The organism is Geodermatophilus sp. SYSU D00697, assembly GCF_054050175.1.
Map to the genome: position 1 here is coordinate 112,537 of NZ_JBJGYV010000006.1, position 91,804 is coordinate 204,340.

Below are 91,804 nucleotides of genomic sequence, written 5' to 3' on the forward strand. Positions count from 1 at the left end.
CGCCGCCGCGGTCCGTGACGCCGGGCTCGCGCCCGCCGACATCGGCCACGTCAACGCGCACGCAACCTCCACGCCGGTGGGTGACACCGCCGAGGCCGCCGCCATCCGCAACACGATCGGCGAGCACGTGCTGGTGACCGCCACCAAGAGCCAGACCGGGCACCTGCTCGGCGCGGCCGGGGCGCTGGAGTCGGTGTTCACGATCCTCGCGCTCCGGGAGCAGGTCGTGCCGGCGACGGCCAACCTCGACGACCCGGACGACGACGCCGCCGTCCAGGCCCTCGACATCGTGCGCCGGGAGCCCCGGCGCGCCCGGCTCACCGCCGCGGTGAACGACTCCTTCGGCTTCGGCGGGCACAACATCGCACTGGTGTTCACCACCGCCTGAGCAAGGACCCCGCTGCCCCGCCCGACGGGGCCGGCACCACCTCGGTGCCGGTCCCGCGATGGCGGCTGTCCAGGCACGCCCGACCCCGGAGAGGCCGGAGATCCCGTGACCACCCTGTCCCCCGCCCCCGTCCCGACCGCGGTCGACCCGCGCGACCCGGAGGACCGCCTGCTGCGGTTCTTCGACGCGGGCTCGATGACCCTCCTCCGCCCGCGCGACGTCTCGGGGGTCGTGGCGGCGCGAGGCAGGGTGTCGGGGACCCCGGCGATCGCCTACTGCACCGACGCGACCGTCATGGGCGGCGCCATGGGCCTCGACGGCTGCCGGCACATCGTCGACGCCATCGACACCGCGCTGCGCGAGCGGGTCCCGGTCGTCGGGATCTGGCACTCCGGCGGCGCGCGCCTCGCCGAGGGCGTGACGGCGCTGCACGCGGTCGGTGAGGTCTTCGCGGCGATGGTCCGGGCCTCCGGGCGGGTCCCGCAGATCTCGGTGGTGCTCGGCCCGGCCGCCGGCGGCGCCGCCTACGGTCCGGCGCTGACCGACCTGGTCGTCATGGGCCCCGCCGGACGGGTGTTCGTCACCGGCCCCGAGGTCGTCCGCTCGGTCACCGGCGAGGACGTGGACATGGAGCGGTTGGGCGGCCCGGACACCCACGGCCGGCGCAGCGGCGTCGTCCACGTCGTCACCGAGACCGAGCGGGCCGCCCTGGAGACCGCCCGCACCGCGGTGGACCTGCTCTCCGCGCAGGGCTCGCTGGCACCCTCCACCGGAGAGCCGGACGTCGACCTGCGCGCCCTGCTGCCCGAGCAGCCGCAGCGGGCCTACGACGTCAAGCCGCTGGTCGGCGCGGTCCTCGACGGCCCCGGGCTGGAACTGCACCCGCGCTGGGCGCCCAACATCGTCACCACCCTCGGCCGGCTGGCCGGGCGGACGGTCGGGGTCGTGGCGAACAACCCGCTGCGACTGGGCGGGTGCCTGGACTCCGCGTCGGCCGAGAAGGCCGCCCGCTTCGTGCGGATGTGCGACGCCTTCGGCGTCCCCCTGGTCGTCCTCGTCGACGTCCCGGGCTACCTGCCCGGTGTCGGCCAGGAGTGGGACGGCGTCGTCCGGCGCGGCGCGAAGCTGCTGCACGCGTTCGCCGAGGCGGTGGTCCCGCGGGTGACGCTGGTGACCCGCAAGTCCTACGGCGGGGCCTACATCGCGATGAACGCCCGCTCGCTCGGCGCGACGGCGGTGTTCGCCTGGCCGGGCGCCGAGGTCGCCGTCATGGGCGCCAAGGCGGCCGTGGGCATCCTGCACCGCAAGAAGCTGGCCGCCGTCCCGCCGGCCGAGCGGGAGGCGCTGCACGCCCAGCTGGCCGCCGAGCACGAGCGGATCGCCGGCGGGGTGAACCGGGCGCTGCAGATCGGCGTCGTCGACGAGGTGGTCGAGCCCTCCCGGACGCGGGCCCGGCTGATCGAGGCGCTGGCGGCGGCGCCGGCCGGGCGCGGAGCCCACGGCAACATCCCGCTCTAGGGGGCGGAGCCGGGATCAGGGACCCTGATCCCGGCGCGTCCTCCCCCAGCGCAGACGGAGCGAGAGGACGCGCGGCGGGACGGGAGGACCTCCCGGCGCGACGAACGACGACGGGGCCCGGCACCGAGTGGTGCCGGGCCCCGTCGCGTCGGAGCCGGTGGCCGTCCGGACGCCGCTTCCCCGACGACGTCCGGACGACCTGCCTGAGCCTACGACCGGAGGTGGGAACCCTCGACTCGTCGTAGTCGGATCGTGATGAGACCGGTCCAGTCCTCCCTCAGACCACCTGGTGCAGCCAGGTGATGGGGCTGCCGTCGCCGGCGTGACGGTAGACCTCGAGGTCGGCGTCCCAGGCCGCGCCGAGGAGCTGGTCGACACCGTGCCGGAACGCCTCGATGGACGTCGCGGTGGCGGCCAGGTGGCGCAGCTGCTGCTCGGTGACGATGAGGTCACCGTTGGCGCTCGTGGGTGCCCGGAAGACGCCGTGCCCGGGCACGTACGACATGCGCTCGCCGTCGTTGCCGTGACTGGCTTCCTCGGTCACCTCGAAGCGCAGCATGGGCCACGCGCGCAGCGCAGCCACCAGCTTCGCACCCGTGCCGGGGGCGCCGGTCCAGGCGACCTCGGCACGGTAGGAACCGTGTGCCGCGGGCTGGTCGGCCCACGACAGGGAGACCGGCGCGCCGACGACGCGTTCGAGCGCCCACTCGACGTGCTGGCAGAGCGCCTTCGGGCACGCGTGCACGAAGACGACACCCTGGGTAGACCGTCGCTGCACGGGGCACCTCCATCGACTCGATCGGTCTCGTCTTCCCCAACGGACGATCGATTCGGTGACAGGCTGTGTTCGGCGGTTCCGGACCAGGGGTCCCGGGAACAGTTTGCACGATGGTCACCCGATCGCGCCAGTGCGGGAGGGGCGGATGAGACACATGTGACGGATGGTCACCGCCAGGACCTCTATGCGCTGGTCAGCGGGCCATACCATGCACAGGGGACCGGCGTCCAGCCATCCGGTGCCACCCACACACCATCCACAGGATCTCCCCCGTGGGCCCACAAGCCGATCCCCAGGCGGGCTCGGCGCAGGCGGTCCTGCTCACCCAGCGTAGCGAGCAGGACCGCGGGACACGGGTGCCGACACGGCGTCAGGCACCCAGTGTGGCCTGCAGGTCCTCCCGCGGCACCACCCGTGTCGCCCGGAACGGGACGCCCTCGGCCCCGGGCTCGGTCCAGTCGACGTCGACCACCTGGCCGGCGCGGAGCGTCCCCCCGTGCGGGCCGTCGACGACCGAGGCGTCCACCCAGCAGCCGCCGGGCAGGTCCGGTGCCTCGACCAGCCCGGCCCGACGGTCCTCGTCCCAGCGGATCACCGTTCCGCGCGTCGTGCCGCTGCGTGTCACCCCTCCAGGCTGCGCGGACCGCCGTCGGGGTTCAAGTGGACGGCGCGCCTGGCCCGCGGGCTCCGGGGTAGGAGCCGCGGCATGGTGCGACAGCAGGGCATGGCCGGTGCCGGGCGGGACGAGGTCGGCGGGATGGTCCTCGACGCGTGGGACGCCTTCCTGGAGCAGGCCGCGACCGTCGACCTGGACCGCCCCACCCGGCTGCCCGGCTGGCGGGCGCACGAGGTGTGCGTGCACCTGGGCTGCTGGGCGGACCACGCCGCGCTGGCCGACCTCATCGCCTCCGCGCGCACCGGCGGGACCGGGACCCCACCCGACGCTGACGCCACCAACGCCCGGGTGACCGCCGCGCACCGCGCCGCGTCGCGCGCGGAGGTGCTCGCGGCACTGCACCGCAACCGGGAGGCCACCGCCCGCTACCTGGCCGAGGAACCGGTCGAGCTGGACACCGCCCCGGCGGTCGCCGTCGTCGGCCGGCTCCCCCTGCTCAGCGTGGTGCTCGGCCAGGCCTACGAGCTGGCGGTGCACGGGCTGGACCTGGCCGAGGCCGGAGCACCACCGGTCCCGGCGCCGGTGCTGCAGTCCGGGCTGGCCGCGCTCGCCGACGTGACCGGTGCGCTGGCGGCGGCGAACGGGATCACCGGGGGCGCCGGGCTCGCCACGCCGGACGGCGGGTGGCGGTTCGCCGCCGACGGCGACGGCTGGACCGTCGGGCGGCTGCCCCCGGGCCGGCCGACGGGGACGGCGGTCGAGGCGCCGGCCGACCTGCTCCTGGAGGCGGCGTCCGGGCGGGTGAACCCGGTGGTCGCGCTGGCCCGCCGCCGGCTCAAGGTGCACGAGATCGGCGGACTGCTGGCGCTGGCGCCGATCGTGCAGTCAGCACCCGGCATCCCCGGGGGCCCGATCCTGCAACTGGCCGCGCAGACGCTCGGCGGCGTGGGCGGGCTCCTCGGCCGGCTGCGCGGGAGGCGCTGAGGACGGCTGCGGCCGCCGGGTCCACCCCGGCGGCCGCACCCGTGTCAGGCCGACGTCAGCAGCCGCCCACCGCGATGCCGTGCGCGGTCAGCCACGGCACCGGGTTCACCCGGTTCGCGTACAGCCCGCCCTGGTGCACCTCGAAGTGCAGGTGCGGCCCCGTGGACTGGCCCTTGTTGCCGACCTCCGCGATCTGCTGGCCGGCGGTGACCACCTGCCCGGCGCCGACGAAGAACCGGTTCACGTGGCCGTAGAGGGTGATCTGGCCGTCGCCGTGCTGGACGTACACGGCCTGCCCGAACCCGCTGGCCGGGCCGGCCTGCAGCACGACGCCGTCCTCGGGGACGTAGATCGGCGTGCCGATGGGCGCGGCGATGTCGACGCCCTGGTGCAGGGTCCCCCAGCGGGCCCCGTAGCAGGAGGTGACCCGTCCGGCGGTCGGCATGGCGGTCGAGCTCTGCGCGCTGGACAGCGCCTGCGCCTGGGACTGCCGCTGGCTCCACGCCGCGCCGGGGTCGGCCGCGCCCTGGGAGGCCAGCAGCCGCTCCCCCGCCTGGCGGAGCTGCTCCTCCAGGGAGGCCTTCTCCGCCGAGCGGGCGTCGAACTCGGCCTGGGCCTCGGCGAGGTGGGCGTTGGCGGCGGCCTCGGCCTCGTCGGCGGCACGGGCGGCCGCGTCCCGCCGGGCGACGGCGTCCTCGGCGGCGCGGGCGGCGTCCTCCACCCGCTGCTCGACGGTCAGGAAGTCCTGGAGCTGGGCGGCCCGGTGGTCCCCGATGACCTCCATCGTGGCGGCCTGCTGCAGCAGCTCCGTGGGGCTCTGCGCGTCGAGGAGCATCTGGACGTCGCCGTAGCGGGTGTCGCCGCCCATGTAGGCCTGGCGGCCCAGGTCGGCGATGGCCTGCTCCGCTCCGGCGACGTCGGCCTGGGCGTCGGCCAGCTCGGCGGCGGTCCGCTCGGCCTCCGCGCGGGCGTCGGCCAGCTGGGCGCGGGCGACCAGCGCGGCGTCGGCAGCCGCCTCGGCCTCCACGGTCATCCGCTGCAACTGCTCCTCGGCGGCCGCGACCTGCTCCTCGATGCGGGCCACCTGGGCGGCCAGCTGGTCCTGCTCGGAGGAGGCGGGCGTGCCCGGAGCGGCGACCGCGGCCGGCGCGCCGGCCAGCAGGCCGGCCACCGCGGCGGCGACGACCAGGGTCCGGCGCGGGGAGCGCAGGCGGCGGCTCGGCGACGGAGCACGGCGGGGCTCGGTGTTCAGGTGGTGCAGGGTCGCCAAGGCGACGGTTCTCCCATCCTCGCGACCGCCTACCGAGTTAGCTGACGGGTTCGGGCCGGACGGCGCCCTACCTGCCTGCGTCCCCACGCGCAGGCAGGACTCACCCCAGGAGTTCGGTGGGTCCCCGGTCCGCCTGGACCCGGAGGGGTCGTCGGCGGTTCGGCGGGGCCTCGCCGAGGCCCTCGGTTCCCGAGGAGCTGAGCCCGGCAAGGCCGTCGGGAAAGCTACTACGGCGCGCAGGACCGGTCACGATCGGGTAACGCCCGCGGCGTGCCTGCTTGCCCGAACGGGTGACCTCCCGCTACATGCCGCAGTCGGGTGACCGCAGGGCGGTGATCACCGACCGTACCTGCCGTCAGGGCCCGGCACCCCGTCGCCCACCTGCGCGGACTCCGGTAGACGTGGACCGTGTCCCGGACCGGCCGGCAGCTCCCCACGCCGGTCCAGGCACGCGTGCGCAGCCGCGCCGGGCGGCCGGGGTGAGATCTCGCACACCCCGACCCGACGCGCCGACGACACGCCGCGGCCGGCAGCGGGGCCTCGTCGCGCTCTGCGCGACCGAGATCACCAGCTGGGGCGTCCTCTACTACGCCTTCCCGGTCGCCCTGGCCGACATCACCGCCGACACGGGCTGGTCGGCCCCGACGGCGTCGGCGGCGTTCTCGGCGGGCCTGGTCGTCTCGGCGCTGGCCGGGATCCCGGTGGGGCACTGGCTCGACCGGCGCGGTCCCCGCCGGGTGATGACCGCGGGCTCGCTGCTCGCCGTCCCCGCGACGGTGGGCATCGCCCTGGCGCCGGGCTACGGCTGGTTCCTGCTGGCGTGGCTGGTCGCCGGGGTGGCGATGGCGGGGGTGCTCTACCAGGCGGCGTTCACCGCGCTGGCCCGGTGGTACGGGGAGGACCGTGTCCGGGCCCTGACGGCGCTGACCCTGGCGGCGGGCCTGTCCAGCACGGTCTTCGCGCCGCTGACCGACGCGCTGCTGACGGCCTTCTCCTGGCGGGGGACGTACCTGGTGCTGGCCGCGGTGCTCGCCGTGGTGACCGTGCCGCTGCACGCGTTCGCCCTCCCCGCGGCGTGGGCGCGCCCGCCGTCCGGGGCGGCGGAGGGCCGGCGGCGGGTCCCGCCGGAGGTCCGGACGCCGGGGTTCCTGCTGCTCGCCGGGGCGCTGACGCTCACCGCCTTCGGCCTGTACGCGGCCAGCCTCACGCTCATCCCGCTGCTGACCGGCCGGGGGTTCTCCAGCTCGCTGGCGGCCACCACGCTCGGCCTGCTCGGCGCGGGGCAGCTGCTCGGCCGCCTCGCGTACGCGCCGCTGAGCGCGCGGACCTCGCCGGCCGGGCGCGCACTGGTGATCGTGCTGGCCTCCGCCGCGACCATCGGGCTGCTCGCGGGGCTGCCCGGCCCACCGGCGCTGCTCATCGCCGCGGCCGTGCTCGCCGGGGCGGCGCGTGGCGCCGGGACGCTGCTGCAGGCCACCGTCGTCGCCGAGCGCTGGGCAGCCACCCGGTACGGCACGATCGGCGGGTACCTGGCCGCGCCGGTCACGCTGGCCACCGCCGTCGCGCCGTGGGCTGGAACGGCGCTGGCCGAGGCGGTGGGCGGCTACCCGACGGCGTTCTGGGTGCTCGCCGCGCTCGTCGTCGCGGCCGCCGGTGCCGCCGTCCTGAGCTACCGCAGCTGATCGGCGGCTGCGCACCGCGCGGGGAACGGCGTCTGGCAGGCTGGGCGCACCGGGGCGGTAGCTCAGCCGGTCAGAGCATGGGACTCATAATCCCTGGGTCGTGGGTTCGAGCCCCACCCGCCCCACCACTCCACCCGCAGGTTGGCTCGTCCGCCCCTGCGGACCTCGTCACGCAGCCGGCTCGGCGTTCCACCCGGGCCGACCTGGTGCGCCGCCCCAGCCCTCTACGTCACGTTCGTCCAGACGGTGCCGATGTTCTCCTCACCGCCACCTTGAGACGTTGCGAGCAGGCAAGCCGTCAACGAGGTCCCCGTGGCGGTGAACGAGAAGGTCTGGCTGACGTCGGTCTGGGCGCCCAGGTGCACTGCGAGGGTGAACGGCCTGGACGTGCCTTCCTCGAGGAGGAAGAGCCCCTCTCCGCCGTTCACCCGATCGGCCGGATCCCGTGTGGTCACGGTCGCGTTGCCGGACACCTCGTTGCCTGGCTCGAACGTGGCGACGGTGAGCCTGTGAGGACAGGTCGTGGTGACGACAGGCACCGTTCCCGCCGCGGCCGCGGGGGCCAGCAGGACCGCGGTCGTCGCCGCGGTCGTGGCGCTCGCCACCACCATCGGAAGTGCGACAAGACGTTTCCTCAAGGCCATCGCCCCCTGGCGCTGTAGCGGGTTGTCGCCCGATGACCAGCCTTGACCCCCTGCTTCGCCAGAAGTGGCACAGCTCACAGGCGACGGGACGTCGACCGTGGTAGCACCGGCGCGGCGCGGCTGTCCAGGCAGTGGCGCATGTCGGTGCGCCCCGCGTGCTCGGGTACGACCACTCGGACAGGTGGCGGGCCTGGCGCTCATCCACCGCAAGGGTGGCTGACCCGGCGCCGCGGCCGAGCCGCACGGTCGTCCGTCGAAGCCAGGCGGCTAGCGCTCGCCCAGGCTCCGGACCAGCTCCGACACGTCGGGCCTCGCCGCCCGGGCGCCCGCCGCCAGGAAGGACTGCTGGATCACCTCGTTCAGCCGGAGCCGGGACATCATGTCGTTGCCCATCACCTGCTGCTCGGCTGCTCCGGGGGTGAAGACCAGCGTGCGGACCCCCGTGGCCTGCAGGGCCCGGACCTCGCGCCGGAGCAGGCGGGCCGAGTGGCGGCGCGACGCCGCGTAGACGTCGAGCTGCCTCCCGGCGGGCCCGCTCATCGGTGAGACGACGAGGACGACGTCCAGGCCGCGGTTCCTGAGGATCGCGGCGTTGGTCGGCGAGTGCACGCCGCCGTCGACGTAGGCGTGCCCGCCGATGTCCACGGGGGCGAAGTACCCGGGCACCGCGCAGGACGCCGCGACGGCCCGGTGGATCGGCGCCGCCGGCGCCCCGGGGCGCCCGAACACCACGCGGCGCCCGTCGCGCCGGCGCACCGCGCAGACCCACAGCGGGGGGTGCGGCCACTCCGGCCGCTCCAGCTCCCGGAGCGCGCCGAGCTGCTCGACGATGTCGTGCCGCCCCGGCGCGACCAGGGCCATGCCCGCCGCCAGCGGCCGGAACCGCCACGGCCGGGTCAGCGCCCGCTGGACCATGTGCCGGCCCGGGAAGCCCAGCGGGCGGCGCAGCATGTCCAGCGGGCGGAACGGGGCCAGGTCGGGCACGGGGGTGTCGGCCATCTGGCGGAGCACCTCCTCGTCGCCGGACAGCGGGGCCTTCACCGTCCAGGCCGCGAGGTCCTCCGCCGAGACACCCAGCCGCAGCAGCGTGCCGGTGATCGACCCCGCCGAGGTCCCGACGATCACGTCCGCGGTGCGGGCGTCGAAGCCGAAGTCGTGCTGCAGGACCGCCAGCACACCCGAGTGGTACGCCTGACCGACGACGCCCCCGGCACCCAGCACCAAGCCGACCCTGGTCACGGGCAGAAGTCTGCGCCGCCGACTCGTACCCGGACAGGGCAGGTCCGGGCACGCCGACCGCCGGCGGAGCCGGCGCTCGCCCCATCGGGCGAACAGGGGACCTCGCGGCCCGCGGATCCTGGACGATGCGCGGGGTGGACGACGACTGGGACGAGTCGGTGTCGATGCGGCTGGCCTGCCTCGCGCTGGACCGGGGACGGCTGACCGACGACCTGGTGACGGCACTGGCGGTGCGCGGCACGCTGCTGGTGGACCTCGCGCTGCGCGGGCGGGTCCGGGAGACCGACGATGCCGTGGAGTTCGACGCCGGGCCCACCGGGTTCCCTCCCGCCGACCGGCTGCTCGCCGACGGCGCACCGTCGCTCACCGAGCTGCTGCGGCGGGGCCCCGTCGACCAGGAGGACCTGGCCGCCGAGCACCTGCGCCGGGGGTCGTGGACTGCGCGCCGGCGGTGGCTCGGGACCCGGTACGTCGACAGCCGGGCCGACCGGACGCGGGCCGACGAGCAGGCCGTGGACTCGCCGCCGGACGACGGGTGGACGCCGGAGGACGCCGCGCTCACCGCCGTCGCCGGCACCCTCGGCCTGCTGGCCACCCCGCGCGACCTCCCGACCGAGGAGGTGCTCGAGCGCACCGGGCCGGTCCGGTGGCTGGTGGGACTGGTCGTCGAGGAGGTGGACCGGGCGATCACCCGCGGCCGGTTCCTGCGCGGAGCCGTCACCTGGGTGGACGGCACGCCGGGATGAGCCTCACCGCGCGCCCGGGTACGCCAGCACGCCGTCGCTGACCCCCTGCGCGGCACGCTGCCGCCCTCCCGGGCCGGTCACGGCGGCGGCGTCCTCGGGGTTGCGCAGGGTGGCGCACTCGATGAACACCGCGGGGACCCTGGCCAGGTCCAGGCCGGCGAGGTCGCTGCGGCGGGTGAGCCCGGGGTCGACCCAGGCCCCCCGGGGCAGGTGGCCGGCAGCTGGCCGGTCTCGTCGCCGAACGCGTCCAGCAGGTCCAGCGCCGGGTCGTGGGAGGCCGGCAGGATCGCCGCGGTGCCGCCATCGGGTGCGACGTCGGGCTCGATGACGTGGAAGCCGCGGACGCCGGCGGCCGCGCCGCCGGCGTGGATGGGAACCGCCAGGTCGGCGGCGCCGGCGTCGTTGGCGGCGGCGGCCGTGCGTCGACGCAGGGGCCGCCCCCGGTGTCGTCGGTCCTCGTCAGGGGCACGGTGACCCCTCGGCGCGGAGCAGGCCGGCCGCGCGCTGGGCCACGTCGAAGGTGAACGCGTGCTCCGGGCAGCCCGCGTCCGTCGCTGCTCCCGTGGTGTCGCGCGGCTTGTCGAAGCCGCCCGCCGGCACCAGCCGGCCGACCTCCGCGGGGCCCGAGGCGTTCCCGCCGTTGTGGCCGGGGTCGACGACGACCACCGCGGGCGCGACCGGAGGAGCGGACGGCGGCGGTGCAGGGACCGCACCCCCGGACGGCGCCCCGCTCGCGGGGGCACGGCGCTCCGAGGTCGCCGCGCCCCCGGGTCCGGACCCCGTGCAGCGCGGCGACCGTGCCGACCAGACCGATGCCGACGACGGGGTTCCGCCACCCGCACACGACCACCTCCACGCCGCCCGTCGACGGAGGACCCGGTGTCCCCCCGGCTCCGACGACCGGCCCGGCCGCCCGTCCCGCCCGGGGACGGGACCGCGGAGTGGGTGGCTCGACGCGCGCCGTCGCCCGGGACGGCCGAGGATTCGGCGTGCCCATCGACCACGTCGCCACCTATCCCGCCGACCCGGACGACGTCCTCGCCGTCCTCACCGACGAGTCGTTCCTCCGGGACTACGCCCGGGCGCTGAACGCCCGGCTGGAGGGCGTCGACACCGCGACCGACGACGGCGGACCGCGCACCACGGTGCGGCTGCTGGCCCCCACCGCGGGCATCCCGGCGGTGTTCACCCGGTTCGTGGGGCGTGAGGTGCCTGTCGTTGACCGCCGGGTCTGGACGACCGACGGGGACAGGGGGCACCACGGCGTCCTGCACGTGAGCGCGGAGGTCTTCGGCCGGACGGCGGTGGTGCGCGGCGAGCGCCGGCTGTCCCCGGTCGCGGGGGGCACCCGGTCGACGGTGACCGGGGAGGCCGAGGTCGACGCACCCCTGGTCGGGCGGCAGGTGGAGGCCGCCGTCCGGGAGCTTGCCCTGGTGGTGCTGCGGCGCGAGGACGAGGTGCTGCGCCGCTGGCTGGCCGACCCCGGTCAGTAGAGGTCCCGGGCGTACCAGACCTCCCGGAGCGGGCGGCCCCGCCACTCGCGCTCGAGCACCTCACCGGTGACCTGCCAGCCGCCGGTCTCGTAGAAGCGGCGCGCCCCGGCGTTGCGCTCCTCGGTCCGCAGCCGCGCCCGCCGGTGACCGGCCGACCGCAGCCGGTCCAGCACGGCGGCGAGCAGGAGCCGCCCGGTCCCCCGCCCCTGCTCGTCGGGGTCGACGTAGAGGTAGGCCACCTCCCCGGTGCCCGCATCGGCGCGCGCGAAGCCGACCACCCGTCCGGCCCGTTCCGCCACGAGGAACCCCGGTTCGGCCAGCCGCGCCCGCCAGGTGTCGACCTCCGGCTCGGCCAGCACGTCCCCGAGGAAGGCCGACCACGCGGCTCGCCCGGCGCGGGCGTGGACGGCGGCGACCGCCGGCACGTCGTCCGCGGTGGCCGCCCGGACCCCCGCCGGCGCGGTCAGCCGACCGTCGTCCGGGACTCGCGGGCGCCGTGCTCGCGCCGCAGGCGGAGCCGGTGGTGGTGCGCCTGCGGCGAGTGGACCACCGTGACCGGGCAGGTGGCGTGCAGGGCGCAGTGCATGGTCACCGAGCCGAGCAGCATGCTCGAGAACCCGCCGTGGCCCCGGCTGCCGACCACCAGGAGGTCCGCGCCGGTCGACTCCCGGATGAGCACGTCGGCCGCCGCCCCCACGGTCGCCCGCACGCGCACCTCCGGCACCGGCCCCGGCACCTCGCCGCGCACCTCGGCCAGCATCGCCTGCGCCTGCTCGACCGCGGCGTTCTCGGCGCGGTCGTCGTGGTGCTCGCCGCTGGCGTAGAAGTCCATCCAGCTGTCGGGCGGCCGGTAGGCGGTGACGACGTCCACCGGGACGCCGCGGCGGCCGGCGTCCTCCAGCGCGAACCGCAACGCCGCGCGCGCACCGTCCGAGCCGTCGATGCCGACGACGACCCGCGGCTCCCGGGCCGGGCCCTCGTCGGGCCGGCCTGTCTGCTCCGTCATGACGTCCCCCTCGGCCTGCCCGGCCGCGGGCACCGAGCGCCCGCGGTCCGCCGGCCCGGCTCGATCGTGATCGCCGCGGTGCCCGCCGGACAGGGACCTTCGTCGTCGGGGAGCAGATCCCGCGCTCCGGTGCACCGGCGGGACCGCCCTCCCCGGCGTACCGTCCGCCCATGGCTGTGGAGCCATCGACAGCAGACCGCCTGGTCGCCGGGCGCTACGCGCTGCGCGACGTCCTGGGCCGTGGCGGCATGGGCGTCGTCTGGCTGGCCACCGACCTGAAGCTGGAGCGGCCGGTCGCGATCAAGGAGATCACCTTCGCGCTGCACCTGTCCGAGGAGGAGCGGCGCGTCCTGCGCGAACGCACGATGCGCGAGGCCCGGACGGCGGCCCGCCTGGACCACCCCTGCGTCACCGCGGTGTACGACGTCGTGGAGGAGGACGGCCGGCCCTGGCTGGTGATGGAGCACGTCGAGTCGTGCAGCCTCCAGCAGATCGTCGACCAGGAGGGGCCCCTGCCCTGGGCCGCCGTGGCCCGGATCGGCCTGGACGTGCTCTCCGCGCTGGAGGCCGCGCACCGGGCCGGGATCGTGCACCGCGACGTCAAGCCCGCGAACGTCCTCGTCGCGTCCGACGGCCACGCCTGCCTGACCGACTTCGGCATCGCGACGTCGACCGACGACGACACGATCACCACGACCGGCGCCATCATCGGCTCGCCGTCCTACATGGCACCGGAACGCGCCAACGGTGAGGAGCCGCGGCCGCCGGTGGACCTGTGGTCCCTGGGCGCGACCCTCTACACCGCCGTCGAGGGCCGGCTGGCCTTCGCCAGGGGCGAGCCGATGGCCACCCTGATGGCGGTGGTCACCGAGGAGCCCGCGCCGATGGAGCGGGCCGGCCCGCTCGAGCCCCTGCTGCGCGGCCTGCTCACCAAGGACCCGGCCCGGCGGGCGACCGCCGAGCAGGCGCGCCGCGACCTCCAGGCCGCGCTGGCGCAGGCCGAGGCGCCGTCGGCCTGGTCGCCGCCGCAGTCCTCACCGCCCCGTCCCGACGCGGCGGCCCCGCCGCCCGAGGGCGGCCGGGTGGAGCGCTTCGACGCCGCGGACCTCCGGGCCCTCGCCTCGGCCTCGGCGACCGCGCTGGGCTCGGTGGCCCGGGACGCCGGCCACTACCTCGCCGAGCGGCGGCGCGAGCGGCGCGACGCCCCGCACGGACGGCGTCCGGTCGCGACCGAGCGGCCGCCGGCTCCCCCACCCCGCACCCGTCGCCGGTTCAAGCGCCGGTGGGTCGTCGTCCCCGTGGTGGTCGTGCTGCTCCTCGTGCTCGCCGTGCTGGGCGGCCTGACCGCGCTCGCGGGGTACCTGCTCGGCTGGTTCTGAGGGCGCGGCCGGACCTCGGGGCGCAGCTGCGGCCGATGTGCGGCACGCTCGGCAGCCATGACGACCCCATCCTCCGAGAAGCCGCAGCCGCGCGACATCGCCCTGGAGCTGGAGACGCCCGAACAGGCCGCCGAGCTCGAGGCGCAGAGCGACCCCGAGGACGGGGACGACGACTGATGCGCAGCCGCGACCTCCTCCTCTACGCCTACGGCCAGATCGCGGAGACCTTCTCCGCCACGATCGAGGGCCTCTCCGCCGAGGACCTCGCCCGCCGCGTCGCGCCGGGCGCGAACCCGATCGGCTGGCTGGCCTGGCACCTGCTGCGGGTGCAGGACGACCACGTCGCCGACGTCGCCGGCACCGAGCAGGTGTGGACCGAGCAGGGCTGGGCCGACCGGTTCGGCCTGCCCGTCGACGTCGGTGCGACCGGCTACGGCATGAGCGCCGAGGAGGTCGACGCCGTCCGCGTGCCGTCGGCGGAGCTGCTGCTGGGCTACTGCGAGGCGGTGTCGGCGCGGTCGGCGGAGTTCCTCCGGGGCCTGTTCGACGACGACCTCGACCGCGTGGTCGACACCCGCTGGGACCCGCCGGTGACCCTCGGGGTCCGCCTGGTCAGCGTGCTCGGCGACGACCTGCAGCACCTGGGCCAGGCCGCCTACGCGCGGGGGTTGCTGGGCTCCTGACCTCAGCGGCCGGCGGTCAGGCGGGCGGGGTCGATCCGCCCGCCCGCGACGTAGTACAGCGTCGCGCCCTCCGGCACCGGCGCGTCCCAGGCGGGGCTGACCACCAGCCGGCCGTCGGTGCGCAGGGCGAGCAGGGTGGCGCCGAACGTGCGGCCGAACCACGTCTGGCAGTCGCCGAAGGTGGCGTGCGGGAAGCTGGCCGGCACGCGGGCGGAGTAGGTGTTCCCGTGCCCGCCGCTGGTCATCAGGTCGTTGTAGACCTGCGCGATCCCCGGGTCGTTGGCCTCCTCCGTGAGCAGGTAGGGCATGTGCCACTGCACCGCCTGCACGTCGGGGTGCGCGTAGCGCAGGGTCCCCAGCCGGCCGAGGTCGCGCAGCGCGGCGACCAGGTGGATCCGCGGGTTGGCGTGCGCGACGGCCAGCGACACGGCGAGCGCCTCGTTGTCGTCGCGGGCGTCGACGACCGCCGTCCGCGCGCGGGCGACGGCGGCGCGGGCCATGACGTCCTCCGAGGTCAGGTCGCCGCGCACGAAGTGGACCTCGGGCAGCTCGGGCAGGGGGTCCTCGGGGACCTCGTCCCAGGCGCAGAGCACCACCTGCACGCCTCGTTCGGCGGTGAGCTCGGCGACGATCCGGGCGGTGCGGCCGGGCGTGTACCCCAGCAGGACGACGTGGTCGGCGAGGTCCAGGGCGACCAGCCCCCTCATTCTCTTGCTCTTCACCGACTGCAGGGCGGCGGCGAGCGAGGTGAACAGCAGCGTGAGCGTGACGATGCCGCCGACGATGACGTACGCGCCGACCAGCCGGCCGGCCAGCGTGGCCGGGAAGACGTCGCCGTAGCCGACGGTGGCGGAGGTGACGACGAAGTACCACCAGTAGGTGCCGGGCGCGGCGATGTCGCTGTCGGCCGGCTCCAGCAGCGCCATCGCCAGCCAGCTGCTGAGGAACACGAAGACGGCGACGGCCAGGGGCAGCCGCCACCCCCGCAACCGCAGGCGCAGCAGCCGCGCGACCCGCACGATGAAGAACGGCACCCGACCTCCCGACGGCGACGCGGGGGAAGGTAGCGGACCCGGCCCGCGACGACGGGCAGCACGCCCGGCCGGGCCCTAGCGTCGGGTCCGTGACGAGTCCGGACTTCTACGCCCTCGACGAGCTCCTCGCCCCCGAGGAGCTCGAGCTGCGCGACCGGGTGCGCGCCTTCTGCGACACGGAGGTGACCCCGCGGATCAACGACTACTGGGAGCGCGCGGAGTTCCCCTTCGAGCTGGTCCCGAAGATCGCCGAGCTCGGCATCGCGGGTGGCACGATCGAGGGCTACGGCTGTCCGGGGATGAGCGCGGTCTCGGCCGGCATCGTCGCGGCGGAGCTCGCCCGCGCCGACGGCAGCGTCGGCACCTTCAACGGGGTGCACAGCTTCCTGGCCATGCAGTCGATCGCGCTGCTCGGCGACGAGGAGCAGCGCGAGCGCTGGCTGCCGGCCATGGCGCGGATGGAGCGCATCGGCGCCTTCGGCCTCACCGAGCCCCGGCACGGCTCGGACGCCGTCGGCCTGGAGACCTCGGCCCGCCGGGACGGCGACGCGTACGTGCTCGACGGCCAGAAGAAGTGGATCGGCAACGGGACGATCGCCGACCACGTCATCATCTGGGCCCGCGGCGAGGACGGCGCCGTCGGCGGCTACGTCGTCGACAAGGGGACGCCGGGCTACGAGGCGACCGTGATGACCGGCAAGACGGCGCTGCGGGCGGTCTGGCAGGCGGAGATCACGCTGACCGGGGTCCGGGTCCCCGCGGAGAACAAGCTGGCGAACTGCTCCTCGTTCAAGGACGTCTCGAAGGTCCTCGACCGCACCCGCTACACCGTCGCCTGGCGGGCCCTGGGCCTGGCCACCGCCTCCTACGAGCTGGCCCTGGCCCACGCGCTGCGCCGCGAGCAGTTCGGCTCCCCCATCGCCGGCTACCAGCTGGTGCAGGACAAGCTGGCCCGGATGCTGGCCGAGATCACCGCGATGCAGCTGATGTGCTGGCGGCTGTCGACGCTGGCCGATGCCGGCCGGATGACCGCCGCGATGGCGTCACTGGCCAAGATGAACCACGCCGCCAAGGCCCGCGCCATCGTCGCCGACGCCCGCGACATCCTCGGCGGCGACGGGATCCTGCTCGACCACCACGTGGCCCGCCACCACGCCGACATGGAGGCGGTCTTCACCTTCGAGGGCACCGACTCGGTGCAGGCACTGATCGTGGGCCGCGAGATCACCGGGCTGTCGGCGATCAGCGGCCGCCGTCCCGAGCGGCGCTGACCCGCGCCGCCTCAGCGGGCGCCGGCGAGCTCCCGGCCGACCGCCGTCAGCTCACGGCACTCCGGGCAGGCGGTGCGGCCGGCCCCGACGCGCTCCCACTGCTGCGACCCCCACACCTGGACGATCGCGCCACAGACGGCCAGCTCGACCTCGCCGTCCAGCTCGGCCGGAGGACGGTGGGCCTCCACGGCGTGCCACGGGTGACTCTGCTCGGCCGGCCGCCCCAGCGACCAGCGATCGGGACGGGCGAACCCCACGGCGTACGACTCCACGACGTCCCTGTGCCCTGGTTCACATGATCGAAACAACCCGGCGGAGTGGATCGGACGGCGCGGTCCGGATCGGTGTGGAGCGGGTCGCCCCGGGGAACTCCCGGAGCCCGGAGGACGACGAGGAGCCGACCATGACCCAGACCGAGAACCAGCGTGACGTCGTGGACCTGCTGAGCGCGGACCACCGGGAGTTCGACCGGATCTTCACCGAGCTGGAGACGCTGGTCGGACGGACCGGACCGGACGTCCTGCGGCGCAAGCGCGAGCTGGTCGACGAGGTGACCATCGGCCTCGTCAAGCACTCGGTGGCCGAGGAGACCCAGGTCTACCCGCGCGTGGAGAAGCAGGTCGACAAGGAGGAGGCCGAGCACTCCAAGCACGAGCACGCCCAGGCCGAGGAGACCATGAAGCGGCTGGAGCGCATGGACCCCGAGGACGCGCAGTTCGACGTCGAGGTGCAGACGCTGATCCGCGAGATCCGGCACCACGTCGAGCACGAGGAGAGCCGGATGTTCACCGAGCTGCGTGCGACCTTCAGCCGCGACGAGCTGGTGGAGATGGCGGGGAAGGTGGAGCGGGTCAAGGCCATGGCGCCCACCCGTGCGCACCCGATGACGCCGAACGAGGCCGGTGTGCGGACCGTCCTCGGGCCCGTCGCCAGCCTGCTGGACCACCTGCGCGACGCGGTCAGCGGACGGGGCAAGAAGTCCGACTGAGGGACACCGCGGCCCGCTCCCGCGTTACCGTCGACAGGCACGACCCGGAGGAGCGAGAGCGGTGGAACCTGTCAGCCTGCTCGTCGGCGCTGCCCTGCTCGCCATGGGGTTCCTCGGCGGGCGGCTGAGCCGGCGCACCAAGCCCGCACCCCCGGCGCTGCCGGCGCCGCTGTGCGGGTGCGGGCACACGCTCAGCCAGCACGACACCGAGACCAACACCTGCTACGCCGAGCTGCGGCGGGACACCTTCGACAAGCGCGGCCGCTGGTCGGGACACCAGTGGGTGCCCTGCACCTGCCGGCAGTACGTGGGGCCGCGGCCGATCGACGAGGTGTTCATGCCCCGGCTGCTCCCGCCGGCGACCGACTAGCTCACTCCTCCAGGTCGGCTGGCGGTCGCTGCGATGCTCCCAGCGGCGTCAGGCGTCCAGGTCCCTGAGCGCGCGCACCAGCGACTCCACCCGCGCCGCTCCCAGCGTCTCGGCGAGCGCGGCCTCGTGCGCGCCGACCAGGCCCTCCAGCCGGGCCAGTCGGCTGCGTCCCCGGGCGGAGAGGTGCACCCGGACCCGGCGGCCGTCGTCCGGGTCGGGCAGCCGGTAGGCCTCGGCGGCGTCGACCAGCCCGTCGACCAGCCGGGTCAGCGTCGGCGCCGGCAGGGACAGCGCGGTGACCAGCTCGCCCATCGAGCGCCCGGGCCCGGCGGCCAGGCAGCGCATCACCCGGTAGGTGTCCAGCGTGGCGCCGTCCTCGGCCAGGACCCCGGCGACCCCCCGGGCGACCCGGCGCTGGGCGACCGTCAGCAGCTCCACGAGCGACGGCGAGACCGCCCTCGGCTTCGCCTGCTGCTCGACGGCCATGGCCGCACCATACTCATCGGGTGCCCGAGCCGACCGGTCTCCTGGACGCGTGGGAGGCCACCCTCCTCCCCCGCCGTCCGGACGTCGTCCGCGTCGGGCTGGCCGTGCCCCTGTCGGGGCCACTGGCGCTCACCGCCCCGTCCGCGCTGGACCTCGCCGGCCTGGCCGCCGACGAGACCAACGCCGACGGCGGCGTGCGCGGGCGCCCGGTCGAGCTGGTGACCGTCGACTCCGGCCGCCCGCCCCGGGTGGTCGCCGCGGAGGCGGCCGCCCTGCACGAGGCCGGCGCGTTCGACGTCCTCGTCGGCTACCACACCAGCGACGTGCACCGCGCGCTCGAGGCCGCGCTGACCGGCCGGGTGCGCTACGTCTTCACCCCGCCGCACGAGGGCGGGCGCCGCCGTCCGGGGGTGCTGCGGATCGGCTCCTCCCCGCGGGACCAGCACGCCACCGCGCTGGCCTGGCTGGTCGCCTCCCACCGCGCGCGTCGCTGGGTGCTGGTCGGCAACGACTACGTCTGGCCGCAGGCGGTGCACCGGGCGGCCGCCTCGGTGCTGCGGGAGCTCGGGGCGGAGGTCGTCGGCGAGCGGCTGGTGCCCTTCGGCGTCGACGACCCCGGCCCGGTGCTCGACCTGGTCCGGCGGACCCGGGCCGACGCGGTGCTGCTCAGCCTGGTGGGCCGGGACCTGGTGGCCTTCAACCGGGAGTTCGCCCGCAGCGGGCTCGACCGCGGGGTGGTCCGGCTCTCCGGCGCGCTGGAGGAGAACGGGCTCTACGCGATCGGCGGTGACCGCACCGGGGAGCTGTTCGCCTGCATGCCCTCCTTCGCCGCCACGGACGGCGCCGCGGACGAGGGGCAGCTGGCGCTGCAGGAGCGGCACGCGCGACGGGCCGGCCCATCGGCGCCGGTGGTCTGCGCCTACGCCCGGGGCGTGTACGACGGCGTCCGCCTGGCGGCGTCCCTCGCGGGCCCGGGGACGGCGCGCCGCCCGGCGCCCGCCCGCGCCCGGCTGGCCCGGGCCGTCGGGCTGGGCTTCTCCGAGGTCCGCTCCGGCTGACTTGCTTCCATCTGGAAACAAACGCGGCCTACTCTCTCCCCGCCCGGCCCCGAGCCGGAGGAGAGGAGGAACCGTGAGCGACCCCCGCATCACGACCAACACCGGCGACCCCGCCGGCCCGCTCCCGGGCGCCGCCCGGGGGCCCGTCCCCGCGACCGGTGACCCGGGCGTGGAGGCCTTCGGCTACCGGCAGGAGCTCAAGCGCTCGTTGAGCTTCACCGACCTGCTGGTCTACGGCCTGATCTTCATGGTGCCGATCGCACCGTTCGGCATCTTCGGCAGCGTCTTCCAGGGCTCCGGCGGGATGATCGCGCTCGCCTACGCGATCGGCGGCCTGGCCATGGCGTTCACCGCGGCGTCCTACTCGCAGATGTCGCGGGCCTTCCCGATGGCCGGCTCGGTCTACACCTACGCCGGTCGCGGCATCGCCCAGCCGGTCGGCTTCGTCGCCGGCTGGATGATCCTGCTCGACTACGTGCTCGTCCCCGGCCTGCTCTACCTGATCGCCGCCGTGGCGATGAACTCGATCTGGGCGTCGGTGCCGGTCTGGGTCTGGCTGGTCGCCTTCGTGGTGCTCAACACCGTCGTCAACTGGTTCGGCATCGAGTTCACCGCGCGCGTGAACAAGATCATGCTGGTCGGCGAGCTCATCGTGCTGGCGGTCTTCCTGGTGATCGGCATCGTGGCCCTGGCCTCCGGGCAGGGGCGCGGCTTCGACTTCTCGCCGATCTACAACAGCGACACCTTCTCGCTGGAGCTGGTCTTCGGCGCGGTCTCCATCGCCGTGCTGAGCTTCCTCGGCTTCGACGGCATCTCCACGCTCGCCGAGGAGAACCGCGACTCGGCCCGGTCCCTCGGCAAGGCGATGATCGCCGCGCTGGCCCTGGCCGGGACGCTGTTCATCGTCCAGACGTGGGTCGCCGCGCTCCTGGTCCCCGACCCCGACACGCTCATCGCCGAGGGCGACGCCGCGGGGACGGCGTTCTACGACGCCGCCGAGGTCGCCGGCGGCGCGTGGTTGTCGACGCTGACCGCGATCGCCACCGCCATCGCCTGGGGCTTCGCGAACTCGCTGGTCGCCCAGGCCGCCACCTCGCGTCTGCTGTTCGCCATGGCCCGCGACCGGCAGCTGCCGGGGTTCCTCCGGCGGGTGCACCCGACCCGCCGGGTGCCGGTCAACGCCACCCTGCTGGTCGCCGTGGTCTCCCTGGTCCTCGGCCTGTACATGAGCAGCCGGGAGGACGGCATCTCGCTGCTGTCGACGCTGGTGAACTTCGGTGCGCTCTCGGCGTTCCTGCTGCTGCACCTGTCGGTCATCGTCCACTACGTGATCCGGCGGAAGAGCCGCAACTGGTGGCTGCACCTCGCCGTCCCGGTGATCGGCTTGGTGATCCTCGTCTACGTCGTCATCAACGCGCAGGTGGCCGCGCAGACCCTCGGGTTCGTCTGGCTCGGGATCGGCCTGCTGCTGATGGCGGTCCTGATCGCCACCGGCCGCAAGCCCGAGCTGCGGGCGGAGGAGGGCCTGTGACCGCGGCGCTGGAGGTCGTGACCGTCGAGCCGACGGCCGACCAGCTCCGGTACACCTTCGGCGGCGGCGAGCCGCTCATCACCGTCGCGCCGGGCACCGTCGTCGAGCTGACCACGGAGGACTGCTTCGGTGGGCGGGTGCGCGGGGTCGACGACCTGCCCACCCGGGTCTGCGAGTTCCCCTACCTCAACCCGGTCACCGGGCCGATCGCGGTGGAGGGCGCCGAGCCCGGCGACACGCTCGCCGTCCACCTGGTGGAGATCACGCCGGTGCGCGACTGGGCGGTGTCCTCGACGTTCCCGCACTTCGGGGCGCTGACGACCACGCACTCCACGGCGATGCTGCACGAGGCGCTCGACGAGCTGGTCTGGGTCTACGAGGTCGACCGGGAGCGCGGCACCTGCCTGTTCCGGCCCCGGCGCGGCGGCCCGGAGGTCGAGCTCCCGCTCGACCCGATGCACGGCACCATCGGCGTCGCACCGGCCGGCGGGGAGGTGTTCGCCAGCATCACCCCCGGCGCCCACGGCGGGAACATGGACACCCCCGAGGTCCGGGCCGGGACGACGCTGTACTTCGGCGTCAACGTCCCGGGCGGGCTGCTCTCCCTCGGGGACGGCCACTGCCGCCAGGGCGAGGGCGAGGTGTGCGGCACGGCCGTCGAGGCGGCCATGCGCACCGTGGCCGTCGTCGACCTGGTGAAGGGCGGCGCCACCGCGACGACCCCACCGGCATGGCCGCGGCTGGAGACCGAGGAGTTCCTCATGTCGACCGGGTCGGTCCGGCCGCTCGAGGACGCCTTCCGGATCAGCCAGCACGACCTGGTGACCTGGGCCGCGCAGCTGACCGGGTGGGACGAGCTGGACGCCTACCAGCTGGTCAGCCAGGCGGGGCTGGCGCCGGCGGGCAACGTCGTCGACACCAACTACACGATGGTCGCCAAGCTGCCCAAGCGGTACCTCGGCGGCGCCGTCGCCGTGGACGGCGTGCACGACCGGCTGCGGGAGACGGCCGCGGCCTACCTCGCGGAGCGCTGAGGTCCGCGGCGGGGAGCTGCCCGCTCCCCGCCGCGGTGCGGCGCCCGGCCGCGGCGGCCAGGCGGGGACGTGTCGCCCGACCTCGACCCGGCGCTGAGCGCGCTGGCCGACCGGCTGCCGGGGGCGCCACCGGACTTCGCGGACCGCGCGCACGCCGTCCTGGCCTCGCTCGGCACCGGCCCGGACGTCCTGGCGGCCGCCGTCCGAGCGGCGGTGGGGCTGGTGGCCGAGGGGACCGCCGCCGTCAGCCCCCGGCCTCCACGGCCGCGGTGACCTCGGCGTCGGTCGGGTTGCGCAGCACCCGGCCCTCCCGCCAGACCACGACCGGCAGGTCCTCCTCGGAGACCCCGAGCTCGGCGAGCAGCGCGGCGCCGTCGCCGGTGCTCTCCAGGTCCACGAAGGTCGCCGACAGCCGGCGGTCCCGGGCGTAGTCCTGCAGGCGGCGGCTGTCGGGGGACCCGGCCCGCCCGACGATGCGCAGGTCGGCGGCGAGCTCGAGCAGCATGGACCGGCGCAGCAGGAAGGCCCGCAGCACCATCTCCTTGAGCGCCGGGTCGGCGGTGAAGGCCGCCTTCATCCCGGCGTGGTCCAGGCGGACGGTCTCCGCGGGGCGCAGCACGAGCGCGGTGAGCGACACCGGCTGGCCGCTGAAGAGGTCCAGCTCGCCGAGGAACCGCCGCGCTCCGTGCACCGAGATCACCCGCTGGTCGGGACGGCCGGAGTCCTCCACGATCGCCACCGCCCCGGAGAGGACGACGTGGAAGTCGTAGCCGCGGTCGCCCTCGCGGAACAACGTGTCCCCGGCCGGGCACCAGCGCCGGGTGCCGTGGCGTTCCAGCAGCGCCAGCTGGGCGTCGGTCAGCCGCGGGAAGGCACCGTTGCGGTCGGGGGTCTCGGGCAGGTCGGCCGGGACGGGCGCCACCGCGTCGGGCAGCACGTCGGGCCGCTCGCTCCCCCGCCGGGGCCCCAGCGCCGGCAGGGCCAGCCCGGCGGGCGCGCCGTCCGGCCGGGCGGGCACGTCGGCCGGGTCCTCCCCCGCCGCGGCCAGCAGCGCGGCGGCCAGGGTGTCGGCGTCGTACGGGCCGGTGTGCCGCCGGCCGCCGACGAAGAACGTGGGCGTGCCCCCGACGCCGCTGGCCTCGGCGGACTCGACGTCCTCCTCCACCCGGCGGGCGAACCGGCCGGCGCCCAGGTCCCGGGCGAACCGCTGCACGTCCAACCCCACCGCCGCGGCGTGCTCGAGCAGGTCGGAGGCGGTCAGCCGGTCCTGGGCGGCGAAGAGCCGGTCGTGCATCTCCCAGAAGCGGCCCTGCGCCCCGGCGGCCTCGGCCGCCTCCGCGGCCAGCTCCGCGTGCGGGTGGACGTCGACCAGCGGGACGTGCCGGAACACGTAGCGGAGCCGGTCCCCGAACCGGGCGCGCAGCTCCTCGACCGTGCCGGTGGCCCGCCCGCAGAACGGGCACTCGAAGTCGCCGTACTCGACCAGGGTCAGCGGGGCGTCGACCGGGCCCCGGACGTGGTCGCGCTCGAGGTCGACCGGGGGGTCCAGCAGGTCCGGACTGCCGGCGGCCCCGGGAGGACGGCGCCGGTCGGCGAGCCGGAACAGCGCCCACCCGAGCAGCGCGGCCAGCACGGACGCGGCGAGGACGCCGACCCGCGCCTCGTCGGCCAGCCGCTCGTCGTCGAAGGCGAGGTCGACGATGAACAGGGAGATCGTGAAGCCGATGCCCGACAGCGCCGCGCCGCCGGCGAGCTGCAGGCCGGTGAGACCGGGTGCGAGCTCCCCCATGCCGAAGCGCACCGCCAGCCCGGTGCCCAGCAGGATGCCGACGAGCTTGCCCAGGACCAGGCCGGCCACGACGCCGAGCGTCACCGGCGAGGTGGCCGCGGCCCGGAGGGTGTCGCCGGTCAGCGGGACGCCGGCGTTGGCCAGGGCGAACACCGGGACGATGACGAAGCTGGTCCACGGCTGCCACAGCTGCTGCAGCCGCTCGCTGGCCGACACCGACCGGTCGATGGACAGCCGCGCCAGCCGGGCGAACTCGGGGTTGGGCGACTGCTGGTAGGCGCGGGTGCGCCGGGCGGCGTCCTCCACCTCCGCCCGCCGGGCGGGGTAGGCCGGCGTGAACAGGGCGATGACCACGCCGGCGAGGGTCGGGTGCACGCCCGAGGCGTACATCGCCACCCACACCGCGACGCCGAGCACGAGGTAGGCCGGGCCGCGCCACACCCGGAGGTACCGAAGTCCCACCATGAGCGCCAGGCCGAGGAAGGCCAGGACGAGGGGGCCGAGCGCGAGGTCCTCGGTGTAGAACAGCGCGATCGCGGTGAGCGCACCCACGTCGTCGGCGATGGCCAGGGTGAGCAGGAACAGCCGCAGCTGCGCGGGGCAGGCCGGCCCGACGAGGGCCAGCACGCCGAGCAGGAACGCGGTGTCGGTGGAGATGACCACGCCCCACGCCGACACCGCCGCGCTGTCCAGGGTGAAGGCGACGTAGACCAGCGCCGGGACCGCGAGCCCGGTGACCGCGGCCATCGCCGGCACCGCGGCCCGCCGCCGGTCGGTGAGCTCCCCCATCACCAGCTCGCGCTTGATCTCCAGCCCGACGACGAAGAAGAAGAACACCATCAGGCCGTCGTTGACCCAGTGCTGCAGGTCCAGCGAGAGCTCGGCGCCGCCCACCCGGACGGCGAACTCGGTGTGCCAGAAGGCGTCGTAGCTCTCGCCCACCGGGGAGTTGGCCCACAGCAGCGCCACCACGGTCGCCAGCAGCAGCAACCCGGCGCTGCCGGCCTCGGTGCGCAGCCGCCGGCGCAGCGGCGCCACGCGCGCGAGCAGGCCGCCGCCCCCGGGGCTGGACTGGCGTTCGGCGGTGACGGTCACCGGGCTCCCTCCTCCGCGGCCGGGCACAGCTGGGGCGCGGCCACGCCGCAGTGCGGACACTCCGCCAACCGCAGGTGGGCGTGCTCCTGTTCCGCGCCGAGTGGACGGCGGATCCACGCGGCGGACACGACGGCGCCGGCGAGCAGCAGTCCGGCGCAGACCAGCAGCGCCGTCCGGAAGCCGGCGGTGAACGCCGCCGCGTCGGTGTAGTCCGCGCCGCTGATCCCGGCCACGACCGGCACGACCGCGACCGCGAGCAGGCCGGCGGCGCGGGCGACGGCGTTGTTCACCCCCGAGGCGACGCCGGCGAACCGGTCGGCGGCCGCGTCGAGCACCGTCGCGGTCAGCGGCGCCACCAGCAAGGTGAGGCCGGCCCCGAACAGCACCGTCGCCGGCAGCACGTCGGTGACGTACGAGGCACCGGGGCCGATCCGCAGCATCAGCAGCACCCCGGCGGCGGAGACCAGCGGGCCGGCCGTCATGAGCGCGCGCGGTCCGATCCGCTGGGCCAGGGCGCCGACCCGCGCGGAGAACAGCAGCATCAGCACGGTCACCGGCAGCAGGGCGCTCCCCGCCAGCAACGGGGAGAACCCCGAGGCGACCTGCAGCTGGAGCACCAGCAGGACCCACAGCGCGCCGAGTGCGGCGTAGACCAGCAGCGTGACGGCGTTGGCGGCGGTGAACTGCGCGTTCCCGAACAGCACCGGTGGCACCAGCGGAGCCGGCGTGCGCCGCTGCACCAGCGCGAAGGCGGCCAGCGCGAGGACGCCGGCAGCGCCCCAGGCGAGGTCCGCGGCCGCGCCGCCCGGCTCCCCGGCCGCGGTCAGCCCGTAGGTCAGGCAGCCCAGGCCCAGCGCGACCAGCGCCGTCCCGACCCAGTCCAGCCGCGGCGCGGCCTCGGGGTCACGCGTCTCGGGCACGTGCCGGGCGGCCACCACCACGATGACCACGGCCAGCGGCAGGTTGACGAGGAAGACCGCGCGCCAGCTCCACTCGACCAGCCAGCCGCCGACGAAGGGCCCCAGCGCCCCGGCGACCCCGCCCAGCCCCGACCACGCGCCGACCGCGGCGGCGCGGTCGGTCCCGTGGAAGGACGCCGAGATGATCGCCAGGCTGCCCGGCGTCAGGAGCGCTCCGCCGACCCCCTGCAGGGCGCGGGCGGCGACCAGCGTGGGCACGTCCGGCGCCAGTCCGCACAGCAGCGAGGCGGCGGCGAACCAGACGACCCCGACGACGAACACCCGCCGCCGGCCGAACCGGTCGCCCAGCGACCCACCGAGGAGGATGAGCGAGGCGAGGGTGAGGGTGTAGGCGTTGACGGTCCACTGCAGCCCGGAGAAGCCGGCGTCGAGGTCGTCGCCGATCCGCTCCAGGGCCACGTTGACGACGGTCGCGTCCAGCAGCGCCAGGCCCGAGCCGAGCACCGTCGTCAGCAGGACCCAGCGGGCCTGCGGCGTCCCCATCCGCAGGCCGCCCTCCGGAGCGACCGGCGCTCGGGCCATCGCGCCTCCCGTCCCGTGCGCCGGTGCTCGCGGGGACCGCCCCCTGCGTGCCCGCAGTCTGCTCCGGGACGGTGCCGGGGTCGACCGTCAGAGGGAGGCGGCGTCCAGGTCGGGGTCGAGGTCGGGCTGGGCGACGCCGGCGTGCGGCAGCCGGACCGTGAACGCCGTCCGGCCGGGCTCGCTGTGCACGGAGACCGATCCGCCGTGACCGGTGACGACCGCGCGGACGATGGCCAGGCCGAGGCCGGTGCTGCCCGCGGTGCGTGATCGCGACGAGTCGCCACGGGCGAACCGCTCGAAGACCGAGCCGAGCAGGTCCGCAGGGATCCCCGGCCCGTCGTCCACGACCTGGAGCACCGCCTCGCCGTCCTCCACCCGCAGCCGCGTGACGGCGGTCGTCCCGGGCGGGGTGTGGGTGCGGACGTTGGCCAGCAGGTTGGCCAGCACCTGGTGGAGACGGCTGTCGTCCCCGGGCACGAGGACGGCGGTGGCGGGCAGGTCGACCCGCCAGCGGTGCGCGGGGCCGGCGGCGTGCGCGTCGCTGACGGTGTCCATGACCAGCGCGGTCAGGTCTACCTGCTCGCTGGCGAGCTCGCGGCCGGCGTCCAGCCGGGCGAGCAGGAGCAGGTCGTTGACCAGCACCGACATCCGCTCCGCCTCGGACTCGACCCGGCGCAGCGCCTGGGCGACGTCGTCGGGGACCGCGCTGCCGCTGCGGCGCACCAGCTCGGCGTACCCCCGGATCGAGGTCACCGGCGTCCGCAGCTCGTGGCTGGCGTCGGCGACGAACTGCCGGACCTGTGTCTCGGAGGCCTGCCGGGCCGCCAGCGACTCCTCGACGTGGTCGAGCAGCCGGTTGAGGGCCGCCCCCACCCGGCCCACCTCCGTGTGCGGGTCGGTGTCGGCGGGGGGCACCCGCTCGGCCAGCCGCACCTCGCCGCTGGACAGCGGCAGCTCGGCCACCCGGCCGGCGGTCGCGGCCACCCGGTGCAGCGGCCGGAGGGTGCGGCCGATGACGAGGAAGCCCGCGCCCGCGGCGGCCAGCATGCCGAGCAGGCCCGCGGCCACCTCGACACCGACCAGCCGGAGCAGCGCGTCGCGGGTCGCCGCGAGGGGCAGGCCGGTGACCAGCACGTCCCCGCCGGCACCCGCGGTCGCGACCACCCGGTACTGCCCCAGCCCGCCGCCGAGGTCGACGGTGCGCGGCACGCCGTCGGGCGTCACGTCCGCGAGGACCACCGCCTGCGCGGCGGTGACGGGCCGGCCCTCGCCGCTGGCGGTGATGACCGCGGCCTCGGTCACGACGCCGTCCTCGACCCGTGCGCCCAGCGTGCCGTCCCCCTGCCCCGGCGTGGCGAGGAAGTCCGGGCCGACGTCGTCCCCGCCGGGGCGGCCACCGGCATCGGCGTGGGCGGAGCGCTCGACGGCCGCCGCCAACCCGGTGTCGACCCGGTCGAGCATCTGGTCGTGCAGCGCGGTGGTGGCCGCGACGCCGACCACGGCCAGGACCAGCGCGAGTGGCACGAGGAAGACGGCCAGCAGCCGGGCACGCAGCGACAGCCGCCGGGCGGTCGCGGTCGTCATGACCCCACGGTGAGCCGGGCGGCTGGACGTCTGCTGGACGCCGGGATGGAGGTCGCTGGAGGCCCGTGTGGCCCGGCTCACAGGACCGCCCCGACCCCGCCGGATGGGTGCCGTCCTCGCGGTGTACGGCGAGGTCGGCGACGACACCGCGCGGCGCGTCCCGCGGGGGCTGCCCGGGGTGTTCTCAGGCGTACCGGGCGACGAAGTTGGCCAGCACCAGCCCCGGCGCGCTCACCACGGCCAGCTCGAGGCGGGCGATGAGCTGCTGCATCTCGTCGGGCGGGAAGTAGCCGGCGTGCTGGTAGACCCGCACCCGCGTGACGATGCCGGGGACGTCGAGCTCGGGGTGGAACTGCGTGGCGTACACGTTGCGCCCGACCCGGAACATCTGGACCGGGCAGCCCGGCGAGGTGGCCAGCAGCACCGCGGACGGCGGCAGCACCCGGCAGGCCTCCTTGTGCCCCACGAGCGCGTCGAAGACGTCGGGCACGCCGGCCAGCAGCGGGTCCGTCCGGCCTGCGGGGGTGAGCTCGATCGGCACGCAGGAGATCGGCTCGCCGAAGGTCCGGTCGACCACGCCGCCCTGGTGCACGCCGAGCGTCCCGACGCCGTAGCAGGCACCCAGGAAGGGGAAGTCCCGGGCGACGACCCGGTCGAGCAGGGCGGAGAGCTCGGCCTCGACCCGGCGCTGGACGGCGGACTTCTCCTCGGCCGGGTCGCTGGAGTTGAACGGCCCCCCGCCGAGGAGGATCCCCGAGTAGTCGTCGAGGTCGAGCTCCGGCAGCGGACCGGCCTCCAGGCGGATCCGGCGCAGCTGCCCCTCGGCCAGCCCCGTCAGGCGCAGGAACGCCGCGTACTCCTCGTCCGCGGCGACGTCCTCGGCCCGTGAGGCCAGCAGCAGGAACGGCCTTCCGGGCGGGGTTGCCATGCCGACCAGGTTCCCGCATCGCGGCACCGGCAACCCGCCGTCCTTCCGCACCGCCTGCAGCGGGAGTAGAAACGGCCCATCCCGGCGCGACGGGCACCGTCCCCGCCGGCCCTGCGGGGAGGGGTGCCCGACCCATGACGACCGAACCCGACCGGCGCTCGCCGCCCTGCGCACTGGTCATCTTCGGCGCCTCGGGGGATCTGACCGCGCGGAAGCTGCTGCCGGCCGTCGAGGCGCTGGCAGGGTACGGCGCACTCCCCCGCGAGGTCGCCCTCGTCGGTGTCGCCCGGACGCCGATGGGCGACGACGAGTTCCGCGGCTACTGCCGGGAGCGGGCCCGCGGCGAGGGCAACGGTCGCTGGCAGGAGCTCACCGCGGCGGCCCGGTACGTCGCCGGCGGGTACGACGACCCCGCGACGTACGCCCGGCTGTCGGAGGTCCTGGCCGAGTGCGACCGCGACCTGGGGACCGCCGGTAACCGGATGTACTACTTCGCCACGCCGCCGCGGCTGTTCGGCCTGATCGCGGTGAGCCTGGGGGAGGCGGGGTTGAGCCGGCCCACGGACGGCTGCTTCGTCCGGGCGGTGATCGAGAAGCCCTTCGGCTGGGACGAGGACAGCGCCCGGGCGCTCTACACGGACCTGACATCGGCGTTCGACGAGGAGCAGGTCTTCCGGATCGACCACTACCTGGCCAAGGAGACGGTGCAGAACCTGCTCGCCCTGAGGTTCGCCAACTCCGTGTTCGAGCCGATCTGGAACCGGAACTGGGTCGACGACGTGCAGATCACCGTCGCCGAGACGATCGGCGTCGGCTCCCGCGGCGGCTTCTACGAGACGGCGGGGGCGATGCGCGACATCGTGCAGAACCACGTCCTCCAGGTGCTCTCGCTGTTCCTCATGGAACCCCCCACGTCGTTCCACGCGGAGGCGATCCGGGACGAGAAGGTGAAGCTGCTGCGCGCGATCCGCCCGCTGGACGACCCGGCGGACGTCGCCGCCAACGCGGTGCGCGGCCAGTACACGCGCGGCGGCACCCGCGAGGAGCTCATGCCGGGCTACCGGGACGAGCCCGGGGTCGACCCGCTCAGCTCGACCGAGACGTTCGTGGCCCTGCGGCTGGACATCGACAACTGGCGGTGGACGGGCGTGCCGGTCTTCGTGCGGACCGGCAAGCGGCTGCCCGCACGGGTGACCGAGGTGGCCATGGAGTTCCGCCGTCCCCCGCAGCTGCCGCTCTTCCCGGGGACCGCCACCCACCTCGAACCCGACGCCCTGGTCGTCCGCGTCCAGCCGGACGAGGGGCTCAGCCTCCGGTTCGGCGCGAAGGTCCCCGGGCACGCGTTCCGGGTGCAGAAGGCCTCCATGGACTTCTCCTACGAGAGCTTCGAGGAGCAGTCCCCGGACGCCTACGAGCGGGTCATCCTCGACGCCCTGATCGGTGACCCCACGCTGTTCACGCGGGCCGACGAGGTGGGCCGGTCGTGGCGGATCGTCGACCCGGTGCTGCGCTGCTGGGAGGCCGACCAGCAGCCGATCCCGCTGTACCAGGCGGCCACCTGGGGTCCGCCGGAGGCCGCCGCGCTGATGACCCGGCACGGCCGGACCTGGCGGAACCTGGGCTGAGCGCCGGCACGGACGCGGCGGACGCCGACAAAGCCCTTCCCCCGGACTCCGCGTCCGTGGTCGACTGCGCTCCACCGCCGGGCCGGCGGGCCAGCAGCACCTGGAGGCAGCGATGTCCCTGGAGCAGTTCGAGGTCGCGGCGCGCAGGCGCGCCACCGCACGAGTGGGCACCGGACCGGACCGCACGGCGTCGTGACCGCCACCGCGCCCCGCGGCTCCGGGGCGGTCAGCCCGGGACACGGCAACGGCGGGCCGGCCCCGCGCCGGGCGGCGATCGCGGCCCGGACGCTGCGCACCGACCGCTGGTGGCTGCAGCCGGCGATCACCGTCGTCGCGCTGGTGCTGTTCGTCGTCTACTCGACGTTCCGCGCCTTCCAGAACGCCTACTACTTCAGCGAGCCCTACATCTCGCCCTTCTACTCCCCGTGCATCACCACCGGGTGCGAGGGCAGCACGTTCCCGGAGCTGTTCACCGGGCCGTCGTGGATCTCACCGGCGATCTACATCCTGGTCGTGCCGCTGGGCTTCCGGCTGACCTGCTACTACTACCGGAAGGCCTACTACCGCTCCTTCTGGCTCTCCCCACCGGCCTGCGCGGTCGCCGAGCCGCACAAGCGCTACACCGGCGAGACCCGGCTGCCCCTGCTCGGCCAGAACCTGCACCGGTACTTCTTCTACCTGGGGCTGCTGTTCAACGTGGTCCTCACCTACGACGCCGTCCTGGCCTTCCGGGACGAGACCGGCGCCTGGGGGCACATGGGGCTGGGCACCCTGGTGCTGCTGGCCAACGCGGCCCTGCTGTGGCTGTACTCGCTGTCCTGCCACTCCTGCCGGCACATCGTCGGCGGGCGGCTGAACTCCTTCTCCCGGCACCCGCTGCGCTACCGCGCCTGGACGCTGGTCTCGCGGCTCAACGCCAACCACATGAAGTACGCGTGGATCTCGCTGTTCGGCGTCGCCTTCGCCGACTTCTACGTCTTCCTCCTGGCCACCGGCACGATCTCGGATCTGAGGTTCTTCTGATGGTGGAGCTCGAACGGCACGACTACGACGTCGTCGTCGTGGGCGCCGGCGGAGCGGGCCTGCGGGCCGCCATCGCCGCCCACGAGGAGGGCGCGCGGACCGCCGTGGTCTGCAAGTCCCTGCTGGGCAAGGCGCACACGGTCATGGCGGAGGGCGGCATCGCCGCGGCGATGGGCAACGCCTGGCCCGACGACAACTGGCGGGTGCACTTCCGGGACACCATGCGCGGCGGGAAGATGCTCAACCACTGGCGCATGGCCCAGCTGCACGCGCAGGAGGCGCCCGACCGCGTCCACGAGCTGGAGGACTGGGGCGCCCTGTTCGACCGGACCCCCGACGGGCTGATCAGCCAGCGCGACTTCGGCGGGCACCGGTTCGCCCGCCTGGCCCACGTCGGCGACCGCACCGGCCTCGAGCTCATCCGCACCCTCCAGCAGCGCACCGTCGCCCTCGGCATCGACGTCTACATGGAGTGCACCGTCACCCGCCTGCTGACCGACAGCGAGGGGGTCACCGGCGCCTTCGGCTACTGGCGCGAGTCGGGCCGCTTCGTCGCCTGGCAGGCACCCTCGGTCGTCCTGGCCACGGGCGGGATCGGCAAGGCCTACAAGGTCACCTCCAACTCCTGGGAGTACACCGGCGACGGCCACTCCCTGGCACTGCAGGCGGGTGCCTCGCTGGTGAACATGGAGTTCGTCCAGTTCCACCCCACCGGGATGGTCTGGCCGCCGTCGGTGCGCGGGATCCTGGTCACCGAGAGCGTCCGCGGCGACGGCGGCGTGCTGAAGAACTCGTCGGGCAACCGCTTCATGTTCGACTACATCCCGGACTTCTTCCGCAAGGAGACCGCGGAGACCGAGGACGAGGCCGACCGCTGGTACGACGACAAGAAGAACAACCGCCGTCCACCCGAGCTGCTGCCCCGCGACGAGGTGGCCCGCGCGATCAACAGCGAGGTGAAGGCCGGCCGCGGGTCCCCGCACGGCGGCGTCTTCCTCGACATCGCCTCGCGCCGCCCCGCCGAGTACGTCCGCAGGCGGCTGCCGTCGATGTACCACCAGTTCAAGGAGCTGGCCGACGTCGACATCACCGCCGAGGCGATGGAGGTGGGACCCACCTGCCACTACGTCATGGGCGGGGTGGAGGTCGACCCGGACACCGCCGCAGCCCGGGTGCCCGGGCTGTTCGCGGCCGGTGAGGTCGCCGGCGGGATGCACGGCTCGAACCGGCTGGGCGGCAACTCGTTGTCGGACCTGCTGGTGTTCGGCCGGCGCGCCGGCGTGGCCGCCGCCGAGCACGCCCACAAGCGGGCCGGCCTGGTCGAGCTGGCCGACGAGGCGCTCGCCGACGCGGCCCGCGCGGCGCTCGCACCGTTCGAGCGGGAGGGCGGGGAGAACCCGTACACGGTGCAGTTGGACCTGCAGCAGACGATGCACGACCTGGTCGGCATCATCCGCACCGCGCCGGAGATGGAGCGGGCGCTGGACCGGATCGCCGACCTCGCGCGGCGGGTGGACGCGCTCTCCGTCGAGGGGCACCGCCAGTACAACCCCGGGTGGCACCTGGCCCTGGACCTCCCGCACATGCTGGTGGTCAGCGAGTGCATCGCCCGCGCCGCCCTGGCCCGCGAGGAGAGCCGCGGCGGGCACACCCGCGACGACTTCCCCGCCGCGGACGCCGAGTGGGCACGGATCAACCTGGTCTGCACCCGGGCGCCGGACGGCGGGGTGAGCGTGGCCCGCCAGCCCCTGCCGGAGATGCCGCCCGAACTCGCCGAGATCTTCGAGGAGCAGCCGTGACCGACCTCGTGGACGGGCCGGCCAGCGCGACCGACGCGGCCGAGGAGCCCGCGGCCGCGAGCGGTCGCAGCTACGACGCCACCTTCCGGGTCTGGCGCGGCGACGCCTCCGGCGGCGACCTGGAGACGTTCACCGTCCCGGTCAACGAGGGCGAGGTGGTGCTCGACGTCATCCACCGGCTGCAGCAGACCCAGGCCGGGGACCTCGCCGTCCGGTGGAACTGCAAGGCCGGCAAGTGCGGGTCCTGCAGCGCGGAGGTCAACGGCCGGCCGCGGCTGATGTGCCTGACCCGCATGAGCACCTTCGCCGAGGACGAGACGGTCACCGTCACCCCGCTGCGGACCTTCCCGGTGATCCGCGACCTGGTCACCGACGTCTCGTACAACTACGAGAAGGCCGCGCAGATCCCGGCGTTCACCCCCCGGCCGCGGGACCCCGACGGCAACCACCGCATGCAGCAGGTGGACGTCGAACGGCCCCAGGAGTTCCGCAAGTGCATCGAGTGCTGGCTCTGCCAGGACACCTGCCACGTCATCCGCGACCACGAGGAGAACAAGCGGGCCTTCGCCGGGCCGCGGTTCCTCATCCGGCTGGCCGAGCTGGACATGCACCCGCTGGATGTGCGGGACCGCCGCGACGCCGCGCAGGAGGAGTTCGGGCTCGGCTACTGCAACATCACCAAGTGCTGCAGCGAGGTCTGCCCGGAGGGCATCCACCTCACCGACAACGGCATCATCCCGCTCAAGGAGCGGGTGGTGGACCGGAAGTACGACCCGCTCACCTGGCTGGGGTCGAAGATCCGCCGACGCCCGCATGAGTGACCGACGCCCTCAGGAGTGATCAGCCCTCCCCCGCGGCCGCCCGCCGCTCCGCGCCGCTCTCGCCGGCGTCCCCGGGGTCGTCGCCGCCCGCGACGCGCCCGACGAAGCCGCCGGCCTCACCGGTCCCCGTCGTGCCGACGGCGTCCGGGGCGTGGCTGTCCCCGCCGCCCTCCGCCCGCGTCAGTGCCTCGGCGTCGTCGCGGTCGACGTCGTCCTCACCGGGCCGGGGATCCCGCTGCATCGCTCGTCCTCCGTCGGTCGGGTGTCCGGGCTCCGGTCCGTCCGGTACCCAGCCGGCGGGCCCGCACGCCGCCGAGCCGCCCTGTCGGGTGAGGTCTCCCGAACCCGTCGGTCACGCCTGCCACACGGGTGACAGCCGACCTGGGCGGTTGGCGAGTTCTGCCCAACCCCTCCGGGTCATTCGTGGGACCTGTCACACAGTTGTGAGCGAGCGTCCGCCGATAGTGACGGCATGGCACGCCGCCTCTCTCTCGCGAGGACCGCGACCCAGCGCCGGGTCGCTCCCGCCACGGCCTCGGCCCCCTGGTGGCGGGACGCGGTCGTCTACCAGGTGTACCTGCGCTCCTTCGCCGACAGTGACGGCGACGGGATCGGCGACCTGCGTGGCCTGCGGCAGCGGCTGCCCTACCTGGCGTGGCTCGGCGTCGACGCCGTCTGGATCAACCCGCACTACCCCTCCGGCGGCGCGGACGGCGGCTACGACGTCGTCGACTACCGCGCGGTGGACCCCGACTACGGCGACGTGTCCGACCTCGAGGCCGTGGTCGCCGACGCCCGCCGGCTGGGGCTGCGCGTGGTGCTCGACGTCGTCCCCAACCACACCTCCGACCAGCACCCGTGGTTCCAGGCCGCGCTCGCCGACCCGACGTGCCCCGAGGCCGGGCGCTACCACTTCGCGCCGCCGTCGGAGGAGCCGCCGAACAACTGGCAGTCGCTCTTCGGCGGGCCGGCGTGGTCGCGCACCCCGGACGGGCGGTGGTACCTGCACCTGTTCGCCCCCGAGCAGCCCGACCTCAACTGGCGCGACCCCGCCGTCGCCGCCGACTTCGAGGAGACCCTGCGGTTCTGGCTGGACCGGGGGGTCAGCGGCTTCCGGGTGGACGTCGCCTACGGCCTGTTCAAGGACGCGCAGCTGCGGGACAACCCGGGCGCCTACTCCCCCACCCTCTTCGGCCACGGGCCCGAGCAGGCCATGACGTGGAACCAGCCCGAGGTGCACGACGTCTGGCGGCGCTGGCGGGCCATCTGCGACGGGTACCCGGACACCATGCTCGTCGGCGAGGTGTGCCTCGCCGACCTCGAGCAGGTGGCGCTCTACTCGCGGCCCGACGAGATGCACCAGTCGCTGTCCTTCCGGCTGCTCAAGTCGTCGTGGGACACCGCGTCGTTCGCCGAGGCCATCTCCTCCGCGCTGGACGCCTTCGGCGGGGTGGGCGCCCCGGTCTCCTGGGTCCTCGGCAACCACGACAAGGACCGCCAGGTCACCCGCTTCGGCGGCGGGACGGTCGGCCGCGCCCGCGCCCGCGCGGCGGCCCTGCTGCTGCTGGCCCTGCCGGGCTCGGCCTACCTCTACGCGGGGGACGAGCTCGGCCTGCCGCAGGCGGTCGTCCCCGACGAGGCCAAGCGCGACCCGATCTTCCTGCGCAGCGGCGGCGCCCGGGCCGGCCGCGACGGCTGCCGCGTGCCGATGCCCTGGAACCCGACGCCCGGGGTCGGCTTCTCCGCCGACTCGACCGCAGCCGAGCCGTGGCTGCCGATCCCCCGCGACTGGCGCCGGTACGCGGTGTCCCTGCAGGCCGGCCAGGGCGGCTCGGCACTCACGCTGTACCGGCGGGCGCTGGCGCTCCGGAAGGCGCACCCGGCGTTCGGCTCCGGCGCCGCGACGGTGGACACGCAGGGCGAGGTGCTCACCGTGCGCAGCACCGGGTCCGGCGAGACCGTCCGGTGCGTGGTCAACATGGGCGCCGAGACGACGATCGCCGCCTGCCCGGGCACCGTGCTGCTGGCCTCGACCACCCGCGTCCGGCAGTCGGGGGGCGGCGTCGTCCTCCCGCCGAACAGCGCGGTGTGGATTCTGGAGGACTGAGCGCCGGGCCTGTGCCGTCGGGCACAGGTCCGGGCCATTTCCTGCACGGGGTGCAAAACTGCACGACGTGCATGTCGATGGGGGTCTGCGGGAGCGGAAGAAGGCCGACACCCGGCGGCGGCTGACCGAGGCGGCCCAGGAACTGGTGCTCGCGCACGGCCTGGACGGCGTGACGGTCGAGCAGGTCTGCGGCCGCGCGGGGGTCTCGCTGCGCACCTTCTTCAACTACTTCGAGTCCAAGGAGCAGGCCGTCCTCGGCCCGCGGCCGCAGGTAGGGACGCCGGAGAGCCGGGCCGCCTTCGTCGCCGGCGGTCCCACCGGCGACCTGCTGACCGACCTCCTGGACCTGCTCGACCCGTCGGCGCAGTTCGACGAGGTCGGCCGGGCCGGCCTGCAGACGGTCATCGCCCTCGCGGAACGGGAGCCGCGACTGCTGGCCGCCCACCTGGCCCGCGAGGTCTCCCTCGAGCAGGAGATCGCCGGCCTGCTCGCCGACCGGCGCGGTCTGCCTGCGCCCGACACCGGCTGCTCGGCGACGGCGGCCGCCGCCCAGGCCCTCGTGCGGACGGCGGCCCGCTCCTGGTTCGACGCCGACGACGGCACCCCGCTGCACGACGTCCTCCAGGCGACGAGGACCGCCTTCCTCGCCGCCCTCTCCACCGCGCCGACGGACTCGGCACCAGCACCGGACCAGGGAGCACGTTGACCACCCCGACCACCGACCCGGCACCGATCGTCCTGACCCGCCGCCGGGTCAACCTCATCTTCTCGGCGCTGGTCGCCGGCATGCTCGTCTCGAGCCTCGACCAGACGATCGTCTCCACCGCGATGCCCACGATCGTCGGTGACCTCGGCGGCGTCTCGCACATGGCGTGGGTGACCACGGCCTACCTGCTGGCCAGCACCCTGGTCATGCCCGTCTACGGCAAGTTCGGCGACCTCTGGGGTCGGCGCACCCTGTTCCTCCTGGCCATCGGCCTGTTCACCGTCGCGAGCGTGGGTGCGGCCCTGTCGCCGGACTTCACCTGGTTCGTCGTCTGGCGCGGGGTCCAGGGCCTCGGCGGCGGCGGGATGATGATCCTGAGCCAGGCGATCATCGCCGACGTCGTCCCCGCCCGGGAGCGCGGCAAGTACATGGGCCCGCTGGGCGCCATCTTCGGCCTGTCCGCCGTGGGCGGGCCGCTGGTCGGCGGCTGGCTGACCGACTCGGCCAGCCTCGGCTGGCAGTGGTGCTTCTGGATCAACGTGCCGGTCGGCGTGGCGGCACTGGTCATCGGCTGGTTCGCGCTGACCCTGCCGCGGAAGAGGAACTCCGAGCCGGTCGACTACGCCGGCATCGTCACCCTGTCGGCCGCGACCACCTCGCTGGTCTTCTTCACCGACTTCGGCGGCGACTGGGGCTGGACCGACCCGTGGACGCTGGCACTCATGGCGGCGTTCGTCGCGTCGGCCGCCGCCTTCGTGCTGGTCGAGCACCGGGCCGTGCAGCCGATCATCCCGATGTCCCTGTTCCGCAACGGCACCTTCGTCGTCACCACGGCGCTGGGCGCCGCCGTCGGCCTGGGCATGTTCTCGGCGATCGCCTTCATGCCGACCTTCCTGCAGATGGCCTCGGGGACCTCGGCGGCCAGCTCCGGCCTGCTGATGCTGCCGATGATGGGTGGCCTGTTCATCACCGTCATCGGCTCGGGCATCGCGACCACGAAGACCGGCCGGTACAAGGCCTTCCCGGTCGCCGGCGTGCTGATCGTGGCGGCGGCGATGGTGTGGATGACCAGCCTGTCGGGTGAGACCTCGCTGGTCACCGTCTGCGCGATGCTGTTCGTCGTCGGCCTGGGCCTGGGCCTGATCATGCAGATCGTGGTGCTGGTGGCGCAGAACGCCGTCCCGCCGGCGGACCTGGGCTCGGCGACCGCGACCAACAACTACTTCCGCGAGGTCGGCGCCACCCTCGGCGTGGCGATCTTCGGCACGATCTTCACCAGCCGGCTCGCCGACAACCTCGGCGGCGCGCTGCAGGCCAACGCCGACCAGGCGGTCGCGGCGGGCATCACCTCGCCCGACAGCCTGGTCCCGCAGGCGGTGCAGGCGGCCGGTGAACCGCTGCGCACCGCGATCGTGGACTCCTACGCCGACGCCCTCGCCCCGGTGTTCGGCTACCTGCTGCCGGCCTTCGCCATCGCGCTGGTGCTCGCACTGCTGCTCAAGGAGATCCCGCTGTCGGACGTGGCCGGGATGGTGGCCCGCGGCGAGGCCGTCGAGGACCCGTCGCTGCACGGGTCCGCCCGCCCCGACGACGGCCGCCCCGACGACACCCACTCCGACGACGGGGAGAGCGCCGGCCTGCGTGCCCGGGACGCGGCCGATGAGGAGCGGTCCCCCGCCGTCCGCGGCTGACCGCCGGCTCCGGCGCCGGGCACGTCCCCGGCGCCGGAGCGTCAGGACGGCGGTACGAGCCGGACGGCCTCCAGGGCGGTCAGCGCCCCGAGCTCGTCGGCCACCATGACGATGTCGGTGATCCGGCCGTCGGAGAGCGTCAGCACGTCGATCACACGGAGCACCAGCTCGCGGCCGGTCGGGTCCAGCGAGCCCGCGGCGGTCGTCCACGGCCCGACCTGGCGGCCGCGCATCCGGAAGGCGACGGCGACCCGCTCGCCGGCGTCCACGACCGCGACCACCTCGCGCTCCAGCCGCTCGAAGACCGCCTGCACGGCCCGGGCCCGGGCGACGAGGTCGGACACGGCGATCGGCGTCCCGTTGACCCGCACCGGGTCGGCGTAGAGCTCCCGGAAGGCCGCGACGGCGGCACCGCCGTCCGGCAGCGGGTCGGTCCACAGCCGCAGCAACCGCTCGACGTCGAAGGGCACGCGGCCATGCTCGCCGCGGCGCGGCCGGTCCGGCCAGGGCCCTCGGTCAACGAGGGTCCGGGCCGGGCGGCAGGGTCGCGGTGCGGCCGAGGACGACGGAGAGGACGAGTGCGGCGACGGTCAGGCCCCCGGCGAGCAGCACCACGGCCGGCCAGCGGCCGCCGTCCCAGGCGAGCCCGGCCAGCGTGCCCCCCACCGACGAGCCGACGTAGTACCAGAACGAGTACAGCGAGGCGGCCTGCCCGACCGCGCGGCCGCCCGACGCCGCCCGCAGCGCCACCCAGCCACTGGCCACGCCGTGCGCGGCGAAGAAGCCGACGGTGAGCACGCACATCCCGGCGACGAACCACGCCAGCGGCGCGGCCAGGGTCAGCGCCACCCCGCCGGCCATGACCGCCACCGCGACCGGGACCACCGGCCGCCGTCCGAAGCGGCCGGCCAGCTCACCGCCGACCGCGGAGCTGGCCGACCCGAGCAGGTAGGCGAGGAAGACCAGGCCGGCGACCGCGGGCGTCAGCGCGTACGGCGGGGACTCCAGCCGGAAGGTCGCCGCGTTGTAGACGGCCACGAACGCGCCCATGAGCAGCGCCGCGAGGCCGTAGAGGCCCAGCAGCACCGGGTCGGTGAACCCCGCGGCCAGCTGGCGCAGCACCGGCACCTGCCGCGGCACCCGCACGAACCGGCGGGACGGCGGCAGCATCAGCCGGACGGCCACCGCGCAGGCGACCCCGAGCAGGGCGATGCCGCCGGCCGCCGCCCGCCACCCCCCGACGTCGACGAGCAGACCGCCGAGCAGCCGGCCGGTCAGCCCGCCGATGGCGTTGCCGCTGACGAACAGCCCGATCGCCCGCGCGCTCACCGAGGCGTGCAGCTCCTCGCGCAGGTAGGCCGCCGCCACGGCGGGCAGGCCGGCCAGCGCGAAGCCCTGCAGCGCACGCAGCACGAGCAGCACCGGCCAGGACGGCGCCACGGCGACCAGCGCCCCCAGCACCGCGGCGGCGGCCAGGCTGCCGTGCAGGATCGCCGTCCTCCCGCGGCGGTCGGACACCGGGCCGAGCACGAGGAGCCCGGCGGCGAGGCCGGCGGTCGCGACCGAGACGGCCAGCGTCGAGGCCGCCGACGAGCGGCCGAAGACGCGCGCGAGCTCGGGGAGCAGGACCTGCGGCAGGTAGAGCATGGCGAACACCGCGATGCCGGCCAGGAAGATGGCCAGCGACGCACGGCGGAACCCCTGTTCGCCGGCCCGGTGTCCCTCGGCGGCCGGTCGCGGGTCCATGCCCCGACTCTGCGCCTGTGACCAGGAGCACCGTGCGGTGGTCCCCGGCCGGGAGCCGGGACCGCGGACGCGCCGGGTCAGCGGGCGAGCGGCCCGGGCGCGCGCCGGGCGAGCCCCGCGTAGACCGCGGCCACCCGGTCGACCAGCCGTGCGTGGGACCAGCAGGCCGCGAGCTCGCGGCCGCGCTGCCCCATGCGCCGGGCGGTGCCGGGGTCGAGCAGCAGGGAGACGACGGCCCGGGCTATCCCCTCGTCGTCCCCGGGCGCGACCAGGAACCCGCTCCCCCGGTCCTCGACCAGGTCGGGCAGCCCACCCACGCGGGTGGCGACGACGGGGACCCCGGCGGCCATCGCCTCGCAGACGACCAGCGGTGACCCCTCCGAGCGCGACGGCACGACGAGGACGTCGAGGCCCGCGATGACCGTCGGGGCGTCGTCCCGGTAGCCGGTGAACTCGACCGCGCCGTCGAGACCGGGGGCGGTGGCCCGGGCCTGCAGGTCCGCCCGCAGGGGGCCGTCCCCGACCACGACGAACCGGGCCCACGGGACGACGGCCCGCACCCGGGACGCCGCCCGCAGGAAGACGTCCACCCCCTTCTCCGGGACCAGCCGGCCCACCACCCCGACGACCGGGGCCGCCGGCCGGGCGGGCGGCCGGCCGGGGAGCCGGGTGGTGGTGGCCGGCAGTGCCACCTCGACCCGGTCGGCAGGGACACCGAACCCGTCGACCAGCAGGTCGCGGATGGCCGAGGACACGGCCAGGACGTGGTCGGCGCGCCGGTAGACCCACCGGCTGACCGCCCGGTCCGACACCCCGCGCCAGGGCGCCTCGGTGTGCTCGGTGAGCGCGACGGGGATCCCCAGCCCCCGGGTGGCCCGCACGGCGGCGGCGGCGCTGGCGAACAGGTGGGCGTGGACGACGGCGGGCCGGCGCTCCAGGACCAGGCGGCGCAGCGCCCGGCAGTAGGGCCCGCTCACCCGCCGCTTCACCAGCTCGCCGACCAGCACCGACACCGGCACGCCGGTCTGCTGGAGAGCGGCGGAACGCACCCCACCGATCGAGCAGGCCACCTCCACCGGCCACCCGCGGCGCCGCAGGGCGATCGCCAGGTCGACCACGTACCGCTCGGCGCCGCCCCCGTCGAGGGAGTCGATCACCAGCAGCACGGGGACGGGGGTGGGCTCCTCACCCGGCAGGCCGTCCGGTCGGCGGACCTCGACGTCGGTCACGCCGGCTCCTCCGGGGGGCGGGCGCCCACGGCTCAGGCCGGGACGGCGAGCGGGGGTACCGGGTCCTCGGGCGCGAGCACGTGCCGGTCGAGCCGCAGCCGGGTCAGGGCACCGTGCAGCGCGGGCGAGGTCCCCAGGATCGTCAGCCGGCGGCCGTGCCGGGTGGCCCGGCGGTAGGCGGCCCCGATCGCCCGGAGGGCCGCGTGGTCGGCCACGGTGAGGTCGCTGACCTCGACGGTCCAGTGCGTGCAGCCACCCTCCAGCAGGGCCGACACCGCGGCGTGCAGCAGGTGGGTCGTCCGGCGGTCCAGCTGCCCGGCCAGCAGCAGCCGGCCGCCGACCGGGTCCAGCTCGACCAGGACGGTCGCCGCCCCGGGCAGACGCCGCACGATCGGGGAAGGAGAGGAGGGGGACATCATCACCTCGGCGGAGGAGCGAGGCGAAGCCGTCGACCGGTCGTCGCCTGCGCTCGGGAGGCCTCGGGCTGCATGCTCAACCCGACCGGAACCGTAACGGAACGGTGCCGTACCGGCCAGGGACGGAGGGCCCTGCCCGCGGCCGGGGATCCGGCGCAGAGTCGGCCGGGCCCACCCGACCCCGAGGAGCCCCCGATGACCCGACGCCGCGTCTCCCTCGCCCTGCTGGGCACCGCCCTGGCCGCCTCCGTCCTGGCCACGTCCGCCCTGCTGCTGCCCGGCGCCACCGCCGGCGCCGAGGAGAGCGGGGGCGACGACGAGGTGACCCTGCGCTTCGACGCCGTCCTGAGCCCGTTCAGCTACACCGACCTGGGGCAGCCCGGCCCCTCCCCCGCGGACGTCGTCGTCTTCTCCGACCGGCTGCTGCAGGAGGGCCGCGAGGTCGGCCACGAGGTCGGCAGCTGCGTGGTGGTCGATCCCTCGGGCCTGGCGAACTGCACCGCGGTCGTCACCCTCGACGGCCGGGGCACCCTCACCTACGCCTTCGAGAACGCGCCGCCGCCGGAGAAGACCCTGGCGGTCACCGGCGGGTCCGGCGACCACCGCGGAGCCCGCGGCGACGGCACGTTCGTCGAGCACGGCGACGGCACCGGCACGCTCACCCTGACCCTGGTCGGGCGCTGACCGCCGGCGGCCGGCCGCTCAGGTCCGCGGCGCCTCCTCGCGGGCCGCCGGCTCCCGACGCTCCTGCGGCGGGACGACGTCGGCGATGTCGATCCCGCTCGGTCCTCCGCCGGGGACCTCGCCGGCCGGGGTCCGCCCCACGTGCCGCAGGGTGAAGGCCAGCATGATCGACGAGATGCCCCGGAACAGCGCCATGACCCCGACCCAGAACAGGATCAGGAAGGTGCGGCGCGCGAGCGTGTCCGCCGGGTCGTCGGTGGACACCCAGAGCGCGAGCAGCAGCAGGGCCACCCCGCTGACCAGTCCGGTCCACCAGTACGGGGTCTCCCCCCGGGAGGCGATGCCGCGGACGATGTCGAACGTCCCGGCGAACAGCAGCACCAGGCCGAGCACCGAGGCCAGCGCGAAGAACGTGTTGATCGGCCGGATGAACGCCCACAGCCCCGCCAGCACGAACAGGGCGCCCAGCGCGTAGTGCAGGACCTTCCAGCCGCCGGACACCAGGCCGGCCAGCGCGGCCTCGTTGACCCCGGCCGCCACGAAGACGATGCCGAGCAGTACCCCGACCGCCGCGATCGACCCGACGTCGGCACGCAGCACGACCCAGGCGAGGAGCAGCCAGGCGACCCCGACGACCAGCATCACCCACCAGTAGCGGGCCGCCCCGCGGACCAGTACCCGCGTCGGCTCCTCCAGGCCCGTGCGTCCTCCGTCGTCCATGGCGTCCTCCAACGGTCGCCCGGCGTGCAGCCGCACGCCGGTGGGATCGGACGGGAGCGAGCCTGGCCCTCCCGGAGCGGGCCGACCACGGCCGTAGGTCATCGAGCGGCAGTGAGCCTGGCCCTCCCCGAGCGGGGTCGACCCGGGCCGTGGGTCACCCGCGGGGGAACTGCTCCCGGACCGCCACCATGTCGAGGTCGCGGACCGTGGCGATGAGCAGCTCCACCGAGTCGGCGGGCAGCGAGCCGGGCTCGGCGTACACCAGGACGCCGTCGCGGAACACCATGAGCGTCGGCACCGAGCGCACGCCCACCGCGGCGGCCAGCTCCCGCTCGGTCTCGGTGTCGACGGTGGCGAAGACCAGGTCGGGATGGCGCTCGGCGGCGGCCGCGAAGACCGGCGCGAACGAGCGGCTGGGGCGGTACCAGGCGGCACGGAAGTCGACCAGGACGATGCCCTCGGCGGTGACCGCGTCGGCGAAGTCGTGCGCGGAGAGGTGAACGGTGGTCATCGTCCCTCCCGGGTGCGGCGGAGCCCGCCGATCCGGGTACCCGGGTCGGCGGGCTCCGAGTCCTGCCGGTCGCCGGGTCAGCTCGGCGGGGAGCCGCCCGGCCCGCCGGACGGCGGCGCTCCACCGGGTCCTCCGGCGGGCGGTGCGCCACCGGGGGCGCCGGACGGGGCACCGTCGCCCCCGAGCTGCCCGCCGGTCGGCGGCGTGGTGGTGTCCACCCCCACGGCGAGGGTGACGGTGTACCCGCGGGTCACGTCCCCGGTGACGGTGCCGAGCTGGCTGGCGCCGCCGTCGTCGCCGAACACGTTGTCGCTGTCGAGGCTCACCTCGGCCAGGTTGGTCACCGAGGCCTCGTAGCCGGGCTGGGCGTACACCCTGTCGCAGACGTCCTGCGGGAGGGCGACCTGGGAGGTGGCCAGAGCCTTGGTGGAGTCGGTGATCGAGGCCTGGTCGGGGTGGACCTCGACGTGGACGTGCGGCCACCGCCCGCTGTAGCAGGCCGGGAAGATGCTGGTGAAGCGCACCGTCCCGGCGGCGTCGGCGACCTGCACGCCGCGCAGGAAGTTCTGGTCCTCGACGCCGGCCGAGTACATCGAGTAGCCGCCCTCGCGGGTGCAGTGCCAGACGTAGACGGCCACCCCCTCGAACGGGACGCCGCCGTTCGCGAGGTCGGAGACGGTGAGCTCCAGGGTCATCGGCACGCCCTCGGCGGTCCCGGTGGCCCCGCCGAAGCTGGACCGGATGTCGCTGCGGACGATGCCGCTCTGCTCGAGCACGTCCGGCCCGTTGGAGCCGTCGCCCGGGTAGGGGCCGGCGGTCTCCTCGGGGATCTCCCCCGCCGCCGTCGTCCCACCCGCCGACGCCGAGGACGACCCCCCGGACGAGCCGTCCGCACCGCACGCGGCCAGCCCCGTGCTCGCCGCGCCCAGACCGAGCAGTGCCAGCACCCGGCGCCGGCTCAGCAGCGTGCCGACGTCGAAGCCGAGCCCCTGGTCGACCAGCTCCTCTCGCGGTCGCGGCAGGGGGCGCCCCTCGTACGTCGCTCCCCGGTCGGGTGCCATGCGCTCTCCGTCCTCTCGTCGTGACGCCGACGATGCTCGGCACCGGACCGGGACGGGACCTGGGACGGCCCTGGGGTCCCCTGGGAGTCCCCGCGCCGGCTCAGCCGAGGACGACGAGCAGGTCCCCGCCCTCGACCTGCTGGACCTCGCCGATCGCGACGCGGGTGACGGTGCCGGCGACGGGGGCGGTGATGGCGGCCTCCATCTTCATGGCCTCGATGGTGGCGATGCCCTGGCCGGCCTCGACGGTGTCGCCCTCCTCCACCGACAGGGTGACGACGCCGGCGAACGGTGCGGCGACCTGGCGGGGGTCGCTGCGGTCGGCCTTCTCGGCGGCCTTGACCGCGGCCTCGATGGAGCGGTCGCGCACGCTCACCGGGCGCAGCTGCCCGTTGAGGGTGCACATGACCGTGCGCATGCCGCGCTCGTCGGGGTCGGAGACCGCCTCCACCCCCATGAGCAGCTGCACCCCGGGTTCGAGGTCGACGGCGTGCTCGGTGCCGGTCCGCAGGCCGTAGAGGAACTCCTTGGTGGGCAGCACCGAGACGTCGCCGTACTGCTCGGAGTGCGCCAGGTACTCCTTCGTCGGGCCGGGGAACAGCAGCCGGTTGAGGGTGGCGCGGGGCTCCTTGGCCAGCCCGTCGAGGTCCTCGTCGGTCAGCGCGGCGGGCGGCTGGGCCTCCCGGCGGCCCTCCAGCGCGCGGGTGCGGAACGGCTCGGGCCAGCCGCCGGGCGGGTCGCCCAGCTCGCCGCGCAGGAACCCGATCACCGAGTCGGGCAGGTCGTACTTGCCCGGGTCGGCGGCGAAGTCCTCGACACTGACGCCGGAGCCGACCAGCTGCAGGGCGAGGTCACCGACCACCTTGGAGCTGGGGGTGACCTTGACCAGCCGGCCCAGCAGCCGGTCGGCGGCGGCGTAGGCGTCCTCCACCTCCTCGAACCGCTGCCCCAGCCCCAGCGCGATGGCCTGCTGGCGCAGGTTGGACAGCTGCCCGCCGGGGATCTCGTGGGTGTAGACCCGCCCGGTCGGCGACGCGAGCCCCGACTCGAAGGGCGCGTAGACCCGGCGGACCGCCTCCCAGTACGGCTCGAGGTCGTTGACGGCGGCCAGGTCCAGGCCGGTGGCCCGCTCGGTGGCGTCGGTGGCCGCGACGATCGCCGACAGCGGCGGCTGGCTGGTGGTGCCGGCCATGGACGCGACCGCGCCGTCGACGGCGTCGACCCCGGCGGACCACGCGGCCAGCAGGGTGGCGGTCTGCCCGCCGGCGGTGTCGTGGGTGTGCAGGTGCACCGGCAGGTCGAACCGCTCGCGCAGCGCGCGCACCAGTGTCGCGGCGGCCGGCGGGCGGAGCAGGCCGGCCATGTCCTTGATCGCCAGCACGTGCGCGCCGGCCTCGACGATCTGCTCGGCCAGCCGCAAGTGGTAGTCCAGCGTGTAGAGCGTCTCGCCGGGGTCGGACAGGTCGCCGGTGTAGCACAGCGCCACCTCCGCCACCGCCGTCCCGGTCGCCCGGACCGCGTCGATCGCCGGGCGCATCTGGGCCACGTCGTTGAGCGCGTCGAAGATGCGGAAGACGTCGATGCCGGTGGCCGCGGCCTCCCGCACGAAGGCGTCGGTCACCTGCTCCGGGTAGGGCGTGTAGCCGACGGTGTTGCGGCCGCGCAGCAGCATCTGCAGGCACACGTTGGGCACCGCCTCGCGCAGCGCGGCCAGCCGGTCCCACGGGTCCTCGTGCAGGAACCGCAGCGCCACGTCGTAGGTCGCCCCGCCCCAGCACTCCAGGCTGAACAGCTGGGGGATCGTCCTGGCCAGGGCAGGCGCGACGGCCAGCAGGTCCTTGGTGCGCACCCGGGTGGCCAGCAGCGACTGGTGGGCGTCGCGGAAGGTGGTGTCGGTGACCGCCAGCGCCGTCCGCGCGCGCAGGTCCGCGGCGAAGCCCTCGGGGCCCAGCTCGGCCAGTCGCTGCCGGGAGCCGGCCGGCGGGGTGGCGCGCAGGTCGACGGCGGGCAGCTTCTCCAGCGGGTCGAGCAGGTGCGGCCGCTCGCCGTGCGGCCGGTTCACCGTCACGTCGGCCAGGTAGGTCAGCAGCCTGGTGCCCCGGTCGGCGGAGCTGCGCGCGGTGAGCAGCTCGGGCCGCTGCTCGATGAACGACGTCGTCACCCGGCCGGCGCGGAAGTCCGGGTCGTCGAGCACCGCCTGCAGGAACGGGATGTTGGTGGCCACCCCGCGGATGCGGAACTCCGCCACCGCCCGCCGCGCCCGGGCCACCGCGATGCCGAAGTCCCGCCCGCGGCAGGTCAGCTTCACCAGCATCGAGTCGAAGTGCGCGCCGACCTCCGCGCCCAGCGAGGACCCGCCGTCCAGCCGGATCCCGGCCCCGCCCGGCGAGCGGTAGGCGGTGATCCGGCCGGTGTCGGGGCGGAACCCGTTGGCCGGGTCCTCGGTGGTGATCCGGCACTGCAGCGCCGCACCGCGCAGCACGATCGTCTCCTGCGCCAGCCCCAGGTCGGCCAGCGTCTCCCCCGCCGCGATCCGCAGCTGGGACTGCACCAGGTCGACGTCGGTGACCTCCTCGGTGACCGTGTGCTCCACCTGGATGCGCGGGTTCATCTCGATGAACACGTGCCGGCCCTCGCGGTCGAGCAGGAACTCCACCGTGCCGGCGTTGACGTAGCCGATGGAGCGGGCGAAGGCGACCGCGTCGGCGCAGATCCGCTCCCGCAGCTCCGGGTCCAGGTTCGGGGCCGGCGCGAGCTCGACCACCTTCTGGTGCCGCCGCTGCACCGAGCAGTCCCGCTCGAACAGGTGCACCACGTTCCCCGCGCCGTCAGCGAGGACCTGCACCTCGATGTGGCGGGGGTCGACCACCGCCTGCTCGCAGAAGACCGTCGGGTCGCCGAACGCCGACTCCGCCTCCCGCATCGCCGCCTGCACCGCCGACGACAGCTCGGCGGGGTCCTCCACCCGGCGCATGCCGCGCCCGCCGCCACCGGCCACCGCCTTGACGAACACCGGGAAGGGCAGCGCCTCGGCCGCGGCCAGCAGGGTGTCCAGGTCGGCGCTGGGCTCGGTGGAGGCCAGCACCGGCAGGCCCGCCTCCCGCGCGGCCGCGATCGCCCGCGCCTTGTTCCCGGTCAGCTCCAGCACCGACGCCGGCGGGCCGACGAAGGTGATCCCCGCCCGCGCACAGGCCTCGGCCAGCTCCGGGTTCTCCGACAGGAACCCGTAGCCGGGATACACCGCATCCGCCCCGGCCCGCCGCGCCGCCCCGACGACCTCCTCGACCGACAGGTAGGCCCGCACCGGGTGCCCGACCTCGCCGATCTGGTAGCTCTCGTCGGCCTTGAGCCGGTGCACGGAGTTGCGGTCCTCCCAGGGGAACACCGCGACCGTGCCGATCCCGAGCTCGTACGCGGCACGGAACGCCCGGACGGCGATCTCACCACGGTTGGCCACCAGCACCTTGGAGAACATGGACTCACTCCGTCTTCTGGGTCCGGCCGGGGGGCAGGGTGGGTGGGGCGTCGGCGGACCGGTTCTCCACCGGGGCGGTCCGCCGTGGGCGGGCAGACCGATCGACGCCGGAGCGACAGTCGAGCACTCCGGTCGGGGTCCCGTCCAGCGGCGGCACCCCGGCGCGCACGTGCCCCCGCGCCCGGCGTCCCCGACCGGACGACGGTCCGGGTCGAGCGCCTCGAGGTGACCGGGCGACGGCCCGTGTAGCACGCTGGGGCCGCTCCATCGAGGCGGTCCCGTGCCGAGGGACGGCGTCCGGACGGGGAGAGGGGACGCGCGTATGGCGCGGATGGACCTGCGGGTGCGGCTGCTGGGCCGGCTGGCCGGGCAGATGTCGGTCGCCACGATGGACGAGGCCCGGCTGCGGCGGGTGCAGCAGCGGAGGATCGGCCACAACCCGGTGACCGACCTCCTGTTCGGCCGGGTCGCCGCCGGCGTGCGGCTCACCGACACGACGGCGAAGGGCGAGGTCGGGCCCGTGCCCGTCCGGGTCTACCGGCCCGACCGCGCGGCGGCCGGCCCGCTGCCGTTGGTGGTCAACTTCCACGGCGGCGGCTGGACGATCGGCTCGCTCGACACCGCCGACTGGTCGTGCAGCTCCGTCGCGGTCACCACCGGGGCCGTCGTCGTCTCGGTGGACTACCGCCTGGCGCCCGGCCACCGCTGGCCCGCCGCGGCCGAGGACTGCTACGCAGCGCTCGTCGACGTGGTGGGCCGGGCGGGCGATCTCGGCGCCGACCCCGACCGGGTGGCCGTCATGGGCGACAGTGCCGGTGGCAACCTGGCCGCGGTGGTCAGCCTCATGGCCCGCGACCGCTCCGGCCCGCGGATCGGCCACCAGGGGCTGGTCTACCCGGCGGTCGACCTCACCATGAGCAGTCCCTCCATCGAGGAGAACGCCTCCGCGCCCATCCTGACCAAGGCCGACTGCCTCGCCTTCCGCGACCACTACCTGGGCGGTCAGGACCCGCGGCAGCCCTGCGCCTCCCCCCTGTTCGCCGACGACCTCTCCGGGCTGCCACCGGCGCTGGTGCAGGTCGCCGAGCACGACCCGATCCGCGACGACGGCCTGCGCTACGCCGAGGCGCTGCGGGCGGCGGGCGTGCCGGTGCGCCTGACGCAGTACGTCGGGATGCCACACGGGTACCTCAGCTTCCCGCGGATCTGCCGGGCGGCTCCCCAGGCGCTGGCCGAGCTGTGCGCGGAGCAGGTGACCGCCTTCGCCCGGCGCCCCTGAGGGCGGTGTGCCCTGGACGTCGGCCGGGGAGGCCTCGATCCCGGGTGAGCCGTCCGACACGACGCCTCCTCGGGTGGGTCGACCAGGGCGTCCGGGGAACGCCGTCCGGCCGTCGGTCTCCCTGCAGGGAGGTCCTCGGTCAGTGGATGTGCGAGCCGCCGTTGACGTCGTAGGTGGCCCCGGTGACGTAGCCGGTCTCCTCCCGGCACAGGTAGGTGATCAGGTCCGCGACGTCGGCGACCCGGCCGTTGCGGCCCACCGGGATCCCGGCCACCAGCTGCGTCTTGCGCTCGCCCTCGAGCGCCCCGCCGGTGATGTCGGTGTCGATCAGCCCGGGCGCGACGGCGTTGACCGTGATCCCGTGCGGCCCCAGCTCGCGGGCCAGCGCCCGGGTGAAGCCGAGCTCGGCGGCCTTGGCGGCGGAGTAGGCCACCCCGCCGAAGACCCCGCCGCCGCGCTCGGCCGACACCGAGGAGAGGAACACGATGCGGCCGAAGCCGCGCTCGGCCATGCCCGGCGCCAGGCGGCGGGTGACGTTGAAGGCCCCCCGGACGTTGACGGCGAAGATGCGGTCCCACTCCTCCCCGCTGACCTCGAGGAACGGGGTGGGTGAGGTGATGCCGGCGTTGTTGACCAGGGCGCCGACCGGGGGCAGCGCGCCGTCGAGGACGGCGAGGGCGTTCTCCACCGAGGCCTCGTCGGTGATGTCGCAGCCGATCCCGACGGCCTGGACGCCGTGGCGGTCGGCGACCTCGTGGGCGGCGTCCTTGGCGCTGGCCTCGTCGAGGTCGAGGACGGCGACGTTCCAGCCGGCGGCGGCGAGGGTGTGGGCGGTGGCGCGGCCGATGCCGCGCTTGGAGCCGGCACCGGTGATGACGGCGGTCTTGTCGGACACGGACACGGTCTCCTCCAGAGGAGTGGGTGGGGGTGAGCGGGACAGCAGGCGTCAGGCCTGCAGGAGCGAGCTGATGAAGCGGCCGGCCCGGCCGGCCTCGGCCGGTCGGTCGGCGTCGTCGATGTCGTGGGTCTCGAGTTCGAGGCTGTAGTGGCCCCGGTAGCCGGCGGCGGTCAGCGCACCGAGCGCCGCCGGGAAGTCGACCTCGCCGCGGCCGATGCTGCGGTTGATGTCGCCGCGGACCGCGTCGCGCAGGTGCACGTGGCCGACGCGGTCGCCGAACCGGCGCACGGCGTCCACCTCGTCCCCGCCGCTGGCCACGACGTGGCTGAGGTCGAGCACCAGGCCGACGGGTGCGTCACCGAGCGCCTCGGACAGCAGCTCGGCCCGGTCGAGGTCGGCGCACAGCCGCCGGGAGTGCGGGGCCTCGACGAGGAGGTCCAGACCCGCCTCCCCGAGGAGGTCGGCGGCAGTGGTGAGCGCCCGGGCCACCGCGGCGACGTCGTCGGCGAGCTCCGTGCGTGGCGTCGTCCCCGCCCGGCCGCACGGCAGCACGATCGTCGAGGTGCCGACCGCCCGGGCCAGCTCGGCCAGCGGACGCAGCCGTTCGCGCAGCTCCCGTCCGTCGAGGTCGGGGTCGTCCATGTCGCCGACGTCGGCGTTGACCACCCGCACCGCCACCCCGCTGGCCAACACCTGCCCGGCCAGCTCGTCGACCAGGGAGGCGGGGAGCGGGAGGGGGACGTGGTGGCAGACCCCCGGGAGGGCGCCGAGGTCGGTCTCCCCGAAGCCCTGGGCGGCGACCTCTGCCAGCGCCGCCGGCAGCGGCAGCCTCCGGAAGGAGATCGTGGAGCACCCGAGCCGGGGGTCGATGCTGCCGGCCGGCACGGGCGGGCCCGGGGTCGTTCCGGTCATCGTCCGGCTCCCGTCAGATGGTGGCCGGAGCCGGGTCGGCCGACCACGGGCGGTGCGAGGCGCCCACCAGCTCGGCCTTGACCCGGGCCACGACGGCGTCGGTCGACAGGCCGTAGCGGTCGTGCAGGGTGGGCAGGGCGCCGGCGGCGAGGAACTCGTCGGGCAGGGCGATCGGCACCACGCGCGTCCCGACCCCGGCGAAGGCCAGCGTCGCGGCGACCGACTCGGCGAGCCCGCCGACGACGGTGTGGTTCTCCAGGGTGACCACGAGCCGGTCGGTGCGGGCCGCCCGGAGGACCGCCTCGGTGTCCAGCGGCTTGATGGTCGGGACGTGCAGCACGGCGACGTCGACGTGGTCGGCCTCGAGGCGGGCCGCCGCCTGCAGGGCCCGCATCGTCATCAGCCCGGTGGAGATGAGGACGACGTCCCGACCGGTCCGCAGCTCGGCGGCCTTGCCGAGCTCGAAGCGGTAGTCGTACTCGTCGAGCACCGTGGGCACCGCGCCGCGGAGCAACCGCAGGTAGGTGGGACCCGGCGCCGCCGCCAGCGCGGGCACCGCCTGCTCGATGTCGACCGAGTCGCAGGGGTCGACGATCGTCAGGTTCGGGCAGCCGCGGAGGATCGCGAGGTCCTCGGTGGCCTGGTGGCTCGGCCCGTAGCCGGTGGTGAGGCCGGGCAGGGCGCCGACGACGTTGACGTTCAGGTTCGGCTCGGCGATGTCGAGGCAGAGGAAGTCGTAGGCCCGCCGGGTGGCGAACACCGAGTAGGTGGAGGCGAAGGGCACCAGCCCGACCTCCGCCAGCCCGGCCGCCGCCCCGAGCATCGCCTGCTCGGCCATGCCCATCTGGAAGAAGCGGTCCGGGTGGGCGTCACGGAACACGTGCATGTCGGTGTACTTGGCCAGGTCGGCCGACAGCCCGACGATCTCGGGCCGCTCCTCGGCCAGGCGGTTGAGCGCGTGCCCGAAGGGTGCGCTGGTGGTGCGCTGACCGGGGTCGGCGAACGACGCGATCATCGCCGAGGTGGTCAGCTTCTTCCGGGGTGCGGTGCTGGTCATCGGGCCAGTCCTTCCTGCAGCTGGTCGCGGGCGATCTGCCACTCGTGCTGCTCGACCCGCATGAAGTGGGCCTTCTCCCGGCCCTCGAGCAGCGGCACCCCGCAACCGACGCGGGTGTCGCAGATGAGCACCGAGGGCGAGCCGCGGTGCTCCCGGATCTCGTCGAAGGCGTCGACGAGGGCGCCGACGTCGTTGCCGTCCACCCGCAGGGCGTGCCAGCCGAACGCGCGCCACTTGTCGGTGACCGGCTCGGTGCGCAGGACGCCGGCCGTGGGGCCGTCGGCCTGCAGCGCGTTGACGTCGACGATCGCGGTGACGTTGTCCAGCCCGTGGTGGGCGCAGGACATCGCGGCCTCCCAGGTGGAGCCCTCGTCCAGCTCGCCGTCCGAGAGCAGGTTGAACACGCGGGCGGGGTTGCCGAGGTGGCGCAGTCCCAGGGCCATCCCGGTGGCCACCGTCAGGCCGTGGCCGAGGGAGCCGCCGGAGATCTCCATGCCCGGGGTGTAGGAGGCCATCCCGGACATGGGCAGCCGGGAGTCGTCCGAGCCGTAGGTCTCCAGTTCCTCGAGCGGGATGGTCCCGGCCTCGGCCAGCGCCGCGTACAGCGCGATGGCGTAGTGGCCGATGGAGAGCAGGAGACGGTCCCGGTCGGGCCAGTGCGGGTCCTCGGGGCGGTGGCGGAGCTGGTCGGTGTAGACGACCGCCAGGACGTCGGCGACGCCCAGCGCCTGCCCGATGTAGCCCTGCCCCTGCACCTCCCCCATGTCGAGGGCGTTGCGCCGGATCCGGTACGCGGCCTGCCGGATCCGCTCGATCCGTTCCGCCCGGTCGACGGTCGGTGTCGCGTCCCGGGACGTGCTCAGTGCGGTCATGACGTGCTCCTCGTGGGGGTCAGTCGGTCGCCGAGTCGGCCGTCGTCCGGCGCTCGGACGTCCCGGGGCGGGGGGCGGGGACGGTGGACGGCGTCCGGAGGCTGCGCTCCAGGGCGGCCACCTCCGCGCGCTCGACCGGACCCCAGGTCTCACGGGTCGCCAGCGCGGCGAGCAGGCCCAGCAGGCCGTAGCCGCTGAACAGCAGCGCCGGGCCGATCCAGCCGTAGCCGGCGTACAGCGCGGTGGTGATCAGCGGGGTGAAGCCGGAGACGACGGCCGACATCTGGTAGGCCAGCGACGCACCGGTGGTGCGGGTCTTGGTCGCGAACAGCTCGGAGAACCAGGCGCCCTGCACCCCGGCCAGGGAGTTCTGCAGGACCGCGTAGCTGATGACGAACGCGATGACGATCGCCACCGCGACGCCGGTGTTGACCACGAGGAACAGCGGGATGCCCCACAGCAGGTGCAGCGCGGTGCCCAGCAGGTACACCGGGCGCCGCCCGACGCGGTCGGTGAGCGCGCCCCAGTAGGTGGTGGCGAAGATGCCGACCCCGGCAGCGATCATCGTCGCGGTGAGCGTGACCGACCGGTCGGCCAGCCCCTCGGCGGCGACGTAGGACAGCATGAACGTGACCGACACCGCGTAGCCGGCGGTCTCGGTGATCCGCAGGCAGAAGGCGCGCAGGATGTTGCGCCAGCCGTCGCGGAGCACCTCGAGCAGCGGGTTCTTCGAGAGCTCGCCCTCTTCCTTGAGCTCCTCGAACTCGGGCGACTCCTCGACCTTGAGCCGGATCACGATGCCCACGACGATCAGGACGGCGCTGAGCAGGAACGGCACCCGCCACGCCCACGAGCCGCCCAGCGGGACGCTGGCGAGGAACGCCAGGTTGGCCAGCAGCAGCCCGACCGGGAAGCCGGCCTGGGTGATGCCGGTGTACAGGCCCTTCTTCCGCCAGGGCGCGTGCTCGAAGCACATCAGGATCGCGCCGCCCCACTCGGCGCCGAACGCGAGCCCCTGCACGACGCGGACGACCACCAGCAGGATCCCGGCCCAGATGCCGACCTGGTCATAGGTGGGCAGGCAGCCGATGAGCACCGTCGCGATGCCCATGAGCAGCAGGGAGCCGACGAGGACCGGCTTGCGGCCGATCCGGTCACCGAGGTAGCCGCCGATGATGCCGCCGAGCGGGCGCACCGCGAAGCCGATGCCCAGCGTGGCGAAGGACAGCAGCGTGCCCGACAACGGGTCGTCCGCGGGGAAGAAGGCGGTGTTGAAGTACAGCGCCGCGGCGATGCCGAAACCGATGAAGTCGTAGGTCTCGATCGTCGCCCCGACGGAGCAGCCGATGGCGACCTTCTTCTTCGTGGGGGTGCCCTCGATCGGGTGCCACTGGGCGACCTCTTCGAGGTGTGGATCGCGGACGGGAGGGTGCCGCTCGGTCATGGTGGTCTCCGGGTGGGCGATGGGCGTGATCCGCGCTGTTGGTTGACTGTTAACAGTCAACTCCCGACCGAGTGTGGGTGGCATGCGTCACCGTGTCAAGGGTCACGTCGCAACGCAGAGGTCAGCGCCGAACGCTGCGATGAGCGAGCGTCAGCGTCGGGCGCTGCGCGCAGTGGAGTGCCGCGGGCGGTCCCCGCGCCGTGGCACTCCACTGCGCGCCGGGCGGGGGTGCCCCGCGGGCGTCAGGCCGGGTCGGCCGAACGGGCGAAGTGGTCCGCGGCCGAGGTCATGTGCTCCTCGACGACGTGCACCGCCGTGGCGACGTCCCCCCGCTCGATGGCGTCGACGATGGGGGCGTGCCGGTCGCGCGCGGTCATCGGCGCCTGCCACGCGGCGCCGTTGAGGATGGCCACACGCATGCGGCCCTCGAGCCGCTGCCACGCCTCGACGAGCATCGAGTTCCCCGACAGCCGGCACAGCAGCAGGTGGAAGGCCAGGTCGGCCTCGATCCGCGCCGGGGAGTCCGCGTCCTCGGCGGCGATCCGCTCGAGCGCCTCGCGCAGGGCACTCACGGCGGCCTCGCGCCGCGGCGAGGCGATGACCTGCCGCACCGCCAGGCCCTCGAGGGCCGCGCGGACCTGGAAGAGCTCCTGGACCTCGGCGGAGGTGAGGCTGTTGACCCGCAGCATCCCCCGGTTGCCCGCGGTGACCAGACCCTCCTGCTGGAGGTGCCGCAGAGCCTCCCGCACCGTGCCCCGGCTGACGCCCAGCGAGGACGCGAGCTCGACCTCGCCGAGGTGGTCGCCGGGCCGGTACCGGCCGGAGAGGACGGCCGACCGGAGCACCTCCAGGGCCCGTTCCCGCAGCGTGCTGCGGTCCAGGCTGGTCAGGGGCTCACTGCTCATGGGCACCTCCTCGTCGCCGCCGATCGTAGCCGGGCTGTCGACACGGACCTGCCGACTGTCGACACCATGCGTGGCGAGGGCGCGGGACACGCGCCGACCGGCCGGCGCGCGGGCGCGCACCGGCCGGTCGGGTGGGGAGCTCAGGGGACGAGGATGGCGCGCCCCCGGACCTTCCCGGCGTCGAGGTCGCGGAGCGCGTCCACGGCCCGGTCGAGCGGGTACTGCTGGGTGTGCAGGGTGACCTTCCCGGCCTGCGCGAGCACCATCAGCTCGGCCAGGTCGCTGTAGGTGCCGACGATGTTGCCGACGATGTTCTTCTCGCCGGCGACGAAGTCCAGCGTCGGGATGCGCAGCTCGCCGCCGTACCCGATGACGTAGTACGAGCCGGCCGGGCCGGTCATGTGCCAGCCGTCCATCTCCGCGCCCTGTTCGGCGACGAAGTCGAAGACGACGTCGGCACCCCCACCGGTCAGGTCCTGGACCGCCTGGACCTGGTTCCCGTCGGCGACCACGGTCTCGTCCGCGCCGATCTGCCGGGCGAGCTCCAGGGCGTCGGGGTTGCGGTCGACGACGACGATCCGGGTGCCCGACAGCGCCGCCAGGCACTGGATGCCGATGTGGCCGAGACCGCCGGCGCCCTGCACGACCGCCGTCGTGCCCGGGTGCAGCAGCGGCAGGGCCTTGCGCACGGCGTGGTAGGCGGTGATCCCGGCATCCGCGAGCGCGGCGACGTCGGCGGGGTTGGTCGACGGGTCGAGCTTGACGCAGGCGCGGGCCGTGGTGCGCAGGTACTCGGCCATGCCTCCATCGTCGTTCGACAGCCCGGGGAAGAAGGCGTTCTCGCACTGCATGTCCCGGCCGGCGCGACAGGCCGGGCACAGGCCGCAGCTGGGCTGGGGGTGCAGGATCACGGTGTCACCGACGGCGACGTTGGTCACACCCTCCCCGACCTGGTGGACCCACCCGGCGTTCTCGTGCCCGATCACGTAGGGCAGCTCCGGGTCCTGCAGGTCGGCCCACTGGCCCTCGAGGATGTGCAGGTCGGTCCGGCAGACCCCGGCGCCGCCGATCTTGACGATGACGTCGAGGGGACCCTGGAGCCGGGGTTCGGGGATGTCGTCGATCGAGGGGTCGGCGTGGTACTCGTGCACGCGGACGGCCTTCACGGGTGGGTTCCCTTCGTGACGGTGAGCGGGAGCAGGGGGCGGTCCTCGGGGCGGGGCACCTGGTCGGCCTCCGCACCGGGATAACGGGTGGCCAGCAGGCCGCGGCAGAAGTGCGCGTTGCCGTCGACGGAGATCCGCACCGAGCGGGCGCGGCGCAGGAAGTGCGCCGCGGCGTCGGGGGCGGGCCGGGTGCCGTCGGCGTCGACCAGCACCGCCGAGCCCGGGTGCAGGGGCAGTCCGACCGCGGCCCGGCGACGCAGCAACGCATCGGTGGTGGGCTCCCCCGCCGGCAGGTCGCCGAGGGTGAGCGCCGCGACGTCCACGGCCGGGTCGGCCCGGAGCAGGGCGGTGACCGCCCGCTCCATCGCCGCGGTGTGCGCCTTGCGGAGGAAGGTGGCGCGCAACTCGTCGAGGGACTCCTCCGCCTCGTGGGCGAAGGTGGTCCGGTAGTCGGCGCCCGTGGCCAGGCCGCGGTTGATCAGGTCGGAGTCGGAGTGGTCGTCGAGGGCCACCACCACCCGCGCCACCCCGGGGACGGCGGCGACCGCCTCCCGGGCGTCGGCGGCCATCAGCCAGGCGAAGTTGGGCGCGCAGAACGACGTCGGCAGGCGGAGGTGGACCTCGACGACGGCGCCGGCGACGTCGATCGAGCGGACGAAGCCGAGGTCGGTGATCGGCTCGTCGAGCTCGGGGTCGACGACGGCGCCGAGCGCGGCGCGCACCTCCGCCTCGAGGTCGGGCAGGACGGCGGTCATCGCGCCGCCCTCAGGCCATCGCCAGGTCGGCGGCGCCGGGCTCGCGCGGGCCGGTCTGCGTCTCGTCGGCCTCGGGCAGCCGGCACTCCTCCGGCACCGGGAGGTCGTAGAGCCGCGCCGCGTTGAGGCCGAGCACCTTCTTCTTGGTCGTGGTGGTCAGCGGCGCGTACTCGGTCATGTCCTCCGGGATCTGGAAGTCCACGAACCGCTCGACCAGCCACTTCGGCGTCCACAGGGCGTAGTCGCTGGAGAAGAGGATGCGGTCCTCGCCGATCCAGTAGACGAGCTCACCCATGATCTGCGCGAAGTACCGCGGCCGGGTGTGGATGAACGGCATCGCCACGGCCAGGCCCGCGTACACGTTGGGCTCCTGCGTGGCGATCCAGCAGAAGTCCTCCAGCCGCGGCAGGCCGCAGTGCTCCACCACGAAGGTCAGGTCGGTGAAGTCGCTGGCCACGTGGTCGACGTCGGCCACGTCGAACGCGTCGCGGTCCAGCGGCCGGATGGTCGGGCCCTTGTGGATGTGGATGTTGGTGATCCCGAGCTCGCGGCAGGCCTCGAAGTACCGGTAGGCCATCGGGTCGGTCAGCTTCCAGCCGCGGGACTCACCGTGCCAGTCGGCGGTGTAGAGCTTCACGCCCGTGAGGCCGAACCGCTCGGCGTCGGCCCGCAGCTGGTCCAGGCCGTTCTCCCCGTCGCGGGGGTCCCAGTAGTGGTTGTAGGTGAGCTTGTCGGGGTGCTGCGCGGCGAGGGCGGAGGCCTCGTCGGTCTGGCCGAAGCCGCGGTGGTAGAACTCCGCCAGCCGGGCCGGCTGGAAGATCGCGTGGTCGACGATGCCGTCGACGAACACGTCGCGCATCAGCCGCTCGCCGCCCTGGTAGAGGTACTCCTCGTACCCCCAGACCTCCGACTCGGGGCTGAGGTTGCGGTGGTAGTCGTAGAAGCAGTCGATGAACTGCTTGCCGTGGACGTTGCGCTGGTTCTCCGGGCGCGCGTCCCACAGGGCGATGTGGGAGTCCACCACGTAGTAGGTCTCGCCGTCCTTGCGGTACATCTCCGGCCTCCGTCGGCTCTCCTGTGACACCGGTCACGTCGGTGGAGCCGACGCTAGGGACGGCCGGACGGCAGCAGAAGCCGGTCGTTGTCTCACTTTGGAACGCCCCCTGGACAGCGCCTCGCGGGGCTACATTCGTGGCGCGGGCCACAGTCCACCGGCCCGTCCCGCCCAGGAGGTGTCCCGTGGACGTGCACCGGGCCGCCCCCCACCCCCTCGCCGACCCGGTGCTGGCCGCCCGGCCCGCGCCGTCCCGGGTGCGGGCCTCGTGGCGCCGCAGCCAGGACTACGGCGTCACCCCGGACGAGGTCGTCCCCGTCTTCACCGGCTCGCTGGACACCGGCTCGCTGCTGTACGAGTGCGCGCACCGGGTGCTCACCGACCTGCAGGCGACGATCCCGAACGAGCCGGTCAGCCTCATGGTCGCCGACGCCGAGGGGCTGGTGCTCGCCCGGCTGTGCAGCGACGCGGGCATCCTCCGGTCGCTGGACCGGGTCCACCTCGCGCCGGGTTTCTCCTACGCCGAGCGCAACGCCGGCACCAACGGGCTGGGCCTGTCCCTCGCCGACCGCGCCCCCTCGCTGGTCCGGGCCCACGACCACTGGTGCGCCGAGCTGCGCGGGTTCACCTGTGCCGCGGTGCCGGTCGTGGACCCGGTGAGCGGGGACCTCGCGGGCAGCATCAACCTGACCACCTGGTCGTACTCCTCCTCCGAACTGCTGCTCGGCCTGGCCCAGGCGGCCGCGAGCGCCACGAGCGCGCTGATGCTGGTCCGCGCCGGCGGGCGGACGGTGCGCCCGGCCCCGCGCGGCGAGGTCTTCCACGTGGTCGGCGGGCACCTGACCCCCGACGCCGGCGACCCGTGCGTCTCGGCGGCGTGGCGCGCCGCGGTGGCCGACGCCGTCGCGGCGGCCGACCGCGTCACCGCGGTCGTGGGCGAGCCCGGCGCGGGCAAGGCCGCGCTGGCCGCCCTGGCCCGCCGCCGGGTCGCCCCTCGCCACCGGGTGCTGCACGCCCGCGCGCCCGAGGCCGGGGACGTCGCGGCCTGGCTGGAGCTGTGGACGCCGGAGCTGCGCGACCCCGACACCCTGGTCATCGTCTCCGGCCTGCCGCACCTGCCGGCGTGGGCCACCGAGGAGCTGGCGCAGACGCTGGGCGCGGGCCGCCGCACCGGCCGGCCGCAGCCGTTCGTGTTCACCGCTCCGGACTTCACCGCGGTGCCCGGCCGGCTGGCCACCCTGGTCGACACCGTCGTCGAGGTGCCCGCGCTGCGGCACCGCACCGACGACGTGGTGCCGCTGGCGCACTGGTTCGCCGAGCAGGAACGGCACCGGGCGGTCGGCTTCACCGCCCGTGCGGCCCGCGCGCTGACCGCGTGCGCCTGGCCGGGCAACGTGCGCCAGCTGCGGCGCGTGGTCCGGGACGCGGCGGCCCGCGCCGACGTCGTCGACGTCCACCACCTGCCGCCGGAGGTGCTCGACGGCGGCGGCCGCCCGCTCACCCGGCTGGAGCGGCTCGAGCGCGACGAGATCGTCCGGTGCCTGACCGAACCGGGGACGACGATCACCCGGGCCGCCGAGGAGCTGGGCATCGGTCGCGCCACGCTCTACCGGAAGATGGCGCAGTACAAGATCACCCTGCCGCGCTGACCGCGCCGTCCCCCGCCCACGCCGGCGCGGGGCCCCGCCCCAGCCGCCAGAGCGCCGCCTCCTCCGAGGGGCTGCGCGACCCGAGCAGCACCTGGAGGCCGCGCAGCTGGGCGCGGCTCACCGGCAGCCGGACGACGCCCCTCCCCCGTCCGGGCACCCCCGCCAACGGCGCGAGGACCGGCGACACCACCGACCCGGCGGCCCCGGCGAGGCCGCGGTAGAACACCTGCTCGGCGGGCCCCAGCCCGGGCGGGGCGGTGAGGAACGCCCGCAGGTCGGGCGGCACCGGCTCCAGCACCGGCCGGTGGGCGGCCAGCGCCTCGGCCAGCTCGGCCGCCGTCCCCGGCAGGTCCCCGGCGCCCAGGGCCCGGGCGCTGCGCGCCCACTCGCGCACGTAGGTGTCGGGCCAGTTGCGGCCGAAGCGGGCCGGCGCCGGCCGCCCCACGGCCTGCTGCGCGGCGAGGAAGGCGTCGGTGAACGCCAGGTGGACCCACCGCAGGAGCTCCGGGTCACCGGCGGAGTAGGGCCGCCCGTCGTCGGCGGTGCCACGCACCCGCTGGTGCATCCGGCGGACCCGGGCGGCCTCCCGCTCGGCCAGCTCCGCCGACCCGAACGTCGTGACCACCAGCCAGCGGGCGGTGCCGGCCAGCCGCGCCCACGGGTCGGCCAGGTAGGCCGAGTGGCGGCGCACGCCGGTCAGGGCCAGCGGGTGCGCGGCCTGGCCGAGCAGCGCGGCGATCCCGCCGACCAGGGTCGAGAGGTCGCCGTGGACCCACCAGACGACACCGCCGGGCTCGAACCAGCCGGGGCCCTCGCCGACGCGGCCGATGTCGCGCACCCAGCCGGGCACGCCGGTCGGGTCGCCGGACACCCGCGCGCGGAAGCGGGCCCGCACGGCCTCGGGCAGGGCGGTCAGCGGGTCCACACCCCCACGGTCCCAGGCTCGCGCAACGGCGGCACGCCGCAGCCGAGGGACCGGTTCACCCCCGCACGGCCCGGACGACCCGCCGCAGCCCGGTCCAGGCCCCGACCCCGGCGAGCACCCACGGGCCCGCGACGACGACCGGGTCCAGGACGTGGTGCCGGGCGTCGCTGCGTCCGCGTCGCGAGCGCAGCCCGCCGTGGGTGAGCTCGGTCCGCACCCCGGTCTCGGTCACCGGGTTGTCCGGGCGCAGCGTGGCGAACGAGCGCAGGTGGCTCCCCCAGGCGTCGACCCGGTCGCCGACGATCAGCAGCAGCCAGTGCGCCAGGCGACCCTCGCTGAAGCGGCGGTAGGCGAGCCCCCGGATGGCCCCGGACACCCCGCGGAGCGGCTGCGCGGTGCCGAAGACCGGGGTGACGAAGGCGTGCTCGATCGAGCGCTCCCGCGGCTCCGTCTCCGGCTGCCGCTCGGGGAAGTCCCAGTGCGCGCCGGTGTCGGCCGGGTACTGCAGCTTCGGGTACGAGGGCCGGTCGGCCGGGTCGAGGTCGGCGCCCCAGCCGGGGATCCGGGCGCGCAACTGCTCGGGGGTCTCGCGGGGGGCTCGCTTGTCCCGGACGTAGGCGCTCGGGATGTCGGGGTGGGTCATCGTCGCTCCTCGCTCAGGCCGCGTCGGGCAGGACCAGCGGCTTGATGCAGCCGTCGAGCTTGGCGGAGAACACGTGGTAGGCCTCGGCGATGTGCTCCAGCGGGAACCGGTGGGTGACCATCTCCCGCGGCGTGAGGTGGCCGTTGCGCACGTGCTCGAACATCCGCGGCCACTGGCGCTTCACCGGCGTCTGGTTCATCCGCAAGGTGAGCCCCTTGTTGAGCGCGTCGCCGAACTTCACCGCGTTGGGGATCGGCCCGTACGCGCCGACGACGGAGACGGTGCCGCCCTTGCGCACCCCGTCGATCGCCCAGTTGAGCGCGATCGGCGAGCCGCCCTGCAGCTTCAGCTTGGTCCCGGCCACGTGCTGCAGCAGGTTGCCGTCGGCCTCCGCGCCCACCGCCTCGATCACCACGTCGGCACCGAGGAAGTCGGTCTGCTTCTTCATCTCGACCACGACGTCGTCGTACTCGTCGTAGTTGAGCACCTCGGCGTAGGCCATGGTCCGCGCCTTCTCCAGGCGCTCCTCGAGGTGGTCGATCACGATCACCCGTCCCGCACCCATCAGCCACGACGACTGGGCGGCGATCAGGCCCACCGGTCCGGCGCCCAGGACGACGACCGTGTCGCCCTCGGCGATCTCGCCCAGCTGCGCGCCGAAGTACCCGGTCGCGGCGGCGTCGGTCAGCAGGACGGCGTCCTCGTCGTGCATCCAGTCGGGGATCCGCACCGGGCCGACGTCGGCGAACGGGACGCGGACGTACTGCGACTGGCCGCCGTCGTAGCCGCCGGTGGTGTGCGAGTAGCCGTAGATGCCGCCGACCGCGGTGGCGTTCGGGTTGACGTTGTGGCAGTTGGAGTACAGGCCGCGCGCGCAGAACCAGCAGCTGCCGCAGAAGATGTTGAACGGGACCATCACCCGGTCGCCGACCTGCAGGTTCTGCACCGAGGACCCGACCTGCTCGACGACGCCGATGAACTCGTGGCCGAAGGTGTGCCCGACCCGGGTGTCCGGCATGAGGCCGTGGTACAGGTGCAGGTCCGAGCCGCAGATCGCGGCGAGGGTCACCCGGACGATCGCGTCGTTGGGGTGCTCGAGCGCCGGGACGTCCTTGTCCTCGACCCGCACCTTGTACGGCCCCCGGTACACCATCGCCCGCATCGGGCCTCCTCCGCGCCGAGCCACTGGAACGGCGGGGGTCTGCCCACCGCGGGGGGATCTCGAAACGGGGTCGCGCCGGAGGGGGTCAGGAGGCCTCGGCGCCGGCGGCCGGCGTCGGCACGGTGTCCCGGCCGGCCGGCTCCGCGGGAGCCCGCTGGAACAGCGTGTACAGGTAGACCAGCGCCGGCACCAGGACCGCGGCTCCCACGACCAGGGCGACGAGCATGGCGACTAGCGTCGCCCGGCCGGTGGCGGCCTCCTCGATGGTCAGGTCCGGGACGAGGACGTAGGGGTACTGCGCCACCGCCCAGCCGACCAGGATCGCGGTCACCGCGACCGCCGATGCCGCCCGCGCCGGCACGAACCGCCGCGTCCAGAGCAGCCCGAGTGCGGCGAGGCCGGCGACGACCGACAGCGCGACCACGGGGAGGGCCCGGCCGGTGAGCCCCTCGAACAGCTGCGGCGCGTCGGCGCGGAGCACGAACAGGCCGGCGATGCCGACGGCGCCGGTCACCGCCGCCGTCCCGAGCGCGCGGGCCCGGAACTGCCGGGCGAGGTCGTCGGCGCCCTCGCGGCGGGCGTCGGCGCACAGGAAGACGGCGGCGAGGTAGGCGCACACCAGGACGGCGAGGACCCCGCCGAGCAGGGACGTGGGGTTCAGCCAGCTGGTGACGACGTCCCCGGCCGCGATGCCCGCGGGGACCCGGCCGGAGGCGACCCCACCGACGACGGTGCCGAGGAAGAACGGGGTGAGCAGCGAGGAGAGGGCGAACCCCGCCCCGAGGAACCGGCGCATGCCCAGGGTGCTGATGCTCTTGCGGAACGCGAACGCCGCCCCGCGTGCGATCATCCCGAACGCGGCCAGCGTCAGCGGGACGTAGAGGGTGGACACGACCGCGGCGAACGCGCCCGAGAACGCCGTCCACAGGACGACGAGGACGAAGATCAGCCAGACGTGGTTGGCCTCCCAGACGGGGGCGATCGAGCGCTCGATGAGCGCCCGCTGGCGGGCACCGCGCCGGGTGCCACCGGCCAGCAGGTCCCAGATGCCGGCGCCGAAGTCGGCTCCGCCGAACAAGCCGTAGGCGACCAGACCGACGAACATGACGCTCAGGACCACGTCCGCCAGCGTCATCGCACCGCCACCTCGTCGCTGTGCGGGTCGGGCGGGCGGGCGTCGGCCTCCTGGGGCGCCGGGGTGTCGCTGCTGCGGGCCAGCCGGCGCAGGACGAAGACGGTGAGCGCGGTCAGGGCCACGTAGACCGCGACCACGGCGTAGAAGCCCAGGTACAGGCCCGGGGCCGGGCTCACGGCCTCGGCCGTGCGCATGACGCCGTAGACGATCCACGGCTGGCGGCCGACCTCGGTGACTACCCAGCCCGCCTCCATGGCCAGGACCGCCGCGACCCCCGAGACCGCGACCGCGCGGAGGAACCAGGGCGTGCCCGGGATCCGGCGGCGCCGCCACCAGCTCCAGCCGAGCCAGGCCGCCAGCAGCAGCAGCGCGAAGCCGATCGACACCATCAGGTCGAACGCCAGGTGGACGACGTTGACCGGCGGCCGCTGGTCGGCCGGGAACTCCTCCAGGCCCAGCACCACGCCGTCGGGGTCGTGGTGGACCAGCAGGGAGAGCCCGTTCGGGATCTCCACCGCATACCGCATCTCCTCGCCGGTGAACCAGCCCCCCACGGACAGCGGGGCGCCGGCGGTGGTCTCGAACTGCCCCTCCATCGCGGCGAGCTTGGCCGGCTGGTTGTCGGCGACGGTGTTGGCCGCCCAGTCACCCACGCCGATCTGCACCGGCGTCACCACCGCGGCGAACGCGAGGGGGATGAGCAACCCCATCTGGTGGTGGCGGTCGCGCCGTCCGCGCAGCGTGCCGACCGCGTAGACCGATGCGACGGTGAAGCCGGTGACCATGTAGGCCGCCAGCAGCATGTGGGTCACCTGCGGCCAGGTGGACGGGCCGAACATCGCCGCCCACGGCTCGGCCTCCACCACCCGCCCCTGGGCGTCGAGCCGGAACCCGGTCGGGTTGTTCATCCAGGCGTTCGCCGCGACGACGAAGAAGGCCCCGGCCATCCCGGAGACGACCATCGGCAGCGCGCTGGCCATGTGCGCCCGCGGGGAGAGCCGGTTCCAGCCGAACAGGTAGACGCCGACGAAGATCGCCTCGATGAAGAAGGCGAACCCCTCCAGGACGAACGGGAAGCCGTAGACCTCGCCGAAGCGGTCCATGAGGCCCGGCCACAGGATGCCCATCTCGAACGACAGCAGCGTCCCGGAGACCGCACCCGCGGCGAAGAGCACACCCATCGCCTTGGCCCAGGTGTGCGCCAGCCCCAGCAGGGCCGCGTCGCCGCGCCGGTGCCCGAGCCACTCGACGACCACCGTGATGAGCGGGAAGGCGATGCCGAAGCAGGCGAAGACGATGTGCCAGCCCAGGGACAGCGCCATCTGCATCCGCGCGGGGTAGAGGTTCTCCGCCGCGTCGGCGAACACGTCCAGGACGTCCACGCAGGCCTCCGCTCACCGGCCGTCGTCAGCAGGATGTGCCCGCGGTCCCCGTGGCCGCAACGCCCACCGGGAGCGCACAGCCGCGCTCGGGCGTTACCCGTTCAGGCCGGTCCGCGTCGTGGCGCCCGGCCGCGCGAGCGGACGAGGAACGCCCCCTGACGGGACAGGAGAGAGGCGGACCGGACGTGCTGGAGATCAGTGGACTGACCTGGGCGCTCACCATCGGCCTCATCGTGGGCCTGCTGGCCGTCGACCTGGTCCTCGCCGCGCTGCGACCGCACCGCGTGGGGTTCGGCGAGGCCACCGCGTGGTCGGTGTTCTACGTCCTCGTCGCGGTCGCGTTCGGCGTCTGGTTCGCCGCGCACCACGGCGGGGATGCGGGCACCGAGTACTTCGCCGGCTACATCGTCGAGAAGAGCCTGTCGGTCGACAACCTCTTCGTCTTCGTCATCATCATGACCACGTTCTCGGTGCCCGAGGAGCACCAGCACAAGGTGCTGACCTTCGGCATCGTCCTGGCCCTGGTGATGCGGGCGATCTTCATCGCCCTGGGCGCGACGCTGCTGTCGCTGTTCTCCTTCATGTTCCTGGTGTTCGGCCTGCTGCTGGTCTACACCGCCGTCCAGTTGTTCCGGCACCGCGACGAGGACCCCGACGTCGAGGACAACGCCGTCGTCAAGGCCGCCCGCCGGTTCCTGCCGCTCACCGACGACTACGTGGGTGGCAGGCTCACCACCCGGGTCGACGGCCGCCGGGTGTTCACGCCGCTGATCGTCGTGCTGGTGGCCATCGGCAGCGTGGACCTGCTGTTCGCGCTCGACTCGATCCCGGCGGTCTTCGGCGTGACCGACGAGCCCTACGTCGTCTTCGTCGCCAACGCCTTCGCCCTGCTGGGCCTGCGGGCGCTGTTCTTCCTCGTCAAGGGCCTGCTCGACCGGCTGGTCTACCTGTCCACCGGGCTGGCCCTGATCCTCGCCTTCATCGGCGTGAAGCTGATCCTGCACTGGGCGCACGTCGACATCGACGAGCGCGTCCCCGAGATCCCGACCCCGCTGAGCCTGGTCGTCATCGGCGTCGTCCTGACCGTCGTCACCGTCGCCAGCCTGCTCAAGACCCGGCGCGACCCGACCGCGAAGGCGCACCCCGGCTCGCTGCGGGCCTCGCACGCCCGGGAGGACGAGCGCCGGCGGTAGGCCGACACGCCGGGGGCGCCCCGGGCCCCGCTCGACCGGCGAGGCGTCCCTGCAGCACGTACGGTGTGGCGGCCGCCACACTCCGTCCGCGGAGGGGTCGGCGCGCGACTGCTGGCACTGACGCCCGAGGAGCTCTCGATGACCCCCTGCGACCACGGCAACCACGTCTTCTGCGTCGACGAGTGCGGCTGCACCTGCCACGACGGCGACTGCGACTGAGGAAGGACCCCGTCCTCCTCACCGCTCGCACGCTCGCGGCGAGCCTCTGGACGGGGCGGGCGGCGCCGGGCGGGTGCCCGGCGCCGCCCCTCGCTCAGCGGCTGACGCGACCGTCCGCGGTCAGGGCAGCAGCTGGTCGAGGTCGGGCTCCTTGCTCAGGGTCCCGTACTCGGTCGCCTTCTCCCCGAGCAGCTGCATCGCCTCCTGGCTGAACTCGGTGCGGAAGGTCGGGATGACGATCCGCTCGAGCACCGCCGGGTCGATCTCGGTGTAGGTGCCGGTGATCCGCCGGACCTCCTCGGGGTTCTGCTGGGAGAACTCCAGCGACCGGTTCATCGCCCGCTGGAAGGCCTCGACCAGCTCCGGGTCCTCCTGCATCAGCTGCTGCGAGGTGAACACGCAGGAGATGTCGAGCTCCGGGTGGAAGTCGGAGAAGTTGTAGGACAGCACCCGGGCGCCGGCGTCGACCGCCTCGGTGAGGAACGGGTCGAGGATCCACGCTGCGTCGACCTGACCGCCCTGCAGGGCGGCCGGGGCGTCGGGGAAGGGGATCTCGACGAACTGCACCGCCTGCGGGTCCCCGCCGGCCTCCTCGACGACGGCGCGGATGGTCGTGTCGCCGATGTTGTTCAGCGTGTTGACGCTCACGGTGCGGCCGGCCAGGTCGGCCATCGACTGGATCGGCGAGTCCGCGGGGACGACCACCGCACCGAAGTCCGGGTTGCCGGCGGTGGAGTTGGCGTTGGTGATGCACGTCAGGGGCAGCCCCTGGTCGACCGCGATCATCGTCGACAGGACGTTGCCCCGGCCGAACTGGTAGTCGCCGGAGACGACACTGGGGACGACGACCGCACCGCCGGACGCGCTCTCGATGGTGAGGTCGATGCCCTCCTCCTCGAAGAAGCCCTGGTCGACGCCGAGGTAGAGCGGCGCGGAGTCGACGATGGGCTGGGTGCCGATGGTGACCGGCGTCAGGCCGCCCTCGCCGGTCCCCCCGCCGGCCTCGTCGGAGCCGCCACAGGCGGCGAGGGTGAGCAGTGCTGCGGCACCGGCGGCGAGAGCGCGCGCCCGGGATCCGGTCACGGGAGGACTCCTTCGGAGGACGGGGACGGGATGCGGGATGGACGGAGCGGAGCTCACGAGGGCTGACGGACGCGGTCGCGCCAGAACCCCCACGCGCGGGCGACCTGGGTCGTGTTGGTGGCCACGGTGGCGGCGGCCTCCTCGTCGGTGAGGTAGGTGCACTCCCCCAGGCGCAGGGCCTCGGCCTGGACGCGGGCGTTCACCTCGGTGTAGATGCCCCGGTACACCGCCTCCTGCAGCGACGCGCCGACCGCCGTGGAACCGTGGCCGCGCATCAGCACCACCGAGGCCGGGCCCAGGGAGGCCGCGAGGTCCGCGCCGGAGCCCGCGTTGCGGACCAGCAGGTCCGAGGCCGTGCCCAGGGTGTCCCGGGCCTCGAAGACGGGGACCTCCGGCGCGAGGAACCCGGCCATGTGCAGGATCGGCCGCAGGGGCGTCCGCGCCACCCCGAACGGGATGACCGCCGGCGAGTGGCTGTGCACGACGGCGTTGACGTCCGGCCGCGCCCGGTAGATCTCGGCATGGATCCACAGCTCGAGGTAGGAGGGCCGCGGGTCCTCCGTCGTCCCGTCGAGGGTGATCCGCTGGACGTCGTCGGGACCGACCAGGCCCGGCGCGAGGTTGCGCGACAGCAGGAAGGACCCGGGGTCGTCGGCGCACCGGACGCTGACGTGCCCGAAGGCGTCGAGGATGCGCTGGTCGACGAGGATGTGGTTGGCGTCGGCCAGTTGCCCCCGCTGCTCCTCGACCGTCTCGCTGCCCTGGTCCGGCACGTGGTCCTCCCCTGTTCGTCGGAATGCGGTCCGGATCGTGACCCACCGCACCACCGTTTCCACGGGGATTCTGCAGGCCAGAATCGACCGGCGCGCCGCTCCGCGATGCCGAACGCTGGCGACCCTCCCGCCGGAGTCGCAGGTGGCTGGAGGACGTCACGGACACGCGGATCTGGCTCGGCACCCACGTCCGCGACGCGATGGACGACGCCCGGGCGATCGGCCGCGGGGTCGCCGGCACGGTGGCCGACCACGGGCACGGGTCGACGGACGACTGAGGGGGTGCCGTCGGACGAGGGCCCCGGACGCCGTCAGACGAGAGCGAGGTCGCGGGCCACGGCCGCGGCGGTCGCCGTCAGCGCGGAGCTCCACGCCGGCAGCTGGTCGCGGGAGTACCGCGCCGTGGGCACGGCCAGCGACAGTGCGGCCCGGGCGGCGCCGGCCGGGTCGGGCACCGCGACGCCGATCGCCGTCAGCCCGGTCTCGGTCTCCTGGTCGTTCACCGCGAAGCCCCGGCGCCGGATGGTGCGCAGCTCCCGCTCCAGCCGCGCCGCGTCCCGGTCGTCGAGCTCGCCGAGGGTGGTGGCGAGCTGCTCGCGGCCGAGCGTGGCCAGCGCCGCCTTGCCGCCCGAGCTCAGGTGCACCGGCAGCGTCCGGCCGGTCCGGTCCCCCACCCGCAGGACCTGGTCGCACTCCACCGTCGCGACGAAGCGCACCTCCGCGCCGGCCAGGACCATCACGTTGGCCGTCTCCCCCAGCGCGTCGACCAGCCGGCGCAGGTGCGGCACCGCCACCTCGCGCAGCCGGGCGGCCGGCTCCTGCGGCACGGGACCGCTGCGCAGCACGGGCCCGGCCCCGTACCGGCGGTCGGGCAGCTGCTCGGCGAAGTCGCGGTAGACGAGCATCCCCAGCAGCCGGTGGGCCGTGGACACCGACACCCCCAGGCGCTCGGCGGCATCGGTCACCCGCATCGCCCCCTCCTGCTGCAGCAGGGTCGCCAGCAGCAGCGCGGAGTCGACGGATGCGATCGCATACGCGGGGCGGTTCTTCACAACAGAAAACGGTATCCCCTCCTGCGGAAGGAGCGGACCCTGGACGGCGCGGACCACCGAGAAGGCCGACGTCCTTCCCCCTGACCACCGCCGCCACGGGAGGTACCCCTGTCATGACGCAGCACCTGGCCTCGCCGGTCTCGCTGAGCGCCGTCGACTCCCCCGACCAGCCCACCCCGACGCCGGAGCTGGAGGAGCTCTACCGGGGGTTCGAGCGTGAGCTGCTGGTCCCGCTGTGGACCGAGATCGGCGACCTCATGCCGGCGCACCCCCGGTCGCGGGCGGTCCCGCACGTGTGGCGGTGGTCGAACCTGCTGCAGCTGGCCGACCAGGCCGGGCACCTGGTCCCGGTGGGCCGCGGCGGCGAGCGGCGGGCCATCGCGCTGGCCAACCCGGCGCTGGGCGGCAAGCCCTACGCCACCCCGACGCTGTGGGCGGCCATCCAGTACCTGATGCCCGGCGAGGACGCCCCCGAGCACCGGCACACCCAGCACGCCTTCCGCTTCGTCGTCGAGGGCGAGGGCGTGTGGACCGTGGTGGGCCGCGACCCGGTGCCGATGAACCGCGGGGACTTCCTGCCGCAGGCCGGCTGGAACTGGCACGCCCACCACAACGCCGCCAGCCGGCCGATGGCCTGGATCGACGGGCTGGACATCCCGTTCCAGTACACCTCCGAGTCGCAGTTCTTCGAGTTCGGCCGCGACCGGATCAGCGACGAGGAGAGGACCACCCCGGAGCGGTCCCGGTCGCAGCGGCTGTGGGGTCACCCCGGCCTGCGCCCGGTGTCCGCGCCCGGCGCCACGCCCGGCACCCCGCTGCTGAACTACCGCTGGGTCGACACCGACGCCGCGCTGACCGACCAGCTGGAGCTGGAGGCCGAGGGCGCCCCCGGGGTGGTCGAGCCCGGCCACGCCGCGGTCCGGTACACCAACCCGACCACCGGTGGCGACGTGCTGCCGACCATCCGCGCGGAGGTGCACCGCGTCCGCTCGGGCACCGAGACCGCGCCCCGGCGCGAGGCCGGGTCCTCGGTGTTCCAGGTGTTCGACGGCACCGGCACCGTCACCGTCGGGGACGCCTCCTGGCGGGTGGAGCGCGGGGACCTGTTCGTCGTCCCCTCCTGGCAGCCGCTGTCGGTGCGCTCGGAGGCCGGGCGCTCGGATTCGGACTCCGGCGCGCTGGACCTGTTCCGGTTCTCCGACACCCCGATCTTCGAGGCCCTGCACCTCGACCGCGTCGCCGTGGGCGGTGACCGGTGAAGCTGGCCACCATCCGCACCCTGGACGGCGCCACCCGCGCGGTGCGGGTCGACGACGAGCGCCTGGTCGACCTCGGCGCCGCCGACCTGGGCGCGTTCCTCGCCGACCCGGGCTGGCAGGAGCGGGCCGCCGCCGCGACCGGGGAGGTGTCCCACACCCGGGGCGCGGCCTACGCACCGGTCGTGCCGCGGCCGGGCAAGGTCGTCTGCGTCGGCCTGAACTACCGCAACCACATCCTGGAGATGGGCCGGGACCTGCCCGAGTACCCCACGCTGTTCGCCAAGTTCGCCGACACCCTGGTCGGCTCAGGCGACGACATCGTCAAGCCGCCGGAGACCACCGAGTTCGACTGGGAGTGCGAACTCGCCGTCATCATCGGCGCGCCGGTCCGCCGGGCCACCGGCGCGCAGGCCGAGGCGGCCATCGCCGGCTTCTCGGTGCTCAACGACGTGACCTGCCGCGACTGGCAGTTCCGCACCCGCGAGTGGCTGCAGGGCAAGAACTGGGAGGCCACCACGCCGCTGGGCCCCCACCTGGTCACCCCCGACGAGCTGCCCGGCGGCGTCCGCCCGAAGCTGGAGATCAGCACGCGCATCGACGGCGAGACGGTGCAGGAGGACACCACCGGCGACCTCCTGTTCGACCCCGTGGCCCTGGTCGAGTACGTCTCCACGATCGTCACCCTGCGGCCCGGCGACGTCATCGCCACCGGCACGCCCGGCGGCGTCGGCCACGCCCGCACGCCGGCCCGCTACCTGGAGGTCGGCCAGCGCCTGACCACCGAGATCAGCGGCCTGGGGCGGTGCGAGAACACGGTCGTCGCCGACCCGGCGGCCCTCGAGGGGAACTGATGAGCGACACCCCCGACGTCCTCGTCGTCGGCGGCGGCATCGGCGGGCTGGCCAACGCCCTGGCGCTGTCCCGCACGGGGCTGCGGGTGCGGGTCCTGGAGCGCGCCTCGGAGTTCGGCGAGGTGGGGGCCGGCCTGCAGATCGCGCCGAACTGCACCCGCATCCTGGACTCCTGGGGCCTGCTCGAGGAGGTCCTCTCCCTCGGGGTCCGTCCCGAGAACCTCGTCATGAGGGACGCCCTGGACGGGTCTGTGCTCACCCGCCTCGACCTCGCCGACGCGAGGGAGCGCTACGGCTTCCCCTACGTCGTCATCCACCGCAGCGACCTGCACGGCACGCTGCTGCGGGCCTGCCGCCGCGCCGGCGTGGACCTGGTGAACGACGTGCGGGTCACCGGCTACGAGCACGTGGACGGCGGCGTGACGGTGGTCTCCGAGGGTGGCCGGGAGACCGCGCCGGTCGTCCTCGCCGCCGACGGCCTCAACTCCGTCGCCCGCAGGCTGATCAGCGACGACGAGCCGGTCAGCTCCGCCTACGTCGCCTACCGCGGCGCGATCCCCGCGGAGCAGGTCGCGGAGATGGACGTCTCGATGAGCGACGTCGTGCTCTACGTCGGCCCGCACTGCCACTTCGTGCAGTACCCGCTGCGCCGGGGCGAGATGTTCAACCAGGTGGCGGTGTTCCAGTCGCCCAAGGCCCTGGCCGGCGAGGAGGACTGGGGCACCCCCGACGAGCTGGACGCGGCCTTCGCCGGCACGTGCGACCCGGTGCGGGCCGGCCTGCCGCTGATGTGGCGGGACCGCTGGTGGCGCATGTACGACCGCGACCCGATCCCGCACTGGGTCCAGGGCCGGCTCGCGCTCACCGGGGACGCCGCGCACCCGCCGCTGCAGTACCTGGCGCAGGGCGCGGTCATGGCCATCGAGGACGCCTGGGTCCTGTCCGAGCACGTCGGCGCGCAACTGGCGGAGGGCCGCCTGGACTGGGACGCCGCGCTCGCCGCCTACGACGCCGTCCGGCCCGAGCACTGCCGGCGGGTGCTGACCACCGCCCGCGCCTGGGGCGAGCTCTGGCACCTCACCGGCGCGGGACGCGAGGCGCGCAACGAGGTCCTGCGGCGGCGCGACGTCCACGACTACGGCTTCGTGGACTGGCTCTACGGGCCCACCGCGCTGACCCCCGAGCAGGAGCCGCCGATGTTCACCCCCCAGCCGCTCGAGGTGCCTGTCGGCGCGTGAGTGCAGCCGCGAGTCACGGGGCCCCTGCCCGGCGCACCCGCCGAACAGGGGCCTCGTGCCGTTCGTGGACCGGCGTGCGGCGGAAGCCACCCGCGCCCCCCGTTGCGGGTGCAGGCTGTGACCCTCTCCGCGTCCACCACCGGGAGGAGCAGCCATGCCACCCCTGATCGACCTGGACAGCACGACCCGCTCGGGACCGCGGATGCGCGCCTCGGACGCCGATCGGCTCGCCACCGTCGCCCGCCTGCAGGACGCGATGGCCCGCGGCCTGCTCATGCCGGACGAAGGCAGCGAGCGGATGGCCGACGCCTTCTCCGCCGTCCACCTCACCGACCTCGACCCGCTGACCGAGGACCTCCCGCCGGCCCCGGCGGAGCGCACCCCGCCGGGCTGGCGGTCACTGGGGCAGCTCGCGGTCGACCAGGCGCGGGCCTCCCTGACCACCGCCGCCGGCCGGCTGAGCGCGGCGCGCATCGCGGTCGTGCTCCTCGCGGCCTCGCTGTTCCTCGTCTTCATCGGCGCCCTGGCCGGGGTGGCGCTGTCCGACGACGGGCGCGGCGGAGGCGGCGGGGACGGCGGTGGTGGCTGGCACGAGCACTGGGACGACGACCACGACGACTGGGACGACGACTGACCCGATCCCCCTGCCACACTCGCCTCCCGGGGTCCTGACTGGTACCGGAGGTGACGGCGGTGGGCCGTGCCGTGTGCGTGGTGACCGGCGGCGGGCGCGGCATCGGGGCGGCGACGAGCCTGCGGCTGGCCCGCGACGGCTGGGACGTGTGCCTGTCCTGGACCACCCGCGAGGAGCCCGCCGAGGAGCTGGCCGCGGCCTGCCGGACGGCCGGCGCGCACGCCCTCGCCGTGCGGGCGGACGTGTCCCGGGAGGCCGACGTGCTCGACCTGTTCGCGACCGCGGCCACGCTCGGGCCGGTGCGGGGACTGGTGAACAACGCGGGGGCACTGGGCATCCAGTCCCGGGTCGAGGACCTCGAGACGGCCCGCATCGAGCGGACGCTGGCGGTCAACACCCTCGGGGCGTTCCTCTGCGCCCGCGAGGCGGTCCGCGCGATGTCCACCCGCCGCGGCGGGGACGGCGGCGCCATCGTCAACCTCTCCTCGCGGGCCGCCGTCCTCGGCGGCGCGGAGGAGTACGTGGACTACGCCGCCGCCAAGGCCGCGGTCGACGCGCTCACCGTCGGGCTGGCCAAGGAGGTCGCCGCGGAGGGGATCCGCGTGAACTCGGTGCGCCCGGGACTGATCCGCACCGACATCCACGCATCGGGCGGGGAGCCCGGCCGGGTGGACCGGCTGGCGCCGACGGTGCCGATGCGCCGGGGTGGGGACCCCGAGGAGGTGGCCGCCGTCGTGGCCTGGCTGCTGTCCCCGGAGTCCTCCTACGTGACGGGGACGGTCGTCGACGTGTCCGGCGGCCGCTGACTCAGGAGCCGCCGAGCGCGCGGTCGAGGTTCACCGCGGCGCTGATCAGCGCGAGGTGGGTGAACGCCTGCGGGAAGTTGCCCAGCGCCTCCCCCGAGGGGCCGATCTCCTCGGCGTAGAGACCGACGTGGTTGGCGTAGGTCAGCATCTTCTCGAAGACCATGCGGGCCTCCTTGACCCGGCCGGCCCGGGTCAGTGCCTCCACGTACCAGAACGAGCAGAGGTTGAAGGTGCCCTCGCTGCCGGTGAGCCCGTCGTGGCCGGTCATGGCGTACCGGTGCACCAGGCTGTCGGAGACGAGCTGCTCGCCGATCCGGTCGAGGGTGGAGAGGAACCGCGGGTCGGTGGGCCCGGAGAACTTCACCAGCGGCATGCAGAGCAGCGACGCGTCCAAGGCCGTGCTGCCCGGGTGCATGACGTAGGCACCGATCCGGGGGTCCCAGCACTCGTCCTGCACGAAGCGGTAGGCGGCACCGGCCAGCTTGCGCCACCTCGACACCGGCGCCGGCAGGCCGCGGTCACGGGCCAGCCGGCCGGCCCGCTCGAAGGCGACCCAGGTCATCAGCGCCGAGTAGGTGAACCGCTGCCGCGGACCCCGGACCTCCCACACCCCCTCGTCCGGCTCCTGCCAGTGGTCGGCAAGCCAGTCGAGGCGCTGGGACAGCCCGGTCCAGAGGTCGTAGGAGATCGGGACCTCGCGGTTGTAGAGCCAGACAGAGTCCATCAGCTCGCCGTAGACGTCGATCTGCCGCTGGCCGACGGCGTTGTTGCCGATCCGCACCGGCGCCGATCCGCGGTAGCCCTCGAGGTGGTCGAGCACCGTCTCGGGCAGCTGCTCGCTGCCGTCGACCGCGTACATGATCATGACGTCGCGTTCGGGCGTCGCGGCCTCGCAGCGCTGCTGGATCCACTCCATGAACGCCGCGGCCTCCTCCAGGAAGCCCAGCGTCATGAGCGCGTACGTGGTGAAGGCGGCGTCGCGCAGCCACGCATAGCGGTAGTCCCAGTTGCGACCGCCCCCGAGCTCCTCGGGGAGGGAGGTCGTCGGCGCGGCGACGAGGGCGCCGGTGGGGTGGTAGACGAGCAGCTTCAGGGTCAGCGCGGACCGCTGGACCATCTCCCGCCAGCGGCCGCGGTAGCGCGACTGCGCCAGCCAGCGCTGCCAGAACTGCGAGGTCTCCTCGAAGTGCCGGTCGGTCTCCCCGGGCTGGAGCGGCCGCACCTCGCCCCGCCACTCGAGCTCGAGGTCGACGGTCTCGCCTTCGTCCAGGGTGAACGTCGCACCCACTCCCCCGCCGTCCTCGACCTTGAGCGGCACCGGCGTGCGGAGCACGCAGGTGCCCGCGGCCGACCGGAAGACCGCTCCGACCCCCTCGACCACGTCGACCGTGTGCGTCGCGCGGCCGTAGTCGAAGGCGGGGGTGCAGGAGAGCTCGAAGGTGGCCCGGCCGCGGACGGCGCGCGCCTGCCGCACCAGCAGGTCGCGCGGCGCCGCGCTGCTGCTGGTCTCGGGCACCATGAAGTCGACGACCTCGCCCACCGCGTCGGCGGCCAGGAACCGGGTCATGAGGATGTTGGTGTCGGGCAGGTACAGCTGCTTGGGCCGCGCCGCCGTCCGGCAGGACAGCGAGAAGGACCCGCCGCGCCGGGCGTCCAGGAGCGCGGCGAACAACGACGGGGCGTCGAAGCGGCCCGGGCAGTACCAGTCGATGGTGCCGTCGGTGCCGACCAGCGCGGTGGTGCGCAGGTCACCGATGACGGCGTGCTCCTCGATGGGCAGGTAGCCCCCCGTCACGCCGTCGTCCCCGCACGTCGCTGCTGGTCGCTGTGCACGTCCCCACGGTGCCCGCGCGACGTGTCGCCGCGGTTGAGCCGCTGTTACGGGGCCTGTGCCGCACCGGCCGGGTCCCGGCCGAGGACCTCGGCGAGGGTCAGCCGGCCGGCCCGCCGCCGGTCGACGACGCAGGCCTCGTGCGGACCGGCGTCGTGCAGGAGCCGGCGCCACCGGTCGGCGTGCCGGCGCATCCGGCGGGCCGGGATACGGCGCCCGCGTTCGGCCTGACCGCGCTCGGCCAGGTCACGGGGCACGTCGAGCAGCACCAGGCGCACCGACCGGCCGGCCCGCCCGGCGGTCCAGAGCACGGCCGCGCGCCAGCTCGGGCTGGTCCACGGGTCGGTGAGGACGACGACCGGCACCCGGCCGCGGATGCCCCGCAGCACCCGCCACCGGTGCCGGAGGTGGACCCAGGGCCGCAGGAGGCGGTAGGGCACGAGCACGCCCGCGGCACGCAGCCGGGCGGCCACCTGCTCGGAGTCGAAGGCCGCCACCCCGGGCAGGCCGGGCCCGAGCAACCGCCGGAGCAGGGTGGTCTTCCCGCTCCCGGGCAGCCCGGCGATGACGACCAGGACGGGGTCGGCGCCGGACGGAGGGCCGGACGGCCGGCGGGGCGCGGTCAGGACGGCAGCGGTGGGCACGGGCACCTCCTCGGTCGAGGACGACGGTGCGCGCCGGTCCTCGACGCAACCCGTCCTCCGGCTGGACGGACGCTGTGAACACGCGGGCGCGGACCCGCAGGTTCCCCGGGCGCCGGCCCCCCTCCGACGTCGACCTTGACCGATGACAGTAACGATGTATCGTTACTGTCATCCGATACAACAGGAGGCTCACCATGAGACCCGTCCACGAGCGCGACGGCCGGCACCCCGGCCTGCGCCACCACCACCCCCGCCGCGGTCCCTCCGGTCCGGCCGACGGACCGCCGCGGCCCCACCGCCGGGGCGGCCGCGGACGCGCACCCCGCGGCGACGTCCGCACCGCCGTGCTGCTGCTCCTCGCCGAGGAGCCGATGCACGGCTACCAGCTCATGCAGGCCATCGCCGAGCGCAGCGGCGGCCGCTGGAGCCCGAGCCCGGGCGCCATCTACCCGACGATCAGCCAGCTCGAGGACGAGGGCCTGGTGACGGTCACCGCCGACGCCGGGCGCAAGCTGGTCACCCTGACCGACGCCGGACACGAGCACGTCGCGTCCCGGCAGCCGACGTGGGCCGACCCGTTCGCCGGCCGCGCGGAGCCCGGACCGGGGGACGACCTGCCCGACCTGCTGCACCAGCTGCACGGCGCCGTCCGCGAGGTCGCCCGCACCGGGACCGACGCCCAGCGGGCCGCGGCGGCCAAGGTGCTGGCCGACACCCGCCGGACGATCTACCTGCTGCTCGCCGAGGGCCCGGAGGCACCCGGTGCCTGATCGGCCCACCGCCGGTGGGCCGACCCACCGGCGCCCCGCCGGCAGGGTTGACGGGGCGCCGGTGCCGGACCTGCGACCGGGTCAGTGGCCGGCCGCGTCGACCGGCGGGGTGCCGTGGGTGTGGAAGGTCTCGATGGTCTTGAGCCCCCACGCCTGGCCCTTGGCCCGCTCGGCCTCGGTCCAGTCCACCGGCTGCCAGTCGGGGGCCAGCATCACCCGCGCGCCGGCGTTGCACAGCTCGATCCGGTTGCCACCGGGCTCCCAGACGTAGAGGAAGAAGGTCTGCTGGATGGCGTGCTTGTGCGGCCCGGTCTCGATGTGCACGCCCTGCTCCAGGGCGATGTCGGCGGCCCGCAGGATCCCGTCGCGGGTGTCGACGGCGAAGGCGATGTGGTGCAGCCGGCCAGGGGTCTGCGTCCAGTCGCGGGTGTAGACCGCGTCGTAGGTCTTGTTGGTGAACGTCGTCCAGCTGCCGGCGACGGTGCCGTCGTCCATGACGATCTGCTCGGTGACCAGGGCGCCGAGGGTGTCGCGCAGGAAGTCCCGGTTCACCACCGGCTCGACCCCGAGGTAGTTGATGTGGTCCAGCCGGCGCACGGCCACCCCGTGCGAGGGGTAGGCCTGCGCCTGGTTCTTCAGCGCCGGCGCCAGCTCGGCCGGCGGGGTGTACCACTGCGACTCGTAGTACAGGCCGAACTCGTGGCCGTCGGGGTCGGTGAACACGTAGGTCGGCCCGTAGCCCGGGTCGCCGTCCTGCCAGCCGATCCCGCGCCCGGTCGCCTCGATCTCGGCGACCCGCCGCTGCAGCGCCTCGGGGCCGGCCGCCCGCAGGTTGGTCCGGCCCACCCCGGAGGTGGCGTGGCCGGTCAGCTTGATGGTGGCCTGCTCGTAGTCGTCCCAGGCCCGCAGGAACACCGAGTCCCCGGCCTCGCCGTTCACGCTCAGCCCCAGGTACTCGGTGAAGAACGCGACGCTCTCATCCAGCACCGGGGTGCGCAGCTCGACGTGGGCCAGGTGGGCGATCTCGTGCAGCGGGGGCATGACGTCTCCAGTCATCGATCAGGGGTGCGACGGGGAGCCGGCCGGGACAGGCGTCGGGTCTCCCACCACACGACGAGTCTCGGAGAGGCGCAGCGACCAGTCCAACACCACGGTGCGGCCTCAGCGATCGCGGACGGCGATGGACCTCAGCGGCCGCGGGCCTGCAGGGCGGCGTCCAACCGCGGGTACACGCGGCGGGCGTTGCCCTCGAACACCTTCTCGCGGGCCTCCGGCGTCAGGTCCAGCGCCTCGACGTAGCGGCGGGTGTCGTCGAAGTGGTGGCCGGTCCGCGGGTCGATCCCCCGGACGGCACCGACCATCTCCGAGCCGAACAGGATGTTGTCGACGTCGATCACGTCGAAGAGCAGGTCGATGCCCGACTGGTGGTACACGCAGGTGTCGAAGAAGACGTTGCCCATCACCGACTCCTCGACCGGAGGCCGGCCCAGCATGTCGGCCAGGCCCCGGAACCGGCCCCAGTGGTACGGCACGGCCCCGCCACCGTGCGGGATGACGAACCGCAGCCCCGGGAAGTCCCGGAACAGGTCGGCCTGGACGAACTGCATGAAGGCCGTGGTGTCGGCGTTGAGGTAGTGCGACCCGGTGGCGTGGAAGTTGGCGTTGGTCACCGCGGACACGTGGACCATCGCCGGCACGTCGAGCTCGACCATCGCCTCGTAGAACGGGTACCAGCTGCGGTCGGTCAGCGGCGCCGACGTCCAGTGGCCGCCGCTGGGGTCGGGGTTGAGGTTGCACCCCACGAAGCCGAGCTCCTCGACGCACCGGCGCAGCTCGGCCACCGAGGAGGCGATGGGCACGCCGGGCGACTGCGGGAGCTGGCAGACCCCGATGAAGGAGTCCGGGTACAGCTGCACCACCCGGGCGATCAGGTCGTTGTTGACCTGCGCCCAGCGGGTGCTCACCGCCTCGTCGCCGACGTGGTGGCCCATCGCCGAGGCGCGCGGCGAGAAGACGGTCAGGTCGATCCCCCGCTCGGCCATCAGCCGCAGCTGGCTGCCCTCGATCGACTCGCGGATCTCGTCGTCTGAGATCTCCGGGTAGGCCGGTGGCTGCTCGCCGGCACCGAACGCGGCCCGCTGCGCCTCCCGCCAGGCGGTGTGCGCGGCCGGCGCGGTGGTGTAGTGGCCGTGGCAGTCGATGATCATGCGGCGTCTCCTCGCGTGGTGGTCCGTGGTGGCGGCGCGGCGTCCGGCGGCGCCGGTCAGCCGTCCTGGCGGTCGCGCAGCTCGGTGAGCCAGTCGCGGGCAGCGGCGGAGACCCGCGGCGGCACGCCGAGCTCGGTGAGCTGGTCGGTGGCGGCGGTCATCTCGTCGGCGCGGCGCCGGGCGTGCCGGTGGGTGCCGTCGACCAGGCGGTCGATGGTCCGCTCGTCGAAGCCGGCCAGCTCGGCGCTGATGTTGCCCCGCAGCCAGTCGGCACAGCCGGCCGCGTCGGCCGCGGCGAGCGCCTCGACCACCGCGGCGGCCAGGCCCTTGTAGAAGACGCTGCGCAGCAGCTTGCGGGAGATGGCCTCCCCGGCGGGGCCCGGCTGGATCGTGACCTGCACACCGAACCCGGCCAGGACCTCGGCGTAGCGGGCGGCGCCCTCGCCGGAGACCAGCATCGGGGTGCGCAGCCCCTTGCCGGGCACCGGCGACATGAGCGCCACGTCCACGACCGCGACGTCCCGGCCGGCCAGCTGCTCCACCAGCGCCACCTTGACCCCGGGCGAGGCGGTGTTCAGGTCGGCCCACACGGTGCCCGGGCGCAGCGCCGGTAGGGCGTTGACCAGCGCGGGAACGGCGTCGTGCGAGCTGTTCGCGCTGAGCACCAGGTCGGCGTCGGCGACCGCCTCGGCCTCGCTGCCGCGGGCCTGCACCCCCTCGACGACGATCCCCTTCGGGTCGTAGCCGCGGACGTCGGCGCCGGCCGCGACCAGGTCGCGGGCGATCTCCGACCCGGCCTCCCCCAGGCCGAGGACGGCGACGCGGGCGCTCACCGCACACCCTCCTCGGCACGCGGGAACGCCGTCCCGTCGAAGAGCTTGCGCGCCGTCCGCACGACCCCCGACCGCTCCACCCGGGGCGGGGTGGCCGCGGTGTCGACGACGACGTCGACCAGCAGGTGGCCGGTGGGGTGCTCGACGTCGACCTGTGAGCGGTCGGCGGGCCAGTCGGCGGTCAGGTCGTGCCCGACCGCGCCGGGCAGCAGCATCCCCGTCGCGACGCTCACCGCGGCCAGGACGCCGATCGAGGTGTGCGGCTGCACCGGGATGAACGACCGGGTGCACACCTGGCCGCCGTCCCGGGCGGGGGCGACCAGCACGGTCTTGGGCACCGAGGACCGGCGCACGTCCCCGAGGCCCATGAGCTGCCCGGCCTTGGTGCGCAGGGCGTCGACCCGCTCGAGCAGTGCCGCGTCGGCGGCCAGCTCCTCGTGCGACTCGTAGCCGGTCAGGCCGAGGGACTCCGCCGTCGCGACGACCACCGGCATGCCGTTGTCCACGCAGGTGACCTCGACCCCGTCGACGGTGTCGCGGAGGTGGCCGGTGGGCAGCAGGCTGCCGGTCGCCGACCCCTCGGTGTCGGTGAAGGCGAGCACCACGGGGGCGGCCGTCCCCGGCACGCCGGCGATCGTCACGTCGCCGCGGTACTCGACCCGGCCGCCCGGGGTGGGGAACGTGGCGACGGCGATGCTGTCGGAGTTGACCATCCGGATCCGCACGGTGGTCTCCTCCGTGCCGGCGGGCACCAGGCCGCGCTCGACGGCGAAGGGCCCGACGCCGGCCAGGATGTTGCCGCAGTTCTGCTGCGTGCTGACGGTGGCCTCGTCCACCCCCAGCTGCAGGAACAGGTAGTCGACGTCGGCCCCGGGGTGCTCCGACGGGCCGACGAGGGCGACCTTGCTGGTCAGCGAGGTGCTGCCGCCCAGGCCGTCGATCTGCCGCGGGTCCGGGGTGCCCATGAGCCGCAGCAGCAGGTCGTCGCGGGCCGCGGGGTCGGCCGGGAGGTCGCCCGGCTCGAAGAACAGGCCCCGGGACGTGCCGCCGCGCAGCATCGTGCAGCGCACCCCGGTGGCGTCGTACGCGGTGGCGTCACTCACCGCCGGCCTCCTCCCGGTACTCCTCGTAGGTCAGGTACTCGATGCCGAACTCCGGCAGCCGCTCGCGCAGGCCGTAGCGGTCCAGGCCCAGCTCGCCCTGCTCGAAGGCGGCGCGGGCGGCGGCCTCCTTGTCGATCCGGGCCCGCGAGGCGGTCAGCGCCCGGCCGACGTCGGCGCGCGGCACGACCATCACCCCGTCGTCGTCGGCGAGGACGACGTCGCCCGGGTGCACGGTCTGACCGCCGAGGACGACGGGCACGTTGACCGCGCCCGCGGTCGCCTTGACCGAGCCCTGCGCGCTCACCGCGCGGGACCAGGCCGGGAAACCCATCTCGCGCAGCTCCGCGACGTCGCGCACGCCACTGGCCAGGACCACGCCGCGCACCCCGCGGTGGGCCAGCGCGGTGGCGAACAGCTCGCCGAACAGTCCGTCGGTGGACGGCGAGTTCGTCGCCACGACCAGGACGTCGCCCGGCCGGCACTGCTCGACCGCGACGTGGATCATCAGGTTGTCCCCGGGCCAGCACACGACCGTGACGGCCGTGCCGCCGATCCGCGCTCCCGGCCACGCGGGCCGGAACTCCGGGCCGAGGTAGCCGACCCGGCCGAGCGCCTCGTGCACGGTGGCGACGCCGTAGGTGCCCAGCGTCTCGGCCTCGCCGACGTCCGCCCGGGGCGGGTCGGTCACGACGACGGTCCTCATGCCGACACCTCCGGGGTCCCGACGCGGTCTGCGGGGTGGGAGTGGGACACGGGCATCTCCTCGGGGTGGTGGGTCAGTCGATCGCGGGTTGCGCGAGGGCGGCGACGACGCTCTCGAAGTGGCTGCGCGCCGCCGCCTCGGCCGCGTGCGGGTCCCGGTCCACGATGGCCTCGACGACCCGGTGGAGCTCGGCGGACGACTGCCGCGCGCGGCCGGGCCGCAGGGACAACTGGAACTGGTGGCGGACGATCTGCGCCTGCAGCCGCTCGATCAGCCGCGCGGCCGTGGGCTGCTCCGCGGCGTCGCGGATCAGGGAGTGCAGCTGGGCGACCAGTGCGGAGTACCCCAGCAGGTCGCCGTCGGCCAGGGCCTGCTGCATGCGGTCGCACTGCGCACGCAGCCGGTCGACCTCGGCCTCGGTGACCCGCTCCGCGGCCTTGGCGGCGAGCAGCCCCTCGAGCACCATGCGGCACTCGGTGATCTCGATGGCCTCCGCGACGGAGACGGTCCGCACCCGGGCGCCCCGGTTCGGGATCCGCTCGACCAGCCCCTCCGCGATGAGCGCGTCGATGGCCAGCCGGACGGCGCTCCGGCTCACCCCGAACGCCTCGGCGAGGTCGGCCTCGACCAGCCGGTGGCCGGGCGGCATGTCGCCGCGGGTGATCGCCTCCCGCAGCCGGCTGTCGGCCGTGGCACGGCCGTGCGGACCATCCTCCATGGCGACCTCCCGTGACCTCTCCTCACCAGCCTAAACTTGACGACAGGATTGTCAACAATCCTGTCGTCACGGATGGCGGGCCGGCCGGGAGAGCGCCGCCGCACACCGTCCACCACCCGGAGCACCCGTCCCGATCGGAGACCGCGATGGACCTGCGGCAGCTGGAGTACGTGGTCGCCGTGGCCGATGAGCGCAGCTTCACCCGCGCCGCGGCCCGCTGCCACGTCGTCCAGTCCGCGCTCAGTGCCCAGGTCGCGCGGCTGGAGCGGGAGCTGGGCGTGACGCTGTTCCACCGCACCAGCCGCTCGGTCTCCGTGGCGCCCGCCGGCGAGCTGTTGCTCCCCCACGCCCGAGCGCTGCTCCGCGGCGCCGAGGTGGCCCGCGCCGAGCTCGCCGCGTTCGCCGGGGTGGTGACCGGCCGGCTGCGCCTCGGGATCGTCGGTGCCGCCACCCGGGAGGTGCCCGCCCTCGAACGGACGCTGCTCGGCTTCCGCGAGCGCCACCCCGCGGTGGAGATCGCCGTGCAGGACACCGGCAGCCGGCACATGACCGAGCAGGTCCGCACCGGCGAGCTGGACCTGGCCTTCGTCGGCCTGTCCGCCGAGCAGGTCCCTCCCGGCCTCGTGCACCGCCTGCTCGCCGACGCGCCGCTGGTCGCCGTCGTCCCCGCCGCGCACCCCCTCGCCGGGCGACCGGTGGTCTCCGTCGCGGACCTCGCCGCGGCGGGGCCGTTCGTCGACATGCGCGACGGGACCGGGCTGCGGCTGCGGGTCGACGCGGCCTTCGACCGGGCCGGGGTCCAGCGCTCGGTGGCCTTCCAGCTCGGCACCTCCGACGCCGTCGTGCGCTTCGTCGGCCTCGGGTTCGGCGCCGCCCTCGTGCCCGCCTCCGCCGCGGAGGGAGTGGCGGGCGCCGTCGTCGTGGCCCTCGACGACCCGGCCGCGCGGCACCCGATCGGCCAGGTGCACCGCTCCCCCGTGCCCTCCGCGCCGAGCGCCCGCGCCCTGCTCTCCCTCCTGGAGGAGGACACGCCGGACTGACCCGCGGTCAGCCCGCCGGGCGCGCCACCCGGCCGGGCGGGGGCTCCGGGACGGCGTCGGGGTGCAGGGCCCAGGCCAGCGCCTCCACCCCGTCGACCAGGGCGGGGCCGGCCTGTACGACGTAGCCGGCCGAGTCGATCGCGAGCAGCGGGACGCCCGGGAGGTGCCCGGCGACCGACGCGCACTGGTCGAGGGCCCCCGCCAGGCCCACACCGCAGGGCGCCACCACGACGAGGTCGGCCGGGGGCAGCTGCGACCAGCCCATCGCGACGCTGCGCCCGCCCTCGACCGCCCCCACCGGCTCGCCACCCGCCCGGCGCACCAGTTCGGGGACCCAGTGCCCGGCGAGGTAGGGCGGGTCGGTCCACTCCAGCACGAGGACGCGGGGCCGCGGCCGGCCGGCGACCGCGCGCTCGACGGCCCGCAGCCGGGCGCGCAGGTCCCCGACGAGCGCCTCCGCCGTCCCGGCGGCACCGGCCGCGCGGCCGACCGCGGCCACGGCGTCCAGGACGTCGTCGAGGCCGTGCGGGTCGATCGACAGCACCGCGGCGTCGGTGCCGATGACCCGGCAGGCCTCCTCCACCGTCGCCGCCGGGAGCGCGCAGACGCGGCAGAGGTCCTGGGTCAGGATGAGGTCGGGGTCGGCCGCGGCCAGCGCCGCACGATCCAGCTCGTACAGGGGCAGGCCCCGGGCGGCCCGGTCGTGCACCCACGCGTCGATCTCGCCGGGGGTCAGGCCCGGCGGGATCACGGTGTCCACGACGACGGGGCAGCGCTCCCGGGCCTCGGCGGCGCACTCGAAGGTCACCGCCACCAGCCGGTCGGCAAGCCCCAGCGCCGTCACCATCTCCGTGGCGGCGGGCAGCAGCGAGGCGATCCGCACGCCCTCACGCTAGCGCCGCCGCGGCGACCCGATCAGCGCGCCGCCGACCTCAGCTGGTCCAGCGACACCGGGTCCACCAGCACGCCGGCCGGTGTGCGCGACCACCAGGCGCCGGTCTCCCGCCGTTCCTCGCGCGTGGTGAACCGGTACCGGTACAGCCGCACGCGGACGAACGCCGGGGACGACCCCGGCGGGAAGGGCGAGCGGCGCAGCAGCCGCAGCGTGGCGCGGTCCCCCTCCAGCAGCCGCAGCAGGAAGGGGCGCAGCCAGCGGCTGCCGTAGCCGGGGTCGATGCCGACGAACCACATCAGCCAGTCCAACCGCAGGTGGTAGGGCGCGTACTGCGGGGGCCGGCGGTGCACGTCGCCGGGCTTGCCGCGGAACTCGTACTCCTGCCAGTCGGCGTCCGGGCCGGGGCGGGGGTCGGCGGTACCCTCCACGACCACCTCGTGACGGGTGCGGGTGACCGACCCGAACGCTCCGTAGGTGTTCACCAGGTGCAGCGGGTCGAAGCTGGCGTTCATCCGCTGCCGCCGCGACACCAGGTTCCGGGCCGGGCGCCAGCTCAGCACCAGCAGCCCCGCGGTGACCCCGACGACCAGCGCCGTGTGCCAGGCGGGGGCGACCAGCTGCGCCGGCGGTTCCAGCGGCAGCACGGCGTCCCACACCCGGCCGTCCACGACCGAGGTCGCCAGCACCAGCGTGAGCCAGTTCAGCCAGGCGAAGTTCCCGCTGAGCACCAGGTACCCCTGGGTGACGATCACCACCAGCGCGGCCGCCGTGGCCACCGGCTGCGGCATCAGCAGGCCCCAGACGACGACGAGCTGGGTGGCGTGGTTGGCCAGCGCCTCCACCGTGTGCAGCCGTGGGGGCAGGTGGTGGAACCACCAGCTCGCCGGGTTGGGCATCGGCTGGGTCTCGTGGTGGTAGCGCAGGCAGGTCAGGTCCCGCCAGCAGGGGTCGCCGCGCAGCTTGATCAGGCCGGCGCCGAACTCCAGCCGGAACAGCAGCCAGCGCAGCAGCCACAGCACCAGGACCGGCGGGGCGACGTCGGCCGGGCCCAGGAAGACCGCGAGGAAGCCCGCCTCCAGCAGCAGCGACTCCCAGCCGAAGCCGTACCAGATCTGGCCCACGTTGACGATCGACAGGTACAGCACCCACATCAGGGCCCAGGCGGCCATCCAGCCCCACAGCGGCGCCCGGTCGGCCAGCCCTGCGAGCGCCGCCGCCGACAGGACGATCCCGGTCCAGCACACGACGGCGAAGAACCGGTCCGACCAGTGCAGGTGGAACAGGCTCGGCGCCCTGCGGAACGGCGTCCGGGCCAGGAAGCGCGGCACCGGCAGCATCCCCGACGTGCCGATCAGCGGCCGGAACTGGCGCAGGGCCGCGACGAAGGCGACCAGGTAGACCAGCGCCAGGCCGCGGGTGAACACCAGCCGGCTCGACCAGTACCCCGGGTCGGAGACCCAGTCCACGGTTCCCCCTTTACCCGGTGCGCGGGGCCGTCACCGAGCGCGGACGGAAGCGGCCAGGAGTGCGCCCCGCTCGGTGACCCGCAGCGGCGTCCGCAGCTCCTGCGCCGCCCGGAGCGCGACGTCGCGCGGCACCTGCCGGCCGAGCAGGTGGTCGCGGACGGCGGCCGCGTCGGGGAGGGTGACCAGCGGCGCGTCCCAGCGGGTGACGTCCACGCGGTCGAAGACCGCACCGACCAGTGCGGGGGCGTCCTCCGCGTCGAAGGAGGTCGACGGGCGCGACCACAGCGGGGAGAGCTCCGGCGAGTCGGTCCGGGAGATGGCGCTGGCCAGCAGCGTCCCCCCGGTCCGCAGGACCCGGCGGACCTCACGGAGGGCCGGGAGCGGGTCGGCCAGGTGGTACAGCACGTTGAGCGCGGTGACGGCGTCGAACGAGCCGTCCACGAACGGCAGCGCGACCGCGTCGGCCCGGACGACGGGAGCCGGGTGCGCGCGCACCATGGACGCGGCGGCGTCCAGCCCGACGACGAGCGGCCCCAGGGGTACCGCCTCCCGCAGGACCCCCTCGGCACAGCCGACGTCCAGGACCCGCCGGGCGTCCAGGGTGAGCAGCCGGGCGGCGACCTCGGCGTACAGGCTCGCGGAGGAGTACGCCCGCGTGGTGGCCGTGCCCAGCCGGTGGCGCTCCGGGGCGGCGTCGTAGTCGTCGACCACGTCCACGGCTCCAGGGTGGCACCGCCGACGCGGCGGCACACTGGTCCGGTGAGGCCCGAACCCGGCCCGGCCACAGCGCGGGGCGTCGTCCGTCTGCTCAACACCGCCGGCGGCGGGGTGCTCTGCCTGGCCGGTGCGGTCGACGCGGCCGCCGTCGAGTCCTTCGTGCGGCGCTACGGCCGCGAGCCGGTGCCGGTCGCGGGCATCGACGCCGGTTCGGTGACCGCCCTGTCCCGCCCCGGGCTCGAGCTGCTGCTCGACCACCTCGCCGCCGCCGAGCGGGCCGGGCGGCCGGTGCCGCTCCGCGACTCGCCGCCGGTCCGGCGGCTGCTGCCCGACGCGGCGCGCTGACCACCGCCGGGTCCTGCTCCCCGGTGAGGCCGTCCACCGACTCGCGCAGGAGGTCGGCGTGGCCGTCGTGCCGCGCGTACTCCTCGATCAGGTGGACCAGGAGCCAGCGCAGGCTCGGCGCTCGCCCGTCGGGCCAGGTGCGCCGGGTCGGTCGCCCCGTGCCCCCGTCGGCGAGCGCCTCCTCGATCGCCGTCCGCGACCGCGTGACCTGGTCCTGCCACTGCTGCCAGAGCTGGTCGGGGGTGTCCTCGGCGGCCGGCCGAACGGCTGCACCGGATGCTCGAGGTGTTCCGCGACTCGCCCGTCGGCGAGGGACCCTGGGCGGTGCTCACCCGCGCGGCCGAGCGCCGCGTCGCGGAGGTCGACGGCAGCGCCCCCTCGTGGCTGGCGCGGCGACGGGCGCTGCGCGGGGCCCCGGGCTGGTGGTCTCCCAGATGGCGGCGTGCACGACCGTCGAGCGCGAGCCGTCCGCCGAGGTGGCCCGCCGGCTGACCGGCGCCGACGTCGACCTGCGGTCCCGGGTCCTCGCGGCGACCTCCCTGGCTGCGCTGCGCGTGGCCCTGCAGCAGTGGAGCGACTCCCCACGGGGCCCGCTGCTCGACACGATCCGCTCGGCGCTCGCCTCCGCGGCCGCGCGGCCGGCGAGGGCTGAGCCGACGTCCCCTGGACGCGCCACGGCCCCGGCGCGGGGGTTCGACGGCCACGCCGGGGCCGGTCCGGTCCTGCTGTGCCCCCACCTCGCCGGACGAAACCCCGGTTGACGGGCGGAGGCCGGGGACGCCGACCCGGCGGCTCAGGCCCGGACGGCGCTCTCCTCGGCGAGCCGGCGCACCTCGGCGGCCATCGCGCCGGGCTGCTCGAGGGGCAGGAAGTGCGAGGCGGGGAGCTCGCGGTACCGGGCACCGGGGACGCCCTGCGCGGCAGCCCGCACGTCGGCGGCGTCCACGAGCACGTCGTACCGGCCGGCCACGAAGGTCACCGGGCAGGTCAGCGGCGACAGGTCGAGCGGAGCGTGGTCGGCGGAGGCCACGGCCATGTGCCGGAACCACGTCCAGTCCTGGCCGGCGAACTCGTGGGCGACCGCGAGCAGGCCCGACAGCCGCGCGGCGTCGGCCCTCCGGTCGGCAGCGGCCAGGGACAGCAGGGGCTGCCACTGCTGCAGGCTGCCGGTGACCAGCGGCAGGAACGGCCCGACGACCGGCAGCAACCGGCTGCCGTGGCGCCCGGCCGACGCCCGCAGCCGGCGCGGCAGGCCGAGCGACCCGAACAGGGACGAGAAGCTGCCCCCCGGGACGCCGGCCACGGCGAGCACGCCGCTGACCTGCCGGGGGTCCTCCAGGGCCAGCTCGAAGGCGACGTTGACGCCCAGCGACCAGCCGACGACGAGCGCGGAGGGCAGGTCGAAGGCGTCGAGGACCGCCCGGGCGTCGGCGACGTGGTCCTCCACCCGCACCCGCGCCGGGTCCCGGGGCCGTTGCGAGGCACCCAGGCCGCGGTGGTCCCAGCCGACCACGCGGAAGCCGCTGCCCCGGGCGAGGAGGCCCGGCCACGCTGCGGCAGAGGCCCCCAGGCCGTTGCACAGCAGGACGGGGACCCCGTCCTGCTCGTTGGACCACGCACTGAGGAGCGTCCCGTCCGCGCTGCGCACCTGGCGCCTGCGGACGGGAGGATGACGACGGGTGATGGGACCTCTCCCCCACGGCGGGCGCCCCGGCAACCGGGCGGGGCTCGTTCGGCGGTCTGCACCCGAGGCTAGGGCACCCGCGTCCGGATCGGCCGGGCCGACCGCAGATGTGGCGCACGCGACAGGCGGGGAGTGACACCCTGCCGGCAACTCCGGCGCCGTCTCGCCGGGACCAGCGCGCCCGCCGGTGACAAGCTGACCCGCACGACCCCGCTCCGCGACGGCACCACCCCCTGACCCGAGAGAGGGACCCATGCCCACCTCCATCCCGCACTGGATCGACGGCGCCCGGCGTGAGGGCACCAGCGGCCGCACCGGCGAGGTGACCGACTCCGCGACCGGCGAGGTCACCGGCGCGGTCGCGCTGGCCTCCACCGAGGAGGTCGACGCCGCCGTCGCCGCGGCCACCGCCGCGTTCCCCGGCTGGCGGGACACCTCGCTGGCCAAGCGGACCGCGGTGCTGTTCCGCTTCCGCGAGCTGCTCAACGCCCGCAAGCCCGAGCTGGCCGCGATCATCACCGCCGAGCACGGCAAGGTCCTCGACGACGCCCTGGGCGAGGTCTCCCGCGGCCAGGAGGTCGTCGAGTACGCCTGCGGCGTGCCCTCCCTGGTCCGCGGCGGGTTCACCGAGAACGCCTCCACCGGCGTCGACGTCCACTCGGTGCGCCAGCCCCTGGGCCCGGTCGCGGTGATCAGCCCGTTCAACTTCCCGGCGATGGTGCCGATGTGGTTCTTCCCCATCGCGATCGCCACCGGCAACACCGTCGTGCTCAAGCCCAGCGAGCAGGACCCCTCCGCCGCCATCTGGATGGCCGAGCTGTGGACCGAGGCCGGCCTGCCCGACGGGGTGTTCAACGTCGCCCAGGGCGACAAGGTCGCCGTCGACCGGCTGCTGGAGCACCCCGACGTCAAGGCGGTGTCCTTCGTCGGGTCCACCGCCATCGCCCGCTACGTCTATGAGACCGGCACCGCCCACGGCAAGCGCGTGCAGGCCCTGGGCGGGGCGAAGAACCACATGGTCGTGCTGCCCGACGCCGACCTGGACCTGGCCGCCGACCAGGCGGTCAACTCCGGCTTCGGGTCGGCCGGCGAGCGCTGCATGGCCATCAGCGCGGTGCTGGCCGTCGGCGGGGTCGGCGACGACCTGGTCGCCCGCATCGCCGAGCGCACGAGGACCCTGCGCACCGGGGATGGCCGCAAGGGCGCCGACATGGGCCCGCTGATCAGCCGGCGCCACCGCGACCGGGTCGCCTCCTACGTCGAGGCCGGGGAGCAGCAGGGCGCCAAGGTCGTCGTCGACGGCCGCCGGGTGACCCCCGACGGCGCCGAGGACGGCTTCTGGCTGGGCCCCACCCTGATCGACCACGTCCAGCCGTCGATGAGCGTCTACACCGACGAGATCTTCGGCCCGGTCCTGTCGGTGCTGCGGGTGGACACCTACGAGCACGCCCTGGAGCTGATCAACACCAACGAGTACGGCAACGGCACGGCGATCTTCACCAACGACGGCGGCGCCGCCCGCCGGTTCCAGAACGAGGTGGAGGTCGGCATGATCGGCATCAACGTGCCCATCCCGGTGCCGATGGCCTACTACTCCTTCGGCGGCTGGAAGAACAGCCTCTTCGGCGACTCCCACGCCCACGGCGCCGAGGGCGTGCACTTCTTCACCCGCGGCAAGGTCATCACCTCCCGCTGGCTGGACCCCAGCCACGGCGGCCTCAACCTCGGCTTCCCGCAGAACGCCTGAGGACGGCCGGCGCCGGCGAGACACGCCTCCGCCGGCGCCGGTCCC

Annotated in this window: 91 protein-coding genes, 1 tRNA gene, 1 pseudogene and 1 riboswitch (1 of these 94 cut by a window edge); of the genes and pseudogenes, 38 read left to right on the forward strand and 55 right to left on the reverse strand. The window is 74.8% G+C overall.

Going from position 1 to position 91,804, the window contains the following annotated elements:
- Positions 1-388: the final stretch of a beta-ketoacyl-[acyl-carrier-protein] synthase family protein gene (locus tag ACI79C_RS07820; RefSeq protein ID WP_456945063.1), read on the forward strand. It extends 854 nt beyond the left edge of the window; 388 of the gene's 1,242 nt are visible here — the last part of the coding sequence; its start codon lies off the left edge, out of view; the stop codon is at positions 386-388.
- A gap of 105 nt (positions 389-493) precedes the next feature.
- Positions 494-1,906 carry an acyl-CoA carboxylase subunit beta gene (locus ACI79C_RS07825; protein ID WP_456945064.1) on the forward strand — a complete coding sequence of 471 codons (1,413 nt, stop codon included), beginning with the start codon at positions 494-496 and terminating at the stop codon, positions 1,904-1,906.
- A gap of 277 nt (positions 1,907-2,183) precedes the next feature.
- Here ACI79C_RS07825 and ACI79C_RS07830 read toward each other — a convergent pair whose 3' ends face one another.
- Positions 2,184-2,684: a DUF3145 domain-containing protein gene (locus tag ACI79C_RS07830; protein ID WP_456945065.1), complete on the reverse strand. Its 501-nt coding sequence runs from the start codon at positions 2,682-2,684 to the stop codon at positions 2,184-2,186.
- A gap of 370 nt (positions 2,685-3,054) precedes the next feature.
- Complete coding sequence (locus ACI79C_RS07835; protein WP_456945066.1) at positions 3,055-3,309, reverse strand: hypothetical protein; 255 nt, start codon at positions 3,307-3,309, stop codon at positions 3,055-3,057.
- An 81-nt stretch (positions 3,310-3,390) separates the two neighbouring features.
- Between ACI79C_RS07835 and ACI79C_RS07840 the strand changes: the two genes are divergently transcribed.
- Positions 3,391-4,284, forward strand: coding sequence for a maleylpyruvate isomerase family mycothiol-dependent enzyme (locus ACI79C_RS07840; RefSeq protein WP_456945067.1), 894 nt, complete (start codon positions 3,391-3,393; stop codon positions 4,282-4,284).
- Positions 4,285-4,339: 55 nt separating this feature from the next.
- On the opposite strand, the gene ACI79C_RS07845 is transcribed toward ACI79C_RS07840, so the two are convergent.
- Positions 4,340-5,554: a M23 family metallopeptidase gene (locus tag ACI79C_RS07845; RefSeq protein ID WP_456945068.1), complete on the reverse strand. Its 1,215-nt coding sequence runs from the start codon at positions 5,552-5,554 to the stop codon at positions 4,340-4,342.
- An 11-nt stretch (positions 5,555-5,565) separates the two neighbouring features.
- A riboswitch (cyclic di-AMP (ydaO/yuaA leader) is annotated at positions 5,566-5,729 on the reverse strand.
- A gap of 304 nt (positions 5,730-6,033) precedes the next feature.
- On the opposite strand from ACI79C_RS07845, the gene ACI79C_RS07850 reads away from it, so the two are divergent.
- Together ACI79C_RS07850 and ACI79C_RS07855 are read left to right on the forward strand one after the other, a co-directional pair.
- On the forward strand, positions 6,034-7,236 hold the full coding sequence (locus tag ACI79C_RS07850; protein WP_456945069.1) for an MFS transporter: 1,203 nt from the start codon (positions 6,034-6,036) through the stop codon (positions 7,234-7,236).
- Between the two features lie 51 nt (positions 7,237-7,287).
- Positions 7,288-7,364 (forward strand) — tRNA-Ile (locus tag ACI79C_RS07855).
- Positions 7,365-7,460: 96 nt separating this feature from the next.
- Here ACI79C_RS07855 and ACI79C_RS07860 read toward each other — a convergent pair.
- On the reverse strand, positions 7,461-7,847 hold the full coding sequence (locus ACI79C_RS07860; RefSeq protein ID WP_456945070.1) for a hypothetical protein: 387 nt from the start codon (positions 7,845-7,847) through the stop codon (positions 7,461-7,463).
- Positions 7,848-8,147: 300 nt separating this feature from the next.
- Positions 8,148-9,119: a patatin-like phospholipase family protein gene (locus tag ACI79C_RS07865; RefSeq protein WP_456945071.1), complete on the reverse strand. Its 972-nt coding sequence runs from the start codon at positions 9,117-9,119 to the stop codon at positions 8,148-8,150.
- A gap of 134 nt (positions 9,120-9,253) precedes the next feature.
- Between ACI79C_RS07865 and ACI79C_RS07870 the strand changes: the two genes are divergently transcribed.
- Positions 9,254-9,865 carry a GPP34 family phosphoprotein gene (locus ACI79C_RS07870; protein WP_456945072.1) on the forward strand — a complete coding sequence of 204 codons (612 nt, stop codon included), beginning with the start codon at positions 9,254-9,256 and terminating at the stop codon, positions 9,863-9,865.
- Positions 9,866-9,868: 3 nt separating this feature from the next.
- On the opposite strand, the gene ACI79C_RS07875 is transcribed toward ACI79C_RS07870, so the two are convergent.
- A complete protein-coding gene (locus ACI79C_RS07875) occupies positions 9,869-9,994 on the reverse strand; it encodes a hypothetical protein (protein WP_456945073.1) in 126 nt (41 codons plus the stop codon).
- Between the two features lie 330 nt (positions 9,995-10,324).
- A complete protein-coding gene (locus tag ACI79C_RS07880) occupies positions 10,325-10,531 on the reverse strand; it encodes a hypothetical protein (RefSeq protein ID WP_456945074.1) in 207 nt (68 codons plus the stop codon).
- Between the two features lie 323 nt (positions 10,532-10,854).
- On the opposite strand from ACI79C_RS07880, the gene ACI79C_RS07885 reads away from it, so the two are divergent.
- Complete coding sequence (locus tag ACI79C_RS07885) at positions 10,855-11,358, forward strand: DUF2505 domain-containing protein (protein WP_456945075.1); 504 nt, start codon at positions 10,855-10,857, stop codon at positions 11,356-11,358.
- On the opposite strand, the gene ACI79C_RS07890 is transcribed toward ACI79C_RS07885, so the two are convergent.
- Positions 11,352-11,783, reverse strand: a complete 432-nt coding sequence (locus ACI79C_RS07890; RefSeq protein WP_456945076.1) for an N-acetyltransferase family protein — start codon at positions 11,781-11,783, stop codon at positions 11,352-11,354. The genes ACI79C_RS07885 and ACI79C_RS07890 overlap by 7 nt on opposite strands.
- 38 nt (positions 11,784-11,821) lie before the next feature.
- A complete protein-coding gene (locus ACI79C_RS07895) occupies positions 11,822-12,364 on the reverse strand; it encodes a universal stress protein (protein WP_456945077.1) in 543 nt (180 codons plus the stop codon).
- Between the two features lie 170 nt (positions 12,365-12,534).
- On the opposite strand from ACI79C_RS07895, the gene ACI79C_RS07900 reads away from it, so the two are divergent.
- Positions 12,535-13,743 (forward strand): serine/threonine-protein kinase, encoded by a 1,209-nt coding sequence (locus ACI79C_RS07900; RefSeq protein WP_456945078.1) that lies wholly within the window; start codon positions 12,535-12,537, stop codon positions 13,741-13,743.
- A gap of 176 nt (positions 13,744-13,919) precedes the next feature.
- Positions 13,920-14,426 carry a mycothiol transferase gene (locus ACI79C_RS07905; RefSeq protein ID WP_456945079.1) on the forward strand — a complete coding sequence of 169 codons (507 nt, stop codon included), beginning with the start codon at positions 13,920-13,922 and terminating at the stop codon, positions 14,424-14,426.
- A 2-nt stretch (positions 14,427-14,428) separates the two neighbouring features.
- On the opposite strand, the gene ACI79C_RS07910 is transcribed toward ACI79C_RS07905, so the two are convergent.
- Positions 14,429-15,460: an ion channel gene (locus tag ACI79C_RS07910; RefSeq protein ID WP_456945080.1), complete on the reverse strand. Its 1,032-nt coding sequence runs from the start codon at positions 15,458-15,460 to the stop codon at positions 14,429-14,431.
- An 89-nt stretch (positions 15,461-15,549) separates the two neighbouring features.
- On the opposite strand from ACI79C_RS07910, the gene ACI79C_RS07915 reads away from it, so the two are divergent.
- Complete coding sequence (locus ACI79C_RS07915) at positions 15,550-16,731, forward strand: acyl-CoA dehydrogenase family protein (protein WP_456945081.1); 1,182 nt, start codon at positions 15,550-15,552, stop codon at positions 16,729-16,731.
- 11 nt (positions 16,732-16,742) lie between these two features.
- Here the strand turns inward: ACI79C_RS07915 and ACI79C_RS07920 are convergent, their stop codons facing one another.
- A complete protein-coding gene (locus ACI79C_RS07920; protein WP_456945082.1) occupies positions 16,743-17,003 on the reverse strand; it encodes a hypothetical protein in 261 nt (86 codons plus the stop codon).
- Positions 17,004-17,134: 131 nt separating this feature from the next.
- Between ACI79C_RS07920 and ACI79C_RS07925 the strand changes: the two genes are divergently transcribed.
- Together ACI79C_RS07925 and ACI79C_RS07930 are read left to right on the forward strand one after the other, a co-directional pair.
- Positions 17,135-17,719, forward strand: coding sequence for a hemerythrin domain-containing protein (locus tag ACI79C_RS07925; RefSeq protein ID WP_456945083.1), 585 nt, complete (start codon positions 17,135-17,137; stop codon positions 17,717-17,719).
- Between the two features lie 61 nt (positions 17,720-17,780).
- Positions 17,781-18,089, forward strand: coding sequence for a hypothetical protein (locus ACI79C_RS07930; RefSeq protein WP_456945084.1), 309 nt, complete (start codon positions 17,781-17,783; stop codon positions 18,087-18,089).
- A gap of 48 nt (positions 18,090-18,137) precedes the next feature.
- Here the strand turns inward: ACI79C_RS07930 and ACI79C_RS07935 are convergent, their stop codons facing one another.
- A complete protein-coding gene (locus ACI79C_RS07935) occupies positions 18,138-18,575 on the reverse strand; it encodes a MarR family winged helix-turn-helix transcriptional regulator (RefSeq protein WP_456945085.1) in 438 nt (145 codons plus the stop codon).
- A gap of 20 nt (positions 18,576-18,595) precedes the next feature.
- Here ACI79C_RS07935 and ACI79C_RS07940 point away from each other — a divergent pair, with 20 nt between their 5' ends.
- The 4 genes from ACI79C_RS07940 (at position 18,596) to ACI79C_RS07955 (ending at position 22,471) form a co-directional block, all read left to right on the forward strand.
- Positions 18,596-19,633 carry an ABC transporter substrate-binding protein gene (locus tag ACI79C_RS07940; RefSeq protein ID WP_456945086.1) on the forward strand — a complete coding sequence of 346 codons (1,038 nt, stop codon included), beginning with the start codon at positions 18,596-18,598 and terminating at the stop codon, positions 19,631-19,633.
- Positions 19,634-19,706: 73 nt separating this feature from the next.
- Positions 19,707-21,164: an APC family permease gene (locus ACI79C_RS07945; protein WP_456945087.1), complete on the forward strand. Its 1,458-nt coding sequence runs from the start codon at positions 19,707-19,709 to the stop codon at positions 21,162-21,164.
- On the forward strand, positions 21,161-22,198 hold the full coding sequence (locus tag ACI79C_RS07950; protein WP_456945088.1) for an acetamidase/formamidase family protein: 1,038 nt from the start codon (positions 21,161-21,163) through the stop codon (positions 22,196-22,198). The genes ACI79C_RS07945 and ACI79C_RS07950 overlap by 4 nt, the downstream gene beginning before the upstream one ends.
- A 69-nt stretch (positions 22,199-22,267) precedes the next feature.
- Positions 22,268-22,471 carry a hypothetical protein gene (locus ACI79C_RS07955; RefSeq protein ID WP_456945089.1) on the forward strand — a complete coding sequence of 68 codons (204 nt, stop codon included), beginning with the start codon at positions 22,268-22,270 and terminating at the stop codon, positions 22,469-22,471.
- Here the strand turns inward: ACI79C_RS07955 and nhaA are convergent.
- The 4 genes from nhaA to ACI79C_RS07975 form a co-directional block, all read right to left on the reverse strand.
- On the reverse strand, positions 22,443-25,082 hold the full coding sequence (gene nhaA, locus ACI79C_RS07960) for a Na+/H+ antiporter NhaA (protein ID WP_456945090.1): 2,640 nt from the start codon (positions 25,080-25,082) through the stop codon (positions 22,443-22,445). The genes ACI79C_RS07955 and nhaA overlap by 29 nt on opposite strands.
- Positions 25,079-26,584 carry an MFS transporter gene (locus tag ACI79C_RS07965; RefSeq protein WP_456945091.1) on the reverse strand — a complete coding sequence of 502 codons (1,506 nt, stop codon included), beginning with the start codon at positions 26,582-26,584 and terminating at the stop codon, positions 25,079-25,081. Before ACI79C_RS07965 ends, nhaA begins: the two co-directional genes overlap by 4 nt.
- 87 nt (positions 26,585-26,671) lie before the next feature.
- Complete coding sequence (locus ACI79C_RS07970) at positions 26,672-28,168, reverse strand: sensor histidine kinase (RefSeq protein WP_456945092.1); 1,497 nt, start codon at positions 28,166-28,168, stop codon at positions 26,672-26,674.
- A gap of 184 nt (positions 28,169-28,352) precedes the next feature.
- A complete protein-coding gene (locus ACI79C_RS07975; protein WP_456945093.1) occupies positions 28,353-29,096 on the reverse strand; it encodes a glutamine amidotransferase in 744 nt (247 codons plus the stop codon).
- Between the two features lie 134 nt (positions 29,097-29,230).
- Here ACI79C_RS07975 and zwf point away from each other — a divergent pair, with 134 nt between their 5' ends.
- From zwf to ACI79C_RS07995, 4 genes are all read left to right on the forward strand, one after another.
- Positions 29,231-30,721, forward strand: a complete 1,491-nt coding sequence (zwf, locus tag ACI79C_RS07980; protein WP_456945094.1) for a glucose-6-phosphate dehydrogenase — start codon at positions 29,231-29,233, stop codon at positions 30,719-30,721.
- 192 nt (positions 30,722-30,913) lie between these two features.
- Positions 30,914-31,744, forward strand: coding sequence for a hypothetical protein (locus tag ACI79C_RS07985; protein WP_456945095.1), 831 nt, complete (start codon positions 30,914-30,916; stop codon positions 31,742-31,744).
- Positions 31,744-33,543 (forward strand): fumarate reductase/succinate dehydrogenase flavoprotein subunit, encoded by a 1,800-nt coding sequence (locus ACI79C_RS07990; RefSeq protein WP_456945096.1) that lies wholly within the window; start codon positions 31,744-31,746, stop codon positions 33,541-33,543. The genes ACI79C_RS07985 and ACI79C_RS07990 overlap by 1 nt, the downstream gene beginning before the upstream one ends.
- On the forward strand, positions 33,540-34,364 hold the full coding sequence (locus tag ACI79C_RS07995; RefSeq protein ID WP_456945097.1) for a succinate dehydrogenase/fumarate reductase iron-sulfur subunit: 825 nt from the start codon (positions 33,540-33,542) through the stop codon (positions 34,362-34,364). Before ACI79C_RS07990 ends, ACI79C_RS07995 begins: the two co-directional genes overlap by 4 nt.
- A gap of 19 nt (positions 34,365-34,383) precedes the next feature.
- Here ACI79C_RS07995 and ACI79C_RS08000 read toward each other — a convergent pair whose 3' ends face one another.
- Positions 34,384-34,605 carry a hypothetical protein gene (locus ACI79C_RS08000; RefSeq protein WP_456945098.1) on the reverse strand — a complete coding sequence of 74 codons (222 nt, stop codon included), beginning with the start codon at positions 34,603-34,605 and terminating at the stop codon, positions 34,384-34,386.
- A gap of 231 nt (positions 34,606-34,836) precedes the next feature.
- On the opposite strand from ACI79C_RS08000, the gene ACI79C_RS08005 reads away from it, so the two are divergent.
- The 3 genes from ACI79C_RS08005 to ACI79C_RS08015 all read left to right on the forward strand — a co-directional run bounded on the left by ACI79C_RS08005 (position 34,837) and on the right by ACI79C_RS08015 (position 38,868).
- Entirely contained in the window at positions 34,837-36,471 is a 1,635-nt protein-coding gene (locus ACI79C_RS08005; protein ID WP_456945099.1) for a glycoside hydrolase family 13 protein, read from the forward strand.
- A 67-nt stretch (positions 36,472-36,538) separates the two neighbouring features.
- Entirely contained in the window at positions 36,539-37,177 is a 639-nt protein-coding gene (locus ACI79C_RS08010; protein WP_456945100.1) for a TetR/AcrR family transcriptional regulator, read from the forward strand.
- On the forward strand, positions 37,174-38,868 hold the full coding sequence (locus ACI79C_RS08015) for an MDR family MFS transporter (RefSeq protein ID WP_456945101.1): 1,695 nt from the start codon (positions 37,174-37,176) through the stop codon (positions 38,866-38,868). The genes ACI79C_RS08010 and ACI79C_RS08015 overlap by 4 nt, the downstream gene beginning before the upstream one ends.
- A 41-nt stretch (positions 38,869-38,909) precedes the next feature.
- On the opposite strand, the gene ACI79C_RS08020 is transcribed toward ACI79C_RS08015, so the two are convergent.
- The 4 genes from ACI79C_RS08020 to ACI79C_RS08035 all read right to left on the reverse strand — a co-directional run bounded on the left by ACI79C_RS08020 (position 38,910) and on the right by ACI79C_RS08035 (position 42,232).
- Complete coding sequence (locus ACI79C_RS08020) at positions 38,910-39,338, reverse strand: nuclear transport factor 2 family protein (protein ID WP_456945102.1); 429 nt, start codon at positions 39,336-39,338, stop codon at positions 38,910-38,912.
- 46 nt (positions 39,339-39,384) lie between these two features.
- On the reverse strand, positions 39,385-40,614 hold the full coding sequence (locus tag ACI79C_RS08025; protein ID WP_456945103.1) for an MFS transporter: 1,230 nt from the start codon (positions 40,612-40,614) through the stop codon (positions 39,385-39,387).
- A 77-nt stretch (positions 40,615-40,691) separates the two neighbouring features.
- Entirely contained in the window at positions 40,692-41,843 is a 1,152-nt protein-coding gene (locus ACI79C_RS08030) for a glycosyltransferase family 4 protein (RefSeq protein WP_456945104.1), read from the reverse strand.
- Between the two features lie 32 nt (positions 41,844-41,875).
- On the reverse strand, positions 41,876-42,232 hold the full coding sequence (locus ACI79C_RS08035; protein ID WP_456945105.1) for an STAS domain-containing protein: 357 nt from the start codon (positions 42,230-42,232) through the stop codon (positions 41,876-41,878).
- 222 nt (positions 42,233-42,454) lie between these two features.
- On the opposite strand from ACI79C_RS08035, the gene ACI79C_RS08040 reads away from it, so the two are divergent.
- A complete protein-coding gene (locus ACI79C_RS08040) occupies positions 42,455-42,943 on the forward strand; it encodes a hypothetical protein (protein WP_456945106.1) in 489 nt (162 codons plus the stop codon).
- A gap of 18 nt (positions 42,944-42,961) precedes the next feature.
- Here ACI79C_RS08040 and ACI79C_RS08045 read toward each other — a convergent pair whose 3' ends face one another.
- The 4 genes from ACI79C_RS08045 to ACI79C_RS08060 all read right to left on the reverse strand — a co-directional run bounded on the left by ACI79C_RS08045 (position 42,962) and on the right by ACI79C_RS08060 (position 48,710).
- Positions 42,962-43,663 (reverse strand): HdeD family acid-resistance protein, encoded by a 702-nt coding sequence (locus ACI79C_RS08045; protein ID WP_456945107.1) that lies wholly within the window; start codon positions 43,661-43,663, stop codon positions 42,962-42,964.
- A gap of 154 nt (positions 43,664-43,817) precedes the next feature.
- Entirely contained in the window at positions 43,818-44,174 is a 357-nt protein-coding gene (locus ACI79C_RS08050; protein ID WP_456945108.1) for a thioredoxin family protein, read from the reverse strand.
- 77 nt (positions 44,175-44,251) lie between these two features.
- Positions 44,252-45,235 carry an intradiol ring-cleavage dioxygenase gene (locus ACI79C_RS08055; RefSeq protein WP_456945109.1) on the reverse strand — a complete coding sequence of 328 codons (984 nt, stop codon included), beginning with the start codon at positions 45,233-45,235 and terminating at the stop codon, positions 44,252-44,254.
- Positions 45,236-45,335: 100 nt separating this feature from the next.
- The gene (locus tag ACI79C_RS08060; RefSeq protein ID WP_456945110.1) at positions 45,336-48,710 is read right to left on the reverse strand and encodes a pyruvate carboxylase; all 3,375 of its coding nucleotides are present in this window, start codon (positions 48,708-48,710) and stop codon (positions 45,336-45,338) included.
- Between the two features lie 322 nt (positions 48,711-49,032).
- Between ACI79C_RS08060 and ACI79C_RS08065 the strand changes: the two genes are divergently transcribed.
- Positions 49,033-49,989 (forward strand): alpha/beta hydrolase, encoded by a 957-nt coding sequence (locus ACI79C_RS08065; RefSeq protein WP_456945111.1) that lies wholly within the window; start codon positions 49,033-49,035, stop codon positions 49,987-49,989.
- A 139-nt stretch (positions 49,990-50,128) separates the two neighbouring features.
- Here ACI79C_RS08065 and ACI79C_RS08070 read toward each other — a convergent pair whose 3' ends face one another.
- The 9 genes from ACI79C_RS08070 to ACI79C_RS08110 all read right to left on the reverse strand — a co-directional run bounded on the left by ACI79C_RS08070 (position 50,129) and on the right by ACI79C_RS08110 (position 59,052).
- Positions 50,129-50,884, reverse strand: coding sequence for an SDR family NAD(P)-dependent oxidoreductase (locus ACI79C_RS08070; protein ID WP_456945112.1), 756 nt, complete (start codon positions 50,882-50,884; stop codon positions 50,129-50,131).
- Positions 50,885-50,935: 51 nt separating this feature from the next.
- Positions 50,936-51,799: a sugar phosphate isomerase/epimerase family protein gene (locus tag ACI79C_RS08075; protein ID WP_456945113.1), complete on the reverse strand. Its 864-nt coding sequence runs from the start codon at positions 51,797-51,799 to the stop codon at positions 50,936-50,938.
- 13 nt (positions 51,800-51,812) lie between these two features.
- Positions 51,813-52,856, reverse strand: coding sequence for a transketolase family protein (locus ACI79C_RS08080; protein WP_456945114.1), 1,044 nt, complete (start codon positions 52,854-52,856; stop codon positions 51,813-51,815).
- Positions 52,853-53,728 (reverse strand): transketolase, encoded by an 876-nt coding sequence (locus ACI79C_RS08085; protein ID WP_456945115.1) that lies wholly within the window; start codon positions 53,726-53,728, stop codon positions 52,853-52,855. Before ACI79C_RS08085 ends, ACI79C_RS08080 begins: the two co-directional genes overlap by 4 nt.
- A gap of 19 nt (positions 53,729-53,747) precedes the next feature.
- Positions 53,748-55,172, reverse strand: a complete 1,425-nt coding sequence (locus ACI79C_RS08090; RefSeq protein ID WP_456945116.1) for an MFS transporter — start codon at positions 55,170-55,172, stop codon at positions 53,748-53,750.
- A 242-nt stretch (positions 55,173-55,414) separates the two neighbouring features.
- Complete coding sequence (locus ACI79C_RS08095; protein ID WP_456945117.1) at positions 55,415-56,077, reverse strand: GntR family transcriptional regulator; 663 nt, start codon at positions 56,075-56,077, stop codon at positions 55,415-55,417.
- A gap of 140 nt (positions 56,078-56,217) precedes the next feature.
- A complete protein-coding gene (locus ACI79C_RS08100; RefSeq protein ID WP_456945118.1) occupies positions 56,218-57,243 on the reverse strand; it encodes an NAD(P)-dependent alcohol dehydrogenase in 1,026 nt (341 codons plus the stop codon).
- Positions 57,240-57,998 (reverse strand): iron-sulfur cluster assembly protein, encoded by a 759-nt coding sequence (locus ACI79C_RS08105; RefSeq protein ID WP_456945119.1) that lies wholly within the window; start codon positions 57,996-57,998, stop codon positions 57,240-57,242. Before ACI79C_RS08105 ends, ACI79C_RS08100 begins: the two co-directional genes overlap by 4 nt.
- 10 nt (positions 57,999-58,008) lie before the next feature.
- Entirely contained in the window at positions 58,009-59,052 is a 1,044-nt protein-coding gene (locus ACI79C_RS08110) for an amidohydrolase family protein (protein WP_456945120.1), read from the reverse strand.
- 185 nt (positions 59,053-59,237) lie between these two features.
- On the opposite strand from ACI79C_RS08110, the gene ACI79C_RS08115 reads away from it, so the two are divergent.
- Positions 59,238-60,701 carry an AAA-type ATPase lid domain-containing protein gene (locus ACI79C_RS08115; RefSeq protein ID WP_456945121.1) on the forward strand — a complete coding sequence of 488 codons (1,464 nt, stop codon included), beginning with the start codon at positions 59,238-59,240 and terminating at the stop codon, positions 60,699-60,701.
- Here ACI79C_RS08115 and ACI79C_RS08120 read toward each other — a convergent pair.
- The 5 genes from ACI79C_RS08120 to ACI79C_RS08140 all read right to left on the reverse strand — a co-directional run bounded on the left by ACI79C_RS08120 (position 60,685) and on the right by ACI79C_RS08140 (position 65,948).
- A complete protein-coding gene (locus ACI79C_RS08120) occupies positions 60,685-61,626 on the reverse strand; it encodes an oxygenase MpaB family protein (protein WP_456945122.1) in 942 nt (313 codons plus the stop codon). The two genes, ACI79C_RS08115 and ACI79C_RS08120, sit on opposite strands and share 17 nt — an antisense overlap.
- A 55-nt stretch (positions 61,627-61,681) precedes the next feature.
- A complete protein-coding gene (locus tag ACI79C_RS08125; RefSeq protein WP_456945123.1) occupies positions 61,682-62,269 on the reverse strand; it encodes a hypothetical protein in 588 nt (195 codons plus the stop codon).
- Between the two features lie 13 nt (positions 62,270-62,282).
- Positions 62,283-63,431, reverse strand: coding sequence for a zinc-dependent alcohol dehydrogenase (locus ACI79C_RS08130; protein WP_456945124.1), 1,149 nt, complete (start codon positions 63,429-63,431; stop codon positions 62,283-62,285).
- An 85-nt stretch (positions 63,432-63,516) separates the two neighbouring features.
- Positions 63,517-64,566, reverse strand: a complete 1,050-nt coding sequence (locus tag ACI79C_RS08135; RefSeq protein WP_456945125.1) for a cytochrome d ubiquinol oxidase subunit II — start codon at positions 64,564-64,566, stop codon at positions 63,517-63,519.
- A complete protein-coding gene (locus ACI79C_RS08140) occupies positions 64,563-65,948 on the reverse strand; it encodes a cytochrome ubiquinol oxidase subunit I (protein ID WP_456945126.1) in 1,386 nt (461 codons plus the stop codon). The genes ACI79C_RS08135 and ACI79C_RS08140 overlap by 4 nt, the downstream gene beginning before the upstream one ends.
- Positions 65,949-66,133: 185 nt before the next feature.
- Between ACI79C_RS08140 and ACI79C_RS08145 the strand changes: the two genes are divergently transcribed.
- The gene (locus ACI79C_RS08145; RefSeq protein ID WP_456945127.1) at positions 66,134-67,141 is read left to right on the forward strand and encodes a TerC family protein; all 1,008 of its coding nucleotides are present in this window, start codon (positions 66,134-66,136) and stop codon (positions 67,139-67,141) included.
- A gap of 63 nt (positions 67,142-67,204) precedes the next feature.
- Complete coding sequence (locus tag ACI79C_RS08150) at positions 67,205-67,360, forward strand: hypothetical protein (RefSeq protein WP_456945128.1); 156 nt, start codon at positions 67,205-67,207, stop codon at positions 67,358-67,360.
- 120 nt (positions 67,361-67,480) lie between these two features.
- Here the strand turns inward: ACI79C_RS08150 and ACI79C_RS08155 are convergent, their stop codons facing one another.
- The 3 genes from ACI79C_RS08155 to ACI79C_RS08165 form a co-directional block, all read right to left on the reverse strand.
- Positions 67,481-68,443 (reverse strand): ABC transporter substrate-binding protein, encoded by a 963-nt coding sequence (locus tag ACI79C_RS08155; protein ID WP_456945129.1) that lies wholly within the window; start codon positions 68,441-68,443, stop codon positions 67,481-67,483.
- Positions 68,444-68,496: 53 nt separating this feature from the next.
- Positions 68,497-69,216, reverse strand: coding sequence for a class II aldolase/adducin family protein (locus ACI79C_RS08160; protein WP_456945130.1), 720 nt, complete (start codon positions 69,214-69,216; stop codon positions 68,497-68,499).
- A 311-nt stretch (positions 69,217-69,527) separates the two neighbouring features.
- Positions 69,528-70,268 (reverse strand): IclR family transcriptional regulator, encoded by a 741-nt coding sequence (locus ACI79C_RS08165; protein ID WP_456945131.1) that lies wholly within the window; start codon positions 70,266-70,268, stop codon positions 69,528-69,530.
- Positions 70,269-70,381: 113 nt separating this feature from the next.
- Here ACI79C_RS08165 and ACI79C_RS08170 point away from each other — a divergent pair, with 113 nt between their 5' ends.
- The 5 genes from ACI79C_RS08170 (at position 70,382) to ACI79C_RS08190 (ending at position 75,056) form a co-directional block, all read left to right on the forward strand.
- Entirely contained in the window at positions 70,382-71,527 is a 1,146-nt protein-coding gene (locus tag ACI79C_RS08170) for a cupin domain-containing protein (protein WP_456945132.1), read from the forward strand.
- Complete coding sequence (locus ACI79C_RS08175) at positions 71,524-72,378, forward strand: fumarylacetoacetate hydrolase family protein (protein WP_456945133.1); 855 nt, start codon at positions 71,524-71,526, stop codon at positions 72,376-72,378. The genes ACI79C_RS08170 and ACI79C_RS08175 overlap by 4 nt, the downstream gene beginning before the upstream one ends.
- The gene (locus ACI79C_RS08180; RefSeq protein ID WP_456945134.1) at positions 72,378-73,616 is read left to right on the forward strand and encodes an FAD-dependent monooxygenase; all 1,239 of its coding nucleotides are present in this window, start codon (positions 72,378-72,380) and stop codon (positions 73,614-73,616) included. The genes ACI79C_RS08175 and ACI79C_RS08180 overlap by 1 nt, the downstream gene beginning before the upstream one ends.
- Positions 73,617-73,770: 154 nt before the next feature.
- Entirely contained in the window at positions 73,771-74,250 is a 480-nt protein-coding gene (locus tag ACI79C_RS08185) for a DUF1707 SHOCT-like domain-containing protein (RefSeq protein ID WP_456945135.1), read from the forward strand.
- 59 nt (positions 74,251-74,309) lie between these two features.
- Positions 74,310-75,056, forward strand: a complete 747-nt coding sequence (locus ACI79C_RS08190) for an SDR family oxidoreductase (protein WP_456945136.1) — start codon at positions 74,310-74,312, stop codon at positions 75,054-75,056.
- Between the two features lies 1 nt (position 75,057).
- Here ACI79C_RS08190 and ACI79C_RS08195 read toward each other — a convergent pair whose 3' ends face one another.
- Both ACI79C_RS08195 and ACI79C_RS08200 read right to left on the reverse strand, forming a co-directional pair.
- Positions 75,058-76,851: a glycoside hydrolase family 15 protein gene (locus ACI79C_RS08195; protein WP_456945137.1), complete on the reverse strand. Its 1,794-nt coding sequence runs from the start codon at positions 76,849-76,851 to the stop codon at positions 75,058-75,060.
- A gap of 83 nt (positions 76,852-76,934) precedes the next feature.
- On the reverse strand, positions 76,935-77,531 hold the full coding sequence (locus ACI79C_RS08200; protein WP_456945138.1) for an AAA family ATPase: 597 nt from the start codon (positions 77,529-77,531) through the stop codon (positions 76,935-76,937).
- Positions 77,532-77,725: 194 nt separating this feature from the next.
- Here ACI79C_RS08200 and ACI79C_RS08205 point away from each other — a divergent pair, with 194 nt between their 5' ends.
- Positions 77,726-78,301 (forward strand): PadR family transcriptional regulator, encoded by a 576-nt coding sequence (locus ACI79C_RS08205; protein WP_456945139.1) that lies wholly within the window; start codon positions 77,726-77,728, stop codon positions 78,299-78,301.
- A gap of 81 nt (positions 78,302-78,382) precedes the next feature.
- On the opposite strand, the gene ACI79C_RS08210 is transcribed toward ACI79C_RS08205, so the two are convergent.
- The 6 genes from ACI79C_RS08210 to ACI79C_RS08235 all read right to left on the reverse strand — a co-directional run bounded on the left by ACI79C_RS08210 (position 78,383) and on the right by ACI79C_RS08235 (position 83,865).
- Complete coding sequence (locus tag ACI79C_RS08210; protein ID WP_456945140.1) at positions 78,383-79,357, reverse strand: VOC family protein; 975 nt, start codon at positions 79,355-79,357, stop codon at positions 78,383-78,385.
- Between the two features lie 131 nt (positions 79,358-79,488).
- Positions 79,489-80,508 (reverse strand): amidohydrolase family protein, encoded by a 1,020-nt coding sequence (locus ACI79C_RS08215; RefSeq protein WP_456945141.1) that lies wholly within the window; start codon positions 80,506-80,508, stop codon positions 79,489-79,491.
- Positions 80,509-80,564: 56 nt separating this feature from the next.
- A complete protein-coding gene (locus ACI79C_RS08220; RefSeq protein WP_456945142.1) occupies positions 80,565-81,341 on the reverse strand; it encodes a DUF1932 domain-containing protein in 777 nt (258 codons plus the stop codon).
- Complete coding sequence (locus ACI79C_RS08225; protein WP_456945143.1) at positions 81,338-82,444, reverse strand: 4-oxalomesaconate tautomerase; 1,107 nt, start codon at positions 82,442-82,444, stop codon at positions 81,338-81,340. Before ACI79C_RS08225 ends, ACI79C_RS08220 begins: the two co-directional genes overlap by 4 nt.
- Positions 82,437-83,147, reverse strand: coding sequence for a 4-carboxy-4-hydroxy-2-oxoadipate aldolase/oxaloacetate decarboxylase (locus tag ACI79C_RS08230; RefSeq protein ID WP_456945144.1), 711 nt, complete (start codon positions 83,145-83,147; stop codon positions 82,437-82,439). The genes ACI79C_RS08225 and ACI79C_RS08230 overlap by 8 nt, the downstream gene beginning before the upstream one ends.
- A gap of 73 nt (positions 83,148-83,220) precedes the next feature.
- Positions 83,221-83,865 (reverse strand): GntR family transcriptional regulator, encoded by a 645-nt coding sequence (locus ACI79C_RS08235; protein WP_456945145.1) that lies wholly within the window; start codon positions 83,863-83,865, stop codon positions 83,221-83,223.
- A gap of 146 nt (positions 83,866-84,011) precedes the next feature.
- Between ACI79C_RS08235 and ACI79C_RS08240 the strand changes: the two genes are divergently transcribed.
- The gene (locus tag ACI79C_RS08240) at positions 84,012-84,905 is read left to right on the forward strand and encodes a LysR family transcriptional regulator (protein WP_456945146.1); all 894 of its coding nucleotides are present in this window, start codon (positions 84,012-84,014) and stop codon (positions 84,903-84,905) included.
- Positions 84,906-84,912: 7 nt separating this feature from the next.
- On the opposite strand, the gene ACI79C_RS08245 is transcribed toward ACI79C_RS08240, so the two are convergent.
- From ACI79C_RS08245 to ACI79C_RS08255, 3 genes are read right to left on the reverse strand one after another with little or no spacing between them, the layout of a single operon-like run.
- Entirely contained in the window at positions 84,913-85,788 is an 876-nt protein-coding gene (locus tag ACI79C_RS08245; RefSeq protein WP_456945147.1) for an ABC transporter substrate-binding protein, read from the reverse strand.
- A gap of 32 nt (positions 85,789-85,820) precedes the next feature.
- Positions 85,821-87,266, reverse strand: coding sequence for a lipase maturation factor family protein (locus tag ACI79C_RS08250; protein ID WP_456945148.1), 1,446 nt, complete (start codon positions 87,264-87,266; stop codon positions 85,821-85,823).
- Between the two features lie 30 nt (positions 87,267-87,296).
- The gene (locus ACI79C_RS08255; protein ID WP_456945149.1) at positions 87,297-87,983 is read right to left on the reverse strand and encodes a class I SAM-dependent methyltransferase; all 687 of its coding nucleotides are present in this window, start codon (positions 87,981-87,983) and stop codon (positions 87,297-87,299) included.
- A 42-nt stretch (positions 87,984-88,025) separates the two neighbouring features.
- Between ACI79C_RS08255 and ACI79C_RS08260 the strand changes: the two genes are divergently transcribed.
- On the forward strand, positions 88,026-88,328 hold the full coding sequence (locus ACI79C_RS08260; RefSeq protein ID WP_456945150.1) for a hypothetical protein: 303 nt from the start codon (positions 88,026-88,028) through the stop codon (positions 88,326-88,328).
- A 40-nt stretch (positions 88,329-88,368) separates the two neighbouring features.
- Here ACI79C_RS08260 and ACI79C_RS08265 read toward each other — a convergent pair.
- A pseudogene (locus ACI79C_RS08265) lies at positions 88,369-88,599 on the reverse strand (mycothiol transferase); the annotation flags it as partial.
- Between the two features lie 163 nt (positions 88,600-88,762).
- Here ACI79C_RS08265 and ACI79C_RS08270 point away from each other — a divergent pair.
- Positions 88,763-89,089, forward strand: coding sequence for an acyl-CoA-like ligand-binding transcription factor (locus tag ACI79C_RS08270; protein WP_456945151.1), 327 nt, complete (start codon positions 88,763-88,765; stop codon positions 89,087-89,089).
- A 32-nt stretch (positions 89,090-89,121) separates the two neighbouring features.
- On the opposite strand, the gene ACI79C_RS08275 is transcribed toward ACI79C_RS08270, so the two are convergent.
- The gene (locus ACI79C_RS08275) at positions 89,122-89,976 is read right to left on the reverse strand and encodes an alpha/beta fold hydrolase (RefSeq protein WP_456945152.1); all 855 of its coding nucleotides are present in this window, start codon (positions 89,974-89,976) and stop codon (positions 89,122-89,124) included.
- 289 nt (positions 89,977-90,265) lie between these two features.
- Here ACI79C_RS08275 and ACI79C_RS08280 point away from each other — a divergent pair, with 289 nt between their 5' ends.
- Complete coding sequence (locus ACI79C_RS08280) at positions 90,266-91,759, forward strand: CoA-acylating methylmalonate-semialdehyde dehydrogenase (protein WP_456945153.1); 1,494 nt, start codon at positions 90,266-90,268, stop codon at positions 91,757-91,759.
- Positions 91,760-91,804: the final 45 nt, after the last annotated feature.

Excerpts from the sequence above, each read along its gene's own strand:
- ACI79C_RS07840 (WP_456945067.1), top strand. The coding sequence starts at position 3,391 with ATGGTGCGACAGCAGGGCATGGCCGGTGCCGGGCGGGACGAGGTCGGC.
- ACI79C_RS07860 (WP_456945070.1), bottom strand. The coding sequence starts at position 7,847 with ATGGTGGTGGCGAGCGCCACGACCGCGGCGACGACCGCGGTCCTGCTG.
- ACI79C_RS07895 (WP_456945077.1), bottom strand. The coding sequence starts at position 12,364 with ATGACGGAGCAGACAGGCCGGCCCGACGAGGGCCCGGCCCGGGAGCCG.
- ACI79C_RS07900 (WP_456945078.1), top strand. The coding sequence starts at position 12,535 with ATGGCTGTGGAGCCATCGACAGCAGACCGCCTGGTCGCCGGGCGCTAC.
- ACI79C_RS07905 (WP_456945079.1), top strand. The coding sequence starts at position 13,920 with ATGCGCAGCCGCGACCTCCTCCTCTACGCCTACGGCCAGATCGCGGAG.
- ACI79C_RS07925 (WP_456945083.1), top strand. The coding sequence starts at position 17,135 with ATGACCCAGACCGAGAACCAGCGTGACGTCGTGGACCTGCTGAGCGCG.
- ACI79C_RS07935 (WP_456945085.1), bottom strand. The coding sequence starts at position 18,575 with ATGGCCGTCGAGCAGCAGGCGAAGCCGAGGGCGGTCTCGCCGTCGCTC.
- ACI79C_RS07965 (WP_456945091.1), bottom strand. The coding sequence starts at position 26,584 with ATGGCCCGAGCGCCGGTCGCTCCGGAGGGCGGCCTGCGGATGGGGACG.
- ACI79C_RS07970 (WP_456945092.1), bottom strand. The coding sequence starts at position 28,168 with ATGACGACCGCGACCGCCCGGCGGCTGTCGCTGCGTGCCCGGCTGCTG.
- ACI79C_RS07975 (WP_456945093.1), bottom strand. The coding sequence starts at position 29,096 with ATGGCAACCCCGCCCGGAAGGCCGTTCCTGCTGCTGGCCTCACGGGCC.
- zwf (WP_456945094.1), top strand. The coding sequence starts at position 29,231 with ATGACGACCGAACCCGACCGGCGCTCGCCGCCCTGCGCACTGGTCATC.
- ACI79C_RS07990 (WP_456945096.1), top strand. The coding sequence starts at position 31,744 with ATGGTGGAGCTCGAACGGCACGACTACGACGTCGTCGTCGTGGGCGCC.
- ACI79C_RS08000 (WP_456945098.1), bottom strand. The coding sequence starts at position 34,605 with ATGCAGCGGGATCCCCGGCCCGGTGAGGACGACGTCGACCGCGACGAC.
- ACI79C_RS08005 (WP_456945099.1), top strand. The coding sequence starts at position 34,837 with ATGGCACGCCGCCTCTCTCTCGCGAGGACCGCGACCCAGCGCCGGGTC.
- ACI79C_RS08025 (WP_456945103.1), bottom strand. The coding sequence starts at position 40,614 with ATGGACCCGCGACCGGCCGCCGAGGGACACCGGGCCGGCGAACAGGGG.
- ACI79C_RS08040 (WP_456945106.1), top strand. The coding sequence starts at position 42,455 with ATGACCCGACGCCGCGTCTCCCTCGCCCTGCTGGGCACCGCCCTGGCC.
- ACI79C_RS08045 (WP_456945107.1), bottom strand. The coding sequence starts at position 43,663 with ATGGACGACGGAGGACGCACGGGCCTGGAGGAGCCGACGCGGGTACTG.
- ACI79C_RS08050 (WP_456945108.1), bottom strand. The coding sequence starts at position 44,174 with ATGACCACCGTTCACCTCTCCGCGCACGACTTCGCCGACGCGGTCACC.
- ACI79C_RS08055 (WP_456945109.1), bottom strand. The coding sequence starts at position 45,235 with ATGGCACCCGACCGGGGAGCGACGTACGAGGGGCGCCCCCTGCCGCGA.
- ACI79C_RS08060 (WP_456945110.1), bottom strand. The coding sequence starts at position 48,710 with ATGTTCTCCAAGGTGCTGGTGGCCAACCGTGGTGAGATCGCCGTCCGG.
- ACI79C_RS08065 (WP_456945111.1), top strand. The coding sequence starts at position 49,033 with ATGGCGCGGATGGACCTGCGGGTGCGGCTGCTGGGCCGGCTGGCCGGG.
- ACI79C_RS08075 (WP_456945113.1), bottom strand. The coding sequence starts at position 51,799 with ATGACCGGAACGACCCCGGGCCCGCCCGTGCCGGCCGGCAGCATCGAC.
- ACI79C_RS08080 (WP_456945114.1), bottom strand. The coding sequence starts at position 52,856 with ATGACCAGCACCGCACCCCGGAAGAAGCTGACCACCTCGGCGATGATC.
- ACI79C_RS08085 (WP_456945115.1), bottom strand. The coding sequence starts at position 53,728 with ATGACCGCACTGAGCACGTCCCGGGACGCGACACCGACCGTCGACCGG.
- ACI79C_RS08090 (WP_456945116.1), bottom strand. The coding sequence starts at position 55,172 with ATGACCGAGCGGCACCCTCCCGTCCGCGATCCACACCTCGAAGAGGTC.
- ACI79C_RS08095 (WP_456945117.1), bottom strand. The coding sequence starts at position 56,077 with ATGAGCAGTGAGCCCCTGACCAGCCTGGACCGCAGCACGCTGCGGGAA.
- ACI79C_RS08105 (WP_456945119.1), bottom strand. The coding sequence starts at position 57,998 with ATGACCGCCGTCCTGCCCGACCTCGAGGCGGAGGTGCGCGCCGCGCTC.
- ACI79C_RS08110 (WP_456945120.1), bottom strand. The coding sequence starts at position 59,052 with ATGTACCGCAAGGACGGCGAGACCTACTACGTGGTGGACTCCCACATC.
- ACI79C_RS08125 (WP_456945123.1), bottom strand. The coding sequence starts at position 62,269 with ATGACCCACCCCGACATCCCGAGCGCCTACGTCCGGGACAAGCGAGCC.
- ACI79C_RS08130 (WP_456945124.1), bottom strand. The coding sequence starts at position 63,431 with ATGCGGGCGATGGTGTACCGGGGGCCGTACAAGGTGCGGGTCGAGGAC.
- ACI79C_RS08135 (WP_456945125.1), bottom strand. The coding sequence starts at position 64,566 with ATGACGCTGGCGGACGTGGTCCTGAGCGTCATGTTCGTCGGTCTGGTC.
- ACI79C_RS08170 (WP_456945132.1), top strand. The coding sequence starts at position 70,382 with ATGACGCAGCACCTGGCCTCGCCGGTCTCGCTGAGCGCCGTCGACTCC.
- ACI79C_RS08180 (WP_456945134.1), top strand. The coding sequence starts at position 72,378 with ATGAGCGACACCCCCGACGTCCTCGTCGTCGGCGGCGGCATCGGCGGG.
- ACI79C_RS08185 (WP_456945135.1), top strand. The coding sequence starts at position 73,771 with ATGCCACCCCTGATCGACCTGGACAGCACGACCCGCTCGGGACCGCGG.
- ACI79C_RS08205 (WP_456945139.1), top strand. The coding sequence starts at position 77,726 with ATGAGACCCGTCCACGAGCGCGACGGCCGGCACCCCGGCCTGCGCCAC.
- ACI79C_RS08210 (WP_456945140.1), bottom strand. The coding sequence starts at position 79,357 with ATGACTGGAGACGTCATGCCCCCGCTGCACGAGATCGCCCACCTGGCC.
- ACI79C_RS08215 (WP_456945141.1), bottom strand. The coding sequence starts at position 80,508 with ATGATCATCGACTGCCACGGCCACTACACCACCGCGCCGGCCGCGCAC.
- ACI79C_RS08230 (WP_456945144.1), bottom strand. The coding sequence starts at position 83,147 with ATGAGGACCGTCGTCGTGACCGACCCGCCCCGGGCGGACGTCGGCGAG.
- ACI79C_RS08235 (WP_456945145.1), bottom strand. The coding sequence starts at position 83,865 with ATGGAGGATGGTCCGCACGGCCGTGCCACGGCCGACAGCCGGCTGCGG.
- ACI79C_RS08240 (WP_456945146.1), top strand. The coding sequence starts at position 84,012 with ATGGACCTGCGGCAGCTGGAGTACGTGGTCGCCGTGGCCGATGAGCGC.
- ACI79C_RS08270 (WP_456945151.1), top strand. The coding sequence starts at position 88,763 with ATGGCGGCGTGCACGACCGTCGAGCGCGAGCCGTCCGCCGAGGTGGCC.
- ACI79C_RS08280 (WP_456945153.1), top strand. The coding sequence starts at position 90,266 with ATGCCCACCTCCATCCCGCACTGGATCGACGGCGCCCGGCGTGAGGGC.